99 protein-coding genes, 2 other RNA genes and 2 riboswitches (2 of these 103 cut by a window edge) are annotated in these 115,343 nt (G+C 36.5%); of the genes, 16 read left to right on the top strand and 85 right to left on the bottom strand.

Translation table 11 applies throughout. From position 1 onward, the window contains the following. Window positions 1-34: the start of a methyltransferase domain-containing protein gene (locus BKP35_RS09790; RefSeq protein ID WP_391899309.1), read on the bottom strand. 689 nt of this gene lie to the left of the window's left edge; 34 of the gene's 723 nt are visible here — the first part of the coding sequence; the start codon lies at window positions 32-34; its stop codon lies off the left edge, out of view. Window positions 35-700: 666 nt separating this feature from the next. Between BKP35_RS09790 and BKP35_RS09785 the strand changes: the two genes are divergently transcribed. After that, entirely contained in the window at window positions 701-1,924 is a 1,224-nt protein-coding gene (locus tag BKP35_RS09785) for an NAD(P)/FAD-dependent oxidoreductase (RefSeq protein ID WP_084031564.1), read from the top strand. Window positions 1,925-2,017: 93 nt separating this feature from the next. Here BKP35_RS09785 and BKP35_RS09780 read toward each other — a convergent pair whose 3' ends face one another. The 15 genes from BKP35_RS09780 to BKP35_RS09710 all read right to left on the bottom strand — a co-directional run bounded on the left by BKP35_RS09780 (window position 2,018) and on the right by BKP35_RS09710 (window position 19,026). Continuing rightward, entirely contained in the window at window positions 2,018-2,296 is a 279-nt protein-coding gene (locus BKP35_RS09780; protein ID WP_281244215.1) for a GNAT family N-acetyltransferase, read from the bottom strand. Further along, window positions 2,292-2,864 (bottom strand): DUF2087 domain-containing protein, encoded by a 573-nt coding sequence (locus BKP35_RS09775; RefSeq protein ID WP_071313158.1) that lies wholly within the window; start codon window positions 2,862-2,864, stop codon window positions 2,292-2,294. Before BKP35_RS09775 ends, BKP35_RS09780 begins: the two co-directional genes overlap by 5 nt. 167 nt (window positions 2,865-3,031) lie before the next feature. After that, window positions 3,032-5,272, bottom strand: a complete 2,241-nt coding sequence (locus BKP35_RS09770; RefSeq protein ID WP_071313157.1) for an AAA domain-containing protein — start codon at window positions 5,270-5,272, stop codon at window positions 3,032-3,034. Window positions 5,273-5,519: 247 nt separating this feature from the next. Beyond that, a complete protein-coding gene (gene cuyA, locus BKP35_RS09765; protein WP_071313156.1) occupies window positions 5,520-6,524 on the bottom strand; it encodes a D-cysteate sulfo-lyase in 1,005 nt (334 codons plus the stop codon). 79 nt (window positions 6,525-6,603) lie between these two features. Further along, window positions 6,604-6,933 (bottom strand): ribonuclease M5, encoded by a 330-nt coding sequence (locus BKP35_RS09760; RefSeq protein WP_071313155.1) that lies wholly within the window; start codon window positions 6,931-6,933, stop codon window positions 6,604-6,606. A 137-nt stretch (window positions 6,934-7,070) separates the two neighbouring features. Then, on the bottom strand, window positions 7,071-8,270 hold the full coding sequence (locus BKP35_RS09755) for a class I SAM-dependent rRNA methyltransferase (protein ID WP_071313154.1): 1,200 nt from the start codon (window positions 8,268-8,270) through the stop codon (window positions 7,071-7,073). 134 nt (window positions 8,271-8,404) lie between these two features. Then, entirely contained in the window at window positions 8,405-10,093 is a 1,689-nt protein-coding gene (locus BKP35_RS09750; protein ID WP_084031563.1) for a glycine betaine uptake BCCT transporter, read from the bottom strand. A gap of 437 nt (window positions 10,094-10,530) precedes the next feature. Further along, complete coding sequence (locus BKP35_RS09745) at window positions 10,531-11,940, bottom strand: MDR family MFS transporter (RefSeq protein ID WP_071313153.1); 1,410 nt, start codon at window positions 11,938-11,940, stop codon at window positions 10,531-10,533. A 304-nt stretch (window positions 11,941-12,244) separates the two neighbouring features. After that, window positions 12,245-13,414, bottom strand: a complete 1,170-nt coding sequence (nagA, locus tag BKP35_RS09740; protein WP_071313152.1) for an N-acetylglucosamine-6-phosphate deacetylase — start codon at window positions 13,412-13,414, stop codon at window positions 12,245-12,247. A gap of 7 nt (window positions 13,415-13,421) precedes the next feature. Then, window positions 13,422-14,189: a class I SAM-dependent methyltransferase gene (locus BKP35_RS09735; RefSeq protein WP_071313151.1), complete on the bottom strand. Its 768-nt coding sequence runs from the start codon at window positions 14,187-14,189 to the stop codon at window positions 13,422-13,424. Window positions 14,190-14,251: 62 nt separating this feature from the next. Then, window positions 14,252-15,253, bottom strand: coding sequence for an SDR family NAD(P)-dependent oxidoreductase (locus tag BKP35_RS09730; RefSeq protein WP_071313150.1), 1,002 nt, complete (start codon window positions 15,251-15,253; stop codon window positions 14,252-14,254). Between the two features lie 26 nt (window positions 15,254-15,279). Continuing rightward, a complete protein-coding gene (locus tag BKP35_RS09725) occupies window positions 15,280-15,855 on the bottom strand; it encodes a TetR/AcrR family transcriptional regulator (protein ID WP_071313149.1) in 576 nt (191 codons plus the stop codon). A 474-nt stretch (window positions 15,856-16,329) separates the two neighbouring features. After that, window positions 16,330-16,794: a hypothetical protein gene (locus BKP35_RS09720; protein ID WP_071313148.1), complete on the bottom strand. Its 465-nt coding sequence runs from the start codon at window positions 16,792-16,794 to the stop codon at window positions 16,330-16,332. Between the two features lie 285 nt (window positions 16,795-17,079). Then, window positions 17,080-17,931 carry a patatin-like phospholipase family protein gene (locus BKP35_RS09715; RefSeq protein ID WP_071313147.1) on the bottom strand — a complete coding sequence of 284 codons (852 nt, stop codon included), beginning with the start codon at window positions 17,929-17,931 and terminating at the stop codon, window positions 17,080-17,082. A gap of 162 nt (window positions 17,932-18,093) precedes the next feature. Then, window positions 18,094-19,026 carry a D-2-hydroxyacid dehydrogenase gene (locus tag BKP35_RS09710; protein WP_071313146.1) on the bottom strand — a complete coding sequence of 311 codons (933 nt, stop codon included), beginning with the start codon at window positions 19,024-19,026 and terminating at the stop codon, window positions 18,094-18,096. Between the two features lie 208 nt (window positions 19,027-19,234). Between BKP35_RS09710 and BKP35_RS09705 the strand changes: the two genes are divergently transcribed. Then, window positions 19,235-20,473, top strand: coding sequence for an MFS transporter (locus BKP35_RS09705; protein WP_071313145.1), 1,239 nt, complete (start codon window positions 19,235-19,237; stop codon window positions 20,471-20,473). Window positions 20,474-21,085: 612 nt separating this feature from the next. Here the strand turns inward: BKP35_RS09705 and BKP35_RS09700 are convergent. Beyond that, a complete protein-coding gene (locus BKP35_RS09700) occupies window positions 21,086-22,321 on the bottom strand; it encodes a SpoIID/LytB domain-containing protein (RefSeq protein WP_071313144.1) in 1,236 nt (411 codons plus the stop codon). Between the two features lie 260 nt (window positions 22,322-22,581). Between BKP35_RS09700 and ffs the strand changes: the two genes are divergently transcribed. After that, window positions 22,582-22,847: signal recognition particle sRNA large type (gene ffs, locus BKP35_RS09695), an RNA gene on the top strand. Between the two features lie 82 nt (window positions 22,848-22,929). Here ffs and BKP35_RS09690 read toward each other — a convergent pair. Together BKP35_RS09690 and BKP35_RS09685 are read right to left on the bottom strand one after the other, a co-directional pair. After that, window positions 22,930-24,690, bottom strand: coding sequence for an ATP-binding protein (locus BKP35_RS09690; protein ID WP_071313143.1), 1,761 nt, complete (start codon window positions 24,688-24,690; stop codon window positions 22,930-22,932). A gap of 158 nt (window positions 24,691-24,848) precedes the next feature. Further along, the gene (locus BKP35_RS09685; protein ID WP_071313142.1) at window positions 24,849-25,748 is read right to left on the bottom strand and encodes an oxidoreductase; all 900 of its coding nucleotides are present in this window, start codon (window positions 25,746-25,748) and stop codon (window positions 24,849-24,851) included. A 424-nt stretch (window positions 25,749-26,172) separates the two neighbouring features. On the opposite strand from BKP35_RS09685, the gene BKP35_RS09680 reads away from it, so the two are divergent. After that, on the top strand, window positions 26,173-26,451 hold the full coding sequence (locus BKP35_RS09680) for a hypothetical protein (RefSeq protein WP_071313141.1): 279 nt from the start codon (window positions 26,173-26,175) through the stop codon (window positions 26,449-26,451). 36 nt (window positions 26,452-26,487) lie between these two features. On the opposite strand, the gene BKP35_RS09675 is transcribed toward BKP35_RS09680, so the two are convergent. From BKP35_RS09675 to BKP35_RS09630, 10 genes are all read right to left on the bottom strand, one after another. Then, the gene (locus BKP35_RS09675; RefSeq protein ID WP_071313140.1) at window positions 26,488-27,384 is read right to left on the bottom strand and encodes an acetamidase/formamidase family protein; all 897 of its coding nucleotides are present in this window, start codon (window positions 27,382-27,384) and stop codon (window positions 26,488-26,490) included. A gap of 202 nt (window positions 27,385-27,586) precedes the next feature. After that, window positions 27,587-28,786: a phosphoglycerate dehydrogenase gene (locus tag BKP35_RS09670; protein WP_071313139.1), complete on the bottom strand. Its 1,200-nt coding sequence runs from the start codon at window positions 28,784-28,786 to the stop codon at window positions 27,587-27,589. Between the two features lie 399 nt (window positions 28,787-29,185). Next, window positions 29,186-29,265, bottom strand: a riboswitch (ZMP/ZTP riboswitch). A gap of 408 nt (window positions 29,266-29,673) precedes the next feature. Continuing rightward, window positions 29,674-30,309 carry an FMN-dependent NADH-azoreductase gene (locus BKP35_RS09665; protein ID WP_071313138.1) on the bottom strand — a complete coding sequence of 212 codons (636 nt, stop codon included), beginning with the start codon at window positions 30,307-30,309 and terminating at the stop codon, window positions 29,674-29,676. A gap of 145 nt (window positions 30,310-30,454) precedes the next feature. Then, complete coding sequence (locus BKP35_RS09660; RefSeq protein WP_071313137.1) at window positions 30,455-31,159, bottom strand: pirin family protein; 705 nt, start codon at window positions 31,157-31,159, stop codon at window positions 30,455-30,457. Between the two features lie 284 nt (window positions 31,160-31,443). Next, a complete protein-coding gene (gene parC, locus BKP35_RS09655; RefSeq protein WP_071313136.1) occupies window positions 31,444-33,882 on the bottom strand; it encodes a DNA topoisomerase IV subunit A in 2,439 nt (812 codons plus the stop codon). 3 nt (window positions 33,883-33,885) lie between these two features. Next, window positions 33,886-35,862 carry a DNA topoisomerase IV subunit B gene (gene parE / locus BKP35_RS09650; RefSeq protein WP_071313135.1) on the bottom strand — a complete coding sequence of 659 codons (1,977 nt, stop codon included), beginning with the start codon at window positions 35,860-35,862 and terminating at the stop codon, window positions 33,886-33,888. Window positions 35,863-36,197: 335 nt separating this feature from the next. Further along, complete coding sequence (locus BKP35_RS09645) at window positions 36,198-36,605, bottom strand: CoA-binding protein (RefSeq protein ID WP_071313297.1); 408 nt, start codon at window positions 36,603-36,605, stop codon at window positions 36,198-36,200. Between the two features lie 206 nt (window positions 36,606-36,811). Next, a complete protein-coding gene (locus tag BKP35_RS09640) occupies window positions 36,812-37,231 on the bottom strand; it encodes a universal stress protein (RefSeq protein ID WP_071313134.1) in 420 nt (139 codons plus the stop codon). Between the two features lie 310 nt (window positions 37,232-37,541). Further along, window positions 37,542-39,278 carry a glycosyl hydrolase family 18 protein gene (locus BKP35_RS09635; RefSeq protein WP_071313133.1) on the bottom strand — a complete coding sequence of 579 codons (1,737 nt, stop codon included), beginning with the start codon at window positions 39,276-39,278 and terminating at the stop codon, window positions 37,542-37,544. A 185-nt stretch (window positions 39,279-39,463) separates the two neighbouring features. Beyond that, the gene (locus tag BKP35_RS09630; RefSeq protein WP_071313132.1) at window positions 39,464-40,645 is read right to left on the bottom strand and encodes an acetyl-CoA C-acetyltransferase; all 1,182 of its coding nucleotides are present in this window, start codon (window positions 40,643-40,645) and stop codon (window positions 39,464-39,466) included. A 546-nt stretch (window positions 40,646-41,191) separates the two neighbouring features. On the opposite strand from BKP35_RS09630, the gene BKP35_RS09625 reads away from it, so the two are divergent. Then, on the top strand, window positions 41,192-42,148 hold the full coding sequence (locus BKP35_RS09625) for a glycerophosphodiester phosphodiesterase family protein (RefSeq protein ID WP_071313131.1): 957 nt from the start codon (window positions 41,192-41,194) through the stop codon (window positions 42,146-42,148). A gap of 22 nt (window positions 42,149-42,170) precedes the next feature. On the opposite strand, the gene BKP35_RS09620 is transcribed toward BKP35_RS09625, so the two are convergent. From BKP35_RS09620 to BKP35_RS09610, 3 genes are all read right to left on the bottom strand, one after another. Further along, a complete protein-coding gene (locus tag BKP35_RS09620; protein ID WP_071313130.1) occupies window positions 42,171-43,376 on the bottom strand; it encodes a CapA family protein in 1,206 nt (401 codons plus the stop codon). A 126-nt stretch (window positions 43,377-43,502) separates the two neighbouring features. Further along, window positions 43,503-44,021, bottom strand: a complete 519-nt coding sequence (locus tag BKP35_RS09615) for a ribonuclease H-like YkuK family protein (protein WP_071313129.1) — start codon at window positions 44,019-44,021, stop codon at window positions 43,503-43,505. Window positions 44,022-44,417: 396 nt separating this feature from the next. Continuing rightward, on the bottom strand, window positions 44,418-45,935 hold the full coding sequence (locus BKP35_RS09610) for a carboxypeptidase M32 (RefSeq protein WP_071313128.1): 1,518 nt from the start codon (window positions 45,933-45,935) through the stop codon (window positions 44,418-44,420). 379 nt (window positions 45,936-46,314) lie between these two features. On the opposite strand from BKP35_RS09610, the gene BKP35_RS09605 reads away from it, so the two are divergent. After that, complete coding sequence (locus BKP35_RS09605) at window positions 46,315-46,620, top strand: HesB/YadR/YfhF family protein (RefSeq protein WP_071313127.1); 306 nt, start codon at window positions 46,315-46,317, stop codon at window positions 46,618-46,620. A 124-nt stretch (window positions 46,621-46,744) separates the two neighbouring features. Here BKP35_RS09605 and moaA read toward each other — a convergent pair whose 3' ends face one another. The 10 genes from moaA to BKP35_RS09555 form a co-directional block, all read right to left on the bottom strand. Beyond that, window positions 46,745-47,767 carry a GTP 3',8-cyclase MoaA gene (gene moaA, locus BKP35_RS09600; RefSeq protein ID WP_071313126.1) on the bottom strand — a complete coding sequence of 341 codons (1,023 nt, stop codon included), beginning with the start codon at window positions 47,765-47,767 and terminating at the stop codon, window positions 46,745-46,747. A 202-nt stretch (window positions 47,768-47,969) separates the two neighbouring features. Continuing rightward, window positions 47,970-49,916, bottom strand: a complete 1,947-nt coding sequence (locus BKP35_RS09595) for an ATP-dependent DNA helicase (RefSeq protein WP_071313125.1) — start codon at window positions 49,914-49,916, stop codon at window positions 47,970-47,972. 355 nt (window positions 49,917-50,271) lie between these two features. Next, complete coding sequence (locus BKP35_RS09590; protein ID WP_071313124.1) at window positions 50,272-50,520, bottom strand: DUF2564 family protein; 249 nt, start codon at window positions 50,518-50,520, stop codon at window positions 50,272-50,274. 241 nt (window positions 50,521-50,761) lie between these two features. Beyond that, on the bottom strand, window positions 50,762-52,543 hold the full coding sequence (locus tag BKP35_RS09585) for a M3 family oligoendopeptidase (protein ID WP_071313123.1): 1,782 nt from the start codon (window positions 52,541-52,543) through the stop codon (window positions 50,762-50,764). Window positions 52,544-52,799: 256 nt separating this feature from the next. After that, window positions 52,800-53,942 (bottom strand): THUMP domain-containing class I SAM-dependent RNA methyltransferase, encoded by a 1,143-nt coding sequence (locus BKP35_RS09580; RefSeq protein WP_071313122.1) that lies wholly within the window; start codon window positions 53,940-53,942, stop codon window positions 52,800-52,802. Between the two features lie 542 nt (window positions 53,943-54,484). Then, window positions 54,485-54,873, bottom strand: an RNA gene (gene rnpB, locus BKP35_RS09575) — RNase P RNA component class B. Between the two features lie 121 nt (window positions 54,874-54,994). Beyond that, window positions 54,995-55,384: a reverse transcriptase-like protein gene (locus tag BKP35_RS09570; protein WP_071313121.1), complete on the bottom strand. Its 390-nt coding sequence runs from the start codon at window positions 55,382-55,384 to the stop codon at window positions 54,995-54,997. An 11-nt stretch (window positions 55,385-55,395) separates the two neighbouring features. Further along, a complete protein-coding gene (gene gpsB, locus BKP35_RS09565) occupies window positions 55,396-55,701 on the bottom strand; it encodes a cell division regulator GpsB (RefSeq protein ID WP_420534823.1) in 306 nt (101 codons plus the stop codon). 89 nt (window positions 55,702-55,790) lie between these two features. Next, the gene (locus tag BKP35_RS09560; protein WP_071313296.1) at window positions 55,791-56,339 is read right to left on the bottom strand and encodes an SLOG family protein; all 549 of its coding nucleotides are present in this window, start codon (window positions 56,337-56,339) and stop codon (window positions 55,791-55,793) included. A gap of 150 nt (window positions 56,340-56,489) precedes the next feature. Then, on the bottom strand, window positions 56,490-56,816 hold the full coding sequence (locus BKP35_RS09555) for a spore coat protein (protein ID WP_245741932.1): 327 nt from the start codon (window positions 56,814-56,816) through the stop codon (window positions 56,490-56,492). A gap of 601 nt (window positions 56,817-57,417) precedes the next feature. On the opposite strand from BKP35_RS09555, the gene BKP35_RS09550 reads away from it, so the two are divergent. After that, window positions 57,418-57,741 (top strand): 2Fe-2S iron-sulfur cluster-binding protein, encoded by a 324-nt coding sequence (locus BKP35_RS09550; RefSeq protein WP_071313119.1) that lies wholly within the window; start codon window positions 57,418-57,420, stop codon window positions 57,739-57,741. Between the two features lie 156 nt (window positions 57,742-57,897). Here BKP35_RS09550 and BKP35_RS09545 read toward each other — a convergent pair whose 3' ends face one another. The 29 genes from BKP35_RS09545 to BKP35_RS09410 all read right to left on the bottom strand — a co-directional run bounded on the left by BKP35_RS09545 (window position 57,898) and on the right by BKP35_RS09410 (window position 91,163). Continuing rightward, complete coding sequence (locus BKP35_RS09545) at window positions 57,898-58,644, bottom strand: 3'-5' exonuclease (RefSeq protein ID WP_071313118.1); 747 nt, start codon at window positions 58,642-58,644, stop codon at window positions 57,898-57,900. Continuing rightward, a complete protein-coding gene (locus BKP35_RS09540) occupies window positions 58,645-60,552 on the bottom strand; it encodes a DUF294 nucleotidyltransferase-like domain-containing protein (protein WP_084031562.1) in 1,908 nt (635 codons plus the stop codon). It abuts the gene before it with no gap. Beyond that, on the bottom strand, window positions 60,549-64,157 hold the full coding sequence (locus BKP35_RS09535; RefSeq protein WP_071313117.1) for a dynamin family protein: 3,609 nt from the start codon (window positions 64,155-64,157) through the stop codon (window positions 60,549-60,551). The genes BKP35_RS09540 and BKP35_RS09535 overlap by 4 nt, the downstream gene beginning before the upstream one ends. A gap of 121 nt (window positions 64,158-64,278) precedes the next feature. Further along, the gene (locus BKP35_RS09530) at window positions 64,279-65,550 is read right to left on the bottom strand and encodes a ribonuclease H-like domain-containing protein (protein WP_071313293.1); all 1,272 of its coding nucleotides are present in this window, start codon (window positions 65,548-65,550) and stop codon (window positions 64,279-64,281) included. Then, window positions 65,534-67,825 carry a DEAD/DEAH box helicase gene (locus BKP35_RS09525; RefSeq protein ID WP_071313292.1) on the bottom strand — a complete coding sequence of 764 codons (2,292 nt, stop codon included), beginning with the start codon at window positions 67,823-67,825 and terminating at the stop codon, window positions 65,534-65,536. Before BKP35_RS09525 ends, BKP35_RS09530 begins: the two co-directional genes overlap by 17 nt. A gap of 215 nt (window positions 67,826-68,040) precedes the next feature. Then, a complete protein-coding gene (locus BKP35_RS09520; RefSeq protein ID WP_281244214.1) occupies window positions 68,041-68,241 on the bottom strand; it encodes a DUF255 domain-containing protein in 201 nt (66 codons plus the stop codon). Window positions 68,242-68,480: 239 nt separating this feature from the next. Further along, window positions 68,481-68,600, bottom strand: a complete 120-nt coding sequence (locus BKP35_RS18925) for a YjcZ family sporulation protein (RefSeq protein WP_084031561.1) — start codon at window positions 68,598-68,600, stop codon at window positions 68,481-68,483. 120 nt (window positions 68,601-68,720) lie between these two features. After that, the gene (locus BKP35_RS09515) at window positions 68,721-69,611 is read right to left on the bottom strand and encodes a LysM peptidoglycan-binding domain-containing protein (protein WP_139192833.1); all 891 of its coding nucleotides are present in this window, start codon (window positions 69,609-69,611) and stop codon (window positions 68,721-68,723) included. Between the two features lie 232 nt (window positions 69,612-69,843). After that, a complete protein-coding gene (locus tag BKP35_RS09510) occupies window positions 69,844-70,209 on the bottom strand; it encodes a hypothetical protein (RefSeq protein ID WP_071313114.1) in 366 nt (121 codons plus the stop codon). A 143-nt stretch (window positions 70,210-70,352) separates the two neighbouring features. Then, window positions 70,353-71,144 (bottom strand): hypothetical protein, encoded by a 792-nt coding sequence (locus BKP35_RS09505; protein WP_071313113.1) that lies wholly within the window; start codon window positions 71,142-71,144, stop codon window positions 70,353-70,355. Between the two features lie 239 nt (window positions 71,145-71,383). Next, complete coding sequence (locus BKP35_RS09500) at window positions 71,384-71,788, bottom strand: hypothetical protein (protein ID WP_071313112.1); 405 nt, start codon at window positions 71,786-71,788, stop codon at window positions 71,384-71,386. 409 nt (window positions 71,789-72,197) lie between these two features. After that, entirely contained in the window at window positions 72,198-73,406 is a 1,209-nt protein-coding gene (locus BKP35_RS09495; protein ID WP_084031560.1) for a sensor domain-containing diguanylate cyclase, read from the bottom strand. 312 nt (window positions 73,407-73,718) lie between these two features. Continuing rightward, complete coding sequence (locus tag BKP35_RS09490) at window positions 73,719-74,147, bottom strand: bifunctional adenosylcobinamide kinase/adenosylcobinamide-phosphate guanylyltransferase (protein WP_071313111.1); 429 nt, start codon at window positions 74,145-74,147, stop codon at window positions 73,719-73,721. Next, window positions 74,099-74,725 carry a histidine phosphatase family protein gene (locus BKP35_RS09485; RefSeq protein WP_071313110.1) on the bottom strand — a complete coding sequence of 209 codons (627 nt, stop codon included), beginning with the start codon at window positions 74,723-74,725 and terminating at the stop codon, window positions 74,099-74,101. The genes BKP35_RS09490 and BKP35_RS09485 overlap by 49 nt, the downstream gene beginning before the upstream one ends. Beyond that, window positions 74,677-75,438 (bottom strand): adenosylcobinamide-GDP ribazoletransferase, encoded by a 762-nt coding sequence (gene cobS, locus BKP35_RS09480; protein ID WP_071313109.1) that lies wholly within the window; start codon window positions 75,436-75,438, stop codon window positions 74,677-74,679. Before cobS ends, BKP35_RS09485 begins: the two co-directional genes overlap by 49 nt. Next, entirely contained in the window at window positions 75,435-75,986 is a 552-nt protein-coding gene (locus tag BKP35_RS09475) for a bifunctional adenosylcobinamide kinase/adenosylcobinamide-phosphate guanylyltransferase (protein ID WP_169819190.1), read from the bottom strand. Before BKP35_RS09475 ends, cobS begins: the two co-directional genes overlap by 4 nt. Then, window positions 75,983-77,065, bottom strand: a complete 1,083-nt coding sequence (cobD, locus tag BKP35_RS09470) for a threonine-phosphate decarboxylase CobD (RefSeq protein WP_071313107.1) — start codon at window positions 77,063-77,065, stop codon at window positions 75,983-75,985. Before cobD ends, BKP35_RS09475 begins: the two co-directional genes overlap by 4 nt. Next, the gene (cbiB, locus tag BKP35_RS09465; protein ID WP_071313106.1) at window positions 77,062-78,072 is read right to left on the bottom strand and encodes an adenosylcobinamide-phosphate synthase CbiB; all 1,011 of its coding nucleotides are present in this window, start codon (window positions 78,070-78,072) and stop codon (window positions 77,062-77,064) included. Before cbiB ends, cobD begins: the two co-directional genes overlap by 4 nt. Then, window positions 78,069-79,541, bottom strand: a complete 1,473-nt coding sequence (locus BKP35_RS09460) for an adenosylcobinamide amidohydrolase (protein WP_071313105.1) — start codon at window positions 79,539-79,541, stop codon at window positions 78,069-78,071. The genes cbiB and BKP35_RS09460 overlap by 4 nt, the downstream gene beginning before the upstream one ends. Next, window positions 79,528-80,655: a FecCD family ABC transporter permease gene (locus BKP35_RS09455; RefSeq protein WP_071313104.1), complete on the bottom strand. Its 1,128-nt coding sequence runs from the start codon at window positions 80,653-80,655 to the stop codon at window positions 79,528-79,530. The genes BKP35_RS09460 and BKP35_RS09455 overlap by 14 nt, the downstream gene beginning before the upstream one ends. Beyond that, window positions 80,621-81,646 (bottom strand): ABC transporter substrate-binding protein, encoded by a 1,026-nt coding sequence (locus BKP35_RS09450; RefSeq protein WP_084031581.1) that lies wholly within the window; start codon window positions 81,644-81,646, stop codon window positions 80,621-80,623. Before BKP35_RS09450 ends, BKP35_RS09455 begins: the two co-directional genes overlap by 35 nt. 173 nt (window positions 81,647-81,819) lie before the next feature. Beyond that, window positions 81,820-82,034, bottom strand: a riboswitch (cobalamin riboswitch). A gap of 215 nt (window positions 82,035-82,249) precedes the next feature. Then, window positions 82,250-83,359: a Ger(x)C family spore germination protein gene (locus tag BKP35_RS09445; protein ID WP_084031559.1), complete on the bottom strand. Its 1,110-nt coding sequence runs from the start codon at window positions 83,357-83,359 to the stop codon at window positions 82,250-82,252. Further along, on the bottom strand, window positions 83,352-84,443 hold the full coding sequence (locus tag BKP35_RS09440; RefSeq protein ID WP_071313103.1) for a GerAB/ArcD/ProY family transporter: 1,092 nt from the start codon (window positions 84,441-84,443) through the stop codon (window positions 83,352-83,354). Before BKP35_RS09440 ends, BKP35_RS09445 begins: the two co-directional genes overlap by 8 nt. Window positions 84,444-84,455: 12 nt before the next feature. Further along, the gene (locus BKP35_RS09435; RefSeq protein WP_071313102.1) at window positions 84,456-85,958 is read right to left on the bottom strand and encodes a spore germination protein; all 1,503 of its coding nucleotides are present in this window, start codon (window positions 85,956-85,958) and stop codon (window positions 84,456-84,458) included. A gap of 191 nt (window positions 85,959-86,149) precedes the next feature. Continuing rightward, complete coding sequence (locus tag BKP35_RS09430) at window positions 86,150-87,187, bottom strand: C40 family peptidase (protein WP_071313101.1); 1,038 nt, start codon at window positions 87,185-87,187, stop codon at window positions 86,150-86,152. Between the two features lie 104 nt (window positions 87,188-87,291). After that, window positions 87,292-87,555 carry a hypothetical protein gene (locus BKP35_RS09425; protein ID WP_071313100.1) on the bottom strand — a complete coding sequence of 88 codons (264 nt, stop codon included), beginning with the start codon at window positions 87,553-87,555 and terminating at the stop codon, window positions 87,292-87,294. A gap of 247 nt (window positions 87,556-87,802) precedes the next feature. Then, window positions 87,803-89,341 (bottom strand): flotillin family protein, encoded by a 1,539-nt coding sequence (locus tag BKP35_RS09420; RefSeq protein WP_071313099.1) that lies wholly within the window; start codon window positions 89,339-89,341, stop codon window positions 87,803-87,805. 483 nt (window positions 89,342-89,824) lie between these two features. Continuing rightward, the gene (locus tag BKP35_RS09415) at window positions 89,825-90,469 is read right to left on the bottom strand and encodes a SurA N-terminal domain-containing protein (RefSeq protein ID WP_071313098.1); all 645 of its coding nucleotides are present in this window, start codon (window positions 90,467-90,469) and stop codon (window positions 89,825-89,827) included. Window positions 90,470-90,569: 100 nt separating this feature from the next. Beyond that, window positions 90,570-91,163: a nitrite reductase gene (locus BKP35_RS09410; protein ID WP_071313097.1), complete on the bottom strand. Its 594-nt coding sequence runs from the start codon at window positions 91,161-91,163 to the stop codon at window positions 90,570-90,572. A gap of 223 nt (window positions 91,164-91,386) precedes the next feature. On the opposite strand from BKP35_RS09410, the gene BKP35_RS09405 reads away from it, so the two are divergent. Further along, a complete protein-coding gene (locus tag BKP35_RS09405; protein ID WP_071313096.1) occupies window positions 91,387-92,535 on the top strand; it encodes an MFS transporter in 1,149 nt (382 codons plus the stop codon). Here BKP35_RS09405 and BKP35_RS09400 read toward each other — a convergent pair. Further along, window positions 92,532-93,401, bottom strand: a complete 870-nt coding sequence (locus BKP35_RS09400) for an alpha/beta hydrolase (protein WP_071313095.1) — start codon at window positions 93,399-93,401, stop codon at window positions 92,532-92,534. The two genes, BKP35_RS09405 and BKP35_RS09400, sit on opposite strands and share 4 nt — an antisense overlap. Window positions 93,402-93,551: 150 nt before the next feature. Between BKP35_RS09400 and BKP35_RS20090 the strand changes: the two genes are divergently transcribed. Next, entirely contained in the window at window positions 93,552-94,943 is a 1,392-nt protein-coding gene (locus BKP35_RS20090) for a C40 family peptidase (protein WP_169819189.1), read from the top strand. Window positions 94,944-95,861: 918 nt separating this feature from the next. Here the strand turns inward: BKP35_RS20090 and BKP35_RS09390 are convergent. Continuing rightward, window positions 95,862-96,506 carry an HD domain-containing protein gene (locus tag BKP35_RS09390; protein WP_071313093.1) on the bottom strand — a complete coding sequence of 215 codons (645 nt, stop codon included), beginning with the start codon at window positions 96,504-96,506 and terminating at the stop codon, window positions 95,862-95,864. A gap of 265 nt (window positions 96,507-96,771) precedes the next feature. Here BKP35_RS09390 and BKP35_RS09385 point away from each other — a divergent pair, with 265 nt between their 5' ends. Beyond that, on the top strand, window positions 96,772-97,785 hold the full coding sequence (locus BKP35_RS09385) for a 2-oxoacid:acceptor oxidoreductase family protein (RefSeq protein ID WP_071313092.1): 1,014 nt from the start codon (window positions 96,772-96,774) through the stop codon (window positions 97,783-97,785). Beyond that, a complete protein-coding gene (locus tag BKP35_RS09380) occupies window positions 97,785-100,088 on the top strand; it encodes a thiamine pyrophosphate-dependent enzyme (RefSeq protein WP_071313091.1) in 2,304 nt (767 codons plus the stop codon). The genes BKP35_RS09385 and BKP35_RS09380 overlap by 1 nt, the downstream gene beginning before the upstream one ends. 36 nt (window positions 100,089-100,124) lie before the next feature. Here BKP35_RS09380 and BKP35_RS09375 read toward each other — a convergent pair whose 3' ends face one another. Continuing rightward, window positions 100,125-100,886 (bottom strand): DUF3891 family protein, encoded by a 762-nt coding sequence (locus BKP35_RS09375; RefSeq protein WP_071313090.1) that lies wholly within the window; start codon window positions 100,884-100,886, stop codon window positions 100,125-100,127. A gap of 357 nt (window positions 100,887-101,243) precedes the next feature. Here BKP35_RS09375 and hcp point away from each other — a divergent pair, with 357 nt between their 5' ends. After that, entirely contained in the window at window positions 101,244-102,545 is a 1,302-nt protein-coding gene (hcp, locus tag BKP35_RS09370; protein WP_071313089.1) for a hydroxylamine reductase, read from the top strand. A gap of 78 nt (window positions 102,546-102,623) precedes the next feature. Here the strand turns inward: hcp and BKP35_RS09365 are convergent, their stop codons facing one another. The 4 genes from BKP35_RS09365 to ilvA all read right to left on the bottom strand — a co-directional run bounded on the left by BKP35_RS09365 (window position 102,624) and on the right by ilvA (window position 106,253). Beyond that, window positions 102,624-103,082, bottom strand: coding sequence for a divergent PAP2 family protein (locus tag BKP35_RS09365; protein WP_071313288.1), 459 nt, complete (start codon window positions 103,080-103,082; stop codon window positions 102,624-102,626). Between the two features lie 97 nt (window positions 103,083-103,179). Beyond that, the gene (gene yhfH, locus BKP35_RS09360) at window positions 103,180-103,314 is read right to left on the bottom strand and encodes a protein YhfH (protein WP_071313088.1); all 135 of its coding nucleotides are present in this window, start codon (window positions 103,312-103,314) and stop codon (window positions 103,180-103,182) included. Window positions 103,315-103,650: 336 nt separating this feature from the next. Then, window positions 103,651-104,559, bottom strand: coding sequence for a chemotaxis protein (locus tag BKP35_RS09355; protein ID WP_071313087.1), 909 nt, complete (start codon window positions 104,557-104,559; stop codon window positions 103,651-103,653). Window positions 104,560-104,999: 440 nt separating this feature from the next. Next, complete coding sequence (gene ilvA / locus BKP35_RS09350; RefSeq protein ID WP_071313086.1) at window positions 105,000-106,253, bottom strand: threonine ammonia-lyase IlvA; 1,254 nt, start codon at window positions 106,251-106,253, stop codon at window positions 105,000-105,002. A gap of 250 nt (window positions 106,254-106,503) precedes the next feature. Between ilvA and BKP35_RS19510 the strand changes: the two genes are divergently transcribed. Beyond that, a complete protein-coding gene (locus BKP35_RS19510; RefSeq protein WP_169819188.1) occupies window positions 106,504-106,680 on the top strand; it encodes a hypothetical protein in 177 nt (58 codons plus the stop codon). A 312-nt stretch (window positions 106,681-106,992) separates the two neighbouring features. On the opposite strand, the gene BKP35_RS09345 is transcribed toward BKP35_RS19510, so the two are convergent. From BKP35_RS09345 to BKP35_RS09325, 5 genes are all read right to left on the bottom strand, one after another. Continuing rightward, complete coding sequence (locus BKP35_RS09345; RefSeq protein ID WP_071313085.1) at window positions 106,993-107,787, bottom strand: hypothetical protein; 795 nt, start codon at window positions 107,785-107,787, stop codon at window positions 106,993-106,995. Beyond that, the gene (locus BKP35_RS09340; RefSeq protein WP_071313084.1) at window positions 107,784-108,485 is read right to left on the bottom strand and encodes an ABC transporter ATP-binding protein; all 702 of its coding nucleotides are present in this window, start codon (window positions 108,483-108,485) and stop codon (window positions 107,784-107,786) included. Before BKP35_RS09340 ends, BKP35_RS09345 begins: the two co-directional genes overlap by 4 nt. Before the next feature lie 4 nt (window positions 108,486-108,489). Beyond that, window positions 108,490-108,867 carry a GntR family transcriptional regulator gene (locus BKP35_RS09335; protein ID WP_071313083.1) on the bottom strand — a complete coding sequence of 126 codons (378 nt, stop codon included), beginning with the start codon at window positions 108,865-108,867 and terminating at the stop codon, window positions 108,490-108,492. Window positions 108,868-109,034: 167 nt separating this feature from the next. Then, a complete protein-coding gene (locus BKP35_RS09330; RefSeq protein WP_245741929.1) occupies window positions 109,035-110,051 on the bottom strand; it encodes an ABC transporter permease in 1,017 nt (338 codons plus the stop codon). Continuing rightward, on the bottom strand, window positions 110,044-110,970 hold the full coding sequence (locus tag BKP35_RS09325) for an ABC transporter ATP-binding protein (protein ID WP_071313082.1): 927 nt from the start codon (window positions 110,968-110,970) through the stop codon (window positions 110,044-110,046). Before BKP35_RS09325 ends, BKP35_RS09330 begins: the two co-directional genes overlap by 8 nt. A gap of 307 nt (window positions 110,971-111,277) precedes the next feature. Between BKP35_RS09325 and BKP35_RS09320 the strand changes: the two genes are divergently transcribed. After that, window positions 111,278-111,982, top strand: a complete 705-nt coding sequence (locus BKP35_RS09320) for a toast rack family protein (protein ID WP_071313081.1) — start codon at window positions 111,278-111,280, stop codon at window positions 111,980-111,982. A gap of 337 nt (window positions 111,983-112,319) precedes the next feature. On the opposite strand, the gene BKP35_RS09315 is transcribed toward BKP35_RS09320, so the two are convergent. Further along, window positions 112,320-113,096, bottom strand: coding sequence for a peptidylprolyl isomerase (locus BKP35_RS09315; RefSeq protein ID WP_071313080.1), 777 nt, complete (start codon window positions 113,094-113,096; stop codon window positions 112,320-112,322). Window positions 113,097-113,411: 315 nt separating this feature from the next. Here BKP35_RS09315 and ric point away from each other — a divergent pair, with 315 nt between their 5' ends. Further along, window positions 113,412-114,122 (top strand): iron-sulfur cluster repair di-iron protein, encoded by a 711-nt coding sequence (gene ric, locus BKP35_RS09310; protein ID WP_071313079.1) that lies wholly within the window; start codon window positions 113,412-113,414, stop codon window positions 114,120-114,122. A gap of 121 nt (window positions 114,123-114,243) precedes the next feature. Next, window positions 114,244-114,615, top strand: a complete 372-nt coding sequence (locus tag BKP35_RS19955; protein ID WP_071313078.1) for a YhjD family protein — start codon at window positions 114,244-114,246, stop codon at window positions 114,613-114,615. Between the two features lie 447 nt (window positions 114,616-115,062). Here BKP35_RS19955 and BKP35_RS09300 read toward each other — a convergent pair whose 3' ends face one another. Further along, window positions 115,063-115,343, bottom strand: partial view of a YwpF-like family protein gene (locus tag BKP35_RS09300; protein ID WP_071313077.1) — the 3' portion only. The gene runs 196 nt beyond the window's last position; the window shows 281 of its 477 coding nt (coding positions 197-477); the start codon falls outside the window, past its right edge; its stop codon occupies window positions 115,063-115,065.

Below are 115,343 nucleotides of genomic sequence, written 5' to 3'. Positions count from 1 at the left end.
ATTTAGCTTGAATTCCTTGTTTAATATCGATCATTTTTTTACTGTTCAATTAAAGCTACTCCTTCCCTATTCAAAATCTTCATTTATATTTAAAACTAGATTAATACAGATAATCAGCAACTTTTTGTGAATTCAATGATTTTCACCATTTCTGACAAGTTGTTTTACTGATTAAATAAATTGCTAAAAATGTCCATTTTTATAATACCACTTCGTTCTAAATAACGTAACCAATTTCACAATGATGATCTAATGGCAACTATGAGATATCATGTTTTTTCCCGATAAATTTTTTATTTATTGATTTCAATGAATTTCATAATTCGTTATTTTCTCCACTACGATCAATATATAGATGCGTCAAAACCATTGCAACTATATATTGTTTGATGTGACTCTTTTTTGGTAATTATGAAATTCACTCATTTAACGAGTTCTATTCAAGACACGTAATTGTCACATTTTTTTGTAAAAAAGACATTGTGAAACCCTTCACTTTGTCGTAAGCTATTAACTATGTTACCGTTTGTGAAATTAATCACAAGTTTCATAACCTTGAGCGCAGCATCATTTTTTAGTAGCACTGTTATTATTTTATAAGTGAACAGAAATTTAATTTTTAAGAGGGCTAAACCCTCTTTTTAAAACAGTTTACATGTGAATTAATTCACATAACTATACATATTAGGAGATGATCATTATGAACAAACCAAAAATTGTAGTCTTAGGATCTGGGTACGGTGGAATTATTACGACAAAAAAATTAGAAAAACTACTAAAATCAGGCGAAGCTGATGTAACGCTTATTAATAAACATTCTTATCATTACATTACTACTCAGTTACACAAAACGAGCGCTGGAACTGCTCAAGATAATAAAATTGCATTACCGATCGCAGAGTTAATCAATAACGAAAAAATAAACTTTAAAAAAGCGACGGTTTCTTCGTTAAATTTTGATGATAAGCAAGTGTTATTAGAAAATGATGAAACTGTTGAGTATGATTATTTACTTGTCGCACTCGGATTTCAAGTTGAAACATTTGGTATCCCTGGTATTGAAGACCACGCTTTTAAGATTCGTAGTTTCCGAAGTTCTAAAGCGATTTACCACCATATTGAAAATCAATTTTCAAAGTACCAAGAAGATCACGACCCTGCTAGATTAACGTTTGCAGTCGCAGGTGCTGGCTTTACTGGTGTTGAGATGGTCGGTGAATTAGTTGAGAACTTAAAGAATCTAGCGGAAAAACATGATGTTCCTTATGAAAAAGTGCAAATTATTAATATCGAAGCGTCACCAAATTTACTTCCAGGCTTTGCCCTAGACGCAGTTAAATATACGACGGAGCTTTTTAAAACGATGGGCGTTAAATTGATGACTTCTACTAAAATACTAGAATGTACAGAGAATTATGTAAAGGTTGATTCTGGTGAAATTGCAACGAAAACGTTGATTTGGTCTTGCGGAGTACGAGGGCATCAGCTATTTGAAGAAGCTGGTTTAGAAACTATACGTGGAAAAATGAAAGTCGATAAGTTTTTACGCATACCAAACTTAGAAGATGTATATTGCATTGGTGACAACGCACACTTTATGGTCGATGAAAAAACAGCACTCCCTCCTACTGCTCAAGTTGCGATGCAACAAGGCCCGGTTTGTGCCGAGAATATCGTTGCAACGATGCGTGGTACAGAGTTAAAAGAATTTGAATATAATCATAAAGGTTCAGTAGCATCGATTAGTGACTACTATGCGGTAGGAAAAGTAGGTAATTTCGTAATTAAAGGGAAATTCGCAGCATTAATGAAACAAGTCGTCGAAGCAAAGTACTTATTCGCTCTAGGTGGTCCCGGGCTAGTATTCAAACAAACGCTCGGCCTTAACCCACTCGGTTTTGTTAAAAGAACTGTAAAACAATAATTGCACGATAAGCTGACCAATAATTGCTTTTTTTGCTCCATAGGAAACTAGAAGAAAATGTATAGTTATTTACATTTTCTTCTAGTATTAAACTTATTTTAAATCAATTCTCATCGCTATAGCGGTTGTTTTCTTATTACCAATTTCGTAGTCTGGGACTCTTTTAAACTCTTTAAAGCCTAACTTCCTCCAAAACTTTAGCGCTCGATGATTTTCTATTAATACACCTAGTCTTATTTCAGAAAAATCGTTAGTTTCTATCCATTGTTTAAAACTCGAAAACAGCCCTTCACCTAAACCTTTACTTCTATAGTGAGGATCCATCAACATTAGCCCCATAAACCAAGTTCCTTCTGGGAAATTATTTCTAATTTATTGGCCACATCTCTTTAGGGTTTAATTCATATTCCCCACCTTGTCGGAACATAAATTGACACATAACAAATTCACGGCGAATTGTGGCAAAGTCTTCGTGAAATTTCTTAATATGTTCGTTGATTTCTCGTTCCGTATACTTTTTACCAATGTCTAATTGCTTCACCATATGCTCTAAAATAATGAGTCGTTTTTTGCGTTGTGCAGGAATAGTTTTCAGGGAACCATCTGCTTGAATAAAGTTTTTAATCACCTTATATTTTTCCTCATCCTCTACTTGTGCAAGCTTCATCTCGTCAGTTCCGAGACGTAAAATCGCTTCAGCCATAAAGGTCAGCTTTTTTTCATTCAAGTAAAAATAAATCGTGTTCTTTTCACGTCGTTGAAAGATAATGTCAATTTCGCGTAGCTTTGCGATATGGTGCGAAATCGTTGGTGCTGTAAGCCCCAATTTCCCTGCTATCGCCTGACCGTGCAGTGGGCCTTCCTTTAATAACGAAATAATCCGAATTCTCGTTTCATCTCCTAGCGCCTTATGAAATTTAACGAGTCTACTTAGTTGCATATAAACTCCTCCTTTAACAACCATCTAATTTGATTATAATCTAATTAGATGCTTGTAACAATAGTCTGTGGATATAAATAAAACATTTTTAACAAAAAAAGCCACTATTACGAAAGTAAGTGACTCGATCTTTATTCGACAAGTGACAGGCACTTGTCTAATAAAGATCATTTTTGGTGATTATGAAATTCACTCAATTGGCTGAGGAAATATTGTACGAACTTCTCTGAATACAGTCTTGCAGCAACAAATGGTGGTTTACTCTTTGTCGCTCCTTCAAGTGGATGGCCCAGCCAAATAACCGATTCGTCGATGATGACAAATGGAAAAGGTAAGTCAGCTTCGATATAATGAACCTGCCGATTACTCAATGCACGCTGCTTACAAACGATCGAAATGTTTACTCCTTCACTTATCGACGAAATCACTTCTTGCCATTCTGGAGTTAACTCAGTATTCTGTGGTAAAGAAATGAACACTGATTTCTTGGCTATTTTCACGTCTTTAAAAACAGGTTCAAGTTTTAACGCGTGGAGCCATTGTAGTTTCTTATGTTGATGTTTAATCCAAGTGCCAATTTGTTGGTGATCCATAACTTGCTTTTCTTTTTCTTGATGGTCGACGAGTTGCCGTAACGTTTTTCCTTGGTAAACATGATTTTTTATAAAATGACGATCACTGACGTGAAGAAACTTTCCTTTCGTCCGAGTAATCGCAACATTAACGAGGCGCTCGCTATCTTTTCCAGTTAAAAGCATACTTGAACGTTCCTCAGGATAGCTATCGACGGTGTCAAAAATCATAACGTCACGTTCACTGCCTTGAAAACGGTGGACAGTTGCGGCGATAATATCAGCATCCGCGCGTTCGTTTTCATAAATACATTTCAATAGTTGCTCCATTAACAACGCCTGCGCGCGATACGGAGTTACATAACCGATCGACTTCACACCGGCAACATAAGATTCATGAATAAGTTGAAATGAAATCAACAATTGCCATACGTTCATACGAGATTTCGACGATTTTTCTTGAATACAGTGCTGCCCTGTAAAACTCGTATCGACTAAAATCGAAGCCAGGTTTGGAAAAGGTGCCCGGGCTACTAATTCATTTCGCTTCTTCTCCATACTGCGATGATCATACACCTTCCCACCATAAATAAAGCGATTCGTAAACGCCGATACATGTGGATGCATACGGCGTTGCTCTTTTAATAACATTAAGTGCGGGTGTAAATTGTTATTAGTCACCGTCTCAACGACCCCAGAGCGATGAAAAATATCTTCTTTTAACCACTTGTCGACTAACGAATGCCTGGATGCGGCAATTGGCGGTAACTGTTTAAAATCACCGGATACAATCACGCGCTTGCCGAGACTTGCCGCAAATGCTGTTTGTGGAACATAGGCCATACTTGCTTCATCAATGATGACGAGATCAAAAGTTTTTTCATAAATGGCAGGATCGTTAGCTGCTTTCGCTAATGTCGTTCCAACCACCTTTGCTTCTTTTAAAAATATCAATTCCTTTTGGCGAACTTTTTCTAATAAAGTGGCTAACTTTTTTTCCATGGCTAGTAAGCTTTCGCTATCTCGTCGACTAAATGATTGAGATAAATCTTGTTTTAACAACCGTCTTTCTTGGGCAACCGTTTCTTTTTCTTTCGCTAGTTTTGGTTCATGTGCTTCTAGTAGTTTTTGTGTCGTCACAGCCTCAACCGACGTCTGTTTGGACCCTGAGCCGTACCTTAGCACATCCCCTTCTTTAAACCGTGATTTTTTTATTAAAAAATGAACAATTTCCTCAAGTAACACATCGACCGCCTGATTACTGTGGGATAATATCAGCACCCGTTTCCCTTGAAAATACTTATTCGCGGCAACTCGCGCTAACGTGTACGTTTTTCCAGTCCCTGGTGGTCCCCAAACGAATGTTGCTGGATTATATTTTGATCGATAAAATAACTCATGAGCATTCGTTTTGTTTTTTTCAATTGAATGTTTTGCTGGTGCGTTCGGCTCGACTAACTGCTTCATTCGTTGAAGTTTTTTCTTACTTTTTTTCGCTTCATCCAAACGTAAGCCCAGTTCTTCTAATAACTCCCACGGATCGTAAAAAAGAATAGCTTCACCAATTAAATCCCCTAATGATTTTTCAAGCGAAACGAGGATACTACTTCCTTCTGAAGATAACATTTTGCCACTGACCTTCAAGCTTTCCCATTGTACGCTAATCATTGAGCCTACTGGAACGGAGATTGGCAGTGACGTTTCAAAATAGTAAGTAAAACCGTTTTGGCTTGTTATTAAACGACCACTTTTCAGCTTATATTTCGTACTTCCGTATTTTTTTAAATGATGAATTTCGATGTGCAGTGCTTCTTGCCACTCTTTGATGTATTTCATCGGTGATCTTCCTTTTTCGTAAAATTAAAGATTGTTGCCTCTTCTAGTGAAAAAAATAAAGCGCCCAATCATAAAGATTGAGCGATTTACCTTTTAATACTATAGCATATTTTATCGGTTAAGGTGTAATTGGTATAATTCTAGTACCCTTTATAGAAACAAATCAAAATAGTTTATTTAAGAGTAAGATTGTTGTAATGTAATTACATAAATGTAGTTGCACTGGAGGTCGTTGATGTCTAACACCTCAACTTTTACTATTAAAAAGTGGTGCGTACGCGTAAACGGCTGGGGTTCCGCCTGAATGTAAAAACAAGACATTATCGCTCGGTTTAAAATAATCTTTGCGTATTAGATCAATTAAACCGGCCATCGTTTTTCCTGTATACACTGGGTCTAAAATGATCGCTTCTGTTTGCCCGAGTAACTTAACCGCCTCCACCATTTCTTCGGTTGGTAGCGCATATCCCGGTCCTACATATTCATCAAAACACATAATTGTAGCGCGAGGAACTTCTCTTTCAATCCCAATGTGCGCAGCGGTTGCTTTCGTTAGTTCATACAATTTTTCTTCTTGTTCTTTTTTTTCTCGACTAATATTAATGCCGATGACTTTCGTTTCACGCTCTAAACCGAAGAAACCTGAGATTAAACCAGCTTGCATACCGGCACTACCACTTGTACAAACAACATAGTCAAATTTTACTCCTATTTCCTTTTCTTGCTGAACGATTTCTTCGGCACACGCTGCATAACCAGTTGAGCCAATGACATTCGACCCACCAACTGGGATTACATATGGGTTTCGCCCCTCTTCGCGTAATTGTTGCGCAAGTGCGTCCATTTCTTCATATACATCAGTGCCGTTCGGAACAATTTTAATCGCCTCCGTACCTAACAGCTGATATAGAAGATAATTACCGCTCGTATCTGTATGAAATTGCGAGACCACGTTCTCCTCTAAAACTAGCATGCACTTTAACCCTTCTTTGACACATGCGGATAACGTTAATCGGCAGTGATTCGATTGGATTCCTCCAGCAGTGATGATCGTATCTGCGCCCTTCTCAATAGCATCAGCAATTAAAAACTCGAGCTTTCGTGTTTTATTGCCGCCCTCTGTAAGGCCTAATTGATCATCTCTTTTTATGTATACATTTGCTCCGCCTAACGCTTTAGAAAATCGAGCTACCTTTTCAATGGGTGTCGCTGTTTTTGTATAACGATTTCTAGGAAACTTAGTAAGATTCAATGGTTTCTCCCCCTATAAAATAGTATTTAGTCAAGCAGACATGTACCGACGCTTTTAGATGAAGGATAGGATACAAAACCTAAAACGGCTCCTTTACTTGAAAATATTTTCGTAACAGTTCCGCTAGGAAATCGAGAGGTGTTGTCTCTACTTGCCGATACACTTTGTCTATATACAAATGTGTCGCATTTGGTAGCTCATGTTTTAATTGTTTTCTTAATTTTTCACCGGCATCATCGGCATCAACTAGTATATAAACGTCGTTGTCTTCAATAGGATAAATGATCGTCTCAAGCTTCTCTTCACTTAAAGTTCCGTAAGTGCAAATAATATTTACCGATTCATCAAGTACTTTCTCGACTGTTTTACGATCATTTTTACCCTCGACAATTAAAACTTTATCCTCCATGTTCCTCATCCTTAATCCATAAAGTAGTCTAATAGTATATTAAATAATACTTTCATTCGAGTGAATTTCATAGTTCCAAAAAAGAGTCACATCAGAAATATATAGTTACAAAGTGTTTTGGTGCAACTATATATTGACTACTTAGATCGAACTTTAATAAAAGCAACTTTAAGATAGTTTCCTTCTTTATACTGTTTCATTGTTCGAAAATCATCAGGAAGTGAAAACTCCTCAACGATCTCGTATTTCGCATTCGACTCTTTAAAAGCAGTGTCGATAAAGCCTTTAAATTTTTGCATATCAAAGGTTGCGCAATTCGTCGACGCAACAATAACTCCTTGATCGTTCGTAATCGCAATCGCTTCTTTTAAGAGTTGTTTATAATCTTTTGCGGCACTAAATGTGTATTTTTTAGACCGGGCAAAGCTTGGTGGGTCAAGGATGACCATATCAAAGCTTAAGTTTTTCTTGACGGCATATTTAAAGTACTTAAACACGTCTTCAACAATTATGTCTTGTGCCTCATAGTCGATATTGTTAATGCTGAACTGTTCAATCGTCTTCGCTAAACTGCGATTAGCAAGGTCAACACTCGTCGTTTTTGCGGCGTTCCCTAGTGCCGCAAAAATCGAAAAGGCTCCTGTATATGAAAAAGTATTGAGTACCGTCTTTCCTTCGGCATAATGATCACGGATTGTTTTTCTGACTTCGCGTTGGTCAAGAAAAACACCGACCATTGCCCCTTCATTTAAATAAACGGCGAAATGGACGCCATTTTCTTTGACGACTAGCGGGAATTGTCCTCTCTCACCCGTGACAAAATCATCTTCTTCTATGTATTGACCATCTTGATTAAAACGCTTTTTCTGATAGATCCCTTTGTAATCAACGAGTTTTTTTAATGAAGAAAGCACATACTCACTAAACTTAAAAATGCCTTCACTGTACCAATTAATTAAATAATAACCATCAAAATAGTCGATTGTTAAGCCGCCAATCCCGTCACCTTCCGCATTAAACACACGAAAAGCCGTCGTTTCTTTATTATTATAAAACGACTTTCTTTTATTGAACGCAGTTTTCAGTTTTTTTTCAAAAAAAGCTTCATCAATTTTTTCGTTGGCATTTTGAGTAAGTATCCAACCATATCCTTTGTTTTGTTTACCGTAATAGCCTTTAGCGATCAGCGATTGACGGTCGTCAACCAGTTTAACGACCGTACCTTCCTCTTTTAAGTCATTAATATTAATGATTGCTTCCTTAAATATTAACGGATACCCAGCTTTAAATTTTTTTACGAACTTCGGTTTTACTTTTAAAATCATTTCAGTTTCCATAGTCACCAACCTGTTCCACATTATCATTCTCTCTATTTTCACATAAGTAATAGGGCGATGTCACGTTTTCAAACAAAAAAGCCCGAACACGTTGACGAATAAGCTATTCTCCAACGGGTTCAGACCAACAAAAACTATTTATTATTTTTATTTTGATCTTTTTTTAATGCCTTCTTTAATGACGCATTTTCTTCTTTCAACTGCTTTTTAAATGTGAGCTCTTCTTCTTTTAATTGTTTCTTTAATGCCATGTTTTCTTCTTTTAATCGTAATTTATCTTCTTTAAGCTTTACTTTCTCTTCTTTCATTTTCAACCTAGTTAACTTATCTTGGTATAGTATGATGTGTTCACGGCGCAACTCTTTAAATAAAGAGATAATCATAAAGATCATAACAACGGTGAACGGTAATGCGGCTATGATTGCTGCTGTTTGTAAAGCATCCAATCCACCCGAAGCAAGTAGTACCGCTGCTGCAGCAGACTGAATGAATCCCCAAATTAATTTAACTGAATTTGGCGGATTTAGACTTCCATTTGTCGTCTGCATTCCGAGTACAAACGTCGCTGAATCGGCAGAAGTAATAAAAAACGAACAAATAAGAAAGATTGCAATAAGCGAAATAATCATGCTAAGTGGGAATTGTTGTAATAACGTAAATAACGCTACCTCCATTCCACTTGATTCGATAACGTTCATAATACCAATATTATCGTTCATATCTAACGAAATCGCTGTACCACCAAAAACGGAAAACCATAAAGCACTAAATAAAGTTGGAACTGCTAAAACCCCAATTACAAATTCACGGATCGTACGACCACGAGAAACACGTGCAATGAATGTACCTACGAAAGGAGCCCAAGAGATCCACCAAGCCCAGTAGAAAATCGTCCAACCTTGAACCCAGTTCGTTTCAGGGTTAAAAGGGTCCATTCTGAAACTCATACTGACAATATTTTGAAAGTAATTTCCGAGAGTTTGTGTAAATGCCCCCATAATGTACGTTGTTGGACCTAAAAATAACACGAACAACATTAAAGTAACGGCTAAATATACATTCGTCTTACTGAGAATACGAATTCCGCGATTTAATCCTGTTAGCGCAGAAATCATATATAAAATCGTAATAATGATAATGATGATGAATTGAGTGGCAAATGTATTAGAAATCGCAGGTGTGATCTCTGATAAGCCTCCTGATATTTGCATCGTACCAAAACCGAGCGACGTCGCAACCCCGATAATTGTCGCAAATACGACTAATACGTTAATCATTGTCCCCATTCCACCGTCGACTCGATCGCCGATTAACGGACGGAATGTTGCACTAATGACTCCAGAATATCCTTTACGAAATTGAAAATAAGCTAAAACAAGTGCAACCATTGCATAAATAGCCCACGGATGGAGTCCCCAATGGAAGAACGAATATCGTAAAGCTTGTCCAGCTGCTTGATAGTCTGTTACATTCTCATGTGGTGGAAAATAAAAATGATACATCGGCTCAGCGACACCCCAGAAGACTAAACCAATCCCCATTCCAGCTGTAAATAGGAATGAAAACCATGTGAGATAGTTATATTCTGGTTGTTCGTCAGGCTTCCCTAACTTTATTTTTCCGTACGGGCTAAAAATCAAAAATAAAGCGACGGCTAAAAAGGCGCTCGCTGCTAATAAGTAAAACCAGCCAAATTCATAAGTGATGAATTCTTGTATTAGACTTGTAACTTTATCTAAATTGTTTGGAGCAAATGCTCCCCATAAAATGAAAGTTATCGCTAATATCGCAGAAATCGTAAAAACGGGCGTTAATTTCTTCAAGTAATATTCTCCTTTATTAAATTATTTAAATTTAGTAACGGGTGTAATTAGTATTGCTTGTTCGTAGTTCTATTATATTTTGCCGATACTGTTTTTGAATACAATACTAAACCGATAAAAGTGACAACCTAATTAAAAGTAAATTTTAAAATACTAGTAAATCATTTTAATACGTATAGATTATCATGCCTCCATCAAAGTATTCGTTAGTCACTTACTCCTTATTTAAAAACCTTTATAATGATAACATAATCAAGCAAACTATGGAAATAAATTAACCGTAATTAGAGGTTAATATAGGCTATTCAAAAAGACAGAGCTGTCCCGTAAGTGTCAGAGACCATGTAGATCTTACTAAAATATAGACGTATAAATTTATTCCGTTTATATTTGGTACCTAACGGTGCCTACTTTCTTTTGAGATAGCTCCACATAATTTATGACGATTGCTCTTTAGCATATTTAGGTTGTTCTTTTGGAAGAAATGTAGCTACTAAAATTGCACAAACGGTAGCGATCACCGCTAAAATAATGAATACCGAATGAAGTCCTGCCGCCAGAAGTTCAGGTGCTACGTTCGTTCCGTTATTCGTGTGCCCACCGATATGTTGGTTTAAAACAGCACCAAGCACGGCAATACCGAGCGTCTGACCGAGCGTACGAAGAAAAGCATTCGATGATGCTGCGGCACCTCGGTTATTCCAATCGACAGAAGATTGAACAATGACAGTAAAAACCGTAAACGACAAACCAAATCCTAAACCGATAAAAAACATGACAATGACAAGAAATACATTTGATGTCGTACTTGTGATAAATGTAAGTGCAAATGTTCCTAAGGCGATTAATATGACACCGACGAGAGAAATTGGCTTTGTCCCAACTCGAACGATAATGCGACCGCTAATAAAAGCTCCTAATGGCCAGCCTAGTGACATCGGAATTAATGTTAAACCTGAGGCCGTAGCTGCTAAGAGAAGCACCCCTTGCACCCAAAGCGGTAAATAGGCTGTTAGCCCGATCAGAATAGCGCCTAATAGTAATCCGCTTAAGTTAACAATTAATAAGTGACGATTTTTAAATAAATGGAACGGAACCATTGGCTCCTTTACTTTTAATTGAACAATAATAAAGATGAATAGGAACACAAATGCGACACCGAACAGAACGATCATGATACTGTCGTTCCAAGCGATTTCATTTCCGCCTGATAATAGTGCGTAAAGTAGTGCACTCGCACCGATAATGAAGGTAATCGCACCGCCATAGTCGATCGAACGCTTCCGCTTCTCGATTTTCTCTTCTAAATACTTTCCGATTAAGTGCATGGAAATGAGTCCAAATGGAATGTTGATGTAGAAAATCCAGTTCCATGTCAAATAATCGACGAAAAAACCGCCGACTAACGGTCCGAAAATACCGGCAATCCCCCAAATCGATCCGATGATTGCTTGCACTTTCGCTCTTTGTTCATACTTAAATACATCACCAACAATCGTAAATGTCATTGGCATTAACGCTCCTGCCCCAACACCTTGTAGTGCCCGAAACAAAATCAGTTGCTCCATCGATTGGGATAGACCACATAAGGCAGAGCCGATTAAAAACAAAGTGGCGCCCGTAATAAATATCTTTTTTCTTCCAAATAAGTCAGCGAGTTTACCAAAAATCGGTGTCATTACCGCGTAAGTTAATAAATAAATCGCAAATACCCAACTAATTAAATCTAGACCACCGAGGTCACTCGTGATCACAGGCATTGCCGTGCTAATTACAGTTACTTCGATTGCTGCTAAAAACGTTGCTATTATGAGTGCTATAGTTATGTTACGTTGATATCGATTCATGAGAACCCTTTCTTTTTACTATGAGAATTTATAAGATTGAGGGTGATCATATGTACGTATTTCCCCCATCTTCTAATTTTATGCCTGTTGAAGGCGTCAACGTGCACGGATTTACCACTTTCTTCCAAATTCGTACATATTGAAGACGTTAACGCGCATGTATTTACCACTTTTTTACAAATCTGTGCGCGTTGAAGGCGTCAACACGTACGGTTTTTCCATATTATTCCAAATTCATGCATGTTGAAGGCGTCAACGTGCACTTATTTTACACCATCTTCCAAATCCGTGCATGTTGAAGCAGTCACAGTGAATAGGTCACTTCCCCTCGACAAACCGTCATAATGACGTCTTTTTGATCATTAAGCACGACAAGATCTGCATCTTTCCCTTCTTTAATACTTCCCTTCCGCTGAAAAACATTTAACCTTTTGGCTGGATTTTCAGATGTCATGACAACGATTTCCTGAAGCGAACAGCCTGTATAGGAGATCATATTTTTAATAGCTTCGTTCATCGTCAAAGTACTACCGGCTAAGGTGCCATCAGCTAATAGCGGCTGTCCATCAATTAAGTTCACTGATTGCCCTCCCAATTCATAACAACCATCCTTTAGTCCTGTTGCTCTGATTGCATCGGTAATTAAGATGATTTGATTGGCTTGTTTCGCTTTATAGGTGAGCTTAACTATTTCAGGATGTACATGAATACCATCGACAATGAGCTCTACAAATAATTCATCGTTCGCTAATGCAGCACCAACAACCCCAGGGTCACGGTGGTGCATTCCACTTAATGCATTGTATAAATGTGTAACATGTGTCGCGCCAGCCTCAATTGCTCGCTCTACATGCTGATAGTTGGCGTCTGAATGGCCAATCGAAATAATAACACCAAGTTCATTTAATTGTTTTATAAACTCGATTCCATTTTCTACTTCTGGTGCCACCGTTACTACTTTGATCGTTACATCTGCTAAATTTCGCCATTTTTTAAAAAGTGGAACGTTTGGTTTGAGAATATAGTTGCTTGGTTGAGCCCCAGCTTTATGCGATGAAATAAATGGTCCTTCAAGGTGGATGCCTAAAATTTCTGCCTCGCAACCGCTTTGTTTTTTCATGTAAGAAGCAGTATTTTTTAGGGTAGTTTCAATTTTATTGCTACGATGAGTCATTGTAGTTGCTAAAAAACTAGTAACCCCTTCTTTCGGTAACGATTTTGCTATATTCGCGAGCGCCGAATGAGTACCATCCATTACATCTGAACCGTTCCCTCCATGAATGTGAATATCAATCATTCCAGGAATTAACGTAAAACGGGGTGAAAACTTAAATTGTTCAACCTCTGTTTCGGTAGGATAGTCAGACATACGACCAACTCTGGCGATTTTACCGTTTTTTACTTGTAGGAAACCGGACGGAATCGTGGTCGTTTCGGTAATGATATTAATGTTTGTGATAAAGAATTCTTTCATATTTATATTAACTCTTTTTTTTAGCAATTGCTTCAAAAGTAATCGTTTGTTCTTTATTTACCGGGTACTGTCCGTAGTTATAGTCTGCAGAAATGACGATCTGGTCAAATCCGATACTTTCTAGCAACATTTTGAATTCCTCTACTCCATACCATCGTAACGGAAAACGTTCTAATTCGGTTTGAATAAGGTTACCATTACGCCATTTTTCGTAACGGCCATGAGAAACGGTATACTGGTTAATATAATCGACTTCGACCGTTTTATTTTCGAATGTAATTATATCGCCATTTCCTAATTCCCACGTTTTCGTTGTGATTTGATTAAGTGCAATATCTGTTTGTAAAAAAAGATCAACAATTAGGCGCCCACCATCAGTAAGATGCTTGTAAAAATTTTTTAGAGCTTCAATAGACTGTTCCCGCTCATGTAATAATAGAAATGTCCCTGTTGGAACGATGATCACATCATACTTTGAATTTAATGTAAAAGACTCCATCCGCCCCTCGAAAAGAGTCGTACTTAAACCTCTTTTTTCGCAGTTTTTACGACAAATACTTAACATTTCCTCCGAAAGGTCAAAACCATCCACCTGAAACCCAGCTTCTAAAAGTGGTATAAGAATACGTCCCGTACCTGTTGCGGGCTCTAAAATACGCCCTTCTTTTATAGGTGCAAGTCGTTCTAGATAATATTCCACATCTCCGAACGAATGACCGATCGGCTTATCAATATCATATACTTGTGACGATAGCTTACTATAATAACTTAACAATTTAAATCCCACCTACTTAATTTTTGATTTACTTATAGGTTACCTTTGAAGTATTCACTCACTTATTTTACTGTTTCTACTTTTTCGTTTTCTATTTCTTTGTAACTGTTTAGGTAGTCATCGATCGATTTCCCTGTTACCCTTTCGCAAAATTCCCACACTTCATTTGTCATTGTTGGATCATCGGCATAATATGGGTAAAGGCTCGAGCCGGTCACTTGTTTTATATCATGAATAAAGCCTTGCGGTTGCTTTGGCGCAGCTTCCATAATCTCAAGTTTATCGTTAAACAGCTTCCCTGTTGTGTCTTTATAGTTCTCAGAAGTACAAATTTCATAGTAATTGTTTGCCATATAGCTAGGCGGACGAAAAAATCGGTTTTGCACTCTTGCAATCAATCGGTACCTTAGAGTAACTTTTTGAAGGGTTTCTTTTGACATCGTGGCACCGTTAATTTGTAGTGCGTTTACTTTAATGCCGTGATTTTTGAATTCGTCTGCCATTTTAAAAGTAAGCAGCATCAACGCCATTTTTGATTGGCAGTACATTTTATATACTGAATATTTAGGATCGTTATTTTCTCCTTGTAAATTACTAAACTCAATTTTTTTCTTAGGGTCAAAAAAGTGTTTAATAATGTTACTACCCGCATTTAAAATTCGCGCATCGTCGGACTTTTTCAGCTGATCTAAAAGTAAACATGTGATTAAATAAGGTCCAACGACGTTCGTATTAAATGTCATTTCAATTCCATCATCACTCACACAATATTTTGCGCCGTGATTAAAATAAGCAGCATTATGAATTAAAATGTCCAATGTTTCATAGCGTTTTTTAAATTCTTCGCAAAATTGATGAATCGATTGAAATGAAGAGGCATCAAGCTTCATGAGTTCGACGTTTCGGTTTTGAGTCGCCTCAATAATGTCCTTATGAACTTTCTCACTCTTTTCGATATTTCGACATGCCATGATCACAGTGTAACCTTCTTTGGCAAATTGCAGCGTAGCAGCTTTACCAATTCCAGAGTTTGCTCCAGTAATAATCACCGTTCGCTTTTTCATTTTCACTCATCCCTTATTTTTAAAATTTAATCTTCTTTTTTATTTAGATGGGCAGCGGCAATGACGTCATTAGCAGTACTTTCAAGTATCTCTATCATCTTTTCTTCGTTAAATTCGTCTGGAAGTAACTCATTTGCAACCATTATCGAAAGACCTGTTTGGAAGATTTTCATTTTTAGTAAAATTTCTTGAAGCTCTTCATCTGTAAAACCTTTTAAGTCTGCATCTTGTTTCATAAGCTCAATAATATCGCTGTTACTTCCTTGTTCTAATTTTTTAATAAATTTGTTCTGGTTCATTACTAAGTCTTTAAAAAGCACACTATAATGTTTCGCAAAACGAATACTCGCGACACCGATGTCACGAAAAGGCCTTCCACTATTTTCTTGTTGTAAAAGCTGTTGACTCACAGCAAATATTTTATTTACAACCTCCTCTATAAGTTCATCAACATCCTTGAAGTTTACATAGATAGGCGCGATCGAACTACCTAATTTTTCGGCGACTTTTCTAATCGTGATATTGTCAATCCCTTCAGTTCTTGCTATATCAAAAGCTGCGTCAACGATTTGTTGTTTCGAAAACTTCTTTTTCGGCGGCATAATTTCCCTCCTTTATGGTGTCTGACACCCCTCGTGGACATTTCGGCATTTTGTCCACGAGGGGTGGACATTTCCGCTGTAGTAGATCATCTGTTATATATCTTTTGTTATATATCAATCGTAATACATTCTTTTTATTTTGTAAACTGTTTTTTACCATAAATTTGTATTTACCTTTCCTATTTTTACCAGTCTGTTATGTAATATTATTTTACAGATAAGATAAAGTGCCATTGTAAAAAAATCTTGCGAAGGAAAGTAAGCTACTTTATTAATGAAACACAAAAAACCTTACTACCCGGAATAGTAAAGTTGATGTCAGTATATTTACTCTGTTGAAGCAACAGGTCACTTGTTGAAACGCCTTGTAAATTTTTAAACTTAGGAATAAAAGGAGCGATTGTATTGATGATAAGATCGCATTTATATCTAGGAAAGGCAAAAATATTAAACCTCAGTCTATATAAACATTAGTTATTGCCCTTCATACTGTTTTAATTTTTTTATATTATTTATTTCAAGTTCATTATCAGCTTGTCTATGATTAATAAAACGAACACTTTCTTTCAATTCTTGAAGCGATTTTAATATAAAATCATCTGAATTTATATTTTCAATATGCTGTTCCTGTACTTTAATTAGTAATGTCTTTATATCTTCTTTCATCTCAAATTGATTTGACGACAAAGTACCTACTTCATTAGATAGTGACTTCAGTTCACTTCGCATCGCCTCTTGATTAGATGATAAAGTGTTTATTTCACCTCGCATCGCCTCTTGATTAGATGATAAAGTGTTTATTTCACCTCGCATTGCCTCTTGATTGGATGATAAAGTGTTTATTTCACCTCGCATCTCTTTTTGATCAGACGATATCTTTGTAACATCACTACTAACTTTATCGAGTTTTTCTAAAATTATGTCAAGTTTATCAGTCATTTAAAACATTCCTTTCTAAAAGAAATATCGCTATTATTATAGCATTTTAAACTAACTTTTAAAGCACAACATCCCAATTGACTAAAGTTAACAAGTAAATAAAATTACTTACCCTACCACAAAACAAAACCTTTTCCTTTTATCCCTTCTCTATTTCCATTATATAAAACATACGTTCGTAAATAAAGCTTTTTTTGAATTTTCACACAAACAAAAAAGACCGCTCCATTGGAACAGCCCAGGTCAACTCGTAACTATATTTTTATAAACTTCACCAACAACGAATTATTGAGACAAAAACTGATTTAAACTCGTCCATTTTTCTTTGGCATCATTATAACCAAGTTCGTATAAAGCAATTAAATTTTTCTCATTTCGCTCAATCCGTCCTACAGGAAGTTCAATGCTTGGTTTTATTACAAACGTCCTGCCATGTTGCTCCTCTTCTTCAATACAAGAGAGTGTATCGTTATATACTTCGTGTCTTTTTTGCAATAAATCATATATGGCTGGATAAGATCGATAGGTGATTTTAGCCAATGATGCAAATTTACTAGGCTTTCTACGAAAATTTTCAGCTTTCGTCATTACGACCACATTTTTGATATTGCCGTCATGTTGTGATTTTTTGATCGGAATCGGATCAACAAGTCCGCCATCTAAAAGTAACTTCCCATGATATGAAACGGGCGGTGCTACGAACGGCAATGAGCTTGAGGCTCGAATAATTTGTAAAATATTTTCACTATGGTCTGCTTTATCGAAAAAGACGGCTTCTCCTGTATGGCAACAAGTCGCGCCTACTAAAAATCGCTCTTTTCCTTGATTAAACGTATCATAGTCAAAAGGAACTACTCTGTTCGGGATATCATCGAACAAAAAGTCCATTCCAAATAGCTGTCTTTTAAAAATCAAATTCCGTAATGACAAATAACGTGGGTCTTTCACAAGGCTCGTATTGACCTTTTTATTTCTCCCTTTTTGCCGCGATAAGTAGGTAGCAGCCATACAAGCTCCTGCTGAAACCCCAATAACATACGGAAAAAATAATTGTTTTTCTAAAAAATACTCTAGGACGCCTGCGGTGTAAAGACCGCGCATACCGCCCCCTTCTAGAACTAATCCTATATTTTGCATACTCTCAACCCTCAATTATCAATTCTTTTTCTAATTATGTATTTGAGCAAATTTCATAATACCAATAATCTAGCGCATACATCTACATCTTTTTAGAACGATTTAACTCAATTAGATGTAGCAACCTAGAGGCGCAAAATAATGATTATGAAATTCTTTAATTTAGAAACCTTTTTTAATATCTACTTTGTTAGGTAGTGGTTGATTTTCTTCAATATTTTTAAGTGTTTCTACAAAACATTCGACAGCTTCGTCGGGAGTTGTCACTGCTGAAATGTGGGGAGTCACCGAAACATTTGGATGTTCCCACAATCGATTTTCTTTCGGCAGTGGTTCTTCGGTGAATACATCTAATACCGCGAACCTCACTTGGCTTTCATTTAAAGCTTTAAGTAACGCGGCTTCATCAATTGACCTACCTCTTCCAACATTAATAAAGCCGACATTGGCAACTTGCTTAAAAATGTTTTCATTAAATAAGTACTCCGTTTTTTCCGTTAGGGGTAAGGTATTGATAATGTAATCGACGTTACTTAAATAGCTGAGATGCTCGTTGACATTCATTACATCTTTAAATGGCTCTTTTTGTTTACCACTTAATGAAACTCCGTAAACTTCGACACCTAGTGAAGCTAAAATTTTAGCAGTTACTTGGCCGATTTCACCCGTTCCATAAATCATTACCTTTTGATCGCTTAGTAATTTTGGAGTGATCGGCTGCCAGTTTTTTTCTTTTTGTTGTTGGTCGAATTGCTCGTGAAATTGCAGATCTTTTAAAATATAACTTAAGCTATACTCGCCAATTCTTTGCCCAAACGAACAAATCGTTCTAGTTAACAATACGTTTTCGTCCCATTCTTTTTTGAAAAGCAAGCTGTCTACTCCCGCTCCTAAAGAATGAACCCACTTCACACGAGAATAATCGTGGTCTGATTTTAAATTAAAGGCTAGAAAAGCATCAGCCCAATCTAATTCTTCCTCGGTTGCTTCTTCTTCGGGTAAAAATCGAAAGTTTTTTTCTACGTTTTTACTTTGAATTAGTTGCTTTAATTCCTTATATTTAGGACTTACAACAACAATATTTTCGATGTTCATTTTTAAAATCACCTCTTACGTTTATTTCGGGTTGCTTTATGGAAGAAATTATTAATATTGTTATTGTAACGTAATTTTCTAAAGTACAACAGTAAGGTGTTTTCGTTCCATAGTAAAATACAAATTTTTTAACAATTTCTGATTTCCCCTTGAATATTTCGACCTCCGAAGTATAATAGGTATAACGATATGGGAGTGAAAAAAATAAATGCCAAAAACGAATTGGAAACGAAACTTATACATACTTATGGTATGTCAATTTTTTGTCATGGCTGCAATGACGATGATTATCCCCTTTTTACCTTTATATTTACAAGAATTAGGAGTCACTGATCCACAATCTGTTAGTCGCTGGGCTGGAATTATTTTTGGCGCAAACTTTCTAACGGCCTTTTTATTTTCACCATTATGGGGAAAACTTGCCGATCGACACGGACGGAAATTAATGTTACTACGCTCAGGCTTTGGAATGGCGATTGTTATCACCCTTACCGGATTCGCAACTGGGCCTTGGTCTTTACTGTTTTTGCGTTTGTTAAATGGAAGTATCTCAGGGTTTATCCCCGCTGCAATTACGTTAATTTCAATGACGACACCGAAAGAGCGAACAGGATACGCCCTCGGAATGTTACAAGCTGGTGCTGTAGCTGGTGGCATTTGCGGTCCATTGTTCGGTGGAGTTTTAGCTGATTTAATTGGATTTCGAATGGTGTTTTACGTCACAGGACTAACGATCCTCATCACAGCGGTTGCCGTTTTATTTTTTGTCAAAGAAGATCAGCAGAAAAAAGAAGAAATAGTGAAGACAAATACGATCGAAGATTTCAAAAAAATCGTCTCTACCTCACCGATTTTGTCTTTATTTATCGTCTTTTTCATTGTTCAATGTGCATTGATCGGAATAAACCCACTTTTATCATTGTACGTACAAGACCTCACTACTTCACAAAATGTCGCTTTCTTCGCTGGGTTAGCGATGTCTGTGATGGGATTTGCGAACATGTCAGCTAGTCCGTTCCTCGGAAAGTTAAGCGACAAAAGAGGCACTCAGTTTGTTTTGCTAATTTCTTTACTTTTTGCGGCAATTATCACCTTACCGCAAGCCTTTGTAGAAACGTATTGGCAACTTCTTATTTTTCGATTTTTATTAGGGCTTTGTTTAGGTGGATTATTACCATCGATCAATTCGTTAATTCGTCATTTAGCTCCTGAAGGAATGGAAAGTCGAACGTTCGGTTATTCAAATAGCTTTATGTACTTAGGGACGATGCTTGGACCGATTGCCGGTGGTTGGTTAACGTCGGTTGCGGGAATTCGAAGCTTATTTATTGCTTCATCTATATTGTTACTGATCAACGTTTTAATAGTAAAATATAATGTCGTACCTGCGATGTCAAAGAGAAATACCTCTACGAGTTCAAAAAAGAAATCAGTCGCAAATTTATAAGCCCATGGAGGTTGTACAAAAAATTATACTAAGCTAGTTAAAATGGAATGTGAAAAAAAGAAAACTAGGGCTCGCACAGCACAAGACACTGGCGAACCCTAATTGTTTTTTAACTAACTTCCCTCTTTATTTATCTGAGTGAATTTCATAAATACCTAAAATGAGCCACATCTCGCAATATATATTGATCTTAGTGGCGGAAATAATGGATTATGAAATTCATTAATCTTTTTTGTTATTGTTAAAATAGTCTTTTGCTTCTTTAAATGCTTGTTTCAAATTCGTTTACCTACTAAATACAAACTGATCAATACGAGCTCAATTATTTCTTAAGAGGGAAAAACTTCATGACGGGAACCCGTCACCATCTAATATGGAAAAGTCGAATGATTTCCTTCACTTCGCTTTGACCTTCTTGCGAATCTCAGAGGCTCGTTCACGAAATCATTCGGCTTTTTTCATACAAAAGCGGGTATCCTAAGTCGCTAATCATCCTAAAAGCGTATAAAAATTAAGGGTGCCCCAAAACAAGTGTCACACACTTTTGGGGCAGCCCTATTTTTCCTACAAACAGAATACGACTTCTGATCGCATTTCGGTATTCATTCTGTCCTAATTTGAATTGGTTACGTTTTTAATCTTTGTCCCTGGATAATAAAACTGTAAAATTTCCTCATATGATTTTCCTTGCTCTGCCATCATTTGTGCACCCCATTGGCTCATACCGACACCATGACCAAAACCTCTTCCTTTCACTATATAAGCCTCGCCATTTTCTGTAAACGAATCGATTAAATAACTTTTAAACACATTGCCACCGATTAAAGGACGAATTCGATTTACATTGCCATTTTCAAAATTGATCACTTCATATAAGACGGTTCCATCTAATAAACGTTGTAAAAATTCAACCGTTAAGGCTCCTTCTTCGGTTCGTTCAGAAGAAAGCTGTTTCGGCGTTATTTCAAAATCAGTAACCGATAAAATCTTAATATCAGATGAGTATCCTTTATTATAGAGCCAATTTTTCATTGCTGCTGTAATTTCCGTATCAACTTCCTCAATTTCATCCCACCAATTGTGGTCATCCCAATTGATTTCGTCTAAAACGATTTGACTCCTATTAAGCGTAAATTCCCACGGATGAGTTGGGTCGTACGGATCCTTTTTGATCGGAAAGTAGCTTAAGGCGTTACCTCCCCATACATTTTTATTACTTTCTGTCATCCCTCCGTTACTTGCTGAGTAAAACGCGTCAATCGGTCGGTCTTTGTAAGTGATCACTTCGCCCTTCGTTTCATCTACCGCTTTCCCATACACTTGAAAACGGATCGTATCATCCATATTTTTCTTCATATGAGTAACTGCATACGTTCGAGCGGCTAACGTTTGCGCCTTTAATGTTTCAAGTTCCCATGACGGGTACACTTCAAAAGGTACGACCCCTTTTAAATAATCTTCTAAAAAAAGTTGATTAACAGGTCGAACATTTTTACCGTCCTCGATTTGAAACTCTACGGAACCTAAGTACGGACGATCATTAATGTAAATAACATGATTTTCATCATATGTTTTCGGGATCAGTGCAAATGATTCATTAATATGAAACGTTTTCTCCTCCCCTTCTATTCGAATCGAACCATCATTTACTTTTAATTGATAATTCACTCCTTCTTTTAAACTTAGCGCGGGATCAAGAGTGTAAAACTCTCCTTTTAGAGCGAGATCCAACTCATTAGTATCGCCGATATAGTTAACTAATTTAACGGTCACCATTTCATCGGCTATTACTCCATTTGGAAATAGAAAAGACAAAAACAATATGAAAATAATTAGTAAGTATCTCATACCCGTATAATGTCTCTTCCGAAATCTGTTTATTCTATATTAATTTTTCCAGAAAACTTATATCGTGGGGCTAAGTGTAGCCAAGAGTATAAATGATTTCTCAAGTAAATACTTAATATAAAAGTGGAGAATCGTCGTCGATATGTGATCGCTTTTCTAATCGGCATAGTGAAATGTCAACAATATCCTCCAGTGGCAATCGTTTAATATATACATCGATTAAAAAAACATGTAAGATATAGTTATTCAGTTGAAACACATCGCAATAGACGGGGCAGTAGCGGCGCCTTGTAACCTGCAATCCGCTATAGCAGGGTCGAATTCCTAATGAAGGTTTAGTCATGTGTGGACAGTACTTTCGATTTGATGTTGATGAAAAAACCTTTTACAAAGAAAACCCTACGAACGGGTCAGATCCGGAAGGAAGCAGCCATAAGAAGGACCATTTTCTTGTGTAAAAGACCATTTTTTCTGAGTCAAAGAAAAAGGATACGCATGGATGATTAAATCGTACTTAGGTTTGCGATTTACATATAGTTAGAAAAATGGGGGCACCAATTTCAGGTGCGCCCATTTATGTTTTTCAAATGCAAATACATACAAAACGCTCATGACGGCACAACGTTAGCTTTTTTCTCGTTACTAGTAGTGACTTTCTTCGTTAAAGTCGGGAATGTAATCGTGAATTTCGTTCCATTACCGACCTTACTTTCGACTTGAATGTTTCCACCATGGCTTTCAATAATTTGATAGCAAACCATAAGGCCGATTCCTGTACCTTTTTCCTTTGTAGTGTAAAAGGGTTCACCAATTTTACTTATTACTTCTTCTGGAATACCACTACCTTCGTCGATTATTTCAATTTGAATATTATCGCTCATTTCATTTACAACTAAGCTGATATTTCCTGGATTTTCCATTGCGTCAATTGCGTTTTTTATCATATTAATAAAGACTTGTTTAATTTTCGCAGCTTCACATTTTATAAATATTTCATCCTTTTTTGTAAGGAGATTAATTTCTACTGACTTCATGTTCGCTTGAGACGTTAGCAGCAATATCACTTCGTTAACTAACTGAATAATATTATGCACTTTGCGATCCTCTGAATGCGGTTTTGCTAGAGTTAATAATTCACTTGATATTTGTTCGATTCGAGAGAGTTCATCTTCAATCACGTTAAAATATAATTCTTTTTCTTCATCTGATGTTTTAAGGATATGAAAAAAACCTTTGATAGCCGCTAACGGATTCCTTAATTCATGAGCAATACTAGCAGCTAATTCTCCAGCAATATTCATTTTTTCAGAGCGAATGATTAAATTTTCATTATCCTTCTCTTGAGTAATATCAATAAAGGAATGGAGAAATGCTTCCTGCCTGTCAAACAAAAGACTAATAGACTTCACTAGGTAAAACTTCTTTTCACCATTAATATGGCTAAACTGATGTTCCTGAATTTGTTTTTCGGCAGCTTCTATTAAACTGAATTTTTCAAAAAAAGGAATAAGGTTTCTCAATTCAAAGATATTCTCACTATTAATTTGAAATTGTTTTTTTGCAACTTCATTATAAAAAAGAATGGTTGACTCATTTCTAATAATTATTGGAAGAGGGAGTTCATTAATAATTGTACAAAGCTTTGCCTCATTTTGCTTAATCACTTCATTTTTTAATTTCACGGATTTATTTTCGGAAAGTAAGTCATTATTTCTTTCTTCAAGATATTGCTTTTGCTGCTCTAACTTTTGTATCCTATATAGTTCCCCCGTTGTTAGCGATTGGTGATGTTTTTTATGATAAAAAGGGGATATCAAATAGTCATCATCTGTCATAAAATGCGTATGCGTTTTCAATAGTTCATTCTGTACTAAGGCTGGTGTGTTAAAACCATCATATGTACAAACAGAAATCATTTTTCGCTCTCCTATGTAGTCATCACAATTACATTCATATAGTCGGAGCTGTTCTATCGTAACATTTTCATTAATAAAGGGGACTTGGCCCCAAGTTCTCACGCTATAGCCTTGTTCCATATAAGGCTGTACTACATTTCTTAACGCTTGACTGACTTTGAATGCATCAAACGTTCTTCTACCAAGATAAAATTTATTCATTTCTATCAATTTTAAATTATTTAATTGATCTTTTGTAAGTCCCAATGATTTTAGTTGTTCAACAATTGTTTTATTTAATTCTTCGCTATCGTTGAAAAGTACAATATCTCCTTGTGTAATACCTTCATAAATAAATTTAGTAGCATTTTCAATATACTTGTCGATGTCACTAAACACATACAATATATGTGCTCCACAATCATCAGTTGAAAGTTTTTTTATCAGAGTGTTTATCGGGTATTTTTTATTCACGTGTTGTTAGCCTCCATTTTCACATGTGTCTTTAATAACCAGTATAGATATTAGCATTAGTTAAATAGGACGACGTTGGTGAAGATTTCTAAGAAAAGCGCAATCCCACTGATAAGTCCTAAAATCGTTATTTTCAATGAGGTGAGATTTCGTACTCGCTAACCACCAAAGTGAAAATTACCCCCGGTTAACTTCTCTGAAACGTCCCACAGTTTTTTCATCGTTTCCTTGTTGTACACTTCTGGCGCCGGGACTTCGATCGTCGGATTCCCTTTCCGATTGCCTTTTCCGTCTGGGCCGATATATTCCCCACCTTTTAAATTTTCATTAGTAGCGGCATAAACGGTAGGTAGAGCGCCCATTTCTGCAGATTGTAAAAATAACTTCGCTATCTTCAGTAAAAATGGAGGTGCATCACGTTTTCCAAATTTAAATAGATTAGTTGTAGAAATCCCTGGGTGGCATGCGACGCTTATCGTTGAAATTCTCCGTTCTTTTAACCGCTCGTCTAATTCTTGTGCAAATAATAAATTAGCGAGTTTACTCTGTTTATAAAAAGCCATGGCTTTATATCCTTTTGCGCCATCCAAATTATCAAAAAAGATCGACGCTCCTCGGTGAGCGATACTACTCACAGTAACTACACGTGAGTTTGGTGTTTTTTCTAACATTGGCAACAGGTATCCGGTTAAAGCAAAATGCCCTAAATGATTACAACCAAACTGTAACTCAAAACCATCTTTTGTTAATTGATAAGGCGGTACCATCACTCCCGCGTTATTTATTAAAATATGTAAATTTTCAAACCGAGCTAAAAATTGCTCTGAAAAGTCTTTAACACTTTTTAAATCGGAAAGGTCAAGTTTCATCACATCGACGAGCGCATCACTATTTTCTGCCAAAATTGTCTTCTTTGCTTGCTTTCCTTTTTGTTCGTTTCTTACGGCCAAAACGACACGAGCTCCTCTTTTCACCAACATTTTCGCTGCCTCAAGTCCGATCCCGCTATTTCCCCCAGTTATAATGATCGTTTTTTCGAATAAGTCTTGTTTTATCAAATAAGCTCACCTCTTGCAACATTTTGAAAAATTGTTAAAGCTTTATTATAGGATAATCTAACATTATAGTGCTAAACTATTAATCAATTTTACCACATTATTAGATTTAGTATGTAATAGTTGGTTTGTTGGTTAGTCGTTAGTTGGTCAGGACCCTCGCCCAACTTTTCATATTAGATGGCGGCGGCAGGAATGCCGCTATGTGGTTTTGTATAAAAAAAGGCGGATACTTTCGTGAACGAGCCTCTGAGATTCGCAAGAAGGTAAAAGCGAAGTGAAGGAAAGTGTCCGCCTTTTCCATATTAAATGGTGGCGGATTATCTCCATGATCATTTTGTATGAAATAGTGGTTAGTTTGACAAAATACCATTTTACAAACGTACGTTCCAACTCTTATAATGGAAAATGAAAGAGGTGAATTTTGATGAAAGATCGTGTCATCGAAAACTATCAACGAGATGAGGAAATGATGATTCTTATTTTTGCGCAATGGTGTGTTAACCATGACTTAAACCCTGTCGATATATATGAGCGCGCTTATCCAAGTCAAAAGAACAATGAGGCATTAAAGAAAGCGATCGATTTAACGGTTTCCAAAGAGGAAGCTGACCACATTCCTAATGAAACATTGTTAGCTGCATTATCTATGTTCGGTAACGAAGAACTTGCGTTTGTTGTAAGTGAAATAAAGAAGAAAGGCTAGAAATAAAATCTAGCTTTTCTTCTTTATTAATGGGCATTATAAGATCGATACCTTTAATTGTTGTAGTAACGATTTCGGTACAACGAAACGAGCAGTGATTAATGGGTCAACGATTTGGCAAACTTCAACTTGCCCTACAGCACTCATTAACATCGTAACTTCTTGCACAGTCATGTTCGTTTTCGATACAATTTGGTCAATCATTAACTCTGTTGCTAATTTAGCGGCAGCATCTAACGTTTCAGCCGAAGCAATTTGTGTTACAACGCCTTCATTTTCAAGCATTGGTTGCTTTAGGCTAATTCCTTTCATTACTTCTAATGTCACAGTGGCTTTTCCAGGAACTTCAATTCCTGAAACACTAATTTCACCGTCCCCCATCGCAGCGTGGAAATCACCTAGACCGAATAATGCGCCTTCGGTAAAGATAGGTAAATATAACGTTGCTCCTTCTGTAACCATTTTATTATCCATATTTCCGCCATGTTCTCCTGGTGTCCCACACGAAACCGCATCTCCAGAAGGCGCCACGCCAATAACACCAATCATTGGATTTAGTGGTAACTCCAATTCGTTGAAAATCGCCTTCCCGTTACGTATGGGGATGATTTTAGCTTGCATCTCCGAAAAACGATGTCCCATCACGCCAAGATCCGGGCCTACGACCATAACACCTTTGTCTCCTATTTCTATCTTTTCGATTTTAACTTTAAGAACATCTCCTACTTCTGCTCCCTCAACAAAAATCGGACCTGTCGCAGGATTCACTCGATCCCAATCTAGAGCTGAAATTTCAGTGTCCTCTGATTGAATTTGACCTTCAAAACAATCGTATGTACTAATTTCTATACTTGTTCCTGATACCACTTTTTTAATAGGTTTATGCTCTTTACTAAAGTTATAAATCACTGATTCACGAGATAATATTTCCATGACAGTCCCTCTTTTCTTTGATTTATACTATTTTATTCTCATAATGTTGCCCAAACACATATTTTTCTCGCAACGATGGAATAGAAAGTTGAACAATTCAAAAATCCTCACTAAAAGTATTCAACTAATAGCAAGGATTTTCCTTTTATTATAATGTTTAAAATTTCATTGGAATTTCACATACGGGTGAAAGGCACTTTAATTAAATCGTACGAACTGTTACAATGCCATCAATTTGTTTGATTTTTGCTTCGATATCAGGGATCATATCTTTATCTACTTCATTATCGATATCAATCATTGTATATGCGTAGTCACCACGGCTTCTGTTGACCATGTCAGCGATATTTAAGTGATAGTTCGAGAACGCTGAGGTGATTTGGCCCACCATATTTGGAACATTTTTATGAAATGCCGCTACACGAGTCTTACCTGTATAAGGCAGTGACGCATTTGGAAAATTGACTGAGTTTTTAATATTTCCTGTGTCAAGATACTCCTTTACTTGGCGTGAAGCCATAATTGCACAGTTTTCTTCTGACTCATTCGTTGATGCGCCAAGGTGAGGGATTGGAATCGCATTTTTCATTCTTAACACTTCTTCGTTCGGGAAATCAGTGATGTACTTACCAATTTTTCCACTTTCGAGCGCTAGAGCCATATCGATTTCGTTAATAAGTCCTCCACGAGAGAAGTTCATGATATAAACGCCATCTTTCATAAGCTTGAACGTTTCTTTGTTTAACATCCCTTTAGTGTCGCCCGTTAACGGGACGTGTACAGTGATATAATCTGCAGTAGCAAACAATTGTTCTAGTGACATTGCGCGATGTACATTTCTTGATAAGTTCCACGCAGTATCAACGGAAATGAACGGATCAAAACCGATGACTTCCATATCTAAATCAAGAGCATCATTGGCAACTAGCGCACCGATTGCGCCTAAACCGATCACACCGAGAGTTTTTCCTCGAATTTCATTCCCAACGAAGTTTTTCTTGCCTGCTTCTACTAGCTTTGGAATTTGTTCTCCTTCTTTTTCTAACGTCTTTGCCCAAGCAACCCCTTCAAATAGATTACGAGACGAAGCAATTAACGAAGTTAGTACTAGTTCCTTTACGGCGTTGGCGTTGGCTCCAGGCGTATTGAAAACAACAATCCCTTTTTCTGTACATTTGTCGACCGGAATATTATTAACCCCAGCTCCCGCTCGGGCGATCGCCTTTAGTTGCGCATTCAATTCCATTGAGTGCATATTAAAGCTTCGAAGAACGATCGCATCAGGGTTTTCACTTTCATTATTAACCGTATAGTTTTCTTTATTAAATACACTTAACCCACATGAAGCAATATTGTTTAACGTCTTAATTGTTTTAGCTTTGCCTAAAGTTGTCGTGCTCATAATATCTCCTGCCTTTTTTTAATATTTTTAAAAGTATCGATTTTTCAGTTAATTAATTCGAAAAAAATAGTAATCTATGTTTCTAAAAAGTTCGTTCATTAATGAACATATAATCTGTGAATCTATGAAAAAATGCTAATTCATACTTTATTAAATAAACTTAATGAATTTCATAATTCATTATTTACGTCACTAAGATCAATATATAGTTGCACCAAAACATTTTGTAACTATATATTGTTTGACGTGACTCTTTTTTGGTAATTATTAATTTCACTCAACTACTAAAAAAAATTAAATCACTGAAACTTTTATTAATTCTGACTTTTGAATATAAAATTTATCCTTTACGCTACGCATCTCCTCCTAATATACATAAAGAGGTAAAGGATCTTCCCTTACCTCTGCCCAGGCGAACGGCGTTTCGATACTATATGCTCCCCTACGGTTATCCGCTTTCGCCAGTTACACATAGCCTTTTAATTTCTTATATATTATCAAATAGTTCCTCAAGCTTCAACCTTAAAAATGTGACAATTTCGCTTTACAGCATAAAAGCGCTAAAAACTCACATAACTTTACTTTAAAATGGTGAACAGAGCAATAAAAAATACAATCACCTTGAATCATTTCATATCCAAGATGATTGTAGTTTGGGGAAATTTATTATAAGAAAAGCGCAAGGCGCCCGCCTATCGGCGAAAACCGGTCGAAGACCTTCCCGTAGCGGTCAGGTTTTAGACCGCAAGGGAAAGTCTGAAGCGGTCAAGCCGATGGCGCCTGCTCCTGCGATTACTCGTCGCAAAACTCCACTGCAGCATATTCAGTGAAGCGTCTTGGAGCTAGACACCTTTCCAAGTTCAAATATTATATACTTTCTTATCTTTTTAAAAAGTATGAGCCATATCTTTCGCACGGGCAATCGCGTTCTCTTTAATTTCCTGTGCTTTGTCTGGCATTGCCGCATGCCCTTCGACGAATAACCCTTCAAACGATGGGATGCCAAAGAACTGCATAACTGCATTTAAATGACGATGTCCCATCTCAAATTGTGCGGCTGGACCTTCGGAATAAACACCTCCACGTGCTTGAATGTGCAGTGCTTTCTTATCCGTTAATAAACCAACTGGCCCTTGTTCAGTGTACTTAAATGATTTATTAGCTACAGCGACTGAATCAATATACGCCTTCATTACTGGTGGGTAGGAGAAATTCCATAACGGTGTCACGAAAATATATTTATCAGCTGAAATAAATTGCTCGCACAGTTCTGAGAGACGCCCTACTTTTGCTTTTTCATCCGCTGAAAGCTCATCAAAGTTGCTTCCTGATTGTAGTTTGCCCCATCCACTAAAAACATCTGGGTCAATATGAGGAATGTTTTCTTTGTAAAGGTCTACGTGTATAACCTCATCGTTCGGATTGGCCTCCTTATACGTGTCGATAAACGCCTTTCCAACTGCCATACTATAAGAATGTTCCTCGTTATTTGGATTTGCGGTAATATACAATACTTTTGCCATTTTTGTACCATTCCTTTCATTACTCATTTTAACTTTTTTAGTTTTAGCAAAAAATAAAAAACAATTCCTGATTATCGATATCTTGAATTCAAGATATTATTGCAAATTTCAGCGATTTGCAACATTATTCAAAGTGAACCAATACTTACGGTAAATCAATTAACATGAACCGCGTGTTTGTCGTAGAATTTAAGTTAAGTGATGAAACATCTTCAATACGAGCAGAGTCACGTCTGTTTAACGTTACTTCATTATTGACGACAAGTTCTCCTTCAATCACAAATAGGAAAATTTTCCTGTTTTCACCTTGCTGAAAAGTCAATTCCTTTCCTTTTTCTAAATCCGATAAGTAAATTGTTAAATCTTGATTAATCGTTGCGACATTTTCATCTTTTGCGTTTTGCGATACGACAGGCAATAATTGATTTTTTAATTTAGTCTCATCAAAATTTGTTTGCTCATACGATGGATTTACCCCAGGTATTTCAGGCATAAACCACATCTGTAAAAGATTCACTTCCTCATCTGGTGATGGATTGACCTCTGAATGAACCACCCCGGTACCCGCCGACATTCGTTGTACTCCGCCAAACGTCGTCGTAGCTTTCTCACCCGTGCTATCTTCATGTTGTAAATACCCTTTTAACACAATGGAGACGATTTCCATCTCTTTATGAGGGTGTGATGGAAACCCTTTTAACGGTGCGATAATATCATCATTTAGCACCCGCATCGGTCCAAAGTTCATATTATTACGATCAAAATATTCGGCAAAAGAAAAACTAAATTTGCTTTTTAGCCAACCATGATCCGCCGTGTATCTTGAGTCAGCTGGATATACTTTTATCACTTTTTTCACCTCTCTAATTATTATCTCGAATTCAAGATAATTATATTAGAGATAATTTCGAATGTCAAACGATTGAATTGCAAATTATTTGTTCTGAAATGCATCCATGCTTTATTACCTCAAAAAGTTAGACGACGCTTTAGTCAGTCGTTAATTTCAACAGTCGCTATCACGATTTGTGAGCAACGGTGTTCATTACCGTTCTAAAAAAACTAAGGCATTCGCTAAAAACATTCAGCGAGTACCTTAGTTTTTCTTCCTAGTATAAAGTTTATTAAAATCTTCTACTCTGGCTTTGGTTCTTCTTTTCTTTCTTCCCACAAATCAATTATTGCACCGTCTTTAGTTGTATCTAATATAAATGAACCGTTACTGTATCGGTCACTTAAGCGAATTTGATCCATTTGTAATGCATCTTCAATTCCATTTTCCGTTTTCAAGTAAAAAACAGAATGCTGGTCAACCTTTTTTAAAGCGATTAAGCGATGAGGATTACTTTTTAGCTCTCGTAACATGATTAAGCCACGCTTTGCTCGCGATGTTTTATCGAATTCGGTTAAATTCATTTTTTTATAAGCGCCACGCTGAGTAACGACAAATAAATGGGCTTTCTCATCTTTTTCTAATGTTAGACCGCTAATGACATAGTCGCCATCTTTTAAGTTTATTCCTTTAACACCTGCTGCGCGTTGTCCGACAACACTAATTTCATCTTCCTCATACCATAGTCCAAACCCATAGGCTGTAGTTAAAAAGACATCTTTCGACCCATCAGTTAAATGAACATCTACAACAACATCATCATTTTTCAATTTTAACGCCATTAAAGGCTTCGAATAACGCTGTGCTTGATAATCGGAAAGTTGCGTACGTTTCGCCATTCCGTTTTTCGTGAAAAATACGAGGTAATGATCTTCTGTGAACTCTTTTATCGGTATTGCTTTCACAATTTCATCGCCACGCTCTAACGGAACGATGTTGGCGACATGCTGTCCGAGGTCTTTCCAACGAATATCAGGAAGTTGATGAACCGGGATAAATAAGTAATTTCCTTTCATCGAGAAAATTAACAAAGTGTCGGTTGTATTGGTCTCAAATTGACCAATGACTCGATCGCCCTCTTTCATCCCCGTAGGATCTCCATTGGACGCGGAATAAGAACGTACACTTGTTCTCTTCACGTAACCTTCTTTCGTCACGGTAACGATAACGTCTTCAGCAGGAACTAGCACTTCTAGATTAATCTTGATTTCTTCAATTTCATCCTCGATGACTGTACGACGCTCATCATTAAACGTTTTCTTAATCGTAAGCAAATCTTTTTTAATGACTTGGATCAGCTTCTTTTCACTATTTAAAATCTCACTTAATTGAGTGATCTTCTTTTGCAATTCGTCACTTTCTTTTTGTAGCGTCGTGACATCTGTATTCGTTAGACGATAAAGCTGTAACGTGACAATCGCTTCAGCTTGCGCATCTGTAAACTGAAACTTGCTCATTAAATTGTTTTTCGCATCTCGTTTATCTTTAGAGGCTCGGATCGTTTCAATCACTTCGTCTAAAATCGAGATCGCACGAATTAATCCTTCAACGACGTGCTGACGCTCTTCAGCTTTTCGTAACTCATACGTAGAACGTCTTGTCACCACTTCCTTTTGATGATTGACGTACGCTTGCAAAAGAGGCTTTAAGCCTAATAGCTGTGGTGTTTTATTAAAAATCGCAACCATATTAAAGTTGTACGTAATTTGAAGATCTGTATTTTTATATAAATAATTCAAAATTCCTGCTGCATCAGCATCTTTTTTCAATTCAACGACGATACGTAAACCTGTTCGATCCGTTTCATCACGAACTTCAGCAATTCCATCGACTTTTTTATCAAAGCGAATTTCGTCCATTTTTTTAACGAGGTTAGCTTTAACGATCTCATACGGAATTTCTGTAATAATAATTTGTTGTTTACCACCGCGAAGCGACTCGATTTCAGATTTACAACGAACGATGACTTTACCTTTTCCCGTTTTATATGCTTGGCGGATCCCTTCAACACCTTGAATAGTTCCACCGGTCGGAAAATCCGGTCCTTTAATGATTTCCATTAAATCATTTAATTCACAGTCCGGCTTTTCCATTTGTAAAATCGCAGCATCAATGACCTCACCTAAATGGTGAGGTGGAATGTCGGTTGCATATCCAGCCGAAATACCTGTTGAACCGTTAACGAGTAAATTCGGGAACATTGCCGGTAAAACGACCGGTTCTTCTTCTGAATCATCAAAGTTCGGAATGAAATCTACCGTTTCTTTTTCGATATCACGTAGCAATTGCGATGAAATCGATGATAATCGAGCTTCTGTATAACGCATTGCTGCTGGTGGGTCACCGTCAATCGAACCATTATTTCCGTGCATTTGAATGAGTCCGTAACGAACTTTCCAATCTTGACTCATACGAATCATCGCGTCATACACAGAAGTGTCTCCGTGAGGGTGGTAGTTACCAATTACGTTACCAACCGTTTTTGCTGACTTACGATACGGCTTGTCCGCCGTATTTCCCTCTTTATGCATCGCATATAAAATTCTTCGTTGAACAGGCTTTAAGCCGTCTCTTGCATCTGGCAGGGCCCGTTCTTGAATGATGTATTTACTATATCGACCAAAGCGATCCCCAATGACATCTTCTAAGGGGAGGTCTAAATATTTTTCGGAAAATAACAAGCTTTATTCCTCCTCAGTTAAGGTCAAATTTTCATTTTCTAAGATGTTTGTCTCTTCATCTAAACCGAATGCAACGTTCGTTTCAATCCATTTACGGCGAGGTTCAACTTTGTCCCCCATTAACGTTGAAACACGACGCTCTGCTCGAGCGACATCTTCAATCTTCACGCGTATAAGCGTTCTCGTCTCTGGATCCATCGTCGTTTCCCATAGTTGAGTAGCATCCATCTCTCCCAGACCTTTGTAACGTTGAATTGTATAGCCTTTTCCTACTTTTTTCAAGGCTTCTTTTAAGCCGTCTTCATCCCACGCGTATTCAACTACTTCTTTTTTTCCGGTCCCTTTACTCACTTTATATAAAGGCGGAAGAGCGATATACACTTTCCCAGCTTCAATTAACGGGCGCATGTAGCGATAGAAAAACGTCAGTAGCAATACTTGAATATGAGCCCCGTCAGTATCAGCATCGGTCATAATAATGATTTTATCGTAATTAATATTTTCGATCGTGAAATCTGCACCGACGTCTGCGCCTATAGCATAAATGATCGTACGAATTTCTTCGTTTTTCATAATATCAGCAAGTTTTGCTTTTTCTGTGTTAATGACTTTCCCTCGAAGTGGTAGAACGGCTTGGAATTTGCGGTCACGTCCTTGTTTCGCCGATCCACCGGCCGAATCACCCTCAACTAAATAAAGTTCATTTCGGCTCGGGTTCTTCGATTGAGCTGGTGTCAGCTTGCCACTTAAAAGAGCGTCTTTACGCTTTGATTTCTTCCCGCTACGAGCATCTTCACGAGCTTTACGAGCTGCCTCGCGAGCTTGAGCTGCTTTAATTGTTTTTTTGATGAGTAGCGTGCTTATATCAGGGTTTTCTTCTAGAAAAAAGGATAATTGTTCACTGACAACTGCGTCAACCGCACTTCTCGCCTCAGGAGTTCCTAGTTTCCCTTTCGTCTGCCCTTCGAATTGAAGCTTTTGCTCTGGTACTCGAACAGAAACGATCGCTGTAAAACCTTCACGAATATCTGAACCGTCTAAGTTTTTATCTTTTTCACGAAGAAGAGCCATTTTTCTAGCGTATTCATTAATAATCCTAGTCATTGCCGTTTTGGCACCAAGCTCATGTGTCCCACCATCTTTCGTTCGAACGTTGTTAACGAATGAAAGGACATTTTCTGTATAAGCATCGTTAAATTGAAAAGAAAATTCGACATCGATATCTTGGTTTTTCCCTTGGAAAAAAGCCACTGGATGTATTGTTTCTTTTTCTTCATTTAAATACTCAACAAACGCTTCAATACCATTTTCATAATGGAAAACTTCCTGTTGATCTTCTTTTCCAGCACGCGTGTCTTTTAATTCTATTTTCAAACCTTTTAATAAAAAGGCCGCTTCACGTAAACGTTCGGTTAACGTTTCGAAGTTGTATGTCGTTGAACTAAAAATCGATGAGTCTGGCTTAAAGTGGATCTTTGTTCCTGTTTTTTTCGTCGTTCCTTGTTTTTCTAACGTCGTCACAGGCTTTCCACCGTTTTCAAAACGCTGCTTATAAATAAATCCATCACGTTTAATCGTGACCTCCAGCCATTCTGAAAGAGCATTTACGACTGACGCGCCTACTCCGTGAAGACCTCCACTCGTCGAATATCCACCTTGTCCAAACTTTCCTCCCGCATGAAGGACTGTTAAGATGATTTCTGGAGTTGGTTTTCCCATTTTATGCATTCCTGTGGGCATACCACGACCGGCGTCTTCTACACTAATACTATTATCTTTATGAATGGTAACTTTAATTTCATTACCGAAACCCGCTAACGCTTCGTCAACGGCATTATCAACAATCTCATATACGAGGTGATGTAAGCCCCTCGCGTCAGTACTTCCGATGTACATCCCTGGGCGTTTTCTTACAGCTTCAAGCCCTTCTAGTACTTGGATGGCATCGTCGTTATATTCAAACTTTGATTTCGTTGCCAAATAAAATGACTCCTTTCGTAACTAATAGAGGATGTTCAAAAAATCCGGTAATAATTGCAGTTTCATTAAATTAAATATAATACGAACGAGCGTTTCTATCAATGAAAATATTTCCTCACCCTCATTACTGTAATACTGTCCTTATTTACAATAATGCTTAAATCCTTATTTTTCAAGCTTGTTTTTAATTAAAACTAAAAAGAGACTGTTCGAAAATTGTCGAATCACTTGAAAAAGGAACTATATGTTGAAAGCTAAACTAGAAATAACTCTACATATAGTATTCAAGTGGCTGACGTTTTGATTTTCGAACAACCTCTTTTCTAATTTCAAATTTATTTCGTTAACGCATGTTCAACTTTAATGCAGCGGTCCATAATTACTTTCATATCATTCTTTTTTAAATAATCATACGCTTCATCATTTGCGACACCGAGTTGTGCCCAAAATACATTTGCGCCAATCTCAACTGCTTCTTTTGCAATATCTGGGAGGAATTCACTTTTACGAAACACGTTGACGATATCTACTTCTCCTTCAATATCTTTTAAAGAAGATACTGCTTTTACTCCAAGAGCTTCCTCGATCACAGGGTTTACAGGAATAATTTCATAACCAGCATTTTGCATTGCTTCGGAAACCATATACGATGTCCGGTCAGGATTATTAGATAGACCAACAACAGCGATCCGTTTCGAATTTGATAAAATTTCTTTAATTTCACTTCTTTCCGGATTAATCATTGTCAAATCACTCACACCTTCGCTTAAAATATATTACCCATAGGAGTATTATAACGAAAATTCAGTAAAAAAGCCAAGTTTTTCTAACTTGAGTGAATTTCATAATATCCAAAAAAGGGTCACATCAAACAATATATAGTTTGCGAATGGTTTTGACGCAACTATATATTGATCTTAGTGACAAAAATAATGGATTATGAAATTCATTAACAGGACTCTTTCACAATGAAAATCGGTATTTTGACTTTTTTTACGACTTTATAGCTAACGCTTCCTAACACATATTGTTGAAGCGATGTTAACCCTCGACTTCCGATGACTAAAACATCGTAATCACCACTATTAGCGTAGGAAATGATCTCCTGTATCACATCACCTGTAATGACTTCAACTGTATAGTCAACATTCCCTTTGTTTAGTAGATCTTTCGTACGAACCAATTGGTCATAAGCTACACTTTCTTTCTGAAAAAAAGATAGCTTTTTAAAGCTCTCAGGAAGTGCATCAACAATATGAAGCAATGTAAGATGAGTTTCTTGACATAATTTTGCTAAACTAATCGCTTTTTCAGTTGCAACCATAGAAGCTCTTGAGCCGTCGGTCGCTAGTAATAAATTTTTAAACATAACGTTGCCCCCAATGATGAATAGAAACTCGTTTTCATAAAAACTGCACAAGGATAAAACCTATTTATTACATACATATGCAGAAATAATTAAAATTCCTCAATCGAGTGAATTTCTTAATTACATTAATTGAGCCATATCAAACTAAATGGCGAAAATAGTAAATTAAGAAATTCATTAAATCATTAGGGGATTTCTACAAATTATCTATTAGTTGTTGCGCTAATTCGCTCGCAACTACATATTGTTTGATGTGGACGTGGACTAACTTTAGGTAATTATAAGATTCACTTTAATAATAAAACGAATTTTATTCAACAGATTCATTATTTAATACTGCATCTAGAGCTTCCCAGCTTTCATCGTTTGAAAAAAAACGATTCCAAGAAGCAACTCCTGCCAAGTTATAGTCATGAACCATTTGTCCACGTCTTGCAATTGAATCGGCATTTTCAATCCAAATTTTATACGTAGATTGCTCATTTTCATCATAAAACTCTACATAATCTTGACCGCTCGTCTCATCAAACACGGGTGTTAACTCACGTTCTTCAATCCACTCCTCCACCGCACGCATGCTTAAGGCTCGTGATGAAACCTCGATATTTCCACCTTCAGTTTCTCTTTCTTCCCAAATCCTTGTGTAGGTTGGAATCCCTAAAATTAATCTCTCGTTCGGTATTTCTTCGAGAAGTATTTCTAAATTTCGCTCCACCCAAGGAAATGAGGCAACACTTCCAGCGATCGGTGATGTTCCCCAATGTTCATCATAGGCCATAACGACCATATAATCGACAATTTCAGCTAAAGCTTTGCGGTCATAAAACATCGACCACATCTCACTTGAGGAAATAAACGTAATATCCATCGAAATGATCAATCCTGCTTGATGGGCTAAAGCCGTTAATTCTCTAACGAACTGCGTCACTAAGTCTCGATCTTTTAAGTACACATTTTCAAAATCTACGTTAATACCATCTAGATCATACATTTCACTATATTGTAATAGCTGCCTAATCATTTTTTGTCTCGTTTCAAAGTTTTGTAAGGCCACATGGGTTTTGTCAGGATCAAAATCATTAGAAAATAAACCCCAGATTTGATAACCACGATCTTTTGCCCAATCGACATAAGTCATGGATGCGAGACTATGAATATCTCCTTCTTCATTTTTTAACTTAAACCATGTCGGTGAGACGACATTTATTCCTGGCATTTCAGGTAATTCGTTCGTATCTGGATTCGCCTGGTAAACCGCTTCCCACGTTAAGTTAATCGGTGATTCAGGGTACTGTAATTGACGAAATTGGTCATCACGTTCAATTGTGACGATACTCGTTTCGACATTTTCTATAACATCTTTTTTTATAAACCCGGAAATCCCAATCTCATTTCGCACGAAATAATGACCTACTTCTTCGCTCATTATATATACTTTTTCACCTTGATCGACTTTTGCATAGTAGTCTGAAAAGTAACTCGGTTTTGTTTTCAAACGGAGTTCTCTATGTTTCGTATTTTCTTTAACGATGCCGGTAGTTTGCTCTTCTCCATCGGATGAAATAACGACACTACCAACTTCCGGATAAAAATTGTAGTGAATAGGATAAATGTTTTCTAGTTGGTCCATTTCAACATACAATTCTTCATTTGACGTGATTAACGTCTCTACTTCAATGTTAAAAGATTGCTCATTGACAAATTTCTCTAATTTTTCAATAGGAAAACGTAAAATATTTTCATTTGAAATAATAATGACGGACTCAGTATCTTCATCAAAAGTTACGCCGTCATCTAAATAATCGGAGATCAATTGTAAAGGAATATACAACTGGTTATTTTCATATAATGCTTCCTTTTCATATATTTCACCTTGAAAAATAATCGGATTCTCTTTTTGAAAATATGAAACTTGTTTTTGTTGCGATTCAAAATAGTAGTACATACTAAAAAGTGCTATTAAAAATATCGTTGTTATGCTCAACACGATAAGTAATAACGGGATTTTCGACTTTTTGTGCGTCTCTTTTCTCGACCTTTTCGACATCTTTCTCCCCTCCTTGTTACATCATAAGGGATAAAGATACCTTTTTAAAGGGGTAACTACACATTATAGTTTGTAACATATCCCAAAAGCTAACATAGAAAGTCGGGCGAGGACTCTAACCAACTTCCACACAAAAAGAGATAAGTAGTTTTATTAAACTACCTATCTCTTATGTAACCGTTTACTTATGAACGCTCAACGATTAATGAAGTACCTTGTCCGCCACCGATACAAAGCGTCGCTAGACCTGTACGAGCATTTTGTCGTTCCATTTCGTATAATAGCGTTACTAAAATTCTTGCGCCAGAGGCACCAATTGGATGACCTAGAGCAATGGCACCACCATTTACATTAACTTTTTTGTCGTCTAGTTCTAACCCTTTACCAACGGCAACTGCTTGAGCTGCAAAAGCTTCATTCGCTTCAACGAGATCAATGTCTTCAATCGATAAATTAGCTCTTTTTAACGCTTGTTCTGATGCTGGAACTGGTCCGTATCCCATAATTTTTGGATCAAGGCCGGCATTTCCGTAAGACTTAATCGTTGCCAGAGGCTTTAAGCCTAACTCGTCAGCTTTTTCTTTCGCCATTAATACGAGCATCGCAGCTCCGTCATTAATCCCGGAAGCATTCCCAGCTGTTACTGTCCCATCCTTTTTAAACGCAGGACGAAGCTTAGCCAATTTTTCAATCGTCATTCCACTCTTAGGGTATTCGTCTTTATCGACGATTAATGGATCACCTTTACGTTGTGGGATCGTTACAGGGAGAATCTCATCAACAAACTTACCAGCTTTTTGTGCTGCTTCTGCTTTTAACTGACTGTTAAGAGCAAATTCATCTTGCGCATCACGTGAAACTTCCCACTTTTCAGCTACATTTTCAGCAGTAATTCCCATATGGTATTGGTTGAAAGCATCCGTTAATCCGTCATGAATCATCGTATCGACGACTTTACTATCCCCCATACGCATTCCCCAACGAGCATTTTTCATCATATAAGGAGCATTACTCATACTTTCCATGCCACCAGCTAATACACAATCTGCATCACCTAGCATAATAAATTGAGCTCCCATACTTACTGTTCTTAGCCCAGACCCACAAACTTTATTAATCGTCGTTGCCGGTGTAGTTTCAGGTATGCCTGCATTTACAGCAACTTGTCTCGCTGGGTTTTGCCCTAGCCCAGTAGATAAGATGTTACCTAAAAGAACGTCATCTACTTGGTCAGGACTGACACCTGCACGCTTTAAAGCTTCTTTGGCAGTAACTACCCCTAAATCTACGGCTGATAATGATGATAAAGCACCACCGAAATTACCGATCGCAGTTCTTGCTGCACCTACAATAACCACTTCTCTCATTGCTACTCCCCCTTAAAAAATTAATAGGATAACCTGAGTGAATTTCATAATTATCTAGATTTAGCCATATCGAACTATAGGTAATTGCGAGCGAATTAACGCAACACATATACATATGTAATGGCGATAATATTGAATTATGAAATTCATTAACCTTTCTAAATTTTAACATAATTATTTAAAATAGCCTATCCTATTAATGTATTTTTCTAAATTTTCATACAAAAAGCCCTTGAAGATGTATTGTCACCTTTTATCGTGTAAAAGGCGGGTGCATTCCCTCACTTCACCTTGACCTTCTACCGAATCTCAGACGTTCGTTCGCAAAAGCTCCCGCCTTTTTTCATACAAACTCTCATGACGACACACCGCCACTAACTAATTTTGATAAAGTCGTGCAATTTGTTTTGCCTTTCCAACTTTCTGCATTCCAACTAGTCAGCAACCAACTAACAAACCAACCATCTTTTTCATGGTTACCATTTCCATTTAACCTGTTTTTACTGTAGAATTAATGTATACATAAAAATACGTTAAGGAGCCGTTATGAATTCCATATATAGCCATACGCCAATTTATAAACGAAAAAAACGTAAACAACCAATTAAGTTTCTGATCATCACGTTCTTATTCACGTTAATAATCTCTATTTTCGCCATTCCTTTCACAAAGGACCATTCGCGAAATGTAAAACCATTTTTTAAGGAACTAGACACACCCATCGTTATTGCGCACCGTGGCGGAAGCGCTTTCCCTGAAAACACATTGCCTGCTTTCGAGCATTCTGAACAGATCGGTGTTGATGTGTTAGAGTTTGATATTCACATGACAAAGGACGGTCATCTCGTCGCTATTCACGATTTTACTGTTGATCGTACGACGAACGGAACGGGGGAAGTAGATTCTTTTACACTCGACGAATTACAACAGTTAGACGCTGGATACTACTTCACTGATCGTGAAGGAAATTATCCTTTTCGAAACGAAGGAATTACGATCCCTACCGTTGAGGAAATTTTTGAGCAATTTTCGCATATGGATATGAATATTGAAATTAAAGCACAATACCCAAAAGCTGGTCCGTCTGAAATCGAAGCAAAACTTTGGCAACTTATTCAACAGTACGAAATGAAAGATAAAGTTTTACTTGCTTCTTTTGAGCAAAAAATCATTAATAAATTTAACGAATTAGCAAATGGACAAGTTGCGATTAGTGGCGGGAAAAACGAAGTGACGAAGTTTGTATTACTAAATAAGTTTTTTTTATCAAAGTTATATAATCCAAAAGTAGACGCACTTCAAATGCCAACAAAAGTGAATTTGTTCAACTTAGCCGATCAAAAGTTAGTTCGCAATGCGCAAAAACTTAATATGCACGTTCACTATTGGACGATTAACGATCGCGAAACGATGGAAGAACTTTTGAAATTGGGAGCTGATGGGATCATTACCGATGATCCTGAATTGTTAATGGAAGTGATGAAGGAGCTTGGAATGCGGTAAAAAGAAAACACTACACTCCTTATTACTCAAAACTAAACTTTAATTCTGGCATCCATTGTGATACATGCTGTTTCGTGTTTTGTAAATGCTCGTCCGCATTTTTTAAAATCCGTTCGTCATCTATTTCATGCAATGGATAAATCTTATATTGGCGCCAGTTTTGTTTATAGGTAAACGTCGGCAAAAAGCGCGGATCTTTTAGTTGGAAAGACACTTCATCACGAAACGCCGTCTTTTCTACTTCTAATTGAACAATACCACCAATCTCCCGTTCGATGCCAACTTGTCCAGATAAAAAATTTCCGAGAGAATAGGCAACGAAGGTTCGACTTCCGTCTTCTCTTTCAATCCATTCCATCGGCTGCAAGACGTGTGGATGATGGCCAAAAATAATATCTGCACCCGCCTTCGAAAATTCCTGAACGAGCATTTTTTGCGTTTCATTTGGCATTAACTCGTATTCGTTCCCAAAGTGGAGGGAAAGAACAACCATATCCGAAACTTCCTTCGCTGCAACAATATCCTTATTAATAACATCTACATCAATTAAATTAATTAAGTAATCCTTCCCACTAGGAATCGGCATACCGTTCGTTCCATACGAATAAGCCAAAAACGAAAAAGTAATCCCATTCTGTTCGATCGTTCGTATCGCTGCCCGGTCCTCTTCAGACTTGTAGGCACCTGTATAAATAAGCTCCGTAGAATTGTAATAATCAATCGCATTTAAAACCCCTTGTTCCCCTTTATCTAACGTATGATTATTTGCAATACTTACTACATCAAAACCTGCATCAATAACGGCATCGCCTACTTCATACGGACTATTAAACAACGGATATCCTGATAAGCCAAGCTCCTCACCACCGAGAATCGTTTCTTGATTGGCAAAAGCGATATCAGCATTACTGATATACGGTTTCACATGTTCAAACATCGGCTTGAAATTATAAGTTCCATCTGCTTGTCTAGCATCGGTAATAATTGAAATCGCAATCAGAAGATCACCAACACCAGAAATCGTCGCACGGCTTACTTGAGGCTCGACCTCATCAATCACGTCTATACCAATATCATTTCTTAACTTCCCATTAAACTGAACTAGTTGTTCGCTCAGCTGCAGAGTGTCGGAAGGTTTGGTTTGATCACCTTGAAGAAAATAAACAAAACTGCTTAGTAAGCCTACTAAAAGAATTAAACTTAATACTATAATTGTAAATTTTTTCATATGAATAAGACATCCCCTTACGTATAATCACCTTATATCTTACCAACGTTAGGAAACTATATCCAGTCGGATTTTTTAATATTTTTAGTATTTTGGTTTATTTTTTTGGAAGGAGTGTATTCGAAGTTATTTCGTGTATTTATTAGCATAAGAGGATGCTGCGTAAGAATTTGGCTTTATTTTTGGCTGTAACCCGATCGCCAATATGAGCTCACTCATTTCATCGATCAGATGCCTTGTTTTCCCTTTTTTTCCAATATCTAAATGAACCTCAAAACTAAAATCAGCACCATTGTCAATATACGGAATTAAGATTTCTGCCATTTTTGAGATATGTTTCTCTGTAAAAAGTGCGGCTACTTCTTGACTATAGATCGTTTCTAAAGAAATCTTTTCTTTTAACGACTTAATTCTTCTCTTCGTCATTTCTTTTTTTAAGCAACCCCAAGCCCCTTTTCCAACTCGGTGAAGATGGATCGATGTAATAAATTTCGTTCCCTCTTGATGAACCTGACTATCCGTACCAATCGCTAACCGATAAAGTGAAGCCGGGTCACTTTTCATAAACTGTAATAACTGTTCAAAAACATCGTCAAAGGTCATTTCAGCTGTAGTTGTATTATAAAACCTTAGGTCGTTATTCATATTCGACTCCTTTTAATGAGTTTTTTGACACTAACAATTTATAAGTTGAGTTGGCGATAAGCCAATTATTCTTTATTAGTTCCTATAAAAATTGTATTCTTACTATAGTTTACTTAGAAGTTAGAAAAATGTGATTTGTATACGACTGGTTAGATGGGGAGTTTTAGTTTTGAGTTTTGAGTGTTGAGTGTTGAGTTGTTAGTTTATGCTTCGAGGGGATGGGAGATCGTTCCTGCTAGGAAAAGAAATAAAAGGGAGCTGTCCCAAAAGTGTCTGACTCCACGCGTTACTACTAAATATGGATGTCTAGATTTTTCATCCGTCTAAATTTAGGTGACTAACGGTGTCTGACCCTTTGTTTTCGGACAGCCCCATAAAATACTAACTCATATTATATTAAAGTTCGTAGACAGACTTATACTTTTTCTCTAAATACTCGATTAAGTATTTAGGGTTTAAGCCTTCACCGGTAATATCTTCGATGATTTCTAATGGCTTTTTCATTTTCCCGTGTTGATGAACATGTTCAATCAGCCATTCTTTAATTGGAGTAAAGTTGCCTTCTTCCATTAATTCATCATAATTTGGAATATCTTCGTTCATTTTATTTTTAATTTGTGATGCATAAATGTAACCTAAAGCGTAAGAAGGGAAGTAACCTAAGGCGCCACCTGACCAGTGAACATCTTGAAGTACACCTTCGCCATCGTGACTTGGGCGAATTCCTAAGTATTCTTCCATTTTATCGTTCCAAATTTGCGGTAAATCTTTTACTTCAATTTCGCCTTTAATCAGCGCTTTTTCAATTTCGTAGCGCAAAATGATATGAAGTGAGTACGTCATTTCATCTGCTTCAATACGAATTAACGACGGTCCCGCAACATTAATTGCTTTGTAAAAATCTCCTAAAGTTACATCATCAAATTGTCCGTTCGAATACTCTTTTAAGAGACTATAGTTCTTTTTCCAAAAAGAATAGTTACGGCCAACAAAGTTTTCACAAAATAAAGATTGCGACTCGTGTATTCCCATCGACGTTCCATCGCATAGTGGCGTGCCGATTAATTCTTCGGATATATTTTGTTCATATAATGCGTGCCCACACTCATGGATCGTACCGAAAACAGCCGTACGGAAATCTTTTTCATCGTATTTGGTCGTCACGCGAACATCGTTACGATTGATCGCCACCGCAAAAGGATGAACCGTCTGATCAAGTCGCCCCGCCTCAAAATCGTATTGCAACTGCTTCAATATTTCTAATGAAAAGTCTTTTTGTTTATCTTTTGAAAAGTGCTCAAATAAAAAGTCTGTTTTCGGTTGTGCTGGTGCTTCGGTAACTGATTTTACGAGTGGCACTAATTTTTCCCTTAACTCACCAAACACACGGTCAAGCACGTCAACGGTTACACCTGGCTCATAATCGTCTAACAATGCGTTATACGGATGTCCTTCGTAACCGATACGCTCAACATATTTACGTAAATAAGCAACAATTTTTTCTAAATACGGTGCGAAGCTATGAAAATCCGCCTTTTCTTTCGCTTCTTCCCATGCATTTTCTGCTTTTGAAGTTAAAATCACAAATTCCTTATACTCGTCTGCAGGAATTTTTTTGTTTTTATCATATTCTTTTTTACTTTCTTCAACGAGTTTCTTCGTAATCTCTGATAGTTCGCTTTTAGCTTCTGGAGCTGACAAGGCATCTAAATATTGCCCCATTTCATTAGAAACACTCATGTTAAAAACTTCCGAAGATAACATACCAATGGTTTCTGAGCGCTGTTCCACTCCTTTTTTTGGTGCTCCAGTTCGCAAGTCCCAAAACATTAGTGAAATCGCTTCGTTATAGCTTTCCATTTTTTTCACAAAATTAATAAATGACTCTTCTACTTCTCGTATATTTCTAGTCATAAATAACACTCCCTTTCTTCTCTCGCCTAACTAATTCTCTATTGATGAACAGCCCTCCTTCTTTACGAGAAATATTTTTTGCAATAAATGCCTATTTCATAACAAAATCACAATGATAATGAACCGTCACCGTGTAGAAAGTAAAATGTCGGTTGATTTTCTCTCACTTCGCTTTAAACTTCTATCGAATTTTAGAGGCTTGCTCAAGAAAATCAACCGACCATTTTTTTATATAAAACTAAATAATGGTACATCTCATAAACTATCCAACAAACCACTAACTAAAACCAACAAAACAATCCGACCGGTCTCAATTACTTTTTAAAACAAGTGGGATATGATATAAATAGACTATTATGTTAAAAGGAGTTTTTAATTAATGGAATTACAAATTAGCAAAAAAGCGGTTGATTTATATAAAAACGAAATGGATTTAAAAGCTGGAGATTCTTTAAGATTATATGTCCGCGTAGGTGGGTGTGGATCGGGTGGATTTTCTGTTGGAGTAGCTAAAGAACAACCTTCGAAAAATGCATATGTTACAACGGTAGATGAGATACAGTTTTTTGTAGCAGAAGAGGATTTTTGGTATCTTAATGGGATGGTTATTGATTTTGATGAAGATTTAAATTATGTCACCTTTGAAAATCCTAATATTAATGATTTAGATAATCCAAATAGCTAACAGTTAAAGATTCGCCACAAGCATTTACAAAAGACAATCCACGCTTTAATGATGTCCGTATCAGACTGACAGCTCACCCTAAACAAAAAACTAAGGCCGCACATATGTGCGCCTTAGTTTTTTATTATCCACCGATTTGTGACATTTCAATTTTACGAATTTGTTTTTTATCTGTGTTTTGCAGGCGTTCTTCAGAATAGCGGTCATGGCGGTTACCCCAAATTTCAGCCATACGCTCGATGACCTTTTCGTCACTCGCTCCGGAACGTAGCAAATCTCTTAAATCGTGGCCTCCTGCTGCAAATAAGCAAGTAACTAGCTTTCCATCAGCTGATAATCGTGCTCTTGAACATGTAGAGCAAAAAGCATCTGTCACAGATGATATAATTCCAATTTCGTTATCACTATCTTTAAAACGGAACCTTGTCGCAACTTCACCTTCATAGTTTGGCTTAATCGGTTCTATCGGCATTTCTTTATTAATGCGTTCAAAAATTTCTTTTTTAGAGATGACATCGTCTAAATTCCATCCATTTGAGTTTCCTACATCCATAAATTCAATAAAGCGTAAAATGATGCCAGTATCTTTGAAATGGCGTGCCATCGGTATAATGTCATGATCATTTACACCACGCTGAACAACCATGTTTATTTTCACGCCTAAACCTGCTTCTTCAGCTGCGCTAATTCCTTCGAAAACTTGGTCCACCCCTACGCCGCGTCCATTTATTTTTCGAAATCTTTCATCATCTAAACAATCTAAACTAATCGTTACACGATGTAACCCAGCTTCTTTCAGTGCTTTCGCATGTTTCGCTAAAAGAGAGCCATTGGTTGTCATCGCAATATCTTTAATCCCTTTAACCGTGGATAGCATTCGAATTAAATCGGTAATATCTTTACGGACTAAAGGCTCCCCACCTGTTATACGTAATTTCTCGATACCAGCAGCACGCACGAATAAGTTTGAAACTCTAGTAATCTCTTCAAAAGTAAGTACATCGTCCTTAGGAAGAAATTGAAAGTTTTTATCAAAAATTTCCGCAGGCATACAATAGCTGCAACGAAAATTACAACGGTCAGTTACGGATATTCGCAAATCACGAAGTGGGCGTCCTAATTTATCTTGTAAGCTCGTTATTTCCATTTTACGTTCCCCCTATACCTTCGTAAAATCGATATTTTGAAGGGCTTTCATTCTTTATAATTAAAATTTATATTTCTGTTGTAAAGAAAAGCCACTACTTTTCAATTAGAAATAGTAGCGACTAATTTTATTTAATAACAATTCTAATAGTATTGTACCATACGTTCAAACATTTGTAACTATAGGAATAGCGTAAATTATATTAAGTTCTTACAATCGACACTTCTTTAGGTAACACAGCTGAAACTTGTTCATAAAGTTTAGCATCGCCCGATAACCTTTCATCAACAATGGCTACAATTCCTTTATCTGAGCTCGTGCGTATAAGCCTACCTATTCCTTGCCTTAAACGTAGTAGCATATACGGTAAATCAACTTCCTCATATGGATCAACAGTATTTTTCCTTTTCCCGTTAAAAACCGGGTCTTTCGGTGGAAATGGTAACGACCAAATGATCACACTTGAAAGTGACGGCCCTGGAATATCTAATCCTTCCCATAAATGAACCGCACAAAGACATGTTTTCTCTTCATTTTGAAATGCCTTCACAATACTACTAAGCTCTTGATCGCCCTCAAATAAAAATTTATAATCTTTAAATTCAAGCTCACTCAAAGCAACTTCTTTAAACGTTTGTAATTCTTCGTAATCATTAAACAACAATAAGCTTCGACCTTCTGTTTGTTTGATAACATTTAAAACAGCGGCTTGTTTATCAACTGCTTTGTTGAATTCAGGAACTTCTACCTTCATATGTTCTTTATAATTAAATGGCGAAGCTACTGTAAACGATAAATAATCTCTAATACCTAAACTTGCTGCTAAGTAACTAAAGTCACCATTGGTAGATAGTGTCGCTGATGAAAAGATAAAAGGAGTGTTTTTAGAAAACACTTTTTCTTGAAGTACATTCTCGACTAAATTCGGCATAATCACCAAAGTTGTCACTCCGTCATCTTTCGTTACCCAAGTAATAACATTCGTTTTGGCTTCAAAAAGACGTAGTGCATATTGGAGCATGTCCAGATGTTCTTCAACAATTTTCAGTTGGTATTCTTCGATCGTATATAACTCGCTCTCAAAAACTAAAGCATCTTCGAGTTCCCCTAAAAGAGTTTTAAATTGCTTAATTTCATCGATCATTTCTGAAGTGATAGTTAGCTCATACCGGCTAGACCCTTTAATGTTCGTTGTACTGCTGTCGATGAGCTGAAATAAATATAAACTTCGAGAAATAATATCTTCAACTAAAAAAGCAACTTCTTCACGAACATCATTTTCAAGCAATCTCACTAAAATTTCTTCTAATAGGTCATGGCGAATATGATAAGCTAATGCTTTTTGTGCGGCAATTTCTAATAAATGACCTTCGTCAAAAATGACACTACTTGCTTCTGGTAAAAACGGTAATTGTCCTTTTCTTTTTCTAGATTCATACGTCCAAATATGCTCCATATAAAAATCTTGAGAACAGACAATTAAATCAGTCGCTTTTCGGTAATGTTCTCTCGTTAACGTCATTCCACAACGATGGCGCTTTTCACAAACCGAACAATCTTGAAAAGCGTCCCAATTTACGTTGCTCCATTCTTCATTACTAAGTTCTGAATACGTTTTACGATCACCGTAAAAATGAAACTCTTGCATCGCTACATTATTATACACAAATGAAGGTAGCGTATCAGAGACACTTTCATAAACCATTACTTTTTCATCATCGTCTTTTAACCGCTCAAGCTTTTGTACACATAAATACTGGTCTTGTGCCTTCGCTAGACGCACATCAATATTTAATTGCAAAACTTCCGAGAGCTTGGCGATATCACCTTCAGGTTTCACTAGTTGCTCGATTAATGCTTCATCAGCACAGGCGATAATGGCGGGCTTCCCTACATACCTTGCATAACAAATTGCGTAAAGTAAATAAGCAATCGTCTTTCCTGTTCCTACTCCTGCTTCGGCGAAAATCGGTTTCTTTTCTAGAAATGAGCGTTCTAATTGATAAGCCATAAAAATTTGTTCATCACGAATTTCAAAGCCAGCCTCTGGTAAAATATCATAAAATACATCACCAACCCAATCGCCGAGTTGCTCAATAAAAGGCTTGTTTCGATCATATGTAAAAGGAAGTTTTTCAAACGATTGCATAATGTCCCCCTGAGTTAATTTAAAATGTACAATTTCTAATTCTTTCGGTAGTGCTTCATTTGTTTTAATGTTTTATACGTAATTTTAAAGATAACATTTCAATTATGTATATTTTTTTTAATTTGTCAATAGGGTGAATATCATAATTACCTAAATCGGTCCATATCGATACTTAATGGCGATAATATTGAATGATGAAATTTATAAAATAAGAAAAACGCAAAAGAAGGTGACCCAAAAGTGCCTGACATCACGCGTAAACTACTCTACTTTATATAGACAAAAAGGCTTTAAAGCATGTCTATATGTAGGTGTGATTCGTGTCTGACACTTGTTTTGGGCCACCCTCATTTTTTTATTCTTTTGCTTCTTGTAATTGATGGTCGATGCGTTCAATTAACTCAGATGAAAACTCAAAAAATTGATCGTCAACACCTGTAGCATGACTAACGGCATCTTGGTATTGTTTCTTTGCTTGATTTAGTGCATCTGTAGCTGCTTTTAGTTGATCCTCATCCATACTCATTGTCGCTTGACCAACCATTCTTTGCGCGGCTTTTATTGCCATTTCGACTTGTCTAATATCGTTAAACGGTTCTGACATCGTACAACCCACCTTTACATTTTTCTTTGTTAGGTTATACAAATTTCAAAAGATTTATTCAGGCGTCCAACAACTGAGTGAATTTCATAATTACCAAAAACGAGCCACATCAAACAATATATAGTTTGCGAATGGTTTTGACGCAACTATATATTGATCGTAGTGGCGGAAATAATGAATTATGAAATTCATTAACTAAGATAAGTTTTAAATGGTATTATAATCGCACTTTATTAAAAATTTATTTTGCCGTTAAGCGTAAAAATTCATCTACGTCACCAGCAGCTAAGTCTAGGGCGCCTTGCCAAAACTCTGGTTTCGTTAAATCAACATTCAAATGTTTCATTGCTAAATCTTCGACACGCATTCTCCCTGTATCACGAAGTAAGTTAATGTATTTCGCTTCAAAACCTTCGCCATCTTCAAGAGCAAGAGCATAAATCCCCATACTAAATAAATAACCGAACGTGTAAGGGAAGTTATAAAACGGTACACCTGTAATGTAAAAGTGTAATTTTGAAGCCCAGAAGTGCGGATGATATTCACCAAGTGAATCACAGAACGCATCTTTTTGCGCTTGAACCATAAGTTCATTTAAGCGATCGGTACTAACAAGCCCTTGCTTTCGCTCTTCATAAAATCTCGTTTCAAATAAAAAGCGTGCATGAATGTTCATAAAGAACGCGATACTGCGGCTAATTTTATCTTCTAAAAGAGTTAAGTGCTCTTCTTTCGTTTTTGCATTTTTTACAGTTGCATCAGCAACAACCATTTCTGCAAACGTAGATGCCGTTTCAGCTACATTCATCGCATAACGTTGTCCTAAGTATGGTAAGTCATTCATCACATGTTGATGGAAGGCATGACCTAATTCATGAGCTAACGTTGATACGTTAGAAGCTGTACCTGCATATGTCATAAAAATACGCGATTCCTTACTTAATGGAAAGCTCGTACAAAATCCTCCAGGTCTTTTCCCTGGGCGACTTTCAGCTTCAATCCAACTTTTATCGAAGGCTTCTTTCGTAAATTGAGCCATTTCAGGAGTTAACTTTTCGAATTGATTCGTAATAATATCTGCGGCATCATCATAACTAACTTCAGGTACATCACTTGATAACGGTGCAAATACATCATGCCAGCTTAACTTTTCAACGCCTAAAATTTCAGCTTTTCTTTGTAAAAATTCCGTAAACTTCGGCTTATTGTCAGTGATTACTTTCCACATCACATCTAACGTCTCTTGTGACATACGATTGATTTCAAGTGGTTCTTTTAAAACATTTTCCCAGTCTCTTTCACCGTATACTTGAAGCCTAAACCCAGCTAAATGGTTAAGGGCATCCGCACATAAATCTGCTTCGCCTTCCCATGCCTTTTCCCACTTTTCAAATACTTGTCCGCGTAACTCGCGATTTCCGCTATTCATTTTATTACTTGCTTGACCTACGGAAAGTTCTTCAGTTTTTCCATCTTCTTCAACGGAAATTTTTATACGTCCAACGATCGTGTTATATAGTTGCCCCCATGCTGAGTAACCATCCACAGATAACTTTTGGATTAAAGTTTCTTCTTTTGGAGATAGCTTTTCCTTTGCTCTTTCTCTTCTTTCTGTGATCGGATATGTAACTTCAGCGAATACGTCTTTTGCTAGTAGCTCTTCCCACTCACTCTCAGACATATTTAATAAATGATCATCTATTTTTGTTAAGCTAGCTTCTAAAATCGTTCCTAATTGACTAACTGTGCCTAGTAACTGTCTTGCTTTTGCATCTTGTACATTTTGCGCGCTTAAACAGCTTAAAAAAGCACCTGCTTGTCTTGAACTTTTCGATAATTCTTGTACTTCTAAAATCCAGTTCGTCACCGTTTCTACGGAAACTTCTTTTGTTTCTTCGATTTTACTACGTAATTGTTCAAGATCCGTTTTTAACGTTTGTAAAAACTGTTGAAATTCCTTACTTTCGCTTCCTCCTGGGAAAATAGAATCTAAATCCCATACTTGAGTAAGTGGTTTTGTCATTATGTACACCCCTATTTTTCTCTTAATTTATATTGCTTGCAACATTTTCATTTTAACAAATAGTCAGTCATTAATAAAGTTTAGAGTACCGAAACTTTTCTAATTCAGAATGTAAAATTCAGAATTAAAAATTTATTAGTTTTGCTACGTAGCGTTTAAGAAACATATTGGCACTAATTTAAATCTAATGACCTCTATGTATCAAAAGCATAATACGTAGCACAACCTTCAAACAATTTTACATTGTAATTGTAAACTATACATTCTTTTTCGGTGGGCGTGGACCGAAAAATTGGTAAAAATCCGTTTTTATGTTTCCATTATAAAGCTTTCTTTTTTTCGAAGCTTTTTTTCCGTATAGTTCTTCAAATCCTTCATTAGAAGTCAACATATACACGGACCACGTATCAAATTTTGCGAAAGCTTGGCCCATATCACGATACATTTGCTCTACTTCTTTTACTTCCCCTAAACGTTCACCGTATGGTGGGTTTCCTACGATGCACCCGTACTCTAATTTTGTAGAAAGATCTTTTACTTGCATTTGCTTAAACTGAAGCATGTCACCAAAGCCTGCTTCTTGCGCGTTATTAATCGATAAATCAACCATTTTATGGTCAATGTCTGTTCCGATAATTTCAAGTGGCTGGTCGTAGTTAGCAAGGTCTTCCACTTCCTCTAAGGCTAGGTCCCAATTGTTTTGTCCAACCCAATCCCAGTTTTGCGAAGCGAAATCACGGTTAAATCCTGGTGCGATATTTTGCCCGATCATCGCCGCCTCTATTGGTAGCGTCCCTGAACCACAAAACGGGTCCCAAAAAGGACGATCCGCACGCCAATTCGTAAGCATAATCATGGCTGCGGCCATCGTTTCTTTTAATGGTGCTTCACTATGCAGATAACGATATCCACGTTTATGTAATCCATTTCCAGTCGTATCAATCGTTAATAAAGCAGTATCTTTATGTAGTGCAACTTCAATACGGTAAAACGGACCATCCTCATCAAACCACGCACGTTTATATGTTTTTTTCAAACTATCAACAACCGCTTTTTTGACGATCGCCTGACAATCAGAGACACTAAAAAGCTTTGACTTCACAGATCTACCGACGACAGGAAATTCTGCATTTTCAGGAATGTATTGTCCCCATGGCAATGCTTTCGTTTTTTCAAACAGTTCATCAAATGTTAATGCTTTAAACTCACCTACGACTAACTTCACGCGGTCTGCTGTCCGTAGCCATAAATTCGTTCGACAAATGGCTTTTTCATCTGCCTCAAAAATTACTTTTCCGTTATCTACTTGTACATTTTCATAACCTAAATCTTTTACTTCTCTAGCAACTAAGGCTTCAATCCCCATTGCAGCTGTTGCGATTAATTTTACTTTTCCCATAACATTTCCTCTCTCGTTAAAATTTGCTCCTACTATTATAGTTTGTACACAGTTAAATGTAAAATCTGTTTGTTTGTTTTGAGTTTTGAGTGGTTGAGTTTGCTTGAGGTTTATTCTTGAGTTATTTGCTTTTTATTTGCGATTATTTAATCTTTCTTGCGATTGTCCTCCCTTTTCTTGCGATTCTTCCGTTTTTACTTGCGCGCACCTTTTAAAAGATAACAATTTCTAAAAAAATTTCGGTGGCGCGTCATTGAAACAACTTCACACAAGACATTAAAGTCATTTTTTAATTTAAATTTGAATTTCAACTTGCGTTTTTAGAATTTTAAATTTTTAATTTTATATTGTGAATTGTAAATTGTGTATTCTTTTTACCTCGAAGCGTTACATACACAACTCAAAACTCATAACTCATAATTCATAACTCGCACTCTCTCTACTCTTCACACACAACTCAAAACTAAAAGCACAACTAAAAAACTCCACACATCAACGTGTAGAGTTCGCATTCAAAAAAATATATTTTTTAGCTATAAGCGTTCGATAAGCCATGTTTTGTTCCATCGTACTACAAGCGGCTATTCACCTCGTACTCCGGTGGTAATCATCTATCTACAAGAAGCAAAGCTCCCTGTCCTTCTCTTCGTTCAATTCCTCCAAGAAGGTTCCCCTACCAAATTTGGGTTTCTCGCTCGTGGGGTTTACCTCGTTCCACTCTACTTGTTTCCAAGTAGACTACGTCACTGTGGCACTTTCAAGGTATTAGCACCGTATCTATAAAGACTTAGGTACGTTCCCTGCCGTTAGCTCAGTCGAAACCGAACTACCCTAGCTTATGAATTGGCTAGGCACGAACACTACGGTCATCGCAGACCGTGCGAGCATGGACTTTCCTCAACATCAAAAGATGCAGCAATTACCTGAACGCCTATTGGCTGTCGTAACAACGACAATTACTATTATATCATTTTCTTGATACAAATCAAAGGTAATTTTTACCACTTTCCTCTATTAACTTGTCTTGCAAGTTGAACAGCCGTAGCATTATTTTACTGAATTTCTCTTATCGCTTGTTTGGCAAGTCGGTCAGCCGTAGCATTATTTTTACCGGGTATCCATTTCAAAAAAAATAAATCGAACTGATCAATACTTGGTAAAGCTTTGTTTATTAGGCTTGCAAAAGGCTCTCTTTTTGCATAGCGCGCTTCAATGGCATCGTCGACAACCTTTGAATCGGTGCGAAATGAAACGACTTTATACCCTTTATCGATACATATTTCAAGCGCTTTTATTAAAGCCCAAAATTCTGCTTCATGACTCGTCATCTCGCCTAACGGAATCGAGTAATGTTCTACTTTGCCATTTGCTTTAATAAAAATTCCTGCCCCCGCTAAACCTGGGTTTCCGGTACTCGCTCCATCAATATATACTTCAATCAATCTAATTCCCCTTAATCAAAAAGTTTATTACCAAAAACGTGTTTTTCTAAGTTTGAAAGTCTCTTTAAAATATCGTAATTGGTATTTCCGGCAGCCGTTCCTTGACGAGGTTGTTGCTCCGTATATTTTTTTGCTTCCGTTTTTAGACGCCCATTTTCTGTTTCAAGAATTTCTATCTTTTTTTGTAAAAGTTCATAATCTTTAATAACAATATCTAAAAATTTATCAACTTCGTCTTGATTATAACCTTTTAGGCTTGTTTTGAATTCTTTTTCTAATATTTGTTTTGGAGTTAGTTGTGTAGCTTGTTTTTCTATCATCCTACGATCACCTCTATTAACTTTAAATGAAATCCATCATTTTTTTATATTTTTTCAAAACATTATCATATTGTCAATTATGAAAATTACCAACTTTCCAATTCATCTTGATAAGCTAGCTCAATTTCATCAGGATATATGTAAAATATTTCGTAACCGGAATGCTCGCTACGAATTTTCGCATATGTAATATAATAACTTGGTGAACCAGGTTTGTCATCATCAAAAATAACTAAAAGTGCATCACTTTTTTCGACAATGTATTGATTTTTTAATTTAAGTTGACTAGGGCTTTCATAGCCTCTTTTTGTTATAGTATCGACATAATCTGCTTGTTGTAAAACCGATTGGTACTGTTCCTTTTTTAAATCATTCCACCTTTCCTCTTGGTTTAAGTACGGCGTTAAAACCGCTAACTTTAACTGTGGATATTCCTGTTTTAATTGAAGCACGACTTCCCCACACCAAAGCTCGACACCGAGTTGCCCCGATATGATGACCCACTCTAAACCTTCTTCGATAAAAGAAATCAATCTTTTTTGTAACACTTTTTTTATGTACTTAATACCAACATGCTTTTCATCAAAAATACCAAGTTCGTGGGATTTGTAACCGGTAACCGCTAATACTTTTATCATTTTACCACCTTCTACAATAATTTAATTACTCTGCTGTTTATCAAAAAGACTTTAGAAATGAACAAAAAAGGGCAGGCACTTTAAATTATGCCATACCCTTTAAGAAAAATGCGATGTTTAGCTTAGTAAATCATTATCTTCCAATAACTAAAAGAAACGACGACGGGGTGCCATTCCAGGGGCTCCCATACCACCAACAGGCATACCTGGGTTTACAGGTGGTCCTGGAGGGCAAATGAAATCCTGCCTACCTACGCGATCCACTACTGATTGAGTGTGTGGGAAGTTATGATAGTGTTTATACATATGGTCTTGAACAATCGTTGTATGGCTAGGGTGCACCTCTGGTACAATATACTCACAACACTTATGCTTTACATAGTGTTGAGTAGGATGAACACGAGGTGGCATCATTTGCTGTTGAACTGGAGCTACAGGTGCATGCATTCCTGGTCTTGGTCTCGGAAAGAACATGTTTTTTCTCCTCCTTTTTTTATAGGGTCAATATCAACCTATGTAAAAAGGAGCTCACATGTACTAGTATAATCACCTATTTTGTAGTAACATTTTTAAATTCCATTAAAAACAAAAAATGTTACACCGATCATGACGAAAAACAAAATTAAAATATATAAGGGCATTTTAATCTTCTCCATTTGAGTTAATTTCATAATTACCTAAATCGAGCCATATGAAACTATGTGTAATTGCGAACGGTTTAACGCAACTACATTTAGATATAGATAATTGATGGCTATAATATTGAATGATGAAACTCATTAACTTATATTAAAATAATTAATTTCTATCAATTATTTTAATTGTCTTATCCATTAATGACAACTAGAAAATATTTGAATTTACATACTCTTTGTCGTATCGCGTTACTTTTCAGAGAATTCTACAAAATAAATAAGTAAACGCTTACTTAAAATAGAAAAAAATAGAGAAAAACGGCGAAACAGCGCTATTTTTGCGCTTACCCAGGAAATAGATAGTAATTATTTTCACGTTTATTTCCTTCTACTAATGGGTAAAAAGAAAATTAGTTATAGTTTTGAAAGGCGGGATAATATTGGGAAATATTAATGTCATTGGTTATCACTCATTTTATGCTGAAGACGGAAAGAAGTTATCAAATGCTTTAGAGGACAACGGAATAGACATTTTGCATCGTTGTGGTGGTAAAGCAAGATGTGCTTCTTGTAGAGTAGAAGTAATTGAAGGAGACTTTGGCCATTTAACCGAAGTTGAAAAAAAAGCTTTTGCCGCAAAAGGACTCGATGACACAAAAAGTCGTTTATCTTGTCAAGTTCGCGTAAATGGCGATGCATTCGTTAACCCATTAATGACGAAAACAATCTCTGATTTAGACCCAGGACCAAGGCCTGAAGACTAAAAGTAAGTGGCCGCTGTTCCATAAGTTTCCGGCACCATGTAGACCTTACCAAGTATTGAGGGGGGACAAAAGTGTCTGACACTTTGTATTGTCCCATCCTCATACTTGGTACCTAACGGTGTCTGACACTTTCTTGTGGAACATTTCCCCTTTTTATCACTTTATTAGTAGGTCTCCTTTTTTCTTCCCTCTTAGTTTCAAATAATCTCCTAACGTGTCGATCCCCTTCTCTTGTAACAAATACAACAACTGCGTAAACACTTCGGCTGTCATTTGTGCATCATTTAAAGCGTGGTGTCGCTGTTTATTTTCAATATTAAAATAGGAGACTAAACCGTCTAATTTATTGTTCTTCTTAGGTCGCAAATAATTTGCGATATAGTAAGAATCAATAAATGTAGGTTGAAATAGTCCTAATTGCCACCTTTTAGCCATCACTTGTAAAAAATTAACGTCAAAAGATGCCGGATGGGCAACCAAGACGGTACCTTCACTAAACTTTAAAAACTTTGAAAAAACCTCATCAAAAGTCTTACCATTACTTACCTGTTCCTCCGATAACCCTGTAAGTGAATAAATATTATTTGGAACCTCCCCGATAGGCGAGACAATTTCATAAAAATGTTCTGGAAACTTTATTTCATTTACATTCATTTTAATAGCTCCTACCGAAACGATTTCATCACCTAACTTTGGATAAAAGCCTGTCGTTTCTAAATCAAAAACGGTGAAGGTAGTCTCCATTAAACTTTGTTCTAATGATAGATTGACATGATATTGGGCTAACTGTTGAGAAACTATGTTTCGCAAATGTGGATTCATCCGTTTTTTTTGCTGATAAAACGTCGAAAAACGATCATAAAAAAGATATTTTAACACTCGTAAAGAAGGAATAGGTTCCATTTATAATCCTCGCTTTCTGGCGAAAGAGAGTTCACTCATATGTTGCAGGCGTTTGGCGATACTTAATGCTTCTTTAAGCTTCTTTTTTTCCTCTTTATCCATTGTTTCAAGGGAAAGTTCGTTGGATAAGTCCTCACCGTTTCGTAATTGTGCAACGTTATTTTGAAGCCGTAATGACATTAATATATGTAACGCTGTTTTCGCATTGTTCACATCTCTTGGGTGAAACGCTTCTATTTTTTTTAATTTATTTAAACGGTTAATTGTGTTTTCATCTTTAATACCATTCTTAATTGAAAAAATCCTGATACCATTGACTATTTGCATGATCGCTGCCTTTTTTAAATTAATAGATTTCGATTTTCCTGAAGTCGTAATCATGCCAAATGGATTTAACGGAACACGAAAACGAATCGTATCTTTCATTAAAAGTAGTTGCAAAATCTTTCCTTTACGTATCGTTTCAGTCGTTTCCTCTCTTAGTTTTGTTGCCAATGAAAAGTCACCAAAAATGGGACGGTAATCAATAAAAATTGTGAAATTACGGATTTCTTCTGCATCGGTTTCCCTCACCCAACGTGCTACTTCTTTGACCCATTCATTAAGTGAACGACGCCACTTTTTTTCTTTCGCCATGATTCCACCTGTACAAAGAGGAAAACCACAAGTTAATAACCCCCGATTTATTTTTTCGGCAAAAATACGGAAAAATGTCTCAATTTCACCTTTATTCGAAAGGTGTTCATAGTCATCTAAAATAAATCCATTGTCTTGATCTGTACTAAATCCTTGTTCTTTTCGACCTTGACTCCCCATGACGATAAAGCAATAATTAATCGGTGGAGTTCCGTACCCTTCTTGTTTCATTTCTTTTAAGGCTAGCCTAATTACTTGGCGATGTATTTTATCGTTATAATTTGAGATCAACTCACATACGTCATATGCGTAAGTATTTTGTGAAAGCAGTTCTTCTACAAAGTTAATAAAGATAGGATTATACACAGATGCAAGTTTTTTCAACTGACTCACTGAATGCGAATGATGAACACTGTGAGACATATGAATGTAATTCGAATCTTGAAGCTGTAGAAATGATTCTGCCGTTAATACTCCAATAACTTTGTCTTGTTTTGTAATTGGAATAAAGTCAACATGATCATCTTTAAAATACGATAAAATATCATAACAAAAAGAATCATATTGAGCTTGATACGGATTTTTATTCATCACATCTTTAACACATAAATTGAGCTGATCGGTCACAATCGCTTGTAATAAATCTCTTTGTGTCAATGTACCGAGTAAATGGTTGTTGTGATCAACAACTACTAGCCCTGTCTCAGTTTCATCACGAAGCCGTTTCGCAGCTTGAACAAGTGGTGCGTTGGCTGAGATAATCAACGCTTTATTCATAATTGCATCAACTCTCGTACGAAAAAGAGGAATGTTTTCTGTCTCCTCTTCATTTCGCTCACGAGTAATCTCATTGTATAAAGTTTTCATTCTTTCGCCGATGCCTTCTAAAACGATTTCTGAAAAAGCTTTATTGTTCGTCATCACTTGCAGAAGTGCTGATTTTTTAAATTTGATCGTCTCGCAATTTTGCAAAGCTAGAACAGAAAAAGTCATCTTTCCACCTGCAAGCATAATCATTAAGCCGACAATATCTCCTGGATAGTAATAACGAACAGAAAATTGTTCTCCATTTGTTTTATGAAGAATATTTTTCGCTAATCCTTCGATAAGAAAATACAATTCAATTTCTTCTTCATCTTCATGAAATAAAAATTCATTTTTTTTAAATTGTAATAGCTTAGCTTCTTTCGTCATTTCCGCAAATTCCTCTTCTGACAAAAGATTAAAAGGATATGTTTTACGAAGCTTTTCTAAGTTTTCTTTTTTTATCAAAATGCTTCATCTCCCCTAACCAACAATCCAACTCTTCTCAGTTCATCACATTCACGTTGAATAGATTCTTTCACACTTGGATCAAATAATGCTTCAAAACGTTCTAACTCATTTTGGATAGAGTCGACGATCCGTTTTTTCAACTGACTTTCTATAGCCTGGAAGTGAGCTTCAAATGCTACGAAATACCGTTTAGAGCATTCATCGATCATCACACTTGCCATTTCAACACCATCTTGAACTAAAACCTCTTTTAATTGTTTCGCTGCTCCTTCTTCAAAAAAGTCCTTCTTCGAACGAATATATGAAGCATATTTACTCGAACTTACGGAAATGTGCAAATCTGAAACATCGACATTGGTCGTTTCAAGGTTAATTTCATCATCAACATAAACAAATGGGAGTTCTTTTTGTATTATAGTTTCTTCTTCTTTTACCCATTTTTTCGCCCGTTCTTTGATGGCTTCTTCCATACGAATTACAGTTGCTTCTAACTCTTGTTTTAAAAAGTGCTCTCCTAAGCCACGCCATTCTTTAATCGCTGCAGTTAACTGCTCTTGCAGCCCTTTTTTACTATTAGCTGTAAGAATAGAAACGTTAATAGCAGTTGTGAAATAGTCATTTAACACAAAACGCATTCGCTCTCGTAAATAAAGTACTAGCTGTTCAAATTCTTGTAAAATGTCACGGACGGCATAATCGAAAGAAACTTCATTCACTCGCTTCACTTGAAGGGCTACTGTCGTTTTCAGCCTTTCATGCTTCTGTTGCTGAGTCACCTTCTCTTCATTCATAAACGTGATACTGTCTTCTATTTTACGAATATATTGCTTTAAATCATTCGTAATCATATCAACGCTTAATTGCTTTAATTCTAAAATCGTATAATCATAAAAAGCACTTTCAAATTGAGAAAACGTCGTTTCTGAAGTCAGATCATCTTTTTTCGCATTTAGCCCTTCTTTACTTGAAAGATCGTATAGGCGAGGCTCATTAATTCCATTTTTAACCAATTGATCATGTACGTGTTTTCTTACACCGTTAAGTTCACCGGGACTACTAGCTAAGTCACTCGCATTAATCACAAAATACAATTTATCATGCCCAAAGCTTTCATTCACTTTTCCGATTTGCTGTAAAAAGTATTGGTCCGCTTTTGAAAAGGCATGGTTATAATAGGTTAAATAAAAAATCGCATCCGACGTACGCATTTGCGTAAAAGCGACATTCGTATGTCGGCCATGAATTGAATTCACCCCTGGTGTATCTACTAAAACGATTCCTTTATTCGTGATTGGCGAATCGTAATATATTTCTACATGGTCAATAAGGCAAGCTTTACTTTCATTAGCGACTAAACCTTGGAGTTCATCTAGCCCTACCGTAAACTCATTTCCTAACTGACCACTAGACTCGCTTAAACTATTTCGAATCGTTAGTAAATATTCAGCATACGTTTTTTGCCAACTAGAAATCACTTGTTTGAAATTCGGGTTCCAATGATTAATTTTTTGAATATCGATGTCTTCATCTAACTGTTCGGCTACCGCTTTGATCTCATCGTTTAACGCTCGTTTTGACTTTAACGTAACAACTGCCGTTTTGTGCGAATGATCTTTTGTTGACTTTTGAACCGTACTGACCGTTGCCGTCGTCGGATTCGGTGAAACTGGTAATACTTCCTCACCTAATAAAGCATTTGCAAAGCTTGATTTCCCAGCACTAAAAGCGCCGAATAATGAAACGATAAACGTTTGCGTTTCGTAACGGTTTATACGCTCTAAAAGATGATTTCTTTCTTGAGCAAGGGTCGACGTTTTTTTATGTTCACTAAGAACGTTTTTGACATTTTCCAACCAAAGCTCTGTCTCTTCCTCCGAAAAGTAAATAGCTGTACGTTTTGTTTCATCTATTGATTCAGAAGTAATAACACTTTCTTCTTCAAACGTAATATTGGCAAAAGCGTCACTATCATTTTCCGGATAAGAACCTGCCATCGCTTCAACGATTTTTTTATTATACTCTTGTTCAGGTGGAAATGTTTTTAACTGCTCTGTCATTACCTCTATAAATTCGTGATAGTCATTTTCAATTCGTTCGATTTTAAGACGATAGTATTCAATTTCCTTCAGCTTTTCTAATTTTTCATGAAGGGCTTGTTCTTCATGAGTATAGAAGTCCTTCATCCCTTCGATCGTTAGTTCTACTAACTGCCGTGCTTTAGAGCGAATATCTTTAACGATCATATTTGTCATTTCGTTTGTGAATGTATAGACATACTCACGATTAGAGTGGTCAGTATTCACATGTGCTTTCAGTAAGTCACTCGTCACATCATAAGTAAGGTTAGTGAACGCATTTTCAAACTCATCCTTGTTCGTTAATACGACTCTATCGACCTTTTGAAAATACGCTTGAACGTGAAAGAGAAGCTGTGACTTCACTTTATTTTGTAGGTTATTAATTAACTTTTCTAAGCGCCTTTCTTGCTCTTCTGTCGTTTTCTTTTTCGCAAAGAAAACCCCTACTTTAAAACCAGGCTGCAAACTTTCGATCCATTCTCTTACTAAATCGGTTGTTAGTGCTGGGAAAATGGTCACATTTTTAAACAGTTTTCCTAATTCTTGATCAAAACGATGCCACAACCTTTGATCATATTGGCGCGTTGCCTCTAACTGTCGTAATAACTGCTCTTTCTCGGCTAATTGTTCACTTCGAAACCCTTTTGCTTTCATTTCAGCAATGACTTCAGAAACTGCTTCTTGCTGCTCTTCTTCTAAACGATTAACCACCGTCTCATAAAAGCCTTGCTCAAGACGTAACTGTGATCCTTCGATTAAATCTCGGCTTTGATATAGTAATGCTTTTAAATGTTGTTCTAATCGTGGAAATTCATTTAAAGGGTGCGTTTGATTTTTCATCGAAGTAAAGTAAATAGAAATATAATCTATTCCCCAGCTATGAAAAACGGTTTCGATGGATGATTTAAATTGTGAAAATGGAATTTCTGTTTCATTATGTTTGTCGATCTGATTGATCACAATATAAATCGGCTTTTTCTCCACTGATAATTGCTTTAAAAAATAAAGGTTCGTTTCTGATTGCACGTGGTTATAGTCCATCACATAAACAATCGCATCTGTCGTATAAAGTTGTTCTACAGTAATAGCTTCATGGGAGTCGTCAGTAGAATCGACACCAGGAGTATCTAAAATACAGCTATGCTCGCCTAGAAAAGGTAGTGGTGCCGTAATCGTCATCTTCGAAATATCATGACCGTTCATTCCCCATTCGCGAACTTTATTCCACGGAATTTCACCGTGCCAAACCTTTTCTTCTTCACCTTTTGCATGTACCGATAACGCTTGTTCACCATTCTTTATTTCAATAATGTTCGCACTCGTTGGAATTGGGCTCGTTGGTAAAACTTCAGCGCCAACAATCGTATTTAATAACGTTGATTTCCCCGCTGAAAAATGGCCACAAAAGGCGACCTCAAATAATTTTATATCTTTTTTGTTATGTAGTTTTTGCTTACGATCTAACTCTCGTTTCGTATAAGGCAGATCGTTCTCAGTTATAGATTGAAGTTTTTCTATGATCACTTGTATTCCACCATCCTTACTTATCTACTATAACGAATTTTCGAAAAAATGAGAAGAAAAAGAGCGATAAATTCCCCATTAGCTTCCCCCTCTTAAAATGAGACATGAAGCTAATGTGAATCTATCGCTTTTTACGTAATCTTTCTATTCTCGCTTTTAAGTCGTCCAACGTCTTTTTTTCCCTAAGGAGCCGTGCTGCTTTTTTCTGCTGTTCGTAGGCTCGTTCGGAATAATAGAGCGCTTTATCAAAATCTTTAAATTGATGTTCAAAAAGTTTAGCTAATTCAATGCAAGCGGTGATCGCTAGAGCATTTTCTTTAATAGCTACCCCTTCAAAACAGTCCATCGCTTCGTCACGTTGCTTTTGTTTTTTTAAAAGGAGACCTAAAGCTAAAAGCGCCTCATCGCGACAACTAACGTTACTTTTTACGACTTCTTCATACATCTCGGCAGCCTTCATCGGCTCTTTTACTTTTTCGTACCACCTTGCGATTTCATATTTTTCTTTCATCGTACTACTCACATCTTCACAATTTAGTATTCTTTTCGAAAGCTGAACATAAAGCACGATTAAAGAAAGAACATCATATTCATTATGTTTTAGCACACCTTCAATGATTTTCGGATCTTTCTCCTTTAGAAAGTCAAAATAAAGAAGTGGCGCTAAGCTACCAGGTGTATCATCAACTCTTTCGATCCCAAGGATTTCTTTTTCGACAATCGTAAGGCGACATGATGGTAACGTATCTTTCCAAAGCCTTCTTGCGGCATGAAGTAAATCATAATGGCCAAATTTCGGCAATAACGGTACCTTGTCACGAACTAGCGTATGCCTTGTTTTCACTTGTGGCCAATCAAAAGCCTTTCCATTATATGTAACAAGGTTACTTAAATCGTTAACATCTTGTAAAAAATGAAAATACATCGCCGCTTCATCAGCTGGCCCAGGTAAAAAGAATTGTTTTACTTTCACTACGTCATCTTCTAGATGGCAATACCCGAGTAAAAAAATCGTATTTCCCGTTCCACCACCTAACCCGGTGGTTTCTGTATCAAAAAATATCAGTTGTTCTGCATCGATCCCTTTTGTCGATAATGGATGATCTGTATCCGCACCTTCCCAAAGCCGAACGACTTCTTTTAGTTCTGAAAGTTGGGTATTCCCTAGTTGAAAGTCAAGCGGATAATGAATTTCTCGAAAAATTGTATATTGTTCCTCTAAAAACAGTGGCTTGCCTTTCAAAGGTATCCACTGATTAAATTTTGCAGGTAGCTTAGCATCGCTTTTTTCATTGGAATGATCTTCGTAATTTTTTTGTTCTTGTTCAGATGCTTTTCGACCATCTAGCTGCATATGCCCTTTCATACGAGAGAGTTTATTTTTTAAAGACATTTGTATCCCCTACTTCTAAAAGCTTCTTTAACAAGGTTAAAGAGAGCTGTTTCGTATTTGCTGAAGAGTTTGAACTTGAACCGACACCGATACAAGACGGACACCCTTCTTCACACGAACACGCTTCAATATACTGTTTCGTTCTCGTTAAAATTTCATTAATATGCTTATAAACGTCATCACTCAAGCCAACGCCACCAGGATAACGATCATATAAAAAGATCGTTGGCTTTCCTGAATGAACAGCTTTCATTTGTGGTGTCACGTGAAGATCGTTCCTGTCACACATAACATAAACGCTTGCAACAGCTTGCAAAACGTGGGAAAGACCAATAAGTGCATGTTCAAGCTCTTCTTTTCCGATTTCGTCTTGAACACATTCTTCAAATTGAATCCACGTCGCATTCGTATGAAGCTCTTGTTCAGGTAGATGGATCGGTCCTGATCCAATCGTTTCAAAACTCGTTAGCTTAATTTTTTTAAAGATCGTTGCCATCGCATTTACAGTGACATCTCCAAATTCAACCGAACAGCTGGAATGTTTCTTTTGTTTATCTACTTCTAGTACTTTTAACTGCACGGCTAAGTTAGCATCTGTAAAGTAATCAACATCGACTTCGCGGACGAATGCCTTTTTCTCATCCCAATCTAATTTTTCGACTTGGAATTGCGTTCCTTCATGTAAGTAAATCGCTTCATCATGAAGCAAAGTCATGGCACTAAACGTGTCCATCTCACCGATCACTTGATGGTTGGCGACATCGGTTTGATCAATAATAATGACATTTTCCTGAGCCGCTGAACGCAAACTAATATTGTGAGCGGGAAACGATTCGTTCATCCAAAACCATTTATTTTGTTGATGATGAAGCACTTGTTGTTCCGTTAAAAAATGTAACACATCTTCCACATCAACCCCGTCAAAAAGATCTCCTTGTTTAAAAGGAAGTTCATATGCCGCACACTTCAAATGATCGACTAAAATAATTAAGTTGTCTGGATTGATTCGGGCGTGTTCAGGTGTTGCCTCGAAAAAGTATTCAGGTTGGTTCACTATAAATTGATCAATCGGTGTAGAGTTAGCGACCATAATAATTAAAGCTTCATCATGGCGACGACCAGCTCTTCCTGCTTGCTGCCAAACACTCGCAATAGAGCCAGGGTAACCGGTCATTACACACGCTTGAAGTTGTCCAATATCGACTCCTAACTCAAGTGCATTCGTACTAACGACGCCTTTAATATCGCCGTTGCGTAACCCTTGTTCGATTTCTCTTCTTTGCTTCGGTAGATATCCGCCGCGGTAGCCACGAATTGATTTTCTTCCTAGTTGTTTCGCAACAATTTCCTGAAGATGACTTAAAATAATTTCGACCCGGACACGACTTCTAGCAAACACTATCGTTTTGATATCATTTGATAACAACTTGCTAGCAAGTCTTTTCACTTCAACATTTGTACTTTTTCTTATTTGTAACGGCTTATTAATGATCGGTGGATTATAAAAGACAAAATGCTTCCTACCGCGTGGAGCACCGTTATTTTCAATGACGGTCATCTTCGTTCCAGTTAAATTTTCACTTAATTCAAGTGGGTTCGCAATCGTCGCTGATGTACAAATAAATTGTGGGTGACTCCCATAGTAAGCGCAAATTCGTTTGAGACGTCTGATCACATTAGCAACATGGCTTCCGAAGACGCCCCTGTATGTATGCAACTCATCAATAACGACATACTTTAAGTTTTCAAATAAGGAAACCCACTTCGTATGATGAGGTAAAATCGCTGAATGAAGCATGTCCGGATTCGTTATGACGATATGGCCAGCTTTTCTGACGACTTGACGAATATTCGGAGCCGTATCACCATCGTACGTAAATCCTTTAATATCTGCACCAATCGCATCAATCATCTCATTTAGCTCACTACGTTGGTCTTGTGCTAATGCTTTCGTTGGAAAAATATAAAGCGCACGACTACTTGGATCCTCACAAATTTGTTGTAACACTGGTAAGTTGTAGCAAAGTGTTTTTCCTGAAGCCGTTGGCGTGATCGCCGTAAAATGACTTCCTTTCACCGCAAGATCATAAGCCGTTCCTTGATGCGTATATAACTCATGAATACCACGCTGCTCGAGCGCTTTTTTTATCCGTTCGTCTAAAGTATAAGGAAAAGGCACTGTTTTTGCTCTTTGCCCCTCTAGTTCATGCCAATAAACGACATTTTCATCTTCGCACAATTCTTTAATATAACGTTTGAGTGATAATTTTTTCAGCAAATTGACCACACCTCTACAAGTCTATTACTTACAATTATAAGAATATACGTTTGCGTTGTAAAGAGGGGGGCATTTAGTTTACATAATAAAATTACCGTAAATAAATATACTGAAACACAAGAAGAGTCCGAATAGTTAATACAATTGGCACTCCAGTGAGCTATCTCTTTACCTTTTTATATGTATTCCGAGTAAGGATACTCCCGTAAAGCTCAAGATCCTTCTCGATCATTTTTATATTTATCATATAGTTCAGCAATCACATCTTTAAATCCAGGCTTTCCGTCCATACTTTCTTTCGGAATATATTTAACAACACATAACGGTACTTGGTCAGGGGTTAAAAATACACTTAATGGCCAAGCCTCTTGGCTGGTCATCTTTTCGTACGCTGACATATATTTTTGAGAAATATCGATTTCCTAGGATGATCAATCAAGTTTTATATTAAGTAGTTATTTGAACAAACAATGGTCAGTATTCAACTTAAAATCAAGTAAGTGGATATTAACCACGATATATCACCAAAAAGAGGGAATAAATAGAATACTGTTCTTCTTACTTTTCTATTAATTTGTAAAAAACAAAAATAGTGGATACCCTCCCACCGGAGAAGGTATCCATTATCTCTTATAACAACTTTAGCAGTATTTTACCAAGTAACATATGCTGTTCCAACAATTACTAACAGAATAAATAATACAACGATTAACGCAAAACCTGTCACTGGTTTTGGCGGTAAAGTATGAATTGGTTTAAAACAATCAGACATTGTGTTCTACCTCCTTTTAAACTGTGTTCGACATAAACTATGTTTCCTCTTACATAAATGACAGGACAAGTCTACCTTTTTACCGCTAAATAGACTCTAAACTATTTTAATTTTTAACAATTAAATCATAGGAAGTTGATTAAAACCTACACGAGGCAAAAAACCAAACTGACCTGTTCGAAAAATTTGGACATAATCGTAAATTTGAGGACCCGCCCTTGGTCCTTCTTCTCCTGTTGGACTAGGAATATACCATTGAATAGAGACGAGTACCTCGCCCTCACGAATATTAATTGCGGGCGATTGCAGGTTTGGTTCCTGGTGTAATTTGTTAGGTTGGATGGCAACGTGAATTCTTTTAGACCAGAATTTAACAAGGTGAATTCGTAACAAAGCAAATTCAGCTAGTTTAACTATTATTTCATTAGGATCACTTAAAGCTTTGTGGAGGGCTTGTGTTACTTTTTCATCATCCAAGGCTAACCTCCCAATACTAATGAAAGTATATATTCGAACCGTTTCGCACGGATGCTGCAATAATTCAATAAGATAAGGGATGCCTCTTTCTCCTATTTCCTCCCAAGTGTATGACCCGTGATAATAAATGCCATGAACCATAAGGTCTGGCATTTGCTTACATAGTTCTTTTCCAGTCTCATTCCAGCTCTCTTTTAGTTCGTTTGGTTCAGGGGTTGGGGGGCCGATGGAGATTTCCCTTCCTGTAAAAATATCATCCGGGTTTTCAATGCGATTATTCACAACCAGCGTTTCAACTGTTGCTCCAAACTCTTGAGCTAAACACCATAACGTGTCACCAGGTTGAATGACATAATATGGGCTCACACCAGCTTTCGGCAATGGGATATTTGGATCAGGAATGATTAATAGATATCCGGGAACGATCAAGTCTGGACTACAAAGAACATTTGAATTTAGAATCTCCTCTATACTAACGTTAAACCGATTAGCAATTGCAACTAAAGTGTCCCCTTGCTGTATGACATATAACATTTCTTTTTCACTTGCTCCTTTCACTAAAAGCTCGTTTTATTAACCAATAATTATGAAAAAAGCTAATTAAATCTTAGAAGCTTGTATAAGTTATGTCATTAACTACTGTTCTAATATTCGATTAAAAAGCGACTGTTCATATTGAACAATCGCTAACCAGTTACTATAAATAAGAACCACTGTATTTTTAACAATATTCATCTAATTACCGTTGCCACATTCCTATGATTCCTCAATAATAAGGATAATATGGATACGGGTATGGCGTTGGTGGGACAATGTAAGGTAATAGAGCTAATGCGGCTAAAGAAGCTAGCGGAAATTGGCGACGTCTAAAACGTCGAAACCTTCTTCTAGGTCGCCCATAACCAAACCCATAATATTGCCGTTCATCAGAAGCATTTTCGTTTTCACTTTTTCGCTCCATTACATCCTCACCAACCAACACGGTAATGCGATCCATATCTACATGTTCAATAATTCCATCAAATGTTGTACCATCTGCCATCGTTAAAGTAACGTGATAATTCAAGTGTCTTTGGCAATCATCATGTAGCGTCTGTAAGTTGTTGTAATAATCATGTCTTCCTAAAGTCATTTTTTAATCATCTCCTTTTGAATACATGATATTCACCTATAAAAAAAATCGTTCCTTTTTTATGTGAGTGAATTTCATAATTACCAAAAATGAGCCACATCATAATGATACGACTCACAATTTTTTGCATCCTAAACAATAAATTATTTAAGCTTTGTAATAAAAGATATTTCAATTTTAAACTTTTCTAATAGCTCCTCGAATGAGTTGTTAATCAAAAATGGGAAAAGTACTTCTAATGCTTCATTATAATTTTGACCTAGTGCTTCTCGTAAAATAACGTATTTCTGGAATAATAGCGCTTTTTCGAAATCAATACCTAGCTCATATAACCCTTTAAACAACTCTTCTTTAGGGATCCGTTTAATTTTCTTAAAGATTTTTTCATTTTCTTCAATTAATTTTTGGTTAATATAGTACGTCACATAATCTGTATATATCATTTGCCCGATATCATTTGTTTCTTTTTTTGAATGACTAAAGCCGATAACGTGGCCTTCATTTTCTTGGATAATAAACGTCTTACTTCCTTGAAGATGGGTAATAAAATTTTTTACACGTTTATCAAATATTTTATTTAACTTAATGATCTGATGAAGCTTTACCGCAAACTCTTTATGCTCTTCACCGACAACAAACAGACGGTCAACGATTGGTAATAGTTTTAAAACACCTTCAGAAAGTTGACTTGAGGCGTCATAAATAATAATATCGTACTCTTTTTTCATTCTTTTCACTTTACGCTTTTGTTCTGCCAATGTTAGTTTTGCAAACTCATGAACAAGTTCATTCGATGTCTCTTCTTTTTTTAATTCGCCATACGATATAAATGCAGCAGATAAAGTTGTGTTCGCTTTAAGCCAATCGTAAACTGATAAAGACAATTCAGTTACACCTGATTTTGCTTTCGGAGAATAAAAACCAACTAAATACATTTTACTCACCCGCCTTTTTTATATCATATTCAGGAAAAAGTGAATCGTTAAAGCACCCCCCTAGTCTTATATATAAAAACGCTCATGACGAAGCATCGTCACCTTTTACGATGTAAAAGTCAGGCGAGAGCGCAGCCTAACCAACTGTCCACTAACCAACAAACCAACTTCCATACAAAAACACTCTAATTAAAGAAGGTATAAATCCTCCCTGAATTAGAGTGCTTTTTGAGTGAAATTCATTTTACTGTGTAATTTATCTTAGTATTTTCTTTAACGATTTGCGGCAAATGCTCAGATTTTATTTTATCTTCTAACTTAAGCTCATCTTCATAAGATCGATAATTCAAAACGATATGATCTGCTGTATGGATCTTAAAAGACAATATTTTCTCAATTACATCCTCTTTAATCTCTAAATGAAATACCAAGTCGTTAATCTTCAATTTATAAAAATGAAATGTAATTCCGAGCATCGTTTTAGTCTTCAATCTCGTATTTTCATGGTTTTTCACCATCTCGGCAATTTCCTTGACTGTAATTCCTTTTTGGACCATTTCGCTTAACGTTTCAAACAATGATTGCGCAGTTTGACTAAAAATTTTAAAAATATTTTTCGGCGCTTCTTGTGTAGAATTTTCCATTTTATCACTCCTTTTCTTTCACTACTATTCCCGTAAAAAATAATTTCATGTTAATTTTCAAGCACCGAGTTTAGATGTACATGCCGGATAAGTTCTCTCGCTTCGCTTTAAACTTCTGACGAATTTTAGAGGCTCACTCGAGAATCCGGACATTTTTCATACAAACCCCATTATGACGCGATCCCCTGTCACTAAAGATAACCGACATCAATCACATCATGGAATATGGCTTCGAGACTACCAGATGCTGCTTTGCTACGAGGAAGCATGCTTTGAAGCTTTACTAGCAGAGGAAGACCACAAAAAAGCACTCCGATTATGCGAGCGCTTTGAAAATCAGTACAAGCGAGAGTGGGCCAAAAGTGTCTGACACTTGTTTTGTCCCAACCTCTTTCTTAAAAGAAATGCACTAAAATTTATTTTTTACAGATTGAATTAAGTCCAGTTGACTTACTGTATTCATGATTTTATCGAACATTGGAAACTTCCCTACTTTGCCATCTTCTAGTTCAAGATCAGGGCTATAAATCTTAAAGCTATTTTTCCCATTATTTTTAGCGAAATACATCGCTTTATCAGCATTTTTTATTAACGTCTCAATATCTTCACCATCTTGAGGAAATAAACTAATACCAATACTTGGTGATATCTTTGCTTCATTTTCATTAATCATATACGGTTTAGAAGCAGAAGTAATTATACGTTCGGCAATCACTTCTACTTCATTGGTAGTTGTTTCTTCAAAAACAATAATAAATTCGTCGCCACCGAGCCGTCCTGTTAAATCTTCTTCTCGAACGACGTTATTCAAGCGATCGGCAACTTCCACTAATAAAAGGTCACCACATTCATGACCAAGTTCATCATTAATTGCTTTAAAACCATCTAAATCAATAAACATAACTGCAAATGAATACTCATGTCGTTTCGATCTTGCTAACGTTTTCTTTAAATGCTTTTGAATTAAATTTCGATTCGGTAAATCAGTTAATTTATCATAGTAGGCCATTTGTTTTAATTTACCTTCTAACCGTTTTTGATCGGTAATATCCGAAATGTAGCCATTAACTCTCTCAACTTTTCCGTTAACATCAGAAATTGGACTCGTATGAAGGGCAACCCAACGGATGCAATCATCGTTATCATTAATCTGAAGCTGGAGATTACCTCTTTCGCCTTTACTAAATAAGTTTTCGAGTTCCTTTTCCTTATTTTTATCAAGAGAGGCAATAAAAAATTTAATTAGTTTTGGATTTTTCTCTAGTTCACTTTTTGAAAATGGACTTATTGCTTCGATCCCTTTGGAAATGTATAATTGCTCATTTTCGATGTCATACGAAAATGTGACTATATTAATTTCATCATAAATCTCTTCTAATCTATGAATTTCGTTATTTAAATCACGGTTCTTTTCTACTAATTCATTAATATTTTGTTTGAAATGCATTTCATTTTTTTCGGATAATTGCAACTGTTTGTAAACAAACCATACTGGAATTAAAAATAAAATGACTATAATATTTGTAAGTTGATGAAAACTACTATTATTTACTATTAAAAAAATGACTAATAATAACGAATAAAAGATAACTAGATTTTTACGAATAGTAAAAAACAATTCAACCACACCCTGTCTAAGTTGCTAGCGCCACTTCAGTAAAATACCCTCGATACACGATAGCAAAACATTTAATGATATAAAAACATAACTGAGTTGACATATCAATTTACATTTGTCTTAATATGTCGAAAAATACATCTTACAGTTAACGTTCAAATCTTACCATAGTTTATTTGTTACGGAAACAAAAATTTATTGGAAGTGTGATATAGGATGATATTTTAATGCGTGGCGGTAAAGTGGATAAATCATTAAAATAAGAAACACTAAGGCTTTTCACAATATACGAGGAAAAGCCTTAGTGTTTTTTCATTTCAATCTTCTTTCTAATCCGTGCCAAATATAAAAAACTTCATCGGACATTTCTACCGCATCTTGTGCTAACCAACCGGATAGGTCTCTTAGTCTTCGATCCTCTCTTGTCATTGGAACTATACCTCTTCCAGTCTCTAACATAATTAAAACTATTTCTTCTCCTCTTTTTAACCCTTCCTCTTTTAGAGCTTTTAGCGCTACCTTAAATTTCTCTCGAATTATATCATCACCTTGTTGGTGGGTAATTTCTATAGCGACCCATTTCTCCCAACCTTCCAAAACTAAAGTGGTACGAGGAATCCATTTCTGAGGCCAGTCATCTAAACGATCACCTTGGTAGGAAGAAATCCAGCAAAGCGATTGACTTTTTTGCTTTACGATCGTTCGTTTTCCGCTATAAGCGCCTCCGATAACGAGTTGCATTGCCAAATTCCCGCCTTTCTAACTAAAGATAATTTTATCCCGTTCCCGTGTTTAATTGGAATGTCCCAAAAAGATTCGCTAGGTTGAAATTTTGAAACAATATATCGAATAACGCCGCCATGAGTGACAACCAACTCTTTTTGACTATTTTTAGAAGCTTCTTCAAAACGATCACTTAAAAATGAGTCAACGCGTGTTTTAAAGGCGATTCCTGATTCTCCTTTTGGGATTGAATTCTCTTCCCAATTTGTTAGCCAGCTTCGATAAGCCTCATCATCCTTCAATTGCTCATACGTTTTTCCTTCCCAATCTCCAAAGTCCATTTCTCGAAGTCGGGCATCTAACGTTGCAGACTGTGATACGTTTAGAAATGCTAGAGTTTCTCGACAGCGCCTGAGATCGCTCGTAAAAACACCGTCAAATCTTATTTGCTGTAAATGTTCTTTTAAAAGACGCGATTGATCGAGTTCTTCTTTTATGACACCGCGATCCGTATGTCCTAAATACCTTTTTTGTTTATTCCAATCAGTTACCCCATGACGAATGAGAAATAAATCCACACAATCATAAGCCCCCATAATTCTCCTCCTTCAATCGCTGTTCCTAATAAATCTCCGTTGATCCCTTTAAATGCCTTCATAACCCATAGCCCATAAAATATAACAAATAAAAAATAAGCAGGAATTAAGATCAAGAACTGGTCTAAATAAATAACTACAATTACGACTGGAACAATGGCAAAAAGTAAATCGGTCCGCTCAATATTAGCTTTCCATACCGCTGCCAATCCTTCCTTTTTGGCAGTGGGTAGAAAAATTAATAAAATAACGGTACAAAGACGAGTTGTCGCCATAATTAATATGATAGAAAAAATTAGTCCGTATCCGATGTTAAGTAAACTATATATTAACACCGTCTTCCAAATGAGTAAAAATAGGAGTGCGATTATACCAAAACTACCTACATGCGGATCTTTCATAATTTCCCACTTTTTTTGTAATGGGGCATTTGAACCGACAGCGTCAGCGACATCCATCCAACCGTCAAGGTGCAACCCACCAGTTAAACCGACCCAAAGGGTTATTAACAATACTGTCATCATCCAAGTTGACAGATGCGGCTGTAGTATATAAAAAGTAAATACGATAATGAATCCTAATAGGAGACCGACTAAAGGATAACTACGTAACGCCCACCTGCTCGTCTGTTTATTCCAAGGGCACTGAAAAGAGACCGGTACTCTAGTTAAAAATTGAACAGCTAGTAGAAAACCATAAATGAATTGCTTCATCGCTTCTCCCCCTTCCAATACGTCGGAATCCCTGTAATAACTTCAACCGCATAATCAGCCTCATTTACAATTCGTTTATGTAATGATTCTAGGATAAAAATATAATCGTTCACAAGTAGGTTTGATTGAGGTAAGCCTTCATTTAAATCATTAGATACGATGATTAACGACAAACCTTTATGTCTTACGATCCTTAGCCATTCATCAACTGCCTCGATAAATTGCTTTACATTAAAATCTAAATCAAACATCATATTACTTAACCAAACGGTTAAACAATCGATTAAGATGACATCCTCACTATTTGCCTTCAATAAAACTTTAGAAATGAAATGGGGTTCTTCAATCGTTTTCCAATATTTAGCGCGTTCATTTTGATGTCTATCGATCCGTTGTACCATTTCATGATCACTTCGTTTAGCAGTGGCTATATAAAGTAACTGAACGTAAGCTTTCGTTTTTCTAGCTTTTTTAAATATAGTTAAAGCCATGTTCTCTGCAAAACTACTTTTACCAGAGCGAGCACCACCTGAGATAAACGTAATCATTGTAATTGTCTCCATTTTTTTAACCAATATAGTAATTGTTCATTTTCCTGTTTGGAACGAATGGCGATTCGTAAAAACTGTCCGTCTAAACCTTTAAAATTATGAGTATGCCTTGTTAAAATTCCATTCTTAAATAAATAGCGAAACAAATCGTCAGTTCCACTTTGATTTAGATTATCATGTAAAAGATAAAAATTAACGGACGTAAGCGATACATAAAAATTTAAAGAAGACAGTTCTCTTGTAACTGATCTCGTTTCACTACTTAACCATTTTTTCGTCTTTTCTACAAACTGATGATCCGTAAGCAGATGAGGAACGATGGCATCAACTAGAGCATTCACACTCCAAGGTATTTGCTCAGTTTGCAAGGCCTTAATTATTTTCCTATTAGCGATCAAATAACCAATTCGTAAGCCAGGAATGGTATACATTTTTGTTAAAGAACGTAATAAAATCAAATTTGGATAAGAGGAAATGAATGAAGTGAGTGAGCAATCCGATGTAAAAAGAAAATCTACAAAGGCTTCATCAACAACGATGTATGTATCGTTCTTTATAGCTTCTTTTAATAGTCTTTCGATTTCATTTTTCTCGATGACTGTCCCTGTCGGATTATTCGGGCGACAAAGAAAAACGACATCACTATATTTCAATTTTTCTTGAATACATGTAAATGGAAGTTGAAACTGACTTTCTTTTTCTAAAAAAACATCCTCGACATCGATATGATAGTGAAGACAAGCTCGTTCATATTCGCTAAAAGTTGGTTGAACAATTAGCGCTTTCCTATTCTCAAAATATTTCGCTACTAAAAAAATCGCCTCTGCCCCACCATTTGTTACTAGCACCTCGTCTTGATGAACACCGACCGAGCTAGCAATCGAACACCGACTTTTTAAATAGCTCGGTTCTGGATAACGAGTGATCGATTCAAACTGTTCAGTTAACTGTTGCTTTAACCAAAGAGGTGGTCCTAAAGGATTTAAATTCGCACTAAAATCTAAAACTGTTTCAACATTTATATTTAATCGTTGTTTCATCGTTTCTGGCTGTCCGCCATGGTTTGGCCAATTCATTGTTTCACCTCATTTAAAACCATTGTTTTTATTAACATAAGCCCAAATAAAAAAATGACAAATACGATCCAGCCACCGTGCATGTATAAAATAGACCGATTAATGTCTTTTGCTACTAAACTTCTAGTCGCTTCCCCCATCGTTGCCCTTTTTGATTCGACCCCTTTATAGTAATTAACCCCGCCTAATTGTATTCCGATTAATCCCGCAACCATTGCCTCTGGGTAACCACTATTTGGACTTGGGTGTTTTTTTGCATCTCGCTTTGTAATATGTAATGCTTCTTTTCTCTTTGGCCCTTTCATAAAAAAACTAGCAAGCCACATTGCAAAAGCTGTAAGTCGCGATGGTATATAATTCATGACATCATCAAATCGGGCGGAAGCCCACCCAAACTGAATATACGACTCACTTTTATAACCGACCATAGAATCAAGTGTGTTTGTGGCTCGATAGACCATCGCTAACGGGGCTCCACCAATAAATGCCCAAAATAAAGGAGCTGTTATTCCGTCAACCGTATTTTCAGCAACAGTTTCCACCGTTCCTCTGACAATTTCACTTTCATTTAATTTTTCTGTATCACGTCCGACGATCATGCTTAATTGAAATCTTGCTTCATCTAAATTACCTTCAACAAGAGGTACAAAGACACTCTTAGCTGCCGAATGTAGCCCTTTAATCGCAATCGTCGTTGAGATTAGGTAGATTTCAAGTAGAAATCCAGCAAGAAAATGAAACTGATAAGCGAAAAAGAGTATAAAATAAGTGATGGCAAATACCACGCATAGTACCGCTATTGTAAGGAAAACCCCTTTTATCTTCCGGTACTCTCCTTTGTTCCAACTTTGTTCCAAAAAGGAAATTAATTTTCCGATCTGTATCACTGGATGAGGCAACCACCTCGGGTCACCAATGATCAAATCTAATAAAATAGCAAGAATTAATAATATAAAGCCTAGTAGTAAAAACCCATTAAAGATCGTAAAGTAGTCAACTATTATCATTTTTGTAACCTATGAAAATATTTTTGAACGGCTTTATGTGTCGCTTCATATACGGTTTGACCAATTACTTTGCCAACAACCGTACCTGAACCAGCATATTGAGTTTCCTTACCTTGCTGAGTAACCGCAAGAAGTAAGGCATCTGTTGACGTACTCGTAGCCATCGTATTTGTCTCGGGATCTTTCACATTTAAGTCGTGTAACGCTTTTACTTTCGCTTCTGTAGCCGACATAAAGCCATTAACTAATGCGCCATCTGTAAAATGAGCATCAATAAAGACCATCGAATTAATCGTGCCAACCTTTTCATGTGATTGGCTTAATGAACTATTCGTAATATCTACGGCATTCCCTGTCCCTGCAGTTACAACAGCGATTACCTTTATGTCTTCAATTTGCTTCGTTACAATAACAACATCTTCTAAACGAACTGCCGTCATCATCGCTACTGACTGTTCAAAAGGAATCTCGTATTTTTCCATCCACTTTTGTAAATCTTGTTTTGGGTTGGAACCATTATAGTGTTTTTCAACGTGAAAATTACAAAAGTGCTTTAGCCATTGAATACCTTCACCGATTACCCCGTTGGAAATCGTTCTTAATGGACTCTCAAATTGAACATGAATAAACTGATCATTTTTTGTAATGGAAAAACTAGTATCAAAATTGAGCAATTCACTTTTTGTTTTCGAGTGGTTAGGTGTCATTAATAGCTGTGGTTTTGGAACGGTTGGATGTGACTGAGCATTCACTTTAACTTCATAAACGGTTTCGAGCTGACTCTCTTTCCTTAATGTATCAACGTCACCAACATCTAAAAATGAGCCTTTATGAAGTAAGGCGATTCGATCGGCGTAAAGGGCAGCAACATTTAAATCATGCAAAATCGCAAAAATGGTCAACCCTTTTGTTTGCTGCCACTCTTTTAATAAATCGAGCATTTGAAACGTATGTTTAATATCCAAATGATTAGTAGGTTCATCTAATAGTAAAACTTCAGGTTGTTGTGCTAAAACTTTTGCAAGTAAAACACGTTGCTTTTCACCACCACTAATCATTCGAAATTGAGTATCACGATACTGTTTTACCTTTGTAATTTCCATTACCTCTTCAATCACTTCTTTATCTTCAACAGAAAGTGTTTTAAAGAGGCCTTTTTGATGAGGAAAGCGACCGAGACTAATAATTTCCTCAACGGTGTAATCAAAGGAGATTTGAACTTCTTGGGAAAGAACAGCTACTTTTTTTGCCTTTTCTAACTTTGAAAAGGAAGAGAGTGACTTATCATTAATAGAGATCTCACCTTTTTGGCAAGGAAGTTGACCAGTAATCAGTTTAAAAATCGTCGATTTCCCACTACCATTCGGGCCTAGCAAGACAAAAAATTCTCCTTTACTAATTTCAAAATCAACCCCGTTAATAATTGGAGTGTTTGTATAGCCACCAACTAAATTTCTAATCTTTAGCATTTTTCTTCCCCCTTCCAATTCGTTCTCTAATTAATAGCGCCGCAAAGACTGGTGCGCCAATTAATGCTGTTATGATTCCAATTGGTAATTCTTTCGGTGCAATGATCATTCTTGCGACTAAATCAGCTAAAATTAAAAAGGAACCACCAACAAGTATTGATAAAGGTAAAACGTGACGATGGTTTGGACCAGTGACAATCCGAACAAGATGAGGGATGACAAGGCCTACAAAACCAATCGAACCTGATACGGCAACAGCTGCCCCAGTTAAAAGCGATGCCCCCATTAAAATATATATTTTAGATCTTTTTACATTTACACCTATATGGTCGGCTGCCTCTTCCCCTAATGCTAACGCATTTAATTCCCGGTAATGAACGAGCAGCATGAGTGATCCGAAAACCATAAATGGGATAATGATTTGAACGTGCCCCCATCCTCTCATCGCAACACTTCCGTAAAGCCAATATATAATTTGCGTCATTGACTCCCGATCACCTAAAGAAATGATTAAAGATATAATTGATCCAATAAATGCACTTATGATAATCCCTGCGAGGATAATCGTTTCTATGGCTAAACTTCTACTACTCAAACGGACTAAACCAAATACGATGAAAAGTGTTACAAAGCCACTAATAATAGCAACGGTCGGCAACGTAAAACTTCCTAAGACAGGAAAAGTAATACCAAAAAATATAACAATAACCGCACCTAAGGCAGCACCTGATGATACTCCGATTGTATACGGATCAGCTAGAGGATTTCGTAACAAGCCTTGAAAAGCAGCCCCTGCTAAAGCAAGCGAAGCACCAACACAAAAGGCAAGTAACACTCTCGGAAAGCGAATATTCCATATGATCATTTCTTCATTTCTAGGAACGTCTTCTAGCAAACCTAAATGTAACGTGTTAGTAATAAAAAGGTTAACCGTATGATCAAGAAAACTATTAACAGTATTAGTAATGATAATTGTGAAGATTGTCGGTATAGGGACCGTAACACTACTTATTAATAAACCGAGAAGGGCTGTACAAAGTACAAACCCTCCACTTAATACATAAAGCCAGAGTACTTTATTAGTTAAAAATTTCCGGATAAATGTATTTGGCAATATGTTCAACCCCTTCGATTAAACGAGGTCCTGGTCTAACAACGATATCTCCTTCAACATCAAAAACTTGTTCAGATTTAATCGCTGATACATCACTCCATCCATCTCTAGACAGCACAGATTGTTCTGGGTTCTCGTAATACGAACCATATGTCGTAATAATAACATCGGGATTTAACTGAACAATTTCTTCCTCAGTAAGCATTACCCAACCTTCGTGCTCCCCAGCTGCGTTAATCGCATTAATCACTTCAAGCATTTCATGCATGAACGTTCCTTGACCAGTTGTAAAAATATCTGGAGCTGGTGCAACTTCAACCCAAATTTTCTTTTGCTCCGTCACTTCTTTTGCTAGTCCTTTCACCGTTTCAAGACGCTTTTGCATATCAGTAACGATCACTTCTGCTTCAGCTGTTGCACCAGTCACCGCACCAATTAATTCAATTTTTTCGTACACATCATTAAAGTTTGATGCATCCCCAACGACAATAACGTTAATACCTGCATCCTTAAACTGATTTAGGATCTCAGCATGGTTATTGTAATGGTATGCAGATACGAGTGCTAAATCAGGAAGCATAGATAATATAAGCTCAACGTTCATATCTTGAGCACCAACTTTATCTACTTCTAACGCCTCGGCTGGATAATTACAAAAATCTGAAACTCCAACAATCTTTTCTTCTAAACCTAAAGCAAACGAAACTTCCGTGTTACTAGCTTGAAGAGAAACAATCGTTTTTGGCTCTTTTTCAATTGTAACTTCTTGTCCTGTTCCATCAATAACTGAAACAGGAAATTGCTGCCCTCCTATACTATCATTTGAATTTTCATCTTTATTTTCTTCCTCTTCCTTTGTAATTGCTTCACTTGAAACCTCACTATCTTCATTTGTTTCAGTCTGAACTTCTTCTGAATTACAACCAACAACGATTGCCATCATAACTAGAAGAATAAAGCTTAGTAATCCCCACTTCTTCATTTGTTTCATCATATTTTTCTTCCCCCTACTATTTTTTAGCAACAAAAAAACGCTATTCCAAAGGAAAGCGTTGAATGTAAAAAGGCATCATATATGTATCCACTACACATTTGTAGAAATTTCTACCAATCTAGTTTTTCAACTAGATTACTATGCTCTTTAAACAACCTTTTCCTCGAAGGAGCTTAAACACAAAATAGGCAGGTCTCCTGACTTACGCTTCAACAGTTAGCAGTCCTTCCCATGTATATTTTTTATACACAGTGGAAACATTTGCCTTCCTCAACGTTTACAGTGGCGGGACCGTGCTGGAATTTCACCAACTTCCCTTTTCAGAGGCTATCAAAATCAAGTGTCAGACACTTGCATAACAACCCCAACCTATTTGTCAAATATTCAGTTTTTTTGTGCTAAATCAATTATAAAGTAATTTATTAATGAAGTAAATTATTATTTTTAAACTTTATCGATTTAAATCATCAACACTGCGCAGTCAAAATGTTCTCATTTACTTTAATGTTTACGTTATTGAGTGAATTTCATAATTACCAAAAATGAGCCACAACACTCAATATATAGTTTGCGGGGCTGCAACCCCATTTTCCATAGTTATTATTTCACGCCTCCAAACCCTTTCAATTTCACATTCGCATTCACATTAATTTTTGCAAGAGGGTAGATCTCCTCTTTCCAATTCATTTCTTGCCATTCTTTATATTTTGAACTATTACGTACAAACTTTCCTATACCAAGGCTATCAGTATTATTTTGTTGCATTTCTTGAATTAAACTTTCACCAACACTTTCTATATGTTGTTCTAACTTCTTTTCAATTTCTTTTTGTACTTCATCCTCTGACAGCTCTAGGTGACCTGTGTACTCATCGATACTACCTTTAACGTCTAAATGAATATCAATTTTATCAGGAGATTTCACTTTGACTTTTAGCTTAGATTCAATTGTACTAAACGTAAGGTATAAGTAACTTCTCTTTTCTTCTTCCTTTAATTTAATCTCTTTTGTAATGTCACCACCTATATAATCTCCATGCAACATCGTCAAAGTTCTAGCGTCGGTTGGATTTACTTTCATTACCATCCGATCACCGTCAAACAAGCCAATTCCGTCAACGATAATTTCATTAATTCCTACTTTGACTACCGGAACCATAGGATCTATTCCATCATCATAATAATCTCGCATAAACTGATGTAACGACGTATCCACAGCAACATGTGATTTCGCTTCTTTATCGATAAGTTCGAAAATATACCTACTCGTTCGTGGATGCTCTGGATAATCTTCTAATAACAATTCTTTACTATTACCGTTAACAACGATAATTTTTAAGTTTAATCCAATCGTATAGTCACGCTTCAACGTATCAATCGTATCAAAAAAACCTATTTCTGCTAGGTTCATGCCAAAAAGTGCTGTTCTTAATTGTCCACTTACTAAAATACGATCGGTTTTCCGAGCCATTTTTGCTCGTGCTTGTTTACTCGTATGAGCAATCGTCGTTAACACTTCACGATCTACTTCTGCTGTCGGTGTAATTTGTGGAATAGCAACAGTCATAACTAAAACACCTTCTTCCACTGCGTCTTCAGCTTCATTTAAGTCATAGCCGACACTATGAATAAAGCCTAAATCCTCAACAGTTTGTGGTTCTGCACATCCTGAACATAAGATGACAAATAATAAAATCATTAAACTACGCAACTTTATTGCCTCGCTTTTTTTTCATATTTTTTATCCACAATAATAAGAGAAGTAGCACTGGAAAGCTAAACGAAAAGATGACTTGCCCTAAAACAATGATATTTAAAACTTCATTAATTTCTCTTTGAATTTCAAAGAAGAAACTAAAAATAAATGAAGCTACGATGATCATTAACAATAACCATTTTTCTTTTATTTTCGTTAAAACCCTTTTTGCTGTTTCCACAGAGGCCCAATAATAAAATGCAACTGTAACAATAATTTTCAAAAAAAAGACGATAAATACAATATTTTCTATTCGTTCGATTAATGGAGTTTCCATGAATTTCAATAAATTTTGTGTCGGATAAAGAATATTTTTAATTTGCCCAAAGCTATAAAAGCCCATGGCGACAAAACAAAAAGCTAAATAAATAAAGGTCGTAAATAAGTGCCCGAAAATGACAGCCTTACTAAACTTTCTATCGTTTTGTACGTAAGGAAATAAAAATAGTACGATTTCAAATCCTACAAATGCGGTATACACTTCAAAGCTTTTTTCAAACGAAAGACTTGCGCCTTGAAAAATAAATGGGGTCATTCGCTGGAAACTAAATTCCGGCAACAATAAAAGAAGCAAAAAGGTCGTCCATATCGTTAAAAAGAAAAATACTAAGGTGATCTTTCCCATGTTATATATTCCTTTACTGACAAAAAATAGCGCTGTAATCAAAAAATGGATTAAAAATGGATTTGCGCCTACAGTAGGAAAAATCGTTGTTTGTATTAATAAAACATAGTTTTTTCCAATTAATACAGCAATAAAACTAAAGTTGACAACCATTAAAAAATAAAAAGGTAAATATATCCATTTCGGCAAACTGGCTTCTAATATCGAAAAAATGGATTGTCCATTTCCTTTATTGTAAACTAAAACAATTAAAAAAATATTTACTAAAACGATTCCAGAGGTTAGGACTAAACCTAACCAACCGTTTGTCCCAAACGCTTCAGCCACTAGTCGTGGAAGTGCAAATAAAATAACCCCCGATTGAATCATGTAAACAATTACCGCTATTTGTGTGTAATGTAACTTTTCTTTCATATCATCGACCCTTTATTGCTTCATTTTGTTGACTTCAGTATTATCTGTTTTCGTTTGTATTGGTCTATGTTTCATCGCCCAATACGGCCCACGGATAAACGTATCGACCCAGTCTTTCCAATAAAATGGTGACATTGGAATTAAATATGGTGTTTTTAAACTCGTTAAGCTAGCAAGGTGAATTGCTATTAAGGCTACACCAAAAACAATTCCGAAAATTCCTGAAAATCCAGCCAAAATAATTAAGAAAAAGCGGACGATACGAATTGAATTACTCATGTTATAATTCGGCAACACAAACGATGCGATCGCAGAGCTCGCAACGGCAATGATTAGGATATTACTCGTTAGACCAGCTTCAACTGCGGCTTGTCCAATGACAATCCCACCAACAATCCCAATCGTTTGCCCGATTTTTGTCGGTAATCTCGCACCAGCTTCTCTTAATAATTCAATTGTCACTTCCATTAGTAGTGCTTCAATTAATGGTGGAAACGGAACTCTCGCTCTTGATTCTGCTAATGTAATTAATAAATCTTCTGGTAACACTTCGTAATGAAAAGTGATGACAGCAACATACATCGCTGTAAACGATAAAGTAATAAAAATAGCAACCGCACGCAATATTCGTAAACCCGTCCCCAGTAACCACCGTTGATTGTAGTCATCAGGAGATTGGATAAATTCAAAAAAACTTGAAGGTGCACTAATCGCAATCGGACTTGTGTCTAAAAGGACAACCATTTTACCTGAAACTAATTTCGAACGAACAACATCTGGAAGTTCTGTACTATAATATTGCGGAAAAAGAGAATCAGGAACTTCATCAATTAATTGCGCTAACATATTCGTGTCATAAACTGAATCAACTTCAATTTTTGAAATTCTTTCTTTCATTTCTGAGACCATATCACTGTCAGCAATTCCATCGATATATAATACGTAAACATAGGTCTTTGTGACTTCCCCAACCTTAAGCTTGACCGCTTTTAAGTTCGAGCTTTTCACTCGTCTTCTAACTAATGATAAATTCGTAGTAATATCTTCTACAAACGCGTCGTGAGCCCCAACAATCACAGTTTCAGTTTCACTTTTATCGATCCCTCTGGTTTCAGGTCCATAAACGTTATAATAATATGTTTTATTTTCAAAAAAGATCCCCACACTGCCAGATAAAATTTCATCTTTTATATCTTTAATTGACGTCGCTTCAGGGATGTCCTTCTTTTTGACCCAACTTTTAACTTCTTCTGTTGTTGACGAATAAATTGAATTGATAATTTCATCTTCTACTTTTTTGTCATCTACAAGTGGACTAAAATAGATAAGATCTATCCCAAGTTCTGAAAACGTTTTGTGTTCTAAATCATCACAGTCATTAAATAGCTTCATTACTTCCTCAAAAGTAGGTTCTTCATTTTCATCCGTGCTATTTTGCTGCTCTGTTTCCTGGATTGATGCTTCACGATTAACGTTTTTTAGTTTTGTCTGCTTTTCCCACTTTTTATAATACATCGTGAAATCACCCCCAAATAAAAGAACTCACTGTTAAAGTTTGCAAAGAAAAGGATAAATATACTAAATGTTCCACTTTTTATTCAGTTTTCGCGGTAGTCACAGTGATTTTCAAAAAGCGTTAAAAAAAAGGCTATCGCCACAACTTGACGATAAGCCTTTTTTATTTTTATATACTTATGCACTTGCTCTTAGTCAATAACTCGCTTAGCAAATAAATAATTTTGCCCCCAGTAAGGGTTATTTAAAACATCTTCAGTAATATGAACTCCTCTAGAAGATGAGGCGTGAATCATATGACCTCCGTCCATATAAATTCCAACATGTCCAACTCGACCATCAGAGTATAGTGATGGTGATGTGAAGAATAATAAATCTCCTTGCTTTAACGAAGTTACTGGAATACCAATTCCCGCTTGTTGCCTTGATGTTCTCGGAATTTGAACTCCTTTATGTTGAAAAACATATTGTGTATACGATGAACAATCAAATAAATTAGGTGCTTCATCTAAAGTTGCTCCAAATTTATATCCTGCACCGATAAATCTTTTGGCAACCTCGATTAATGCGGTACGAATTTGTGGCTCTTCTCGTTCTTTAGGTGCTGGTGGGCGAGTTTCTTTAATTGGCTCATCTTCTTTCGTTTGTTCACGTGGTGGAATTTTCAACAGCTGACCAGGTTGAATAATATTTGATGTTAAATTGTTTGCTGCTTTTAATTGAGCCACAGAAGTATGATGCGCCTTTGAAATCAACCATAATGTATCACCTGCTTGAACACGGTACTTGCTCGCTGGTTTTTCTACTTGAATAGATCCATTTTCCGGTTTAAAGGAAATAAATGAATTAAAAAGCTTCCCACCTGCTTCTAATGATACATACGCTGTTTCGTTAATCCATCTAGGTGGATCAATATTGATGAAGTCGTCACCTCTACGTGCTCTGTATCCTCCCATGGTTAACCGGACTACTGTAGAGCCATCGGTTACTTGATATGTTTTTGTCCCACTTTCAAACCTAATATCATTGTACCCTAGTAATTTAGATAAGTGTGTAAACGGTATGTAATAATCTCCTGCAATTTTGATCGGTTTAATCCCATCAACCATAGTTCCGTTAATGGCAATTCCTGCTTCAGGAACATCTTCATAAAAAGCAAGAACTGGTGATGTTAATAACGCTAAAATAGAGATCGTTAGAATGAAAATACGTATATTGTTTTTCCTCATAATGTTTATTCTCCTTTATCGATAGTTTCTCTTTAAGGTTACCTAAAAAGAAAAAAATAATCGTTTTTATATTGTGTGCATATTTGACATACGAACTTTTTAATCTATCCTTGTTGTAAGTTCGAATCACGATGGCTTTCGTGCAGTTGAACAATAGCATCTTCTACACTTTGATTGGCTTGATTTAAAATTTGCTCTTCATTCGCACTTACTTTTAACTTCGCCTCACTAATTGCCTCTTGAGCTGCGAGCAACTGCTTTTCTACCATATTAAATTGATCTGGATTTGCTTTAATCAGTCCTTGCTGGATAGCTAATTTAGATTGTTGAATTGCTAACATTGCTTGTTCAATTGGAATATTAGTCATTTTCCTCACACCTTTAAACTTTTTTGTTAGTTTAAATCATGTAAAAAGAAACATACATTTAATTTTCCTATAACGGTCTATTTCTCATACAAGACCTTCATGACGATTAATCGTCAACATTTACGATGTAAAGTCGGGCGATTTCCTTCTCTTCGCTGTAAAGCTACTGACCTCAATATTAAAATAACAAAAAAGAGCGCCAGCTTAATAGCGGACACTCTCTTTTAATATTATTTAAATGTTATTCTTATTTATCATCGGGGTTGTTTTCTTTAGATTCAACAGGCTGGTCAGGGCCTTGAAAGGTTTCATTAGTCGATTTTTCAGCAGCTATTTCTGAGGTCATAACGGTGTGTGTGTTACCTCGGTTGACTAGATCGGTTAGTAAGTTCGTTACATCTAAGCCTGTTAGCTCTTTTAACGGTTCTTGAATTTGGGCCATCGTATTCGTAATCGATTTGCTGTAAGAAGCTACGCCCTTTCCGTCGCCAGTGTCAATAATTTTGACAGATTCGATGTTCGATAATGGTGCTGCGATTTCTTTTGCGTATTGTGGGAGCATTTCGATGAGTTTTTCCACGATAATAACTTCACCGTGTTTCGCGATTGCTTCAGCAAGTAGACGTTTCGCCTCGGCTTCCGCTTGCCCTTTTTGACGAATAACATCCGCTTCAGCAAGACCTTTTTCTCGCTCGATTTTCGCTTGTGTTTCCCCATCAATACGAGCTTTTTCAGCTTCGGCTTCAGCTTTTCTAGTTGTTTCGTAGAAATCGGCATCCGCTTTCGCCTTACGCACTTTCGCTTCTTGTTCCTCTAGTTTAACTGCACGTTCACGCTCTAGATGACGGATACGCAAATCTTCCTCTTTCTTTTGCGCATGAAGTTTTAATTGTTCTTCTTGCACTTGTTTATCTAGTTTTGCTTTTTCTAACTCATATGATTGTTCTGATTTCGCTCTCGCTCGTTCGGTTTCTTCTCTAATCGCAGCGTCATTCAGATCTTTTGCCTTCTGAGCTTCTGCAATTTCGATTTGACGTTGGTACTCTTGTTCTTTTGCTTCTTTATCGTTATTCGCTCGATGGATACGTGTTTCTCTCTCGCTGTCTGACTCGGCTAATTCGGCTTCTTTGCGCACTTTGGCAATTTGTGGACGCCCTAAGTTTTCTAAGTAACCATTTTCTTGATCGGCATCAGATAAATCGGTAAGACCTAAAGAAGTGATTTTAAACCCCATCGAATCTAATTGTGCTTGAGCAACGATTCTAACGTCTTCATTAAATTTTTCTCGGTCTGCATTAATCTCTTCTACAGTCATTTTTGATAAAATCGCACGTAAATTAGCGTTCAATACTTCCGCAATTTCGGTTTCGATCTCTTTTTGTTTTTTTCCTAGAAACTGCTCCGCGTATATTGCAATCCCTTTTAAAGTGTCTGCTACCGTTACCATAGCAACCGCATCAGCAATGATCGGCACGCCTCCATTTGTGAATACTCGAGGTGTTCTTAACTTCAATTGAAAAGACGTTAAATCCACAGGTGTAGCCGTCTGGTGCATTTTTAATAAGTGACCTCCACCGCGAATGATTTTTATTGAGCGCCCTTCATTATCGTTAAAAATGTTCGTTTCTTTTTCTGGGTCCCCTAGCTTTGGTCCTGCGATGATTAACGCCTGATTTGATCTCGCTGTTTTATAACGAATTTTGTACCAGAAAAAGTAACCAATACTTGCGATTGCCGCTAAAACAACAATAGGAATAAGGAAGATTAAAATACCAATAGTTGCCATATCGTACCCCCTGCGATTGAATATTTTTTATTACATCCTCCATTATATTGACTATTATTGGAAAATATTTATAAATATCTAAAATAATAATCGGTTTATTTTTCTGTTTCCATACAAAACCCGCATGACGATTAATCATCACCATCTAACATGAAAAAATCCGGTCGATTTCCCTCACTGCGCTGTAAATCCGTTCCGGCTTTAGAGGCTTGTTCGGAAAAGTCGACCGTCATCTTATTTTCATACAAAACGAGCATGACGATTTACCGTCACCATCTAATATTGAAAAGGCGGATGATTTCCTTCACTTCGCTGTGACCTTCTTTCGAATCTCAGAGGCTCGTTCAGGAAATTACTCGTTTTATTTACATACAAACTTTCATTACGACACACCGATATGAACCTAACCAACAAACCACTAACCAACTAACTTTTACCCACAAAAAAGACTACCAAAATTAATTGATAGTCTCTTTTTACTATTTAAATTAAAATTTCAATCTCTGCTTGTTCTTTTAGCTCTTGAATGATTCTACCCATTTCTTCGTCTTGCTTTTGTTGAACAACTTCTTGTTCTAAAGCGACTTTAACTTCTTCAAATTCAAGCTCTTCTTCAACCATTTCACTATATTGTTCGAAAAGTTCTTGTAGTTCTTCTTCAGTAGCTGTAACTTCATTGATATTTGCTAAGAAAAACTGGTCAATTTTTAATTGTTGTTCAAGATTTTCTTTTAACGACTCTTCCGTGAAGTTGTTAGCCGCTAAAACTTCATTGAACTGTTCCTCTGTTTCAAAACCTGCTTTAATTGCTTCATACTCTTCAGTTACTTCTTCTTCTGATACAGTATAGTCTTGTGCAGCTTTTACTAGTAAAACCTCCGTGATTAAACCGTCTAAAGTTTGCTGTTTAATCATCTCCACAAACTCATCACCTTGTTCGTTCACATCAATTCCATCTTGGGCATACATTGCAATCGTGTTGTCCACTTGTTGGTCAACATCAGCAACCGTAATAACCTCTTCATTTACTATAGCTGCAGTTTCACCACCGTCGTTAGTTCCACCACAAGCGACCATGACTAGTGCTAATAATCCTAAAGTTACCATTAACAGAGTTCTTTTAAACATCGAAACATCCTCTCTCTTTATATTAAAAATGTGTACGGTAAGCAATTCTACTAGCTATACATAAATTTGTAAAGGAAAAAGAGAAGATTTCTAAAATTTGTTATAAGTTTTCTACTCCGAAGCGTTTAAGAAACTTGGAAAAGTGTTCTCGTTTTTTGCCATGTTTTTCATAGTTTTCTATGACACTTTCACAAGCATGATAAAGATCATCTTCCGTTAAATTTTCTTTATATAGAGTGGCCATTTTCGCATCGAGACCTTTTGCCTTCCCGCCAAGATAAATGCTAAACGTTTCGCCTATTTTTACAACCCCGATATCATGAACAAGTGGTTCACCACAGGCATTTGGACATCCAGTATAGGCAGGTCGAAGTGGAAATGGAACAGATTTCCCGGCGATCCGACGATTTAATTCAATCGCAATGTCCATTCCCTCTTCTTCAGCTCCTTGACAAAAATTACATGTTCTTAACGTTTTCACATAAAGGCCGACTGGATATGTATTTAAGCCAGCAGCTTCAAGTTTTGCTGACACATCTTCAACTTGGTCATCTTCCACTTCTATATAAAGCTGTTGAAAATTTGTAAGCTCTATCTCTGTTGAATCAGCCACATATTTTGAAAGTATTTGTAATTGGCCTTTCGTAAACTTCGCACCGAAACTAATCCCTGGGTGCACTGCTAGTTTTTTCATTATAATCACTCCTTATCTAAAATAATTATAACAAAAAAATTTGAAGAAATGATGAAGGAAATTATACATAACGTAACTTCGCTAACGACATTGTACATAATGAAAGGTAGATAATTAGTAATTTGTTGAAAATATTGTATAATGAGTTCATCAGTAGCTATTAGAAACTTTCTCCTACATTATATAAGTTACTAGTAGATGAATTTAAGAGAGGGAATTTACGATGCTTTATTTTATTTATATCATTATAATTATTGCTTTTTTAGATACTTTTTCGCAATTACCGATCATTGCTCCTTTCGCCCAAAGTCTTGGAGCAACAAGCTTCATGATCGGTCTAATTATTGGAATGTATTCATTAGCAAATATGCTAGGAAATGTTATAGCTGGACAGTGGATTGATAAATTCGGACGAAAAAAGATATTAGTATTCGGATTAGTGTTCGTTAGTATTTGTCTTATCGGCTATACGTTCGTATCAACTGCTGAGCAACTATTGTTAGTCCGACTCATTCACGGGATTGGTGGGGGATTTCTAATTCCAGCTGCATTTGCTTTTTTAAGCGATCGTACAGAGCCTAATTCTCGTGGAAAAGCAATGGCCTTTTCAGGTGCCTGTGTTGGTATTGCCGCCATTTTGGGACCTGCTTTTGGTGGGATCACAAAGGGTGTCTTAGGCATCAATTATGTTTTTTATATCATTAGTGCTTTATTCATAGTAACCGCGTTATTGGCTAGCGTATTTTTAAAGGATATATTTATTTCTAAATCTAAACTTGAGAAAAAAGTGAACTTTAAACTGTCTGAGATCATTAAGTTATTATTGCTACCACCATTATTAAATGCTTATATCGGTGCATTTTCTTTAATGTTGACCTTAGGAATTTTAGCTTACATGCTTCCGCTTAAAATTGAAGTGTCTGGATTAAGTACTGCGTTTTCCGGAATGTTGATAAGCACATTCGGAATTGTTGCGATCCTCATTTTCTTACTACCAACAAATAAACTGTTCGATAAAGTACAACGCGGAAAGATGGTCTTTTATGGGATGCTGTTTGTGACGTTTGCTTTACTCGTTTTAAGTTCATTTGAAAATGTTCTTATCTTATTTTTTGCAATGATGATATATGGAATTGGCTTTGCTTTTATCTTCCCTTCTGTAACTGCACTAGTCGTCGACCATTCTCATCAAAGTGAACGTGGCAGAGCATTTGGTATCTTTTATGCCTTCTTCTCTTTAGGGGTTGTCGCAGGTTCGTTTTTAATTGGCGCATTAAATGTCACACCTAACGAAGGTCTTCTTGTCGGTGCGGTGATAATGGCAATCATAGCTACCGTAACAAAATGGCGCCTGAAGAAGTATTTAAATTAAACCTCATCGATATAATCATCGATCATTTTCAGTAAGTGACGCTTTATCGAAGGATGATCATTCATTAACTGATGTCGCCCATTTTCAATAATAGCTATTTGACAATCGGTAAACTTTTTTTGCAGGAAGGAAATATTGTATTTCCAATCAACGGTATGATCATCCGTACCTTGAATAATATAAAGTTTTTGAGTAGAAGCGGATAGCGCTTCTACTTTTTTGTTCCATTTAATAAGTGCTAATACCCAATGAATTGAAATGTATCGACATTGAAGCGGGTCGTTTTTCACAAAAGATAAATATTGATTGTCCCCTGAATTGACTTTAAATTTTCGTTTTAATCTTTTAGTAAAAAAAGGCACGAATTTCGAAGCCGCTACTATTGAACACCATTTATTTGCTCTTACTAGTGGTGCTAAATAAATAACTTTTTCAAACTTCTGTTGAGACTGAAGTAAAAAATGTGTACAAATTGCTGTACCAGTACTATGAGCGAGCACTACAGATGGATAGCACTTATTACCTTTACTATACGATAATACTTTTTTGAAGGTATTTACATAATCGGTAAAATCATTGATTTCAGCTCTGTTTCCAGAAGATAATCCGTGCCCAGCGAGATCATAACTTAGTACACGCCATCCTTTACGAAGAAAATGATTAATTAAATTTTTTAATCCTCCAGTGTGATCAAAGTATCCATGAACGAGGAGAATTGTTTTCGTTATCGATGCTGGTTCAAAAATATGTAATACAGTCTGTTGTGTGCCTTCCTCAATTTTTTCTTCTTTATAATGATAAAGGTATTCTTGATTGATTTCGTAGAAGTCTAAATATTGTTTGAGGTTAGCGAATGTTTTTTCCAAAATAATGCCCTCCTTCTGTATTTCGTCCATCTTAAGCTAATAACCACTATTGTTCTATTTTAGCTTATTTTGCATAAAATGTTTAAAGCACAAGCTTATTTCTGCCTCTTCACTGTTAAAAATTCTGACTACTTAGAAATGGAGGTGAATATGATGAAGCTAGATTCGGTTAGTGAAAAAGTAATACTCTCATCAATTGCTGCAAGCGTCGCCTTAGGCGGACCTGTATCTGTTCAAGCTGCAAATCAAACCCAAGTCATTGATGATATCACTATTAACCCTGAAGAAAAATTTAGTTTCGGTCATAAAGGTTTTAAAATTCACTCAATCCAACGTAAACTATTAGACTATAATATTGAAACTGCAATCGCCGATAATGGAGTTTACGGAGTAAAAACTCATGCAGCCATCCGTAAATTTCAAAAACTTAAAAAGCTACGTGTTGACGGAGTTGCTGGAAAAGAAACATTATCAGCCCTGTTTATAAATAATGATATTGACGAAGTTGAAGTTGAAGACCATGTGTTAATTAAACTTAAAGAAGGGCAACTGTTTGGTATCGGTGATCGAGGAGATTCTGTAAAAGAAATTCAAAAGCTATTAATAGATGGTGGTTATTATCACTATGAAAAAGATGGTATTTTTGGCCCGATCACCGAAGAGGCTATCAAAAATTACCAAAAAGACCATGGCCTTATGATTGATGGAATCGTTGGAAAACAAACATACGAACATTTATCTGGCGTCTCTTTAAATGTCAAAAAAGAAGTGACAAAAGACGACAATTTAAATATGAACATTTATGCTATTGAAAATGAAACAGATGAGACCCCAGCTCCTTTTATTGTTTCTTCTATTGAAAAAGAAGAGAAAAATGATTTGAATAGTGTAGAATTTTTGCAAAATGGCGACACAGGCCAGGCCGTGAAAGATTTACAACGTTTACTACAAAACAAAGGTTATTACAACTACGCTATCGACGGTGCTTTTGGGCCAATTACAGAAGCAGCAGTTCGAAACTATCAAATTCAAAACAGCTTAGGAGTCGATGGAATTGCTGGGGAAAGAACAATTACACATCTTAAATACTCCCCATCAAAACCAATGCCGTCTAGGTCTTCTAACTCGAATCAGACACAACAAACAGAGCGTGCCCAACCTCAAACATCAGAGGTAAATCAGTCTTTTAACGAAGAAGTGATTAGTTTCGCAAAAACTTTAATAGGTGTTCGTTACCTTTGGGGCGGGGCGACACCGAATGGTTTTGACTGCAGTGGATTTCTTATGTACGTATATAAGCAAAATGGAAAAAATATACCGAGAACGGTTACCCAAATGTGGAATTACGGAGAAAGCGTACAGACTTTACAACGAGGAGATTTTGTATTTTTTGAAACATATAAAGCAGGACCATCACACAATGGCATTTACTTAGGAAATGGCAAATTCATTCATGCCAGCTCCTCAAGGGGTGTGACGATTAGCGAAATGTCCAACAGTTATTGGAGCCAAAGATACTTAGGCGCGAAACGAATGAATTAAATAACCCTTACAAGCTTTGCTTCTATCAAAAGTAAGGCTTTTTTTTATACCCAACCCTCATAACGGTGTTGCGTAGCATGGGGGGAGTGCGCAGTAATTCGCACTCGCTCGGTAGTATGCATTATGGGGAGAGTATGCTGTAGTTGGGTTCCTTATGGGGTCGGGCATGCGAGAAGATCTTGCGTTACCTTTTGGTGAGTGTGACGCTTCGTTCGGGCACGGGAGAAGGTCTCGCGTTACCTTTTGTGTGAAGTGACGCTTTGTTCGGGCACGGGAGAAGGTCTCGCGTTACCTTTTGTGTGAAGTGACGCTTCGTTCGGGCACGGGAGAAGATCTTGCGTTACCTTTTGGTGAGTGTGACGCTTCGTTCGGGCGCGGGAGAAGGTCTCGCGTTACCTTTTGGTTGATGTGACGCTTTGTTCGGGCACGGGAGAAGGTCTTGCGTTACCTTTTGGTGAGTGTGACGCTTCGTTCGGGCGCGGGAGAAGGTCTCGCGTTACCTTTTGGTTGATGTGACGCTTTGTTCGGGCACGGGAGAAGGTCTCGCGTCACCTCTTGGGTGATGTGACGCTTTGTTCGGGCGCGGGAGAAGGTCTCGCGTCACCTCTTGGGTGATGTGACGCATTGTTTGGGCGCGCGAGATCATCTTGCGTGCCTTTTTAGTTGATGAGAAGCTCGGTTACGTCACGCGAGAAATTCTTACGTTCCCTTTAGCTGATGTAGCGTACGATTAGGGCACTTACACTAATTTGCACATCACCTCCTGTTTTATTGCACATAACCCCCACACTACGCCACAACCCTAGAAGCTATTAATTCGTTCTAGTTGACATTGCCCACGTATGTCTATAAGACCTGTAGTTATTGGTTCAGCACTTCAACAAATTTAGGAAATGAAATCTCTCACGTTTACTTCCGTTATTTCATTTCCCACTCCTCTAAAAAACGTTCCAAAAACACCTCTAAATATTGATGTCGCTCTTCAGCTAATTGTTTTCCATAATCAGTGTTCATTAAATCTTTCAATTTCAATAATTTTTCATAAAAGTGGTTAATCGCTGTACTTTTTCCTTTGCGATATTCTTCCTTCGTCATCTCCGTACGAACTGGGATTGAAGGGTCGTACATTAACTCTTCTTTAGCGCCTGCATAAGCAAATGTTCGGCCGATTCCGATAGCACCAATAGCATCAAGACGATCGGCATCTTGAACGACTCTTCCCTCTTTCGTTTCCATCGGCTTCCTATTTCCACCTTTAAACGACATTGTTTTTATGATCGTTAAAATATGGGTCCGTGACTCTTGGCATACGCCATGTTCTTTTAACCACTCTTCTATACTTAATAACCCCTTTTCTTCGTCACCAAAAAGTTTTTCATCTGCTAAATCATGAAGTAATGCCGTTATTTCACAAATAAATAGATCTGCCCCTTCATTAATAGCAATTTTTTTTGCAAGCCCTCTCACTCGATGTATATGCCACCAATCGTGCCCACTACTATCCTCTTCTAATATTGAACGTACATACATTTCTGCTTGTATCAACACTTCTTGTTTATTCATCTCAACACCTCATTTTGTATTAATATACAACCTTTATAATTTTTAGATTATTCAGATTTCATTGTTATATAACAAGACACTACCTGTTATATATGAAAAACCCTAAGTTTTACAGTGTTTCGAATACTTTTTTCAGAGTGTACCAATAAAAAAAATTATTTTTTTCAAACAAAGTGTGACTTTCATCACAACAAAAAATATTCCTTTGCTTTATAATGAACTCAGGTGGGAGAAATGTCAATTTTTTAGAGGGGGATTTATAAATATGTCTAATTTACCAAAAAAGAATGAACTAGGCTTTTTTGAGATACGTCTAGAATCTATTGGGGGTTTAGGAGCTAACCTTGCAGGGAAAATGTTAGCTGAAGCAGGCGTACTCGGATTAGGATTAAACGGATCTAACTTTTCATCATACGGTTCTGAGAAAAAAGGTTCTCCAGTTAAAGCGTTTGTTCGCTACTGTGATCCTGATGTTGAAATTCGTGACCATAGCCCAATCGAACAACCTCATGTTGTAGGAGTGTTCCATGAAGCTTTATATAAAACTGTAAATGTTGTAAGCGGTTTACCTGCGGACGGAATTGTATTAGTTAATAGTACAAGAGATTTCGATAGTGTACGCGAAGATTTAAAGCTTGATTATGGAAGATTAGCTATCGTTGACGCGATGAAAATTGCACACGAAGAAAAAACAAAAGTTAACACTGCGATGCTTGGTGCCATGTACCGCATTTTAGACTTTTTAGATCCAGAAGAAATGCGAAATGTTATTCGTAAAACATTTGAAAAGAAATACCCACACTTAGTTGAACCTAACATTAGAACGTTCGACCGTGGCTACAATGAAGTAGAATTTAAAACTTACGAACTACCAGAAAATGCACAAGGTAAAGAGTTTACAAGACCACAACCAATGCTAGGATATTTAACACAAGAACTCGGTGGTGTCATTACTGCTCAAGCAAATAGTATTTTAAAAGACTTAAGTGGTTCTCGCCAAGGTTTCCTACCAGCATTTGAACAAGAGAAATGTATTAATTGCGCTGCATGTGATACAGTTTGTCCAGACTTTTGTTTCGTTTGGGAAGAAGGAGAAGACAAACGTGGTCGCAAGCAAATGTTCCTTTCAGGAGTTGACTATCAATATTGTAAAGGCTGTTTAAAGTGTGTTGACGCATGTCCTGTATCAGCTTTAACAGATATGTCAGAAACGATTGGCTACGCTGAGGCAAATCGCGTTGCGCAAAAATTTCCATATGTAGCAGGAGGTCGTAATTAATGGCTAAATTAGAAAATAAATTAAATAACAATGATATAAATACAAAGTATGAACAAACGACAACTTTCGAATCTGGAAATGAAATGGCTGCAATGGCTGCCGCACAAATTAACTATCACGTAATGGGTTATTTTCCAATTACACCATCTACGGAAGTTGCTCAATATTTAGACTTAATGAAATCTCAAGGATTGCATGACATCGAGTTAATCGCTGCTGACGGGGAGCACGGGTCTGCAGGTATTTGTTTCGGTGCATCAGCAACAGGTGCACGTGTATTTAACGCAACAAGTGCAAACGGATTCTTATATATGTTAGAACAAATGCCAGTACAATCTGGTTTACGTTTCCCAATGGTAATGAATCTTGTAACACGCGCAGTTAGTGGACCGTTAGATATCCGCGGAGATCATTCTGATCTTTACTACGCACTTAATACAGGTTGGGTCATCTTAACTGCTCGTACACCACAAGCAGTATATGATATGAACATTATGGCTTTAAAATTAGCGGAGCATAAAGACGTTCGTCTTCCTGTTATCGTAGCGTATGATGGCTTCTTTACATCACACCAAAAGCGTAAAGTTGACTATTTCAAAGATCGTAAAACGGTTCAAAACTTCGTTGGAGAAATGCCAACTGAGTACCCAAGAGCATGTGTGAAAGATCAACCAGTAACAATCGGTGCTCACATGAATGGTGATGACCTTATTAATAACAACTTCCAGCAATCAGAAGCTCTATATCGTGCTGGTCAAGTGTTTGAAGAAATTCAAAAGGAATATGCTGAAATTTCAGGTCGTGGATATGAAACATTAGACTTATATGGTATGGAAGATGCCGATGTTGCTTTATTCTTATTAAACTCTGCTGCTGAATCTGCTAAAGACGTAGTTGATAAACTTCGCAAGCAAGGAATTAAAGCTGGTGTGATTAGCCCTAATATCATCCGTCCATTCCCTGCTAAAGAAATTCGCGAAGCATTAAAGAATGTTAAATCAGTATTAGTTGGTGAGCGTGCTGATTCTTACGGCGGAAATGGTCCAAACTTAACTCATGAAGTGAAGTCTGCCCTACAAGAAGATAAAGAAAACGAAACGATCGTTCTTAGCCGCGTATTCGGTGTAGGTGGTAAAGACTTCTACGCAGATGACGCTGAAAAGTTTTTTGAAATGGCAATTGACGCAATGGAAAGAGGCGTTGCAGAAAGACCATTCGACTACTACGGTCACGTTCCTGGAAATCCTGAGAACAAACTTGAGCCAGTGATTGAGCCAATGAAAGGCGAGGACTTCAACAGCGGCTTAATTAAAGTGACTCAAGATGAAGAAACAAATAAATTAAACGTAAAGGTTCCGCCATTACGTGCTTTAACAGCGAAGCCTAAACGATTTGGTTCAGGTCACGGCGCTTGTCCTGGATGTGGGATCTTCCCAGGTTTAGAGTTATTCTTCAAAGGAATTGAAGGAGACGCAGTTATTTTATTCCAAACTGGTTGTGGTTATGTTGTTACAACAGCTTATCCGCATAGTTCGCATAAACAAACGTTTATTCACAACTTATTCCAAAGCGGTGCTGCTACACTTTCTGGTACACTCGAAGCATTTTTCGAAATGAAGCGTCGTGGTGAAATTGACATCTCTGATGACTTTACATTCGTTATGATCACTGGAGACGGTGGTATGGATATCGGTATGGGGTCTGCGATCGGTACGGCTTTACGTAACCATAAAATGATCATTCTTGAGTATGATAATGAAGGTTATATGAATACTGGTTCGCAAATGTCTTACTCTACTCCACTTGGTCATATGACTAGTACAACAACAATCGGTAAAACAAAGCAAGGTAAAGCGTTCCACCATAAAGATACAGCTCAAATTATGGCTGCAACGAACATTCCTTACGTTTTTACTGGTACAGAAGCATATCCACAAGATTTAATTAAAAAAGCTGCAAAGGCGCAATGGTATGCTCAAAATGTTGGAATGGCTTACGGAAAGATCTTAATCACTTGTCCACTTAACTGGAAATCAGAAGACCGTTTAGGTGAAGAGATTATGAGAAAAGCTGTTGAATCTTGCTTCTTCCCTCTTTACGAAATTGAACAAGGTGAAACAACGATTACGTATGATCCTGAAGCGAAGAAAAAACGTGTTGAGTTATCTGAATGGTTAAAAATGATGGGTAAAACGAAACACTTATTAAAAGAATCTAACGCTCCAATGTTAAAAGACTTCGAAGAAGAAGTAGAGCGTAGATGGAAGCGTCTTAAAACTAAGCACGAAACTCCATTTGTTTAAAATTATTAAAAAGAGCAGCCTTGGCTGCTCTTTTTGTTACCCTTTAACAATTGATACCGTTCTTTGATGAACCGGTAGCTGTTCGTACTCTATCGGCAAGTTGATTAAGTGATTTTTTTTAATAGCTTTATAGTTTATAGATACTGTAACTTCATTCTTAAAAGGAAAATCAGATAATGCAACTGTCGCTTCATCAAGCCAATGTGCACTGATCGTTTGATATTGATTAAATGCAAACTTTTGTGAAAAACCGCTCCGAAACCAATTTACTTCATTTTTTTTAGCTACACCCGGTGTGTTCATACATAAATATAGTGAAAGATTATCGCAAAACTGTAACAATTCATAGTGAAATTGTAACGCTCTATCTTTCTTATTAATATTTAACTTCTCCATCAACCTTTGTTGCCGCCTTCTCTCTTGTTTTAAAAACCCTTCTCCCCTACCGTTCGTATACCCTTCAAAAAAAGAACTAAAATGTAAACTACAAAGTAATGCCGCATAGTTGTCTATATCTTCAACTCTATTAATACCATTCGTGTACGCTTTCAATTTCGGTTTTAATGGATAATTAATAAAAGAATACGGCATTTGCGTCTTTTTATTTAATGATGGTTTTTCATCCAACTCGATCCAACCGTTGTCATGTTCAACAATTGCATAAACCACTTCATCTCGCTTCTTTTTCTCAATGAAATACTCATCTCGCCACGCCTCTGCAAAATCTCCACAAGCTTTGGCATGTTCATGTTGTTCAAATAATAATATTTTTTCTTTATCGTTTTCTGTGACAACCATACCATCCCCCCTCTTCATACTATAAAATAGGTTACTCTAAAAAAACTGCAACAGTCTTAAATTAAAAGTTTCATAGTATCCCACTACCTCATTAAAACACCACTACTAACTAATCTAAATATAGCTTTATTATACAATATATACTTTCCTTATAATTTTTCATATTGAAAATCGGATTTGAGAAGTTGCTATTGTTACAATTTTAAGAACAGTCAAAAATGTGATAATTATCACAGAAGTTAAAAGGATCCATAAAGTACGCTATATTTAGACATAAGTAATGTGGTTATAAATTTTTCAATTTATATCACGGTTCATCGAGAACACATTTAATATTTTATTAGAGGAGGAGTATTTATGTTTTGTTATCAATGTGAACAAACACCAAGTGGCGGCTGTAAAGTTATCGGAGTTTGTGGGAAGAATGAAGATATCGCAAGTTTACAAGACACAATTATTTTTGGGCTAAAAGGGATCGCTGCTTACGCAACACATGCAAGACAATTAGGCTACACTGACCCTGAAGTTGATGCGATCACCCAAGAAGCACTTTATTTAACACTTACTAATTCAAACTTTAATTTGCAAGAGCATATCGATATGGCAATGAAAGTTGGGAGTGCCACTGTTAAAGTGATGGATTTATTAGATCGTGCTCATACAGAGAGACTAGGCATCCCTCAACCTGTTCAAGTATCTCAAAATAAAATTGAAGGTAAATGTATCGTAGTAACCGGACATAATTTATTTGCATTAGAAGAACTACTTAAGCAAACAGAAGGAAAAGGCATTAACATATATACTCACTCTGAAATGCTTCCCGCACATGGGTATCCGCACTTGAAAAAATACTCTCATTTAAAAGGAAACATCGGTAAAGCTTGGTTTGATCAAAGACGTTTATTTGAAGAGTTCCCTGGTGCAATTTTAGCTACAACGAACTGTGTAATGCCGATTAAAGGTTCTTATGCTGACCGCTTCTTCTCTTATGAAATTGCAGGACTTGAAGGAGTAACAAAAATTGAAGGAGAAGACTTCTCTCCGTTAATTGAAAAAGCATTACAATTACCTGAAGCAAATATTGAATCTGATGAGACGTTAGTCACTGGGTTCCATCATGAAACCGTTTTAGGTATAGCTCCTGAAATTATTGACGCTGTCAAAGCAGGTAAGATTAGTCGTTTCTTCGTTATCGCCGGCTGTGACGCACCAGGTAAAGGTGGCGAATACTATCGTGAATTAGCAACCTCTCTTCCTGATGATGCCATTATTCTTACGACTTCGTGTGGTAAGTTTAGATTTAACGATGTCGATTATGGGACTGTTCCTGGAACAAACATTCCTCGCTACATCGACTTAGGTCAATGTAACAACTCTGGTTCTACTGTAAAAATTGCTGTTGCCCTTGCTGACGCTTTCGGCTGTGAAGTTAATGATCTACCAGTAAGCATTGTTTTATCGTGGTTTGAGCAAAAAGCTGTTGCGATTTTACTAGGACTATTTAGCTTAGGAATTAAAGATATTCGTATTGGTCCAAAACCACCAGAATTCATCACTCCAGGTGTGTTAAACGTTTTACAAGATGCGTTCAACTTGCAGTTAATCGGTAACGCACAAGAAGATATGGCAAACATGCTTCAATTAAGCTCTTCAAAATAAGAAGTAAATGTTACACAAACTCAAAAAACAAATGGTTTTACAAATGGAAAGAGGGTGTCCAAAAAACACCCTCTTTTTTCACTTTCTATTACTAACATAACTTATCAAGCCAACAAAAAATCCTAAAATGGCTCCACCTAGAACCTCTTCTGGTTGATGGCCTAAACTTTCTTTTAATTGTTTTGATTTTTTATCGTGAGCTTCATCTTTGTTTATGCCACTTAGTTGATCAATTCGCTTTTCTAAATCATTCACTTTAATGGCTGTTTCGCCCGCGTGTTTTCTGATCCCTTGGGCATCATACATGACAATTAAACCAAAAATAATTGACAGTGCAAAGTCTAAAGAACGAGCTCCTAACTTTAGACCCACGTATGTAGCTAAAGATGTAACACCTGCTGAATGCGAGCTAGGCATACCGCCAGAACCGAAAATTTGTTTTAAATTCCACTTCCCTGTCTGTAAAGCATTAAGGGGTACTTTTAAAATTTGTGCGATAACGATGGCAACCAAACCAGCTATAATACCTTTCACAATCATCCCCTCCTATATAAAACATCCTATTATAGCTTTCGTTATCAGATTTTTTTTATACAAAAAAACTCCCCACCAATAGGTAGAGAGCTTATTATTATTATTTTACTTCAGTATCGCATTTCTCACACTGATGTGTGTAACAGTCGTGCATTTCATCAATTTCATTTCCGCAATTAGTACATTGTTTCGGTGGTAAATTTTTAAAAAAATCAGTTGCTGTTTGCAGAGCCATTGTAGTTACCTCCGTTTCATTGTTGACTAAATTTATAATTTCATTGTACTACAACAATTATTATTTTTCAACAGGTTGTACTAAAACAACTTTAACATTGTGATAATATTGAAAACGCTTCATTTTAGGGTTTACACACCAAGTTTCAAAGTAATAACACATAGGTAAAACTTACCTTATTGCCATTCGGGCACATAGAAACCTTCACGCAAACTCCTTGGTCAGCGAAGTGTTTTGAAGCTAGACACTTCCCAAAATTTTTATATTTTCTTATCTTTCAAAAAAAAACTGACTGAAAGGTTCGCTAAAATGCAACCTCTTCAGTCAGTTTCTTCTCTATACTAATAACTGATCAACCTTTTGAACTAAATTTACGATTTCTGGTTTACTTACTTGTGCATCCGCGCCTACTCTTTCGCCTTTATGATATAAATCTCCACTAATTAACGAGCTAAAAATAACCACTGGAATATCATTAAGTTCTTTATGTTCTTTAATGCGTTTCGTTAAATGATGACCATCCATTTTCGGCATTTCAATATCCGTAATAATTAAATGGGGAAGTTCAGAAAAACTATCGGTATTTTGAGCTTTCTCTTCTAAGTAATCCCATGCTTCTCTACCATCTTCAAAAAAGTGTAAATTGCTATATCCCGACTCTGTTAACGTATCTTCTAACAACTTTCTTAAAATCGGTGAATCTTCAGCAATGATTAATTTTTTATTAGAGCGTTCACGTTCCCCTAACGATTTTAGTTGTCCGACATTCAACCCTGATTCTGGGCTTATATCTACGACAATTTTTTCATAATCTAAAAGTAAGATCATTAAATCATCCATTTTAATGACACCGATTGTTGAGCCTTGCAACCCTTGTGAAAGTTGAGTTGGCTTTTCAATTTGTTCCCAAGAAATTCGGTGTATTCGTGAAACACTATGAACGTGGAATGCTACTTTCAGTTGGTTTAACTCAGCAACAATTAGCTTATCTTGTTCAGGGTTTTCTGAAGACGGAAAACCAATAACTTTCGCTAAATCTACTACTGGAATGACTTCTTCTCTTAGCCTAATAATCCCCTCAACATTCGGATGGCCGTTAGGCATTCGTGTAACCGGAAGTGGATTTATAATTTCTCTAACTTTCATAACGTTTATTCCAAAAACTCCACTTCCTATAGAAAATACAATAACCTCTAGTTCGTTAGTTCCACTTTCTAATAAAATTCCTTTATGATCATTAGCCATATACTGACTTCCTCCCTCAATTTCAATAGGCTCTTTTTTAGTATTGCATACAAAACCTGCATGACGATATTCCGTCATCATCTAATATGGAAAAGGCGGATGATTTCATTCTCTTCGCTGTGAAGCAACTGACCTCAATCACATCATGAGGTACACCTTAGAATTCACTTCATGTAGCTTTGCGACGAGTAACCGCAGGAGCACTTCTAACGAATCTCAGAGGCTCGTTCACGAAATCATCCGCCTTTTTTCCATACAAAACCTCTATGACGAAGCAACGTCACCATCTAATATAAAAATTCTGGCCGAGTGTCCTAACCAACTAGCCACTAACCAACAAACCAACTTTCATACAAAAATAAGCCTACTTGTTTCAAATTAATATTTATATATATCCATAGATTACCACGTTTTTAGTGTTTGTTCTAGAATATGTTCGTCTAGATTAGTAAATTAAACAAATTTTTATCTTTGTTTACTTCAATAAATTCAATTTCCGCTTCATTCATTCGATAGATTAATCCATCATAATCTTCACTACGCTTTAATTCAATTCCAACAACAGCTGGACCATTATCTTTATTGTTCTTTTTTGTGTACTCAAAATGAATAATGTCATCATCAGGGCCTAATATATCATCTAAAAATTCTCGCAAGGCACCAGCCCGCTGCGGGAAATTGATAATAAAGTGATGTTGTAAGCCTTCATAAATAAGTGAACGCTCTTTTATTTCTTGCATTCGACCGATATCGTTATTCCCACCACTAATGACACAGACAATTGTTTTCCCTTTAATTTCTTCTCGATAAAATTCAAGTGCTGCGATCGGCAATGCTCCTGCCGGTTCAGCTACGATGGCATTTTCATTATATAACTCTAAAATTGTCGTACATACTTTCCCTTCAGGAACGATGAGAACATCGTCTAATATTGTGCGACAGATCGAAAACGGTAACTCCCCTACTTTTTTGACCGCAGCTCCGTCCACAAATTTGTCAATCTTACTTAACGGTGTAAGCTCATCATTATCAATCGATGTTTTCATTGCAGGGGCACCTTCTGGCTCTACACCAACCAACTTAGTTGTTGGACTAACTCCTTTTATATATGTCCCTACACCTGACGTTAATCCACCTCCACCAATCGACATAAATAAAAAATCGATGGATTGATCGATGTCATCCATAATTTCCATTCCAATCGTACCTTGTCCAGCGATAATCCTTTCGTCATCAAAAGGGTGAATAAACGTCTTATCATTTAATAGGCAATCATCCATCGCTTCAGTATATGCATCGTCAAACGTATCTCCACATAAAACAACTTCAACAAACTCCCCACCAAATCGTTTCACTTGAGTCACCTTTTGTCTCGGTGTTGTTTTAGGCATAAAAATTTTCCCAAATATTTTTAAATGGTGACAGGAATAAGCAACGCCTTGAGCGTGATTTCCTGCACTTGCACAAACAACGCCAGCCGCACGTTCTTCATTCGTTAAACTTTGGATTAAATGATAAGCACCTCTTATCTTAAATGAGCGAACTACTTGTAAATCTTCTCTTTTCAAAAACACATTACATTCATATCGCTCTGACAAAACAGAATTATATTGAAGTGGTGTATGTATGATTACATCTTTTAAACTATGATGTGCAATTACTATATCTTCGATCTTAACTTTATTTTGATTCATTATTTTACCCTTTCTTACATTAAAATATATTTTGAATAGTCTTTACTCTTTAATAAAACATTATATCATGTTTTTTTACACATTAAATGTCTATTTTAAAAACGAATGGTGACATTCAAAAATCATTCAATCGTTAAAACTTTAAAACAATCATTTGCCTTCATATTATTGCTATTCAAAAGAGTTAACTCTATAATATTAGTATTAACCATAATAATCATTAATAGCTTTGTATTAGGAGGAACCATTTATGAAAAAGGTGTTAGCAATTTTTTCAACATTATTTGTTTTTTTAACGATGTTTGCTACTACAACGATGGCTGCAGGTGAAGATCAAGCGGTAGCATCTTACGAAGGACCGTTAATTTTATTATCCGTTATGACTTTAGGGTTCATGATTTTTTTAATTTTTACTGACAATAATTAAAACACTAGTAAAGGTTAATAAATTTCATCATTCAATATTATCGCCATTAAGTAACTATATGTAGTTCGCAACTACATATAGTTTGATATGGCTCGATTTAGGTAATTATAAAATTCACTCTGGTAAAAAAATTTTCAAACTGAAAAAGAGCAATGGGACAAGTGATTATCTCATTGCTCTTTCGCTTTTCTTTGTCTAGCTTCAACGCCTACGAGCTCGGGTCACTTCAGACCTTTTCGGAAGCCATAAAGCGGCTTCTGTCAAAGGTCCTCCAGTGCCTGTCGCTCGTACCAAGGCGTTTCCGCTTTTCTACTATGCTTCCACTTTTTTATCTATTAACCAACCACAAATAAACAACACGCCGGCAACAACAAGGATATCTACAACCGCTGTTCCTGCATATAAAATCGCATCAGTTGTTACATCGACATCCATCATTGCTTCATTTCCATCGAAGTGGACGAAAAATGAGTTCATGAATGCCTCTTCGTTTAGTACAACACCCCATTCAGTTATTGCGCGATACACCGCAGTTTCTTGGAACTTCATCCAAATCCAACTACTTCCAAAAACAATTCCTATACCAAGTAACCAACCCCACTTACGAATCGATTTCGCCATTAAATAAATAAATGTCGCAACGATCCCTGTTTGTAGTGAAGCGATGAAAAGTCCACTAAAGAGTATCCACCAAAACGATTGAAACTGTTCAAGAATAAATAACGGTACTTGAGTATCGGGAAAATGTAAAATTGTTCGCTGAAGTAAAATATAAAGGATCATAAATGTTAGTGATAACGAAATGAAAAGCTGAGTCATTGCAGCTGAAAACTTAGCAGTTATTAATTGCCACCCACTTTTTGGGATATTTAACCAAAAGACAGCTGTATTTTGCTTCCATTCTAACCTTAGTGAGTCAAACATTGCAACAAGCATATAAACAAAATGTACTAAAATGAGCGGTACTGTTAACGTAATAAAAAAAGCATTATACCTTTCTGTAAGAACGAAGAAAAGAATTCCTAATATGATTAAAAAAACGATATTGATGAGAAACCTCGTTTTCGTTTGACGAAGCTCTTTCATATACAGTGCCAACCAACTCATCGTAACACCTCTTTCATGGCATCTAATACACTTTGCCCTCTCTTCTCACGTAAATCTTCAACTCTTTCAGATAAAACAATCTCACCGCTTTGCACTAATAAAACGTGGTCTAGTAAAGGTTCAATTTCAGTGACTTCATGAGTTGAAATAATTAGCGTCTGATTTTCCATTTCTACATACTTTGCAATCATTTTAATAATGTCTTCACGTACGAGAGGGTCTAAACCAGATAACGGTTCATCCATAATTAAAAGTGGGACGTTTCTCGATAAAGCAATCGCAATTTTCACTCGTGCACGATTCCCTTTCGAGAGTGTGCCGATTTTTTTATGAAGTTCTACTTCTAAAGCGTCTACGATTTGGTACGCTTTTTGCTCATCAAAATCAGGAAAAACTTTCGTTGAGAAAGTAATCGTTTCTTTGACCGTATAAAAATCATATAATGAGTCAACTTCAGCGAGAAAGGCAACTTTTTTGGCTATTAACCTATTGACAGCTTCCCCACAAACGACAATTTCCCCAGAGCTTCCTTTCAATAACCCAGCCATCAATTTTAATAAAGTAGATTTACCACTACCGTTAGATCCAACTAAACCGATGATCCCACCACTAGGAATTTGGAAGCTGACATTTTTCAGTGCAGATGTTAATCCATACCTCTTTGAAACCCTGTCAAAATTAATTATCATATTTTCCATGTTTTCACCTCTCACCATTTGAGCTTTGCAGTGCAATTTTCACTCGCTCAAGTATTTCCGCTTCTGAAAACCCATTATTTTGCATATATACAACAAACTTGTTGACGTATTCTTCAGAAATTTCTGAGCGTAATTGTTTAATCATACTTTCATCTTCCGTAACAAATGAGCCTTGACCTCTTTTTGCGACAACGACTCCTTTTCGCTCCATTTCTTGGTAGGTTCGTTGCACTGTATTTGGATTAACTCCAACACTAACCGCCGTTTCTCTTACAGACGGTAACTTTTCCCCTAACTTTAGTGAACCACTGCATATTTGCTGAAAAAAATGATCCATCAGCTGTAAATAGATTGGTTTTGAATTATCAAATGTTACACTCATAAATCTCCTCCTTCCGCTCCACACTCCAATAGCTGATAAAGCACTATATTTATTAAAACATCCATCTAGTAATATAGAAGAAAATGAGATGGGCTGTACCATACGTATATAATTATTTTGGGACAGACCCATTTTTTTAATTATTCGTCGTTTATTTTAACATATCTTTACGCAGCTACATCACGTTTTTGAAAAATAATCCAAGAGAGCGCATTAAAGGCAACAAAATAAATAGCTAACATCACAAGTGAGAATGTCATCGTCATCCCTTCAACAATTGGGGTTCCTTCAATATATTGTGCTAAATACGTATTCGCAAATAAAATGTATTTCACCCATTCATATTGGCTGAGAACATGAACAAGTTGAGTTCCTGTGAACATTAAAAACAACGCTAAACCAATCGCCAAAGAACTACTTCGAAATACCGTTGAAATCATAAATGCGAAAGTCGCCATCATTAATAGTTCAACACTACTTAAACCATAAAGCATAAACAAATGGGTAAACATGTTACGTTCGATCACTTCACCATTTGTAAAAACTAAATGTGGTTGTGTGATTGCCGAAAACCCAAAAAATAACCCGCCAATCGCAAACGAAAACAAGAAAAGAGCTAGTAACATCGATAGTGCAAAAACAAAAGTAGCGATATATTTTGAAAGTAAAATTTTTGCTCTTGATACTGGACGAATTAACAACAACTTAATCGTTCCCCATGAAAATTCTCCAGCAACGATCCCCGCTGCAACGATAATGGTAAACATCGTAATTAAGCTAATTAAATTAACAGTAGAAGTCATGTAACCCCAATAACTTTTCGTTTCTACTGGAGGAATGTCGTGCTCAAGTCGATATTCGTTAATGATAATCTCTTGAGAATATCGATCCTTTACTGCAGACGGAATATTAGGATCATCAATCATCATTTGCAATTGTATATTCCTAGAATGCACGGCTTGATGCCAATCATCATTACTAACAAATTCTTCCTCCATGGTTACTTGAATTTGACCGTTATTATCAGCACCAGTTACTTGGCCACTCGGATCATCTAAAAGAAATTTTGTAAACATACCTACAATTAAAAGCATTAATATTAGGAGACCATACATCACCCATGTTCCTGGGCGACGATAAATTTTCATGTTTTCATTTTGAATAAGTTTTGTGAAATTAAACAATTTTCTCCCCCCCAGTTACTTCTAAAAATTTATCTTCCAACGTTTTAGACGTTTGCCCAATTCCGTAAACTTTTACGTTGTTGTTTACAAGTAATTCATTTAAATCTGGGATTTCCTCTTTTTCTAAAGCGACTTCGATTACTTCACCGTTTATTTTAAATTTCTTGTTAGGATAATGTTCTTTTAACACACCATTCGCTAGTTCATGATCGTCCACTTGAAAACGGATCAGGAGCTCTTTTTCACCGTTGACAAAATCATTCACCGTTTGAACACCAATTAACTTTCCTTGTTGAATGATACCGATTCGATCACACATCAATTCCATTTCAGATAAAAGGTGACTAGAAACGATAACAGCTAACCCTTCTTCAGCTGCTAGTCTCCTTAAATAATCACGAATTTCTCTAATACCTGCTGGATCTAAACCATTCGTCGGTTCATCTAAAATGAGAACAGACGGTGAATGTAATAATGCTTGCGCTAACCCCAACCGCTGTCTCATTCCTAATGAGTACGTTCTAACCTTTTCATGGATTCGATCAGATAATCCAACCAACTCCACAACTTCATTAATTCGTTGTTTTGTTACTCCATTGACCATTCTTGCATAGTGAACTAAATTTTGATACCCGGTAAGGAATTTATACATTTCCGGATTTTCAACAATTGCACCGATCTCTGAAACGGCTTCTTCAAAGTTTTTCGCCACATTTTTCCCTTTGATAATTACTTCACCTTCTGTGATCGAAATAAGACCAACCAACATCCGGATCGTTGTCGTTTTCCCCGCTCCATTCGGTCCAAGGAAACCGAAAACTTCACCTGGAAAAATCTCAAAACTTAAATCATCAATAATTTTTTTCCCTTTAATCGTTTTAGTTAAATTATTTATCGAAACGACTGGCGTATCATTCATTTTTTTGCCCCCTCATTGTACCTCTGTATTATTGTTCTGCTGTATTAATTAAATAGTACACTGGTATAGGATGGAATGTCAATAGTTTTTTGCACTTTTCCATTGTTAGCGCTATAATCTAGTTTTCTTATAGAATTTCCTAAAATTATTGAAATAAATTTGAATACTTTATGATTATTTTTTCAATGTCGCATCTTCGTGCCGTTATAATAATTATGGCAATTTTCACATTCACTCATTTCTCACTATCATTATCGACAATTAATGGTAAAATTTAGTCATATGATTATTAGTGGAGGTGTATTTTTTGAAAAAACTATTACTGTATCTACTATTAACTTTATTGCTCACAACGGGCTGTAGCTTTTTTAATTCAACAAAGGGACCAGTTGAAACTGTGACCAAAACCATAGAACTTCAAGAGGATACCACTTTGGGTGAAATTGAATTAAGTTTCGGCGTTGGCAGGCTTCAATTTATTGGTAGTAGCACTCATTTAATGGACGGCACTTTTACTTCAAACATCGATAGCTTAATGCCCAACTTTGACCATCGAGAAAGAAGCCAATTAGAGTTAATTTCAATAAAGCCGAGGAGTACAGGACTTAACATTAGTGGGAATATTACAAACGATTGGAAGCTAGCTTTTTCAAACGAAATACCGTTATCATTTTTATTAAAATTAGGTGTAGGTGAAAATAACCTTAGTTTTGCTGGTTTAATTATTGAAGATTTAAACGTTAACGCTGGTGTGGGTGACACTGTTATCGATCTATCCGAAGCAAAAAATAATGATTTTAACGTTGATGTTAGTAGTGGTGTTGGCCGTACAAAGCTCATCTTTTCTGAAGAACATGCTGTTCATATCAAGATTTCTAAAGGCCTTGGAAGTGTCTCAGCACGAGGGTTTATTAGCAACGGCGATATTTACGAAACTGACGTTGAATCTGAAGAAGTGATGAATGTAACGATCAAACAAGGGATTGGCGAAATTGTATTAGAAACGAAATAATATTAGTCATACCTCCTTTTACGACGATTATCTTGTCAAACTAAGCCTAGTAGGCGTGCACGTATGGGTTAATCATTTGCAAGTAAAATTTCTCAAATAAAAAAAGAGTGTGCCAGCCAATGATATTTTTCCAATATCTCCGCACACTCTTTTTTCTATGATTTCAAGGCTAGTGAGCATAAATACGCTACTCTAGCTGGGCTTACTCTACCTTAATGAATTTCATAATTCAATATCATCGCCATTAAGTAACTATATGTAGTTGCGTTTAAACTCTCGCAACTATCTATATATAGTTTGATATGGCTCATTTGAGGTAACTATGAAATTCACTCACCTAACTTAGTATTTCAATTCTTTCAATAACAATGTCCTCTACTGGACGATCGTTCGATTCCACTTCTGCCTCAGCAATTTCGTCAACAACATCCATTCCTTCAATAACATGTCCAAACACTGTGTGGCTGTAATCTAAAAACGGTGTACCACCGTGCTGCTCATATAACTCGACTGTTTCTTCTGGGAATTCAAAGCCTAAACCTTGTTCCACTTGCTCAATGACGCCACGATCAAACTCGCTTGAATGTACGATAAAAAATTGGCTTCCATTCGTATTCGGTCCACGGTTTGCCATTGATAGCGCCCCGCGAAAATGACCTAAAGCAGGTGAAAACTCATCATCAAACGGCTCTCCATATATGCTCTCGCCACCTGTTCCATTGCCTAACGGATCCCCTGTTTGAACCATAAAATCTTCGATGACCCGATGGAAAATCACCCCATCATAATAGCCATTTTCACTATGTGTTAAAAAATTCTCTACAGCAAGTGGGGCATATTTCGGAAATAACCTAATCGTTATTTCACCTTTATTCGTTACCATCTTAACAATTCTTTCGTCCGGTTGATCATCTTGAATAAACTGTGGATACTCAATTTGAGTTACTTCTTCAGCGCCTGGGACTTGATCGTCAACCTCTTCTTCTACTTGTCCTTCGCCTCCAGTAGTATCATCGATCGCCCCCTCATCATCTACCTCTGGTGCTGCCTGTCCACATCCAGAAATTAAGAAAACCAAAAACGATAGTACTAATAAATATTTTAATAAACGCATTATGTATCCTCCTTTAGTCTTTATATTATTGTCTGATAAAACCGTGATTAAACGTACATACTCGGTGACTTAAATCACCGACAAAAGTTGCAGGTAATTGTATTCTAGTATTAGTAAGATGATTGATAAGAAAAGCGCAATGCGCCCGCCTATCGGCGAAATGCTCCTGCGATTATTCGTCGCAAAGCTACAGTGAAGTAAGTCAAGGTAGTGCTTCACTTAAGTGGTCGAGCCGATGGCGCCTGAAGCTAGACAGTTTTCCTAGTTCAAATATTTTGTACTTTCTTATCTTATAAAAAATTGGAGGTATCGGCAATGGAACAAGTAATTAACCTTTCAACAAAAGTAAGTGACATCGTTATTAAAATACCACAATCAGACAAAGTATTAAAGTCATATAAAATAGATTTTTGTTGTGGAGGTAATCGCCCCCTACAAGAAGCAGTTGAAGAAAAGAATTTACCTGCTGATGAAGTGTTAGCTAAAATACATGAAGTATACGTTCAAACGGTCCAAAACTCTGAATCAAAAAATACAGATTGGCAAACTGAAAAATATAGCACACTCATCGATCACGTCATCGATAAACACCACCGTTATTTAGTCGATGAGTTACCACAATTAAGCATGTATGTAACTAAAGTTTTCCGTGTCCACGGCGATACGAACAAAGAACTCGAGCAAGTTTATAAACTCTTCCATGATTTAAAACAAGAATTAGAATTACACTTAGTCAAAGAGGAAAAAGACGTTTTCCCTCACATCGTTAATTATGAAAATGAACAATCGAAAGAAAACTTGACAAAAGCAGTCGCTGCGATCGATGAATTAGAACGCGAACATGAAGCTGCTGGTGACCTTATTAAAACTTTACGTGAAGTAACAAATGACTTTACACCTCCACTAGGTGCTTGCACAACTTACCGTCTAACGTATCAACGGTTAGAAGATTTAGAAGCAGATTTGTTCCAACATATTCATCTTGAAAACAATATTTTATTCCCACGTTTACAAAAAGAACAGTAATGACTATAAAGGAAGCAACGAACATTAACATTCGTTGCTTCTTTTTTTACTGTTGCAATAATTTAATTTATCGATTAAAATATACACGAACACAAGTTCTGTATAAGGAGGGGGGTCGGGTATGCACTGCTTATCCCAACATGAACAATCGCTTTCTGATGCTTATATTATCCTTACTTACACTCGTAAAGTTTTACAGCAAGATTTAGTGCATGTTGAAAAGTCTCTTTTTAAACTTAAAGAGCCGTACATTCAATTAATCCACTCATCACTTAGTGCTATTAGTAAAGAGTTATTTGAAATAAAAAAACAGATGCACCAACGAAATATAAAAGTAACGTTCGGCACGAATGATGGCACATTTACTGAAGTCCATCTTTTTTGCCGAGGTTACTCGCAAACCATCCGCTATTTAAATGCAAATTTAAAAATGAAAGTACAAAATAGCCTTGAAAAGCACTTCATTAAAAGCACTGATACTCCCACACCCTAAAGGAGTGGGGTTCTAATTTACTAACGCATTTCTCCAAAACTACGGCCATACTCAACAATCTTAAGCTTTGTTGCAATCTCTCCCATAAATGAAACCTCCTTCTCTCTATTGCGTTCGATCCTATCCCTGTCTTAAAACAAAGGCTTTTTTCCTAAAAGTGTTGTTTTTTAACTACGAACTAAAAAACAATCTTTTGAAAAAAAACCAAAACAAAAGGGACTGTCCCATTAGAAAGTGTCAGACACCGCTAGGCACCAAATATAGACGGTTTATAAATCCATACGTCAAATATTTAGTAAGCGCTGCATGGTGTCAGACACTTATGGGACAGTCCCTTTCATTACACCTTTTTGTAAAGACTAGTTTAAAGAAGGCTTAGAAAGCGCAATTTTCTAACACCTCATTATTGTATCAACATTTAGTAATTTTTGGTATGTTTTTTTCTGTCTATTCGAAAAACTTCCCTTTCACTTGAACGAACGCATTATTTAATGCTCCTTGAATCGCTCTTCCACGATCTTTCTTTCTCTTTTTAAATTCAGCAATGATCTCTTCTCCAGTATATCCTTCCTTTATAATACTTCTTAAAATCATATCTGAAAAATCATCTTCTTTTACAACTAAGAAACCATCAAGGAGGATACTAATATTTTCGTTAAGTTTGTTAACACTTTTAACAGTAGAAACAAATGTTGCTGGATCATTCGTTTTTTTCGTAATCGTTGCTT

Origin of the sequence: Anaerobacillus arseniciselenatis (genome assembly GCF_001865995.1) — a bacterium.
Taxonomy (GTDB): domain Bacteria; phylum Bacillota; class Bacilli; order Bacillales; family Anaerobacillaceae; genus Anaerobacillus; species Anaerobacillus arseniciselenatis.
The sequence above is the reverse complement of the archived record's forward strand: the minus strand, read 5'-3'. Positions and strand labels throughout refer to the sequence as shown.

What these genes read in the sequence shown, in the direction of transcription:
- BKP35_RS09785 (WP_084031564.1), top strand. Translation starts at nt 701, where the DNA reads ATGAACAAACCAAAAATTGTAGTCTTAGGATCTGGGTACGGTGGAATT.
- BKP35_RS09775 (WP_071313158.1), bottom strand. Translation starts at nt 2,864, where the DNA reads ATGCAACTAAGTAGACTCGTTAAATTTCATAAGGCGCTAGGAGATGAA.
- BKP35_RS09770 (WP_071313157.1), bottom strand. Translation starts at nt 5,272, where the DNA reads ATGAAATACATCAAAGAGTGGCAAGAAGCACTGCACATCGAAATTCAT.
- BKP35_RS09760 (WP_071313155.1), bottom strand. Translation starts at nt 6,933, where the DNA reads ATGGAGGATAAAGTTTTAATTGTCGAGGGTAAAAATGATCGTAAAACA.
- BKP35_RS09755 (WP_071313154.1), bottom strand. Translation starts at nt 8,270, where the DNA reads ATGGAAACTGAAATGATTTTAAAAGTAAAACCGAAGTTCGTAAAAAAA.
- BKP35_RS09745 (WP_071313153.1), bottom strand. Translation starts at nt 11,940, where the DNA reads ATGAATCGATATCAACGTAACATAACTATAGCACTCATAATAGCAACG.
- nagA (WP_071313152.1), bottom strand. Translation starts at nt 13,414, where the DNA reads ATGAAAGAATTCTTTATCACAAACATTAATATCATTACCGAAACGACC.
- BKP35_RS09730 (WP_071313150.1), bottom strand. Translation starts at nt 15,253, where the DNA reads ATGAAAAAGCGAACGGTGATTATTACTGGAGCAAACTCTGGAATTGGT.
- BKP35_RS09725 (WP_071313149.1), bottom strand. Translation starts at nt 15,855, where the DNA reads ATGCCGCCGAAAAAGAAGTTTTCGAAACAACAAATCGTTGACGCAGCT.
- BKP35_RS09720 (WP_071313148.1), bottom strand. Translation starts at nt 16,794, where the DNA reads ATGACTGATAAACTTGACATAATTTTAGAAAAACTCGATAAAGTTAGT.
- BKP35_RS09715 (WP_071313147.1), bottom strand. Translation starts at nt 17,931, where the DNA reads ATGCAAAATATAGGATTAGTTCTAGAAGGGGGCGGTATGCGCGGTCTT.
- BKP35_RS09710 (WP_071313146.1), bottom strand. Translation starts at nt 19,026, where the DNA reads ATGAACATCGAAAATATTGTTGTTGTAAGTCCTAAATATAAGGAATTA.
- BKP35_RS09705 (WP_071313145.1), top strand. Translation starts at nt 19,235, where the DNA reads ATGCCAAAAACGAATTGGAAACGAAACTTATACATACTTATGGTATGT.
- BKP35_RS09700 (WP_071313144.1), bottom strand. Translation starts at nt 22,321, where the DNA reads ATGAGATACTTACTAATTATTTTCATATTGTTTTTGTCTTTTCTATTT.
- BKP35_RS09680 (WP_071313141.1), top strand. Translation starts at nt 26,173, where the DNA reads ATGAAAGATCGTGTCATCGAAAACTATCAACGAGATGAGGAAATGATG.
- BKP35_RS09675 (WP_071313140.1), bottom strand. Translation starts at nt 27,384, where the DNA reads ATGGAAATATTATCTCGTGAATCAGTGATTTATAACTTTAGTAAAGAG.
- BKP35_RS09670 (WP_071313139.1), bottom strand. Translation starts at nt 28,786, where the DNA reads ATGAGCACGACAACTTTAGGCAAAGCTAAAACAATTAAGACGTTAAAC.
- BKP35_RS09665 (WP_071313138.1), bottom strand. Translation starts at nt 30,309, where the DNA reads ATGGCAAAAGTATTGTATATTACCGCAAATCCAAATAACGAGGAACAT.
- BKP35_RS09645 (WP_071313297.1), bottom strand. Translation starts at nt 36,605, where the DNA reads ATGATTAATCCGGAAAGAAGTGAAATTAAAGAAATTTTATCAAATTCG.
- BKP35_RS09640 (WP_071313134.1), bottom strand. Translation starts at nt 37,231, where the DNA reads ATGTTTAAAAATTTATTACTAGCGACCGACGGCTCAAGAGCTTCTATG.
- BKP35_RS09635 (WP_071313133.1), bottom strand. Translation starts at nt 39,278, where the DNA reads ATGTCGAAAAGGTCGAGAAAAGAGACGCACAAAAAGTCGAAAATCCCG.
- BKP35_RS09630 (WP_071313132.1), bottom strand. Translation starts at nt 40,645, where the DNA reads ATGAGAGAAGTGGTTATTGTAGGTGCAGCAAGAACTGCGATCGGTAAT.
- BKP35_RS09625 (WP_071313131.1), top strand. Translation starts at nt 41,192, where the DNA reads ATGAATTCCATATATAGCCATACGCCAATTTATAAACGAAAAAAACGT.
- BKP35_RS09620 (WP_071313130.1), bottom strand. Translation starts at nt 43,376, where the DNA reads ATGAAAAAATTTACAATTATAGTATTAAGTTTAATTCTTTTAGTAGGC.
- BKP35_RS09615 (WP_071313129.1), bottom strand. Translation starts at nt 44,021, where the DNA reads ATGAATAACGACCTAAGGTTTTATAATACAACTACAGCTGAAATGACC.
- BKP35_RS09610 (WP_071313128.1), bottom strand. Translation starts at nt 45,935, where the DNA reads ATGACTAGAAATATACGAGAAGTAGAAGAGTCATTTATTAATTTTGTG.
- BKP35_RS09605 (WP_071313127.1), top strand. Translation starts at nt 46,315, where the DNA reads ATGGAATTACAAATTAGCAAAAAAGCGGTTGATTTATATAAAAACGAA.
- moaA (WP_071313126.1), bottom strand. Translation starts at nt 47,767, where the DNA reads ATGGAAATAACGAGCTTACAAGATAAATTAGGACGCCCACTTCGTGAT.
- BKP35_RS09595 (WP_071313125.1), bottom strand. Translation starts at nt 49,916, where the DNA reads ATGCAATCGTTTGAAAAACTTCCTTTTACATATGATCGAAACAAGCCT.
- BKP35_RS09590 (WP_071313124.1), bottom strand. Translation starts at nt 50,520, where the DNA reads ATGTCAGAACCGTTTAACGATATTAGACAAGTCGAAATGGCAATAAAA.
- BKP35_RS09585 (WP_071313123.1), bottom strand. Translation starts at nt 52,543, where the DNA reads ATGACAAAACCACTTACTCAAGTATGGGATTTAGATTCTATTTTCCCA.
- BKP35_RS09580 (WP_071313122.1), bottom strand. Translation starts at nt 53,942, where the DNA reads ATGGGAAAAGTAAAATTAATCGCAACAGCTGCAATGGGGATTGAAGCC.
- BKP35_RS09555 (WP_245741932.1), bottom strand. Translation starts at nt 56,816, where the DNA reads ATGTTCTTTCCGAGACCAAGACCAGGAATGCATGCACCTGTAGCTCCA.
- BKP35_RS09545 (WP_071313118.1), bottom strand. Translation starts at nt 58,644, where the DNA reads ATGGAACCTATTCCTTCTTTACGAGTGTTAAAATATCTTTTTTATGAT.
- BKP35_RS09530 (WP_071313293.1), bottom strand. Translation starts at nt 65,550, where the DNA reads ATGTCTTTAAAAAATAAACTCTCTCGTATGAAAGGGCATATGCAGCTA.
- BKP35_RS18925 (WP_084031561.1), bottom strand. Translation starts at nt 68,600, where the DNA reads ATGTCTGATTGTTTTAAACCAATTCATACTTTACCGCCAAAACCAGTG.
- BKP35_RS09515 (WP_139192833.1), bottom strand. Translation starts at nt 69,611, where the DNA reads ATGTTATATGTCATACAGCAAGGGGACACTTTAGTTGCAATTGCTAAT.
- BKP35_RS09510 (WP_071313114.1), bottom strand. Translation starts at nt 70,209, where the DNA reads ATGACTTTAGGAAGACATGATTATTACAACAACTTACAGACGCTACAT.
- BKP35_RS09505 (WP_071313113.1), bottom strand. Translation starts at nt 71,144, where the DNA reads ATGTATTTAGTTGGTTTTTATTCTCCGAAAGCAAAATCAGGTGTAACT.
- BKP35_RS09500 (WP_071313112.1), bottom strand. Translation starts at nt 71,788, where the DNA reads ATGGAAAATTCTACACAAGAAGCGCCGAAAAATATTTTTAAAATTTTT.
- BKP35_RS09490 (WP_071313111.1), bottom strand. Translation starts at nt 74,147, where the DNA reads ATGCAACTCGTTATCGGAGGCGCTTATAGCGGAAAACGAACGATCGTA.
- BKP35_RS09485 (WP_071313110.1), bottom strand. Translation starts at nt 74,725, where the DNA reads ATGGGGGCTTATGATTGTGTGGATTTATTTCTCATTCGTCATGGGGTA.
- cobS (WP_071313109.1), bottom strand. Translation starts at nt 75,438, where the DNA reads ATGAAGCAATTCATTTATGGTTTTCTACTAGCTGTTCAATTTTTAACT.
- BKP35_RS09475 (WP_169819190.1), bottom strand. Translation starts at nt 75,986, where the DNA reads ATGATTACGTTTATCTCAGGTGGTGCTCGCTCTGGTAAAAGTAGTTTT.
- cobD (WP_071313107.1), bottom strand. Translation starts at nt 77,065, where the DNA reads ATGAATTGGCCAAACCATGGCGGACAGCCAGAAACGATGAAACAACGA.
- cbiB (WP_071313106.1), bottom strand. Translation starts at nt 78,072, where the DNA reads ATGATAATAGTTGACTACTTTACGATCTTTAATGGGTTTTTACTACTA.
- BKP35_RS09460 (WP_071313105.1), bottom strand. Translation starts at nt 79,541, where the DNA reads ATGCTAAAGATTAGAAATTTAGTTGGTGGCTATACAAACACTCCAATT.
- BKP35_RS09450 (WP_084031581.1), bottom strand. Translation starts at nt 81,646, where the DNA reads ATGAAACAAATGAAGAAGTGGGGATTACTAAGCTTTATTCTTCTAGTT.
- BKP35_RS09440 (WP_071313103.1), bottom strand. Translation starts at nt 84,443, where the DNA reads ATGAAAGAAAAGTTACATTACACACAAATAGCGGTAATTGTTTACATG.
- BKP35_RS09435 (WP_071313102.1), bottom strand. Translation starts at nt 85,958, where the DNA reads ATGTATTATAAAAAGTGGGAAAAGCAGACAAAACTAAAAAACGTTAAT.
- BKP35_RS09430 (WP_071313101.1), bottom strand. Translation starts at nt 87,187, where the DNA reads ATGAGGAAAAACAATATACGTATTTTCATTCTAACGATCTCTATTTTA.
- BKP35_RS09425 (WP_071313100.1), bottom strand. Translation starts at nt 87,555, where the DNA reads ATGACTAATATTCCAATTGAACAAGCAATGTTAGCAATTCAACAATCT.
- BKP35_RS09420 (WP_071313099.1), bottom strand. Translation starts at nt 89,341, where the DNA reads ATGGCAACTATTGGTATTTTAATCTTCCTTATTCCTATTGTTGTTTTA.
- BKP35_RS09415 (WP_071313098.1), bottom strand. Translation starts at nt 90,469, where the DNA reads ATGTTTAAAAGAACTCTGTTAATGGTAACTTTAGGATTATTAGCACTA.
- BKP35_RS09410 (WP_071313097.1), bottom strand. Translation starts at nt 91,163, where the DNA reads ATGAAAAAACTAGCAGTGCACCCAGGGATTAGTTTCGGTGCGAAGTTT.
- BKP35_RS09405 (WP_071313096.1), top strand. Translation starts at nt 91,387, where the DNA reads ATGCTTTATTTTATTTATATCATTATAATTATTGCTTTTTTAGATACT.
- BKP35_RS20090 (WP_169819189.1), top strand. Translation starts at nt 93,552, where the DNA reads ATGATGAAGCTAGATTCGGTTAGTGAAAAAGTAATACTCTCATCAATT.
- BKP35_RS09390 (WP_071313093.1), bottom strand. Translation starts at nt 96,506, where the DNA reads ATGAATAAACAAGAAGTGTTGATACAAGCAGAAATGTATGTACGTTCA.
- BKP35_RS09385 (WP_071313092.1), top strand. Translation starts at nt 96,772, where the DNA reads ATGTCTAATTTACCAAAAAAGAATGAACTAGGCTTTTTTGAGATACGT.
- BKP35_RS09380 (WP_071313091.1), top strand. Translation starts at nt 97,785, where the DNA reads ATGGCTAAATTAGAAAATAAATTAAATAACAATGATATAAATACAAAG.
- BKP35_RS09375 (WP_071313090.1), bottom strand. Translation starts at nt 100,886, where the DNA reads ATGGTTGTCACAGAAAACGATAAAGAAAAAATATTATTATTTGAACAA.
- hcp (WP_071313089.1), top strand. Translation starts at nt 101,244, where the DNA reads ATGTTTTGTTATCAATGTGAACAAACACCAAGTGGCGGCTGTAAAGTT.
- yhfH (WP_071313088.1), bottom strand. Translation starts at nt 103,314, where the DNA reads ATGGCTCTGCAAACAGCAACTGATTTTTTTAAAAATTTACCACCGAAA.
- BKP35_RS09355 (WP_071313087.1), bottom strand. Translation starts at nt 104,559, where the DNA reads ATGGCTAATGATCATAAAGGAATTTTATTAGAAAGTGGAACTAACGAA.
- ilvA (WP_071313086.1), bottom strand. Translation starts at nt 106,253, where the DNA reads ATGAATCAAAATAAAGTTAAGATCGAAGATATAGTAATTGCACATCAT.
- BKP35_RS19510 (WP_169819188.1), top strand. Translation starts at nt 106,504, where the DNA reads ATGAAAAAGGTGTTAGCAATTTTTTCAACATTATTTGTTTTTTTAACG.
- BKP35_RS09345 (WP_071313085.1), bottom strand. Translation starts at nt 107,787, where the DNA reads ATGAGTTGGTTGGCACTGTATATGAAAGAGCTTCGTCAAACGAAAACG.
- BKP35_RS09340 (WP_071313084.1), bottom strand. Translation starts at nt 108,485, where the DNA reads ATGGAAAATATGATAATTAATTTTGACAGGGTTTCAAAGAGGTATGGA.
- BKP35_RS09335 (WP_071313083.1), bottom strand. Translation starts at nt 108,867, where the DNA reads ATGAGTGTAACATTTGATAATTCAAAACCAATCTATTTACAGCTGATG.
- BKP35_RS09325 (WP_071313082.1), bottom strand. Translation starts at nt 110,970, where the DNA reads ATGAATGATACGCCAGTCGTTTCGATAAATAATTTAACTAAAACGATT.
- BKP35_RS09315 (WP_071313080.1), bottom strand. Translation starts at nt 113,096, where the DNA reads ATGCGTTTATTAAAATATTTATTAGTACTATCGTTTTTGGTTTTCTTA.
- ric (WP_071313079.1), top strand. Translation starts at nt 113,412, where the DNA reads ATGGAACAAGTAATTAACCTTTCAACAAAAGTAAGTGACATCGTTATT.
- BKP35_RS19955 (WP_071313078.1), top strand. Translation starts at nt 114,244, where the DNA reads ATGCACTGCTTATCCCAACATGAACAATCGCTTTCTGATGCTTATATT.